This is a genomic window from Xanthomonas sp. AM6, assembly GCF_025665335.1.
GTDB lineage: Bacteria > Pseudomonadota > Gammaproteobacteria > Xanthomonadales > Xanthomonadaceae > Xanthomonas_A.
Map to the genome: position 1 here is coordinate 2911119 of NZ_CP106869.1, position 114784 is coordinate 3025902.

Consider the following 114784-nt stretch of genomic DNA (forward strand, 5'->3'; position numbering starts at 1 on the left):
CGTCGATGCTCAGCACCGGGTAGTCGGCATCGGGCAGATGGGTGTTGATCAGCACCGTCGGCAGCGCCTGCGGCAGGTTGTCGGTGAGGAAGCCGGGACGCTCGGCGTACGGCGACAGCACCAGCAGGCCGTCCACGCGCCCGCGCATCGCGCGCAGCGCGCGGCCCTGTTCCTCGGGATCGCCGTGGTAGCTGGACACCAGCAGGTGCTGGCGGCGCGCGCGGGCGGCGCCGTCGATGCCGCGGATCAGTTCGGAGAAGAATTCGCCGTACAGGTCCGGCAGCACCACGCCGATGGTCTGGGTGCGGCGGCTGCTCAGGCTGCGCGCGGCCGCGTGCGGGCTGTAGCGCAGGCGCTCGGCCACTTCCAGCACCAGCGTGCGCACCGGCTCGGCGACGTTCTCGTGCCCGTTGAGCGCACGCGACACCGTGGCCACCGATACCCGGGCCTCGCGTGCGACATCTTTGATGGTGACCGCGCTCTTCGCCATCGTGCCGCCCTCCGCGGCAGAGACTATTGAGAAACTGGCGCGGACTGTAATCGTTTTCAGCGCGAGGCAGAAGCCTTTTGTTATTTTTCCAATAAAGTCTTTTGGATTCAGCTAGTTGGGCAAACAGAAAATCAGCCGAATCATGATGCGTCGCAACATAATCGACGTGCCGATTCCGGTTTTCAGCCCTGTTTCGGCGTCTCGGCGCGGATCGACAGGGCGTGGATGTCGGTCTGCATCATCTCCCCGAGCGCGGCATACACCGCGCGGTGCCGGGCCAGCGGCGCCATGCCGGCGAACGCGGCGCTGACGATATGGACATTGAAATGGCCGCGCCCGTCGCGCGCGCCGGCGTGGCCGGCATGGCGGTGGCCGTCGTCCTCGACCTCCAGCGCCTGCGGCGCGAACGCGGCCTGCAGCGCGGCGCGGATGCGCTCGGCCCGGCGCGCGGCGGTCTCGTTCGGCGCGGGCCCGCTCATGGCAGGGTCTTCCGGAACGGCCGCACCTCGACCCGCGCATACACGCCCGCGGCCACGTACGGATCGGCCTCGGCCCAGGCCCAGGCCTGCGCCAGCGAGTCGAACTCGGCCACCACCAGGCTGCCGCTGAACCCGGCCGGGCCCGGATCCTCGGCGTCGATCGCCGGGCACGGGCCGGCCAGCAACAGCCGCCCGGCCTCCTGCAGCGCCACCAGCCGGGCCAGGTGCGGCGGCCGCGCCGCCGCCCGCCGCGGCAGCGCATCGGCGCCGTCGTATCCCTCGATCACGTACCACATCCCGCCACCTGTCCTTCGCTTCGCATATGAACCCCGCACAATTCTAGCGCCACAGCGCTGGACACCGACCCGGCAGGCGCATTACCCTTGGTTCCATTGCACGCGGCCGGATGCAGCGGCCCGTCGGTGATTGGCGCCCCAGCCCCTTCCGACGACCGATTCGCTGCCTGACACCCGCCCGCGCAGACGTCCTCCTCGAGCTGTTCCGTCGCCGCGACTCGTGCGGCGTGCGCCTTGTGTCCTGTTGAAGTGTGGATCGCGTTGCGGGGATGACGCGACGTGAACCGCAGTACTGCAGGCAAGGAGCCGAGCCGGATCGCCCTGCCCGGCCCTTCGCTACCGCAACACCTGATGTCCAATCGATGACCTCCGAACTCGCGCTCGCCGCGAACCCGCCAATCCAGCCGACCGCGCCACAGCAGCAGGAAATGCCGCTGGCGGTGGTGCATGGGCAGCCGGTGCTGCAGATCCCGCAGGACCTGTACATCCCGCCGGACGCGCTGGAAGTGATCCTGGATGCGTTCGAAGGCCCGCTGGACCTGCTGCTGTACCTGATCCGCCGGCAGAACCTGGACATCCTGGACATCCCCGTGGCCGAGATCACCCGGCAGTACGTGGACTACATCAACGTGATGCAGGAGCTGCGCTTCGAACTGGCGGCCGAATACCTGGTGATGGCCGCGATCCTGGCCGAGATCAAGTCGCGCATGCTGCTGCCGCGGCCGCCGGCGCAGGAAGGCGAGGAAGCCGACCCGCGCGCCGAACTGGTGCGTCGCCTGCAGGAATACGAACGCTTCAAGCAGGCCGCCGAGGACATCGACGCGCTGCCGCGGCAGGACCGCGACACCGTGCCGGTGCAGGCGCACGTGCCCGACCGCGCCGCGGTGAAGCTGCCGCCGCCGGTGGAGCTGAAGGAGATGCTGCTGGCGCTGTACGACGTGCTCAAGCGCGCCGAGCTGTTCAGCGGCCACGCGATCAAGCGCGAGGCGCTGAGCGTGCGGCAGCGGATGGGCGACGTGCTGAGCCGCCTGGAAGACGGCAGGTTCTACCGGTTCGAATCGCTGTTCAACGCCGAGGAAGGCAAGCTCGGCGTGCTGGTCACCTTCCTGGCCCTGCTGGAACTGGCCAAGGAACAGCTGCTGGACATCGTCCAGGAGCCGATGGAACACGCCGGCGTCCCGGGCGAACGGCGCCCGCTGGCGCCGATCTACGTCAAGTCGCTGGCGCTGGGCAACACCAACGAACCGCTGCAGTTCAACAGCGAGTTCGACGACAGCGACGCCGCCAACGACCCTACCTGAGTCCACGAAGACCCACCTACGCATGGATCAAGCGCTGATCAACCGCATCGTCGAGGCCGCCCTGCTCGCCGCCAACCAGCCGCTGCCGCTGGCCCAGCTGCACGGCCTGTTCCCCGAGGACGAGCCGGCGCCGCCGGGCAGCATCGAGCGCGCGCTGGAGCAGTTGCGCGAGGCCTGCGCCGGGCGCGGCGTGGAACTGGTGGAAGTGGCCTCGGGCTTCCGCTACCAAGTCAACAGCGAGGTGCACCCGTGGGTGGCGCGGCTGTGGACCGAACGCAAGACCCGCTACACCCGCGCCACGCTGGAGACCCTGGCGCTGATCGCCTACCGCCAGCCGATCACCCGCGGCGAGATCGAACAGGTGCGCGGCGTGGCGGTCAGCAGCAACATCATCCAGGCGCTGGAAGAGCGCGAATGGATCCGCGTGGTCGGCCACCGCGACGTGCCCGGCAAGCCGGCGCTGTTCGGCACCACCAAGGGCTTCCTGGACTACTTCGGGCTCAAGCGCCTGGACGAACTGCCGCCGCTGTCGGAACTGAAGGACATCGGCGAACTGGAACCGCAACTGCAGCTGGACCGCGACACCCTGCCGGTCGGCGACATCGCCCAGGCCGGCGCGGCCGATGCCGAGGCCGATCCCGACGCGGCCCCCGCCGAGGCGAGCGGCGATGACGACGCCGCAGCCGACCTGGCGCCCGCATCCGATCCGGACGCAGCGCAGGCCGACGCCGATACCGCAGCCGACACCACGGCCGTGGACGACACCGGCGCGACGGACGACACCGCCGCCGCGCCCGGCGACACCGAAAGCGATACCGATGCAGACGCCGTCACGGCCGATGCCTCGTCTGCCGATACCGCCCCGACGGGCGAACCCGAAGCCGCGCCGGGCGAGCGCGCGGCGGATGCGAACGAAGCCGAAGACAACGCCGTCGCGACGACGACCGTGGCTGTTGACGATGCCGATTCCGAACCACAGGCCGACGCAGCCCGCGCCGGCCGGAGCCAAGTAAATGAGTGACACCTCCCGCAAGCTGTCGTTGAACAAGCTCTCGCTCAAGCGCGATGCCGCCGAGCAGCCGAAACTGGAAGAACGCCTGCACAAGGTCCTGGCGCAGGCCGGCCTGGGGTCGCGCCGCGCGCTGGAGCAGCGCATCGCCGACGGCCTGGTCAAGGTCAACGGCGACGTCGCGCAGACCGGCATGTCGGTCAAGAGCGGCGACAGGATCGAGCTGGACGGCCGCAGCTTCGTCGCCAGCGCGCTGACCGAGCCCTCGCGCGTGCTGATCTACAACAAGCCCGAAGGCGAAGTGACCACGCGCGAGGATCCCGAAGGCCGCCCGACCATCTTCGAGGCGCTGCCGGCGCTGAAGGGCGCGCGCTGGATCGCGATCGGCCGCCTGGACATCAACACCACCGGCCTGCTGCTGCTGACCACCGATGGCGAGATGGCCAACGCGATGATGCATCCGTCCTACGAGATCGAGCGCGAGTACGTGGTGCGCGTGCGCGCCCCGGAAGGCGAGGACAAGGTGCCCGACAGCATGGTCGAGCGGCTCTCGCGCGGCGTGCTGCTGGAGGACGGCGGCGCCAAGTTCGATGAGATCGAGCGCATCGGCGGCACCGACTCGCACGACTGGTTCCGGGTGGTGGTCAAGGAAGGCCGCAACCGCGAAGTGCGCCGCCTGTGGGAATCGCAGGGCTGCCAGGTCAGCCGCCTCAAGCGCACCCGCTACGGCAAGGTGGCGCTGCCGCGCGAACTGCTGCGCGGGCAGTCGATCGAGTTGGCGCCGGACAAGGTCGAGGCGCTGCGCGCCGAACTGAAGCTGGAGGAAGGCACGCCGTCGGCGCTGACCCTGCAGCCGGTGATCGGCCAGCGCAAGGCGGCCAAGGCCACCGTGCAGGTCGGCCGCGGCGGCAACGCCTACGTCAACGGCCACAACGTCGCCGACGAAGGCCGCGAGCTGCGCCGCTTCGACAACTTCCGCGAGGACCGCGGCCGCGGCCGCGGCGGCAAGAAGCCGCACGGCGGGCTGACCGTCAGCGGCGAGATGGCCGCCAAGCAGGCGCAGAAGCCGTTCAAGCAGCGCAACCCGAAGGGTCCCAAGCCGCTGCCGGACGGCAACCCGGCCGCGTTCCGCACCTGGTACGTGCCCGACGGCGTCAGCACCGGCCCGACCGGCCACCGCAATGCCGGTCCCGCCGCCCGCGGCGGCCCGGGCCAGGGCCGTCCCTACGGCAAGCCGCGCCCCGCCGCGGCCGGCGCCGGTGCCGGCCAGGGCGCTGGCCGCGGCCAGGGCCAGGGCCAGCGCAAGGCGCACCCGTACGGGCACCCGGGCAACGCACCGAGCTTCCCGTCCGACCACGCCAACCCCGGGTTCAGTCCCTACGGCGCCGCGCCGCGCTCGGCGCGTCCGGCCGGCCCGCGCGCCGACGGGCAGAAGCGCGGCCCGGGCGGCCCCGGCGGTCGTCCGGGCGGCAACCGCCCCGGTGGCGGGCGTCCGGGTGGCGGCGGCCGCCCCGGCGGCGGCAACCGCGGCCCGCGCGGCGGCGGCTGAGCGGCACGCGACCGGCGCCCAGCGCCGGCCGGCCAGGCCTGACACACGAAGGGCGCCCGCGGATGCGGCGCCCTTTTTGCTGGGCGGATGCGCAGGCCGATGCAACCAGCGCGGGATCAAATAGCGATGCCGGTGCGGAGGCGCGCCGAACCGGTGCGTCGGACAACGGGGCATTCCTCGACCATCGCCGCGTCGCGCGCAGCGAGCCTCCTGCGCCCTCCGCAGGAAGGGCATGGCACGCCGGATGGCGTGGTCACTGCCGAGGACGGCAGCGCCCGATCCGCAATCGCGGGAACGCCGCTGCCCGGCGCCCAGAACACATCGCCCCCGTGACGGCGGCTAGGGAGTGCTGGCGCGGCATGCCGAGCTATAGGCCACGGCATAGGGTTTATCCAGGCATCGCGCCAACCCCTCGACGACGTCGGCATTGGGCGGCCACTGCATCTTGAGCGTCTGCCCGTCCTGCATCGGCAATTCGATGACACCGTCTTTGAGCGGCGGCAACTCCGGCGACGGCGGCACCGACGCCAGCGCCTTCCGTGCCGCTGCCAACGCCCGCCCATCGTGGGCAAGGAACGCCACGGTCGCATCGACGTAGGGATTCCAGCCGGCGGGATCCTGCTGCGCAGGCTTCCTGGACGCCCGCATCAGCGCCATCGCGGCGGTGTAGTCGCCGGCGAACGCGCGCAGTTGCCCCTCATGCCAATACAGGACGCCGGTATCGGCGAGTCCCGGATGCGCGGTTTGGTAGTCCCGGATCAGGTCGGCCGCCGCCGTTTCGCATCCCGGCCGCGCCGCGAGCGCTCGCCAGCCACCGCCACCGTTGCGCACGTCCTGGTCGAACTGCTGCTGATCCAGCGCCAGCAGCGCGGGCCTGTCGACCTTGCACGCGTCCATGTCCGGCCCGGCCGCGGCCGCGGCATGCGCCGACAAGAGGGCCACAAATGCACCGGACAGCACCATCGCGCTCTTCATCGCCTTTCTCCTGCTCCGGCGCGCATGCGCCGAAATGGCCGTCGCGCGGCGTCGCGGCGCGCCGCCAGCCCATGCGCGGCGCAGGCGAAGCCGATATCCTAGACGGCCTTGCTGCCGAACCGCCGGCGGCACCCTGCCATCCGAGGATAATCCATGTCACGGAAGATGCTGCTGCCCCTGTTGATCGCCGCCGTGCTGAGCCTGGGCGCCTGCAAGAAGGTGCAGGAAGAAGTCGCCGCCGCGCAGAACCCCTACCCCAAGAGCTCGCCGCTGCACGAACCGTTCGACCGCATGCTGCGCAAGCTGGTCAACGATCCGCGCTACGTGGCGCTGCTCAAGCAGGGCGACAAGGCGCAGGCGCAGCGCGCCGGCTTCGAACTGGCGCAGAAGGGCATCGCGCGGCTGGACCACGCCACGCTGGAACAGCGCCTGGAGATCCTCGCCGCGGTCAGCGAGAAGGTCGACGTGCCCAAGTGCGCGCTGCTGGCGCGCGGTGGCAACCCGAACGATGCACAGGCGATGAGCGCGGCGATGCTGCAGGGCCTGGAGACGCTGCCGCCGGCGCAGATCGACCGATGGTTCGACGTGTCGCTCAAGGCCACCGATGCGCAGCTGAGCAACACGCCGCCGCAGACGGTGGCGCCGGCCGACGTGGAAGCGGCGATGACCAGCCTGGTCACCTCCCTGCCCGCCGACGAACAGCAGCGCCTGGTGAAGGTGTTGCCGCAGATGGCGCAGTCCAGCGACGAGGACGCCTGCTGGGCCGCGCGGACGCTGTACAAGCAGGCACTGGCCGCCAAGGAACCGGTGCGCGGCCAACTGGCCTGGGTGTTCGCCCAGCAGTAGGCGGGACAGCGCGCGCCGCGGGCGTTACCGGCCCGCGGCGCTCTGGCGCCGCCGCGATCGCAGGCGGCGCCGCGCGACTCAGCGCCGCTCGATGGTGAAGCCGCCGACCGCCACGCCCAGGTCCCAGCCCTTGCCGGTGCCGGCCAGGGCCAGCGAGATGTCGCCCTTGGTCATCACCTGCGCATCGGAAGACTTGACCGCGCCGGCATGCGCCTCGGCCACCGCGTAGGTGCCGAACAGGTCGTTGAGCGTGTACGCGCCGGTGAAGCGGCCGCGGCCGTCGACGATCTTCGACTTGCCCACGCTCAGCCCGCCGCCCTTGGCGCTGATCTTGACCGGGATGCTGGAGCCGTTGTCGCAGGTGATGGTGCCGGTGCCGGTGGCGGTCTTGTAGAACACCGACCAGCCCGACAGGCTGAAGCGCAGCTGGCAATCGATGTTGCCGGCGGCATGCGCCTGGGGCATGAAGGCGATGCCGGCGAGCAGCGCGGCGGTGGTCAACAGCTTGTTCATGGCGACGCTCCGTGGATGTGAAGACGGAGCCGAGCCTAGCAGCGCGCCGCGCAAGGCGGCGTGGTGGACAGCGCGTCCGGCACAGCGCCGTTCAGCGATCGGCGTTGGCCACGCCGAGGGTGAAGGCGTCGGCGTCGAGCATCGCGGGGAAGCGTTCGCGGTGCGCGGCCAGCGCCGCCGCCGAGATCGTGGTGGTGGCCACCTGCTCGCGCTCGCGGATCTCCAGCTGCGGCTGGCCGAGGAAGTCGATCACCGCGCTGTCGCCGGCGTAGTGCAGGCCGTTGCCGTCCACGCCCACCCGGTTGACCGCGGCCACGAAGCACAGGTTCTCGATCGCCCGCGCGCGCAGCAGGGTGCGCCACGGGTAGGCGCGCGCCGAGGGCCAGTTGGCGACGAAGATCTGCAGGTCGAAGTCCAGCTGGCCCGGGCGCTCGACGTCGTAGCGGTTGCGGCAGAACACCGGGAAACGCAGGTCGTAGCAGACCTGCGGATTGATCCGCCAGCCCTTCCACTCCACGCACAGCCGCTCGCGCCCGGCGGCATAGCGCTGGTGCTCGTTGGCGTAGCGGAACAGGTGGCGCTTGTCGTAGTGCTGCACTTCGCCGTCGGGGGTGGCCCACAGCAGGCGGTTGAAGACCTTGGCCGCGCCGTCCTCGCCGGCCACGCGCAACTGCACGCTGCCGGTCACCGCCGCACCCAGCCGCGCCGCCTGCTCGCGGATCCAGGCCACGGTCGGCCCGTCCATGCCCTCGGCCTGGTCCAGCGCCTCGTTGGAGAAGCCGCTGGTGAACGTCTCCGGCAGGATCACCAGATCGGTGCCCCCGGCCAGCGGCGCCAGCAGCTCGGCGTAATGCGCGCGATTGCCGGCCGGATCGTGCCAGCGGGTGTCGCCTTGGACGAGGGAGATGCGGAGGTCGTTCATGGTGGGGCCGGGAATTGGGATTGGGGATTCGGGATTGGCAAAAGCGGGATTCGGAACTCGTGATTGGGATCGGGGAACCGGACTTTCAGGCAGCGGGCTAACCGCTTCTACGAATCCCGAATCCCGAATCCCAAATCCCGGCGGCTCATCAGAGCCGCACCAGCCGCTCGATCGCCGCATCCAGCGTCGCCTCGTTCTTGGCGAAGCACAGCCGCGCCAGGCGCTGGCCGGGCGGCGGGGTCTGGTAGAACGGCGACAGCGGGATCGCGGCCACGCCCTTCTCGATCGTCAGCCACTTCACGAACTCGGTGTCGGGCAGGTCGCTGACCGCCGAGTAGTCGACCAGCTGGAAATAGCCGCCGGGCACCGGCAGCGGCTTGAGCCGGGTGGTCAGCAGCTGTTCGCGGAAGCGGTCGCGCTTGGCCTGGTAGAACGCGCCGAGCTGTTCGTCGTGCTCGGGTTCGTCGCGGATCATCGCGGCGAAGGCGTACTGCGCCGGGCCGAAGCTGGTGAAGGTGTTGTACTGGTGGACCTTGCGGAACTCGGCGCTGAGCGCCGGCGGCGCGATCGCGTAGCCGATCTTCCAGCCGGTGCAGTGGTAGGTCTTGCCGAAGCTGGAGACGACGAAGGCGCGTTCGCGCAGTTCCGGCCAGCGCAGCACCGATTCGTGGCGGCGGCCGTCGAACACGATGTGCTCGTAGACTTCGTCGGAGACCAGGAAGATGTCGGTGCCGCGCAGCAGCTCGGCCACCGCCCGCAGGTCGTCGGCGCCGAGCATCGCGCCGGACGGGTTGTGCGGGCTGTTGAGCATCAGCAGGCGCGTGCGCGGGGTGATCGCCGCGCGCACCCGCTCCCAGTCCACCGCGAAGGTCTGCGGGTCCAGCGGCACGTGCACCGCGCGCGCGCCGGCCAGGTCGATCGCCGGCTCGTAGCTGTCGTAGGCCGGATCCAGCACGATCACCTCCTCGCCCGGCCGCACCACCGCGTGGATGGCGTTGAACAGCGCCTCGGTGGCGCCGCTGGTGACGGTGACCTCGGTGTCGGGGTCGACCTGCGCGCCGTAGCAGCGCAGCGCCTTGCCGGCGATCGCCTGGCGCAGCGCCGGCACCCCGGTCATCGGCGGATACTGGTTGTGGCCCTCGCGCATCGCCTGGGCCAGCGTGTCGATCAGCCGCGCCGGCGCGGCGAAGTCGGGAAAGCCCTGGCCCAGGTTGACCGCGCCGTGTTCGGCGGCCAGTTGCGACATCACGGTGAAGATGGTGGTGCCCACCTTGGGCAGCTTGGTCTGCGGGTGCATGCGTCGGCTACGGCAACGGGAAAGCGCCGAGTGTACGCAAAGCCGCCTGCCGGCGATGCGGCGTCGGCGCGCAAAACAGCGTTCTCCGCGCGGCGCGCCCGCGCGCGGCCATTGCGCAGGACCGCACCGCAGGCATCGCAGCGGCGCCCGCGCCGGGCCGCCGCATGCCGATACAATGCGCGGCTCCCGCACCCACCGCCTGCCGCCGCGCCCGCCCGCTGCGGCCTTTCGCCGATGACCGATCCGCTGCATTCCCCGCCGCCGCTGCTGGCCGCGCACGGGCTCACCTTCGCCCGCGACGACGCCGCCGTGTTCGGTCCGCTGGACTTCCGCCTGGACGCGGGCGAAGCGTTGCTGGTGCAGGGCGACAACGGCGCCGGCAAGACCACCCTGCTGCGGGTGCTGGTCGGGCTGCTGCGCGCCGAGGCCGGGCGCATCGAGATCGACGGCCGGCCGCTGCGGCGCGGCGACCGCGCGCGCTACATGGCCTACCTGGGCCACCTGGGCGCGCTGAAGGCGGACCTGAGCACGCTGGAGAACCTGCACTACCTGTGCGGCCTGCAGGGCCGCCGCGCCAAGCAGATGCCGGGCAGCGCACTGGCCATCGTCGGCCTGGCCGGCTACGAGGACACCCTGGTGCGGCAGCTGTCGGCCGGGCAGAAGAAGCGCCTGGCGCTGGCCCGGGTGTGGCTGTCGCCGGCGCCGCTGTGGCTGCTCGACGAGCCCTACGCCAACCTCGACCTGGACGGCATCACCCTGGTCAACCGGATGATCGCCGCGCATCTGCGCAGCGGCGGCGCGGCGCTGGTCACCACCCATGGCGCCTACGCCGCGCCGCCGGTGCGCACGCGCACGCTGCGCCTGAGCGGGGTGGCCGCATGAGCCTGGCCGCGCCGGTACCCTCGTTGTGGCAGGCCACCCGCGCGCTGCTGCTGCGCGACCTGCGCCTGCTGTGGCGGCGCCGCGGCGACGCGCTGCAGCCGGCGCTGTTCGCGCTGCTGATCGTGGCCCTGTTCGCGCTGGCGCTGGGCAACCAGCCGCGCCTGCTCGGCGAGGTCGCCGGCGCCGCGCTGTGGCTGGCGGCGCTGCTGGCCGGGTTGCTGGCGCTGGACAGCCTGTTCCGCAGCGACGCCGAGGACGGGTCGCTGGAGCAGTGGCTGCTGGCGCCGGTGCCGCTGGCCTGGCTGGTGCTGGTGCGGGTGCTGCTGCACTGGCTGACCACCGCGCTGCCGCTGCTGGTGGCGACCCCGCTGCTGGGCGAATTGCTGCACCTGCCGCATGACCGCATGCCGGTGCTGCTGGCATCGTTGGCGCTGGGCACGCCGCTGCTGAGCCTGATCGGCGCGGTGGTGGCGGCGTTGACGGTGAGCATGAAGCGCGCCGGGATCCTGGTCGCGCTGCTGGCGCTGCCGCTGTACGTGCCGGTGCTGGTGTTCGGCGCCGGCAGCGTGGCGGCCGCCGCGCAGGGCCTGGACCCCGGCGGCGGCCTGCTGCTGCTGGCGGCCGGGCTGGTGCTGGGACTGGTGCTGGCGCCGCTGGCGGCGGCGGCGGCGATCCGCATCTCGCTGAGCTGAGCGCGTCAGGCGCGGCGCGGGCCTTACCATCGCGCCGGCCGTACCATCGCGTTGTCCTGCGTTATCGTCGCACCGTTGCCGCCGCACCGTCGCAAGCCCTCCGCCCGCTAGAATCGACCGCATGTCCTCCGTCGTCCGCTGGTTCCACCAACTCGGCTCGCCCCCCGCCTTCGACCGCTTCGCCGCGCGCTGGACGCCGTGGTGCTACCTGGCCGCGCTGTTGCTGGGCGGGCTCGGCATCTGGCAGGCGCTGTTCGTGGTGCCGGCCGACCGCCTGCAGAGCGACGCCTTCCGGATCCTCTACATCCACGTGCCCAGCGCCTGGATGAGCCTGTTCGTGTTCGGGCTGATGGCGCTGTACGCGGCGATCGCGGCGGTGTGGCGGATCAAGCTGTGCGAAGTGCTGGCGATGGCCTGCGCGCCGATCGGCGCGGCCTTCACCGTGATCACCCTGCTGACCGGCAGCATCTGGGGCAAGCCGATGTGGGGCGCCTGGTGGGACTGGGACCCGCGCCTGACCACCGAGCTGATCCTGCTGTTCCTGTACATCGGGGTGATGGGCCTGTACCTGGCGATCGAGGACCGCCGCAATGCCGCGCGCGCGGCCGGGCTGCTGGCCATTGTCGGCGTGGTGCTGCTGCCGGTGATCCGCTATTCGGTGGTGTGGTGGAACTCGCTGCACCAGGGCCAGACCATCCGCCTGTTCGGCCAGTCGAGCATGGACCCGAGCATGCTGCCGCCGCTGTGGCTGATGGTGGCAGCGACCAAGTTCTGGTTCGCCGGCTCGCTGCTGGCGCGCGCGCGCGCCGACAACCTGCGCCGCGAGGCCGGCAAGGACTGGGTCACGAAACTGGCGGAGGCGCGCGCATGAACTACCTGCCCTACGTGGTCGGCGCCTACGCGGTGTTCGCCGGGGTGCTGCTGGCCGACTTCGTGCTGGCGCGGCTGCAGCTGCGCGGCGCCCTGCGCGCGGCGCGGCTGCGCGTGCAGCGCCGGCAGCAGCCCAAGGCCGACCCGGCCACGCTGGACCTGAGCCGATGAACCCGCAACGCAAGCGCCGCCTGCTGCTGCTGATGGTGCTGGTGCTGGCCGCCGGCCTGACCACCACGCTGGTGGCGATGGCTTTGCAGCGCAACACCGCCTACCTGTACACCCCGGCCGAGGTGCTGGCCGGCAAGACCGGCGAGCATGCGCGCTTCCGCCTCGGCGGCATGGTCGAGAAGGGCTCGTTCCAGCGCCCGCCCGGCTCGCTGCTGGCGCGGTTCCGGGTCACCGACGGCGATGCGCAGCTGACCGTCAGCTACGACCGGATCCTGCCCGACCTGTTCCGCGAGGGCCAGGCGGTGGTGGCCACCGGGCGCATGCGCGACGGCGTGTTCGTGGCCGAGGACGTGCTGGCCAAGCACGACGAGACCTACATGCCCAAGGAACTGGAAGACAAGATGGGCAACGCGCATCGCAAGCACGATGTGGCGGAGGCGGCGCGGTGATTGGAGCTTTTCGCGGGACGCGGGACGCGGGACGCGGGACTCGTAACAGCAAGACCGCGCACGGCGTGAGCGTTCGCATTTCCGGGCCCCGCGTCCCGCGTCCCGCGTCCCGGCGCACGCCCCATGCTTCCTGAGCTCGGCCAGATCCTGCTCATCCTGGCGCTGCTCGCCGCGCTGTTGCAGGCGGTGGTGCCGCTGGCCGGCGCGCAGCGCGGCGACGCGCGCTGGATGGCGGTGGCGCGGCCGGCCGCGTTCGCGCAACTGGCGCTGGTCGCCGGCGCCTTCGCGCTGCTGACCCATGCGTTCCTGGTGCAGGATTTCTCGGTGGCCTACGTGGCCGAGAACTCCAACTCGCTGCTGCCGCTGATGTACCGCTATTCGGCGGTGTGGGGCGCACACGAGGGGTCGCTGCTGCTGTGGACGCTGATCCTGGCGCTGTGGACCGGCGCGGTGGCGCTGTTCTCGCGCAGCCTGCCGACGCCGGTGATGGCGCGGGTGATCGGCACGCTGGCGCTGGTCAGCCTGGGTTTCCTGGCGTTCCTGCTGTTCACCTCCAACCCGTTCGCGCGGCTGCTGCCGGCGCCGCTGGAAGGCCGCGACCTCAATCCGCTGCTGCAGGACCCGGGGCTGGTGATCCACCCGCCGCTGCTGTACGCCGGCTACGTCGGCTTCGCGGTGCCGTTCGCGTTCGCCATCGCCGCGCTGCTCGACGGCCAGGTCGATGCGCGCTGGCTGCGCTGGACGCGGCCATGGACCAACGTGGCCTGGGGCTTTCTGACCATCGGCATCGCGCTGGGCAGCTGGTGGGCGTACTACGAACTGGGCTGGGGCGGCTGGTGGTTCTGGGACCCGGTGGAGAACGCCAGCTTCATGCCGTGGCTGGCCGGCGCGGCGCTGCTGCATTCGCAGGCGGTGACCGAAAAGCGCGGCAGCTTCACCGCGTGGACGCTGCTGCTGGCGATCGCCGCGTTCTCGCTGTCGCTGCTGGGCACGTTCCTGGTGCGCTCGGGCGTGCTGACCAGCGTGCATTCGTTCGCCGCCGATCCCGGCCGCGGACTGTTCATCCTGGTGTTCCTGAGCCTGGTCTGCGGCGGCGCGCTGCTGCTGTACGCGCTGCGCGGCGGGCGCATCGGCGCCGTCGCCGGCGACGAGCGCCAGCGCTTCGCCGCGTCCTCGCGCGAGACCCTGCTGCTGGCCAACAACCTGCTGCTGACCTGCGCCTGCGCGATGGTGCTGCTGGGCACGCTGTATCCGCTGCTGGCCGACGCGCTGGGGCTGGGCAAGCTGTCGGTCGGCCCGCCCTACTTCGGCACCCTGTTCGTGGTGCTGATGGCGCCGCTGGTGGCGCTGCTGCCGTTCGGGCCGCTGACCCGCTGGCAGCGCGAACAGCCGTCGCGGCCGTTGGCGCTGCTGGCGCCGTGGGCCGGGCTGGCGTTGCTGGCCGGCGTGCTCGGCTTCTTCCTGGCGCCGCAGGGGCCGTGGAAGACCGCCGCCGGCGTGGCCGGCGCCGCCTGGGTGCTGCTCGGCACCGCGCGCTTCGTCTGGAGCCGCTTCCAGCTCAAGGGCAGCCGCTTCACCGCCGAGATGCTGGGCATGACCCTGGCCCACGCCGGCATCGCGGTGTTCCTGGCCGGCGCATTGCTGGTCGAGGCGCTGGACCAGCAGCGCGAAGTGGCGCTGGCGCCGGGGCAGAGCCTGCAGATGGGCCGCTACCGCTTCGAGTTCCAGAGCCTGGAGCAGACCCGCGGCCCCAACTACGTGTCCGAGCGTGCGCACCTGCAGGTGCTGCGCGACGACCGCCCGCTGGCGCTGCTGCATCCGGAAAAGCGCGCCTACGCCAGCGGCGGCCAGAGCCTGACCGAAGCCGGCATCCACCCCGGCCTGTTCGGCGACGTCTATGTCGCCCTGGGCGAACCGCTGGGCGGCAACGCCTGGGCGATGCGCCTGCATGTCAAACCGTTCGTGCGCTGGATCTGGCTGGGCGCAGCGCTGATGGCGCTGGGCGGCTTCGTCACCGCCAGCGACCGGCGTTTCCGTCGTTCCCCGGAGAAATCCTGATGTCCGCCCCTGCTCCCCGTCGCCGCCTGCCGCTTGCCGCCATCGTGCTCGGCGCGTTGTTCTTCCTCGGCCTGCTGGCGCTGATGTTCTACGCGGTGCAGCGTTCCGGCGTGGCCGATCGCGATGCGCTGCCGTCGGCGCTGATCGGCAAGCCGGCGCCGGCGTTCGAGCTGCCGGTGCTGCACGATGCGTCGATCCGCGTGCGCAGCGCCGAACTGCGCGGCGCGCCGTACGTGCTCAACGTGTGGGGCAGCTGGTGCCCGGCCTGCCGCGAGGAACATCCGGTGCTGACCCGCTTCGCGCTGACCAAGCGCGTGCGGGTGATCGGCTACGACTGGAAGGACACCCGCGAGGATGCGCTGCATTGGCTGGAGCAGCTGGGCAATCCGTTCTTCGTGGTGCTGTTCGATCCGGACGGGCGCACCGCGATCGACTGGGGCGTGGCCGCCGCGCCGGAGACCTTCCTGGTCGATGCGCACGGCGTGGTGCGCTGGAAGCATTCGGGCCCGCTGACCGACCAGATCGTCCACGACGAACTGCTGCCGGCGCTGCTCAGGGCCGAGCGCGATGCGCCGACCTCCACGCAGGGCCGGGCCGCGCCGTGAGCTGGCGCCGGCTCGCGCTGCTGGTGTTGCTGGCATGCGCCGCGAACGTAGGCGCGCAGCCGGCCTCCGATCCGACGCCGCTGGCGTATCGCTCGGCGGCCGAGGAAGCGCGCTTCCATGCGCTGACCGCCGAACTGCGCTGCGTGCAGTGCCAGAACCAGTCGCTGGCCGATTCGCACGCGCAGATCGCGCTGGACCTGCGCCGCGAAGTGCTGCAGCTGATGCAGCAGGGCCAATCGGACGCGCAGATCAAGCGCTTCCTGGTCGACCGCTACGGCGAGTTCGTGCTGTACCGACCGCAGGTGGAATCGCGCACCTGGCTGCTGTGGTTCGGGCCGCTGGCGCTGCTCGGCGGCGGCGCGCTGCTGCTGGCGTGGGTGGTCCGCCGTCGCGCGCCGGCCGGCGCCGCGCCGCTCGCGCAGGACGAACAGGAATGGTGAGGCGATGCTGAGCTGGGGCATGCATGGCGCCGCGGCGGTGCTGGCCGCGCTGGTGTTCGGTGCGGTGCTGTGGCCGTTGCGGCGCGGCCGCGGCGGCACCGCGCTGCTGGTCGTCGCGGTGCTGGCGCTGGGCGTGGCGTCGGCGGCGCTGTACGCGCTGGTCGGCACCCCGCGCGCGCTGCAGGCGCAGAACCGCGAGGCGCCGCGCAGCCTGGAAGACGGCATTGCGCAACTGCAGGCGGCCCTGGCCAAGGATCCCGGTCGCGCCGACGGCTGGGCGCTGCTGGGGCGCTCGCAGATGTCGCTGGGCCGCCCCGCCGAGGCGGCCGCCGCGTTCGCGCGCGCGGTGCAGCTGGCGCCGGACGAAGCGCAATGGCTGGTGCCGGCGGCCGAAGCGCGCGCGCTGGCCGATCCGCAGCGCCGGTTCGACGAGCAGGGCATCGCCTGGCTGCGTCACGCCTTGCAGGTGGCGCCGGACAGCGAGCGCGCCGCCTGGTTCCTGGGCATCGCGCAGCGCCAGCGCGGCCAGAACGCCGAGGCCGCGGCGACCTGGGAAGCGCTGCTGCCGCGCGTGGATGCAGCCACCGCCGCCGCGCTGCGCCCGCAGATCGACGCGGCACGCAGCGAAGCCGGTCTGCCGGCGCTGCCTGCTGCGGCGCCAGGCGCGGCGGCTGCGGCCGCGGCCGCGGCCAGCGCGACAGGCGCGCCGGATGCCGGCGCATCGCCTGCGCCTGCCGCGGCCGGCGCGCTGACCGTCGCGGTGTCGCTGGATCCGGAGTTCGCCGCGCGCGTACGCCTGCGCGGCGACGCCAGCGTGTTCGTGATCGCGCGCGTGCCCGGTGGGCCGCCGATGCCGGTCGCGGTGCAGAAGCACCCGCTGCAGGCGCTGCCGCTGCGCGTGACCCTCAGCGACGCCGACAGTCCGATGCCGACGCAGAGGCTGTCGCAGCTCAGGCAGGTGCAGGTCCTGGCGCGGCTCTCGGCCAGCGGCAACGCGATGCGCCAGGAAGGCGACCTGGAATCGGCGCCGGTGACGGTGACGCTGCCGGCCGCGGCGCCGGTGGAGTTGGTGATCGGCAAGCCATAACGCAGCGCGTACGGATGTCCCCCTGTAGGAGCGGCTTCAGCCGCGACAGCAGTTTTCCGCAGCCGATATCCGTCCGGCGCCGATGTCGCGGCTGCAGCCGCTCCTACAGGCAGCATCGCCTTCGTGCATCGCCTCAGCATCGCCCTTCGCCACACCGTACGCACGCGCGTCCGCCGTGGCGCGGCTAGAATCGGCGCATGACCGAATTCATTCCCCCCGGCAGCCGCTTCCTCGCCCTGCCCTCGCCGTTCCCGATGAAGCGCGGCGGCCAGCTGCGCGATGCGCGCGTCGCCTACGAGACCTGGGGCACGCTGGCGCCGGACCGCGACAACGCGATCCTGATCGTCACCGGGCTGTCGCCGGACGCGCATGCCGCCGCGCATCCCGGCGATCCCAGCCCCGGCTGGTGGGAGGCGATGCTCGGCGCCGGCAAGCCGATCGACACGCAGCGCTGGTTCGTGATCTGCGTGAACTCGCTGGGCAGCTGCAAGGGTTCGACCGGCCCGGCCTCGCCCGATCCGGACGACGCGCGACCGTATCGGCTGCGCTTTCCGGAGCTGTCGATCGAGGACGTCGCCGATGCCGCCGCGCACGTGGTGCGCGCGCTGGGCATCGAGCGGCTGGCATGCCTGATCGGCAACTCGATGGGCGGCATGACCGCGCTGGCGCTGCTGCGCCGGCACCCGGGGCTGGCGCGCAGCCACATCAACATCTCCGGCAGCGCGCAGGCGCTGCCGTTCTCGATCGCGATCCGCTCGCTGCAGCGCGAGGCGATCCGCCTGGACCCGAACTGGAACGGCGGCGACTACGACGAGGCCACTTACCCGGAGTCCGGCATGCGCATGGCGCGCAAGCTGGGCGTGATCACCTACCGCTCGGCGCTGGAATGGGACGGCCGCTTCGGCCGCGTGCGGCTGGATTCGGACCAGGCCGACGACGATCCGTTCGGGCTGGAATTCCAGGTCGAAAGCTACCTGGAAGGCCATGCGCGGCGCTTCGTGCGCCGCTTCGATCCGAACTGCTACCTGTACCTGAGCCGTTCGATGGACTGGTTCGACCTGGCCGAATACGCCGGCGGCGACGCGCTGGCCGGGCTGGCGACGATCCGCGTCGAGCGCGCGCTGGCGATCGGCGCCAACACCGACATCCTGTTCCCGGTGCAGCAACAGCAGCAGATCGCCGACGGCCTGCGCGCCGGTGGCGCCGACGCGCAGTTCCTGGGTCTGGATTCGCCGCAGGGACACGATGCGTTCCTGGTCGATTTCGCGCGCTTCGGGCCGGCGGTGAGAGGCTTCCTGGACGCGCTGTAGGCGGTCGCGGCCGCCGCTCGGGTCGCGATGCGGCATTGGGCGCGGTGGGTGGTCTTATCGTTGCGTGCGTCGCGACTGAAGTCGCTCCCACAAGGGGGCTTGGAACCGCGGGAGCCTGTGTTTCATGTAGAAGAGGCTTGAGCGCTGACATGGATTCGCGAGCGGATGGCACGTGGCTGCGTTCGTCGCGGCTGAAGCCGCTCCTACAGAGGGGCTTGGAATTGCGGGAGTCCGGGTTTCACGTTGAAGAAGCTTCAGCGCTGACATGGGTCGCGAGCGGATGGCGCGTGACTGCGTTCGTCGCGGCTGAAGCCGCTCCTACAGAGGGGCTTGGAATTGCGGGAGTCCGGGTTTCACGTTGAAGAAGCTTCAGCGCTGACATGGATTCGCGAGCGGATGGCGCGTGACTGCGTTCGTCGCGGCTGAAGCCGCTCCTGCAAAGGAAGCTTGGAACTGCGGGAGTCTGTGTTTCCTGTTGAAGAGCTTCAGCCCTGACATGGGTCGCGAACGGATGGCGCGTGGCTGCGTTCGTCGCGACTGAAGTCGCTCCTACAGAGGCGGCCCTGTTGGTCCGAGAGCAGGAGGTATCGGACCGCGAGAGCGGCATGGCGCGCTTCGGATAGCGCAGACCTGCTGCCCTTGTGGGAGGGACTTCAGTCCCGACTGCATCGTCTTCGACGAGTCACGAGCAAGCGGATCCGTTCCAGCATCGCAGGCACTGGCCGCTACAAACACCGGTAGTTATCTGGCTGAAAGGCGTCGACCGACTCCCACGCCCATTGCCGTTGAGGATCGAAGCCTCCCGGACCGCTCGGTCGCGGACGATCGCCAAGCCCTTGCTTGGTGCGGAGAGTCCCTGCAGAAGCCTGCGCCTCGCCGAAGGCGCCATGGTGCAACCGCCCCGCTCACCCCGCTTGCAGCCGCCCCTGCTGCAGGCGGTAGCGCGTATGCACCACGCCTTCGGGCAAGGCGTCGTGGCTGATCAGCAGCAGGCTGCGCTGGCCCAGCGCCTGGGTCAGGTCGCGCAGCAGGGCCTGGGCGGTGTCCACGTCCAGGCCTTCGGTGGGTTCGTCCAGCACCAGCAGCGGCGCGTTGCGCAGCAGCGCGCGGGCCAGGGCCAGGCGCCGCGCCTGGCCGGCGGACATGGTCGCGCCGTTCTCGCCCAGCCATGCATCCAGACCGCCGACCTCGTGCAGCCAGGCGTCCAGGCGCACGTCGGCGAGCGCGCGTTGCAGGGTGGCGTCGTCGGCGTCGGGCGCGCCCAGCCGCAGGTTGTCGCGCACGCTGCCGGCGAACACCGGAGCGCCCTGCGGCAGCCAGGCGATGCGCTGGTGCCATTGCGCCTGGGCCAGGTCGCGCAGGTCCGCGCCGGCGAAGCGGATGCTGCCGTGCTGCGGATCCCACAGCCGCAGCAGCAGCGCCGACAAGGTGGTCTTGCCGCTGCCGCTGTCGCCGCTGATGGCGATGCGTTCGCCCGGCGCGATGCGCAGATCGATGCCGTCGAGCACGCGCCGGGTCTCGCCGGGCCAGGCGAAGACCACGCCGTCGAAGCGCACCTCGCCACCAGTGGGCACCGGCTGCGGCTGCGCGACGTCGGCCACCGGCGCGCTCTGCCCGGCGATCGCCTGCAGCCGCTGCGCGGCCACGCGCCCGGATTGCAGCGCCTGCCAGGCCAGGCCGGCGCCGGCCCAGACCTCGAGCAGGGCCACGGTCAGGAACACCAGCCCGGCCGCCTGCGCGGCGCCGATCTGGTCGGCGCGCGCCGCGCCCAGCGCCAGCCACAGCATCGCCAGCAAACCGAGCGCGGCGCACAGCGCATGCAGCGCATTGCCGCCGATCAGGCGCTGCCGCTGCTGGCGGTCCTGCGCGCGCAGGTCCTGCGCGCTGGCCTCCACGCGCGCGATCCAGTCGGCCTGCGCGTCCAGCGCGGCCAGGTCGGCGGCGCCTTCCAGGCCTTCGTAGGCCAACGTGCGCAAGGTCTCGCGCCGCTGCGCGCGGCGCTGCTCGCGCACGCGCCCGCCGCGCGCGACCACCCATGGCACGCCCGCGCCGATGACCAGCGCCAGCGCCGCCAGCGCCACGGCCGCCGGCCAGTAGATCGCCGCGGCGGCGGCCACGCCGGTCACGCCGATGCCGAGCAGCGCCGCCAGCGGCCCCAAGGCGCGCACCACCAGCCCGTCGACCTCGCCGATGTCGGACATCAGCCGCGCCAGCAGTTCGCCGGTGCGGCTGGCGCCGAGCCGGGCCGGCGCCAGCGGCAGCGCGCGGCGGAAGAACCACACGCGCAGGTCGCGGGCGATGCGCAAGGTGGCGTCGTGGCCGACCAGCTTCTCGCCGTAGCGCGAGGCGATGCGGGCGAAGGTCAGCGCGCGGATGCCGGCCGAGGGCGAGAAGAAGTTGAAGCCGCTGCCCATGCCGGCCACGCCGGCCAGTGCCGCGGCGGTCAGGAAGCCGCCGGACAGACCGAGCAGGCCGACCCCGGCCAGCATCGTGCACAGCAGCAGCAACGCGGTCAGCAGCAAGCGGCCGTAGTGGCGGCCGAACACGCTGCGCAGGTCGTCGCGCGCAGGGCCGCTCACCGCGCGGCTCCGATCGCGTCGCCGGCCGCGGCGCGCGCCGGCAACCGCAGCACGCTGTCGGCCCAGCGCATCGCCGCCGCGCTGTGGGTGGCGACGATCACGCTGCGGCCCTGGCTGAAGGCGGCCAGCGTGCGCAGCAGGTCGGCCTCGGTGTCCGGGTCGAGGAAGGCGGTAGGTTCGTCGAGCAGCAGCAGCTCCGGATCGCGCAGCAGCAGCCGCGCCAGGCCGATGCGCCGCGCCTCGCCGCCGGACAGGCCGAAGCCGCGTTCGCCGATCACCGTGTCCAGGCCCAGCGGCAGGCGCGCGGCGAAGCGCATGACCTGCGCCGCCTCGGCCGCGGCCTGCAGGTGCGCGGCGCTGGCCTGCGGGTCGGCCAGGCGCAGGTTGTCGGCGATGCTGCCGTGGAACAGGTACGGGCGCTGCCCGGCATAGCCGACGCGCAGTCCCGGACGCAGCTGCAGGCGGCCGGCGCGCGGCGGCAGCCAGCCGGCCAGCGCTTCGAGCAAGGTGCTCTTGCCGCTGCCGCTGGGCCCGACCAGGGCCAGGCGCTGGCCGGGTTGCAGGCTGAAGGACAGCTCGACCAGCGCGTCGCAACGCGCGCCCTGCGGCCGCAAGGTCAGGCCTTCGGCATGCAGCAGCGGCTGTGCGGGAGCTGACGGCGTCGCCAGGACCGTGGACGTCGCGGGTAATGAAGACCCTTCAGGCACTGCGAGCGTTGCAGGCACCGCAGGTGTTGCAGGTGTTTCCGATGCTGCGGTCGCGGCGGGCACGAGCGGCGACGGAGGCGCGGCAGACCCACCAGGCGCTTCCGGCAGGGCCGGAGCAGGTTGCGCAGGCGCAGGCGAAGGCGGCGACGCGGCGGCAGCGGGCGAGGCCATGGACGGCACCGGCACGCCCGCCGCATCGGGCAGTTCGCCGAGCAGGCGCTCCACCTCGGCCGCCGCCGCCAGTGCGTTGGCGCGGTCGTGGTAGTGCGCGGCCAGGCGCCGCAGCGGCGCGTAGAACTCCGGCGCCAGCAACAGGCAGAACACGCCCACCCCCAGCGTCGGCACCGCCGCATGCAGCGCGATCATGCCCAGGTAGCTCAGGCCCAGGTACATCGCCACCATCGCCACGCTGACCGAGGCGAAGAACTCGAGCACGGTCGAGGACAGGAACGCGATGCGCAACACCTTCAACGTGCGTTCGCGCACGCCCTCGGCGGCGGCGGCGATGCCGTGCAGTTCGTCCTCGCCGCGGCCGTACAGGCGCAGCAGGCCCAGGCCCTTGAGCCGGTCGGCGAAATGCCCGCCCATCCGCGCCAGCGCGCGCAGCTGGCGGCGCCCGGCGGCCTCGGCGCCCCAGCCCACCAGCATCATGAAGATCGGCACCAGCGGCGCGGTGCACAGCAGCAGCAGGCCCACCACCCAGTCGCTCCAGCCGACCGCGAACAGGATCAGCAGCGGCACCACGCCCACTTCCAGCCGCGCCGGCTGGTAGCCGGCGTAGTAGCCGTCCAGTGCGTCGCCGTGCGCCAGCAGCAGTTCGCCCAGTTCGCCGTTGCGCTGTCCGCGCAGCCACAGCGGGCCGCGCTGCAGCAGGCGCCGGTACACGCGCCGGCGCAGTTCGAACTTGGCCGCGTCGGCGACGTCGCCGGCCGCGCGCTGCGCGCAGGCGCCGAGCAGCGCGCGCAGCGCCAGCACCAGCGCCAGCAGCGCGAACGCTGGCAGCGACGACGCCAGCTCGCGGCGCTCCACCAGCAACGCCTGCAACAGCCAGGCGATGGCGCCGGCCTGCACGATCAGCAGCGCGCCGGACAGGCCGATCGCCAGGCCCGCCACCCGCTGGCGCCCGCGCGCCGCCGTCGCCAGGCCTGCCAGCCAGCGCACGCGCAGCTGCCGCAGCTGCGGCGACTCGGCGGGCGATGCGGTGGACGGCGCGGCGGGATCGGTCAAAACGGGCTCGGCAGGGCGAACGGGCCGCCATTGTAAGGCGGCACCTGGGTCGCAACCCCGCCGCGTGCCGCCAGCTTGCCCGCGGCGGCCGGCGCGGACATTGATCTGGATCAAGGCCGAAGCCGCGGCGGAAGCGGAACATCGCCCTCAACCTACCGCCACCCGGCCACCCAGATGCACATTCTCCACGAGGTAGCACAGCCATGATCGACACCACTGTCGTAGAGCTGTCGCGGCTGCAGTTCGCCATGACCGCCATGTACCACTTCCTGTTCGTCCCGCTCACCCTCGGCCTGTCCTTCATGATCGCGATCATGGAGAGCGTGTACGTCATGACCCGCAAGGAGGTGTGGCGGCGCATGACCCTGTTCTGGGGCGTGCTGTTTGGCATCAACTTCGCCATGGGCGTGGCCACCGGCATCGTGATGGAGTTCCAGTTCGGCATGAACTGGTCCTACTACAGCCACTACGTCGGCGACATCTTCGGCGCGCCGCTGGCGATCGAGGGGCTGATGGCGTTCTTCCTGGAAGCCAGCTTCATCGGCCTGTTCTTCTTCGGCTGGAACAAGCTCTCGCCGGTCAAGCACCTGATGGTGACCTGGCTGGTGGCGCTGGGCACCAACCTGTCGGCGGTGTGGATCCTGATCGCCAACGGCTGGATGCAGAACCCGACCGGCGCGGTGTTCAACCCGGACACGATGCGCATGGAAGTGGTCGACTTCGCGGCGGTGCTGTTCAACCCGGTGGCGCAGGCCAAGTTCGTGCACACGGTCAGTGCCGGCTACGTGACCGGCGCGGTGTTCGTGATGTCGATCAGCGCGCTGTACCTGCTGCGCGGCAAGCACCGCGACATGGCGCGGCGCTCGTTCGCGGTGGCCGCCGCGTTCGGCTTGGCGTCCTCGCTGTCGGTGGTGGTGCTCGGCGACGAGAGCGGCTACGCCGCCAACGAACACCAGAAGATGAAGCTGGCTGCGATCGAGGCGATGTGGGAGACCGAGCAGGCCCCGGCCGACTTCACCGCCTTCGGCATCCCCAACCAGGCCACCGGCAAGAACGACTACGCGATCAAGGTGCCGTACCTGATGGGCCTGGTCGCCACGCGTTCGCTGGACACGCCGATCCCCGGCATCCTGGAACTGGTCGGGCGCGCCGAGCACCGCATCCGCGGCGGGCAGATCGCCTACGGTGCGCTGGAACGGCTCAAGGCCGACCGCAACGACGCGCAGGCGCGCGAGGTGTTCGACCGCCACTGGCAGGACCTGGGCCACGGCCTGCTGCTCAAGCGCTACCGCGACGACATCCTCAACGCCACGCCGGAGGAGATCTCCAAGGCCGCGCTGGACACCGTGCCGCGCGTGCTGCCGCTGTTCTGGACGTTCCGGGTCATGGCCGGCCTGGGCTTCTACCTGATCGCGTTCTTCATCGCCGCAATGTGGTTCTCGTGCAAGCACAACTTCGAGCAAAAGCGCTGGTTCCTGAAGCTGGCGCTGTGGACCCTGCCGGCGCCGTGGATCGCGATCGAGTGCGGCTGGTTCGTCGCCGAGTACGGCCGCCAGCCGTGGGCGGTGGAAGGCGTGCTGCCGACGTTCTACGCCGCCTCCGGCCTGGCCCTGCACGACATCCTGATCACCCTGGCCGGCTTCGTGGCGATCTACACCGTGCTGCTGGTCATCGAGATCAAGTTGATGCTCAAGGCGATCGGCAAGGGCCCGGACAACCTGCCCGCGCTGCTGCAGCCGACCCCGCGCCCCGCCGCGCCCCTTGCCGCCACCGCGGCCGCCGGCCAACTCTGATCCCGGCAGGAGAATGACGATGGACTTCATTGCATTGGACTACACCACGCTGCGCGTGATCTGGTGGCTGCTGCTGGGCATCCTGCTGGTCGGTTTCGCGGTGATGGACGGTTTCGACCTGGGCGTCGGCGCGCTGCTGCCGTTCGTGGCGAAGAACGACGCCGAGCGGCGGCTGGTGGTCAACACCATCGGCCCGGTCTGGGAAGGCAACCAGGTCTGGCTGGTGCTCGGCGGCGGCGCGATCTTCGCCGCCTGGCCGCCGCTGTACGCGGTCAGCTTCTCCGGCTTCTACCTGGCCATGTTCGTGATCCTGTTCGCGCTGATCCTGCGCCCGGTCGGGTTCAAGTTCCGCGGCAAGCTGCCCAGCCAGCGCTGGCGCAACGGCTGGGACTGGGCGCTGTTCGTCGGCGGCTTCATCCCGGCGCTGATCATGGGCGTGGCGGTGGGCAACGTGCTGCTCGGCGTGCCGTTCCACTTCGACGACACGCTGCGGGTGTTCTACACCGGCTCGTTCTTCGGCCTGCTGATGCCGTTCGCGCTGCTCGCCGGCCTGCTCAGCGTGAGCATGCTGGTGGCGCACGGCGCGGCGATGCTGGTGCTGAAGACCGACGGCCCGGTGGCCGAACGCGCGGCCCGCTACGGCAGCGCGGCGGCGCTGGTGGCCTGCGCGCTGTTCGCCGCGGGCGGGGCCTGGGTCGCCATGGGCCTGCCCGGCTATGCGGTGACCTCGCAGGCGGTCACCGACGGCGCCACCAACCCGCTGCTGAAGACCGCGGTGCTGGGCGAGGTCGGCGGCTGGATGCACAACTACCAGGCGATGCCGCTGACCGCGCTGGCGCCGGTCGCCGGCCTGCTCGGCCTGCTGCTGAGCGCGCTGCTGCTGCACCGGCGCCGCGGCGGCCTGGCGTTCATCGCCTCGGGTACGGCGATCGCCGGCATCATCCTCACCGTCGGCTTCGCGATCTTCCCGTTCCTGCTGCCCTCCTCCAGCCAGCCCGGCTCCAGCCTGACCGTGTGGGACGCCTCCAGCAGCCGCCTGACCCTGTGGATCATGCTGCTGGCCACGGTGCTGTTCCTGCCGATCGTCATCGGCTACACCACCTGGGTGTACCGGGTGCTGAAGGGCAAGGTCAGCGCCGCCTCGCTGGACGACAACCCCAACGCGTACTGAGCGCGTCCACCCCATCGCATAGGAGATCGCATCATGTGGTATTTCGCCTGGATTCTCGGGGTCGGCCTGGCCTCCACCGCCGCCATCCTCAACGGCATGTGGTTCGAGGCGCGCGAGGGCGCGGCCACGGACGCTGCGGACGCCGCCGACTGAAATTTTTTCGCAAAGGATCTTGCCGAATGCGGGTGACCCCCGTATCATGTGCGGCTCCTTCGGGGTGTAGCTCAGTCTGGTAGAGCGCTACGTTCGGGACGTAGAGGTCGCAGGTTCGAATCCTGTCTCCCCGACCAGTTTCACGGTCACAAGAAGCCTGGAAAACCAACGTTTTCCGGGTTTTTTTGTGTCTGCGGCATGGCGTCGGCCCGCCTCGCACGATGCAGGCCGGGCGCATGCCTCGCGGCCACTGCTGTCTATCGGGCGGGACGCCGCACCCTACTGCAGCCAAGTGCGGCCGGCGCCACACGCGCGGGTTTGCGCGATGGCGCCATCCGCCCGCTCCGGCACAACGCGCGCAGCACCCGGCCGGCTTTCGGCCTACCGGCGGCGGACGCCAACCTGTACCCGATGCAGGTCGCCGGCCGCGGCGCATGCAGGTCGCCCCCGCCAGTCCCTGGTGAACGCGACCCGGACGCCGCGCAGGCCCAATGTCCCGGGCCAGCCCAGTCGGGTCGTCCACACATTCCAGCCGGGTATAGGAATAGGAAAACGCGAGCTCACATAAAAGACGACCAGCGTCTGCGCGCGATAGCGCATCAGGTCGCCCGCATGGAGCGAGCCCGGCCGGCGCGTCAACGCCGGCAACGCCTGCGGCAGCGCGGCGTGCTTCTCGTTGCCGTTGCGCTCGCCCATTTCCAGCGCCAGCGGCGACTGCGTGGCGAACGCGCGGGCCGCTACGGCGTCGCTAGCGATGGACGGCGCCATTGCCGACGACGGGCCGCTGCGTGCCGGGCCGAGCGCCGCCATCGTCCAGTGGCAGGTCATCGCCACGGCGGAGACTTGCGGCGGTCACCCGGCGGGCGCCCCGCGCGCGCGCGATGCCAGCCAGGCAAGCGCGGCCGCGAGCAGCAGCAACGCGGCGCTCGCCACGAAGGTCGCCGCGTAGCCCTCGCGATCGAACAGCATGCCGCCGACGGTCGAGCCCAGCGCGATGGCCAGTTGGATCACCGCCACCATCAGTCCGCCGCCGGCCTCTGCGTTCTTCGGCATGGCGCACGCGATCCAGCTCCACCAACCCACCGGCGCGGCGGTGGCGAGCAATCCCCACAGTGCCAACAACGCGGCCACGGCGGCGACGCGCGTGCCGAATGGAATCAGGATCAAGGCGATCGCCGCCATCAGCACCGGAATCGCGATCAGGGTGCGATACAGGCCGCGCCTCAGCGCGACGCCGACGAGCATGGTGCCGACCAGACCGGCGACGCCGATACCCAGCAGGATCAGCGACAACGCGGACACGTTCGCCAGCGTCACGGTCTCCAGGAACGGGCGTACGTAGGTGAACAACGCGAACTGTCCCATGAAGAACGCACCGCAGGCGGCCATGCCCAAGGCGACCGCCCGGTCCCTGAACAATCCGAACGCGTTGCCCGCGCCAGCCGCGCACGACCCGCCCATGCTCGGCAGGCTCGCCCATTGCCAGGCGAATGCGAGCGCCGCCACCGGCACCAGGCACAGGAATGCGCCGCGCCAGCCGATCACCGCTCCCAGATAGCTGCCGAGCGGCGCCGCGATCACCGTGGCCAAGGCGTTGCCGCCGTTGAAGATGGCCAGGGCGCGGGGCACCTGGCCGGGCGGCACCAGGCGCATCGCGGTTGCGGCCGACATCGACCAGAAGCCGCCGATCACCACGCCGATGAGCGCGCGGCCGGCCATGTAGGCCGTATGGTTCGGGGCCAACGCGACCACCGCGCCGGAGACCGCCATCAGCCCGGTCAACGCCAGCAACAGGCGCTTGCGGTCCATGGCGCCGGCCAACGCAGGAATGGCCAGGCTGGTGAGCACCGCGAACGCGCCGGAGATGGCGATGCCGTAGCCGGCCAGGCCTTGGCTGACACGCAGGTCCGCGGCGATCGGCGTCAGCAGGCTGACCGGCATGAACTCGGACGCGATCAGTGCGAACACGCACAGCGTCATCGCACACACGCCGCCCCAGTGGGCGGGCTGTGGCGCGGCGTCGCTTGGCATGTCCGCCGTGCGCGCCTGGATCGGTGCGCTCATGCCACCACCTCACTGCGTACCGGAAACGCAGAACGACGCGCCGTGTTCGCCATGCGCGGCACTACCGGACGCCCAGGTTCTGCTTGAAGAAGGACGTCAGCTTGTCGAACGGGATCAGGTCGGTGCGGTCGTACAGGTCGACGTGGCCCGCGCCCTTCACCCAGTACAGTTCCTTCGGCTGCCCCGCAAGGCGGAACGCCTCCTCGCTGAACTCCTTCGAGTGCGCCTGGTCGCCGGCGATGAACAGCATCGGCCGCGGCGCGATGGTCTCGATGTCGTTGAACGGATAGAAGTTAATGAACCTGCCGAGGCTGCTGAGCATGGGCTTGGTGGTGTTTTCCGCCGACTCGCCTTTCGGCGTGTAGGCGCCACGCGGCGTGCGATAGAAATCGTAGAACTCGCGCTGGATCGCCGGCGTGTCCTGCGCCAGTTCGTTGACCGTCCCGGGGATGTACCTGGTTTGGCCACCCGTGGATTCCACGACGCGCTGGTCGATGGCCGACCTGATGATCTCCCGGCGCTGCTCGAGGCTAGTGGCATTGCCGAGTCCATTGCGCGCGGCCGCCCCCATGTCGTACATGCTGACAGTCGCGATCGCCTTCATGCGCGGATCGATCTTGGCCGCGCTGATGACGAAGCTGCCGCTGCCGCAGATGCCGAGCACGCCGATCCGCTGCGGGTCCACGATGGCCTGCATGGCGAGGAAGTCCACCGCCGCGCTGAAGTCGTCGGAGTAGATGTCCGGCGCGATCAGATGCCTTGGCTCGCCCTCGCTCTCTCCCCAGTACGACAGGTCGATCGACAGGGTCACGAACCCCTGCTCAGCCAGCTTCGTCGCGTAGAGATTCGCGCTCTGCTCCTTCACCGCGCCCATCGGATGGCCCACCACGATGGCGGCGTTGCGGGCGCCGCGATCCAGGCCTTTCGGCACGAACAGGTTGCCCGCCACAAGCATCCGGTACTGGTTCTTGAAGGCGACCTTGCGCACGGTCACCTTGTCGCTGTTGTAGAAGTTGTTCGCGCCTCGGGACATGTCTGCGCCCGTTGCGGCAAGGGGACTGATCAACAGCGCGAGCAGCGCCAAAAACTTTTGCATGGGGTTCTCCACTGCGGGAAGGAAAGCGGCATTCGCCCTTCCGGGCGATCAGGCGGCGAGCGAGGCGTTGTCGATGACAAAGCGGTACTTCACGTCGCCCTGTAGCATCCGCTCGTAGGCGGCGTTGATCTGGTCGGCGCGGATCAGCTCGATCTCGGCGACGATGCCGTGCTCGGCGCAGAAATCCAGCATCTGCTGGGTCTCGGCAATTCCGCCGATCATCGAGCCGGCCAAGGTGCGGCGCTTGGTGATCAGGCCGAACACCGCCGGCGACGGATGCGGGCTGGCCGGCGCACCGACCAGTACCATCGCGCCATCGCGCTTGAGCAGGATCAGGAACGCATCCAGGTCGTGCGGCGCGGCCACCGTGTTGACGATCAGGTCGAATCGCTTGGCGTGTGCCGCCATCTCCTGCGCATTGCGCGAGACCACGACCTCGTCGGCACCCAATGCGAACGCGGCGTCGCGCTTGGCATCGGAGGTGGTGAAGGCGACGACATGCGCCCCCATCGCACGGGCCAGCTTCACGCCGACGTGGCCGAGGCCGCCGATGCCGACCACGCCCACTTTCTTGCCGGGGCCGGCGCCCCAGTGGCGCAGCGGCGAATAGGTGGTGATGCCAGCGCACAGCAGCGGCGCCACCGCGGCCAGTTGCTCTGCCGGGTGACGGATGCGCAGCACGTAGCGCTCGTGGACCACGATCTGCTGCGAATAACCACCCAGGGTGTGGCCAGGCGCATCGGCGCATGGGAAGTTGTAGGTTCCGATCATGCCGTCGCAGTAGTTCTCCAGCCCGCTGTCGCACTCCTCACAGTGCCTGCAGCTGTCGACGATGCAGCCGACGCCGACCAGGTCGCCTGGCCGGAAGCCGGCGACATGCACGCCGACCGCCGCGACCCGGCCCACGATCTCGTGGCCCGGCACGCACGGGAACACGGTGCCGGCCCATTCGCCGCGCGCCTGGTGCAGGTCGGAATGGCAGATGCCGCAGAAGGCGATGTCGATGCGCACGTCGTGCGGGCCGGGAGTGCGGCGCGCGATCTGCAATGGCTCCAGTGGCTTGTCGCCGGCATAGGTGCCGTAGGCGTTGACGGACATGGCTGGAATCCTGGGGATGGGAGGTGGCCATTCTCGGCAAGGCGCATATGCCTGATAAGATGATGAATCCTTGCATACCCTATTAGCCTGACTAATCAATCAAGCTGTCAGACTCCGCACATGGCACGACGCAACCTCAACGACCTGCTGGCCTTCGTCACCGTCGCCCGGGAAGGAAGCTTCACCCGAGCCGGTGCGGTGCTCGGGGTCACCCAGTCGGCGCTCAGCCAGGCGATCAAGGCGTTGGAAACGCGGCTGGAGATCCGCCTGCTGACGCGCACCACGCGCAGCGTGTCGCCCACCGCGGCGGGCCAGCGCCTGCTGCAGGCCATCGGCAACCGCTTCGACGAGATCGAGTCGGAACTGGACGCGCTGACCGCGCTGCGCGACAAGCCCGCCGGCGTCGTGCGCATCACCAGCGGCGACCACATCCTGCACACCACCCTGCTGCCCAAGCTGACGCCGCTGCTGCACCGCTACCCGGACGTGCAGATCGAATTCGATGTCAGCTACGGGTTCCGCGACATCGTCGCCGACCGTTTCGATGCCGGCGTGCGCTTGGGCGAAAGCCTGGACAAGGACATGATCGCGATGCCGATCGGCCCGCCGCTGCGCATGGCCGCGGCCGCGGCGCCGGCCTACTTCCAGCAGCGCCCGGTGCCGAAGGTACCGGGCGACCTGACCCAACACCGCTGCATCAACATCCGCTTCCCCACCCATGGCGGCGTCTACGTGTGGGAGTTCGAGCGGCGCAACCGGCAGGTGAACGTGCGGGTCGAAGGCCAGGTGATCTTCAGCACCTCGCCGCCGATCGTGCGCGCCGCGCTGGACGGACTCGGCATCGCATTCCTGCCCGAGCAGGAATTCGCGCCCCATCTCGAGGACGGGCGCCTGCTGCGGGTGCTGGAGGACTGGTGCCCGCCGTTCTCCGGCTACCACCTCTACTATCCCAGCCGCCGCCAGCACTCGCCGGCGTTCTCGCTGGTCCTGGACGCGCTGCGTCTTTGAGCGCGCGACGCCGCCGCGCCACGACGAGCGGCCTGCGCATGTCGCCTGCCCCCGCGCGGTACGCGCCGCATCTGGCGGCGCGCCCGCACGGCCGCCCTGCAGCAGTGCTCAGCGCACCGGCAGGCTGATGTAGCTCGCCTGCTGCGGCGTGTGCCAGATGCGCTGCGTCGCCTTCTGGTAGTCGCCGGGCTTGGCGAAGTAGATGTTGGGCACGTAGGTCTGCGGGTTGCGGTCGTACAGCGGGAACAGGCTGGACTGCACCTGCACCATCACCCGGTGGCCGCGCTGGAAGGTGTGGTTGGCGGTGGGCAGGCCGAAGCGGTACGCCAGCGGCTGGTTCGGCGCGATCGGCTTGGGCGTTTCGAAACTCTCGCGGTAGCGGCCGCGGAAGATCGCCAGCGACACCGCCAGTTCGTAGCCGCCCATCTTCGGGTCCGACGCCACTTCGTCCGGGTACACGTCGATCAGCTTCACCACCCAGTCGCTGTCGCTGCCGCTGGTGGAAGCCTGCAGGTTCACCTCGGGCACGCCGGCGATGCTGAGCGGAGCGTCCAGCGGCTCGCTGACGAAGGTCAGCACGTCCGGGCGGCCGTCGACGAAGCGCTGGTCGCGCACCAGCCAGGTGGTCCACATGTCGCGGTCGCCGAAGTCGACCGGGCGCGGCACGAACGGCACCGGCTTGGCCGGGTCGGACACGTACTCCTCGTACTCGCCCTGCCCGGCCGCCGGCGCCTCGAACGAGAGCGTGCCGCCGGCACCCAGGTACAGCGGCTTGCTGCGCGCCGCGCAGCCCTGCGCGCAGCTGCGCGGCCAGGTCTGCAGGCGGTCCCAGCGGTTCTCGCCGGTGTCGTAGATGAACACCGGCGGCGTGTCGGCCTTGGGCGCGCCGTCGACCAGGTACTGGTCGAAGAACGGCTTGAGCACGTCGCGGCGGAACTGCAGCGCGGTGTCGCCGTCGAACTTCAGCGCGCCCAGCGACGAACCGTCGTAGTTGACCTGGCTGTGCCGCCACGGCCCCATCACCAGGTAGTTCCTGTCGTTGCCGGCATCGCGCGGCTCCATCGCCTGGTAGCTGTGGATCGCGCCCCACATGTCCTCCTGGTCCCACAGCCCCTGCAGCCACATCGTCGGCACCTTCAGCGCGGTGCGCCCCATCACCTTGTCCAGCGCCTGGTTCTGCCAGAACGCGTCGTAGGCCGGGTGCTCGGTGAGCTTGCGCCACCACGGCAACTGGTCCACGCCGGCGGCCTTGGCGTAGTCGCCGGCCGAGCCGGCGCGCAGGAAGTTGCTGTGGTCGTCGTGGCCCTGGCGCGGAATGCCGCTGCCCTTGCCGCGCTGGGTGAGCTGGCCGGTGAAGTAGTCGAAGTTGACCTGGCGGAACGCGCCGTAGTTGAGCCAGTCGTCGCCCATCCAGCCGTCGATCATCGGACTCTCCGGCGCGGCCACCTTCAGTGCCGGATGCGGATCGGTCAGCGCCATCACCACGGTGAAGCCCTCGTAGGACGAGCCGATCATGCCGACCTTGCCGTTGGACTCGCGCACGTTCTTGACCAGCCAGTCGATGGTGTCCCAGGCGTCGGTGGCGTGGTCGACCTTGCTGCCGTTGAGCGGGCCGCGCAGCGGCCGGGTCATCACGTAGTCGCCCTGCGAGCCGTACTTGCCGCGGATGTCCTGGAACACGCGGATGTAGCCGCCGTCGACGAACACTTCGTCGCCCTGCGGCAGCAGGTCGCGCATGTGCGGCGAGGCCAGCCGGCTGGCCCGGCCGCTGGCGTCGTACGGGGTGCGCGTCAGCAGCATCGGCGCGTGCTGCGCGCCCTTGGGCAGCACGATCACCGTGTGCAGCTTGACCCCGTCGCGCATCGGGATCATCACCTCGCGCTTGACGTAGTCGTTGGCCGCGGTCGGCGCGACGAAGGGTTTGCCGGTGATGTCGGGCGTCATCGGCGCGGTCTGCGCCTGGGCGGCGGTGGCCAGGGCGGCGGCGATCACGGTGACGAGCAAGCGGGCGGCGATGGGTCGCATGGGACCTCCGGACAGTGAGAGGGCGACTGTAGGCGCAACTGCCGTCCGTGCGGAAGTGTCGTGCGCCGCATGCGGCCGCCGCGCGTCCTCGCGGTCGCGAAGCAGCCCCGTCCAGACAGGATCGGCAGCGCGCACGGCCGCGCCAGCGCAGCAGGCCAAACTGCGGACATGCCCATCGGCTCGATCACGCCGAGATCCGCGCGCAACCGCTTCCCTGACGCGCACGGCACCCGACGCGCTGGCGCGGCCACGCAGCCGGCTGCGGAAACGGCGGGCCGGGCGCGGCGCCCGCCCGCACCGGAGCGATGGAGGATAATGGGCGTTTTCCGATAGGGCCCGCCTGGCAGCCGCATGCCAGCGCAGGCGCGCGTTGCCGCCATGGTCGATGTCCCCACGCTGCTCGGCTACACCACCGTGGTGCTGCTGTGCCTGTCGCTGCTGGTGCTGGTCGCGCGCCCGCAGGCGGGCAAGCGCCTGTGGCTGGCGATGCCGTTCTTCGCCGGCGCCTGCGGCTGCGCCTTCCTGATCCAGCCGCAGGCGTTTCCCGGCAGGCTGGGCCTGCAACTGGGCGCGTTCTGCATCGCCCTCGCCTATGCGTTCGGCTGGCAGGCGATCCGCGCGTTCTACGACCGACCGCCGAAATGGGGCTGGCTGCTGCTGCCGGCGCTGCTGTGGCTGGGCCTGGCGATCGCGGTGTTCGGCCGCTACGGCTGGACCACGGCGAACGCGAGCCTGCGCATCGGGCTGGCCTGCCTGTACAGCGCGTTGCCGGCGATGGAGCTGTGGCGCCGGCGCAAGCGCGGCATTCCCTCCGCCGGCCTGCTGTCCATCGTGTTCTGGGTGGCCGCGGCGCTGTCGGGACTGGCCGCGGTGTTCGCGCACTGGCTGCCGCAGCCGCTGGGCGCCGCGCCCACCCAGACTTGGGCGGTGGTCTTCTACAACGTGCGGATCCTGCTGCACGTGCTGCTGGCCAGCGCGCTGCTGGTGGCCATGCACAAGGAGCGCGACGCGCTGCGCTACTACGACGACTCGGTACGCGATCCGATGACCGGCCTGTACAACCGCCGCTTCTTCCAGCAGCGCGCCGAGCAATGGCACGATCGCGGCGCGCGCCACCGCTCGGTGCTGTTCTTCGACATCGACCACTTCAAGCGCATCAACGATCGCCACGGCCACCGGCTCGGCGATGCGGTCATCGTGCTGGCCGCGCAGGTGGCATGGCGCAGCCTGCGCAAGGGCGACTGGATCTTCCGCTTCGGCGGCGAAGAGTTCGTCTGCGTGCTGCCGGACACAGACCTGGCGCAGGCCAGCGCGATGGCCGAGCGGCTGCGCCTGGCGTTCATGGCCGAGGCCAGGGACGTGGAAGGACGCCGCATCGACGCCACCATCAGCATCGGCGTGGCGACCTCCGTCGGCGGCGTGCCACCGGTCGAGGCGCTGGTCGCGGAAGCCGACCGCATGCTGTATCGGGCCAAGGCGGCCGGGCGCAACCGCGCGGTGTCCGGGCTCGGCGGCGATCCGCTGCTGAGCGGATCCTAGGGCGCGCCGCCTGCCGCTCGCCGCGCCCGCAACGCAGGCATCGCGTCGCCGCCGGTCAGTGCCGCACCTGGCCCGCGCCGCGCACCACGAAACGCTCCACGGTCAGCGCTTCCAGGCCCATCGGGCCGTAGGCGTGCAGGCGCGTGGTGGAGATGCCGATCTCCGCGCCCAGGCCGAGTTCGCCGCCGTCGGAGAAGCGCGAGGAGGCGTTGACCATCACCACCGCCGCGCGCAGCGCCTGCACGAACGCCTCGGCGTTGGCCGCATCGGCGGTGGCGATGACCTCGGTGTGGTCCGAGCCATAGTGGCGGATGTGCGCGATCGCCGCGTCCAGGTCCGGCACCACGCGGATCGCCAGGATCAGGTCGAGGAATTCGGCGGCGTAGTCGGCGTCGCTGGCCGCGTCGATGTCCGGCAGCAGGTCGCGGCTGGCGTCGTCGCCGCGCAACACCACCCCGCGTTGCTGCAGGGCCTGCGCCGCCAGCGGCAGGAAGCGCGCGGCGACGTCGGCGTGCACCAGCAGCGTCTCCAGCGCATTGCACGCGGACGGGCGCGTGGTCTTGCCGTCCACCAGCAGCTTCACCGCCAGTTCCAGGTCCGCCGAGGCGTCCACGAACAGATGGCACACGCCCTTGTAGTGCTTGATCACCGGCACCCGCGCGTGTTCGGCGACGAAGCGGATCAGGCCCTCGCCGCCGCGCGGGATCGCCAGGTCGACGATGTCGTTGAGCTGCAGCAGTTCCAGCATCGTTTCGCGGCGCAGGTCCTCGACCAGGGTCAGCGCGTCCTCGCCGATCCCGGCCTCGCGCAGCGCGCGCCGCAGCGCGGCGGCGATGGCGGTGTTGGAATGGATCGCCTCCGAGCCGCCGCGCAGGATCACCCCGTTGCCGGCCTTGATGCACAGCGCCGCGGCATCGGCGGTCACGTTCGGGCGCGCCTCGTAGATCATCGCCACCACGCCCAGCGGCACCCGCACCTTCTGCACGCGGATGCCGTTCGGGCGCACGTCGTCGCGGGTGACCTGGCCGACCGGATCGGGCAGCGCCGCGACCTCGCGCAAGGCCGCGGCGACGCCGGCCAGGCGCGTGCCGTCCAGCGCCAGCCGGTCGAGCATGGCGCTGCCGACGTCCTTGGCCCGCGCCGCGTCCAGGTCGCGTGCATTGGCGGCGAGGATCGCCTCCGCGTCCGCCTCCAGCGCCGCCGCCATCGCCTCCAGCAAGGCCTGCTTGGCCGCGGACGACAGCTGCGCCAGCGCCTGCGCGGCGTCGCGGCATTGCAGGGCTTGGGTTCGGATGTTCATTGAGGAGCCGGGATTGGAGATTGGGGATTGGGGATTGGGGATTCGCAAAAGCAGGCATCGGCGGTCGGGAAACACGGGATCGAAACGAATCCCCAATTTCGAATCCCGAATCCCGGCTACACGAGCACCATGTCGTCGCGATGAATCACGTTCTCTCCGTAGTTGTACCCCAGGATCGCCTCGATGTCGCGCGAGTGGCGGCGGGCGATGCGGCGTATGTCGGCGGCCGAGTACTGGCTGACGCCGCGCGCCAGGCAGCGTTCGCCGGCGGCGTCGCGCAGGCGCACTTCGACCATGTCGCCGCGGCGGAAGTCGCCTTCGGCGCCGGCCACGCCGCCGGGCAGCAGCGAGGCGCCCTTGTCGGCCAGTGCGGCAGCGGCGCCGGCGTCGACCAGGATCGCGCCGGGTTCCACCGGGACGTGGCGCAGCCAGTACTTGCGCGCGGCGATGCGGGTGCGCGCGGGGTGGATGCGGGTGCCGCGCAGGCGGTCCTGGGCCAGGCCGCGCACCACCTCGGCGCTGCGGCCGTTGAACAGGTAGGTCTCGATGCCGGCGGCGCCGGCCTTGGCCGCGGCCTCCAGCTTGGTGCGCATGCCGCCGGTGCCGACGCGGCTGCCGCTGCCGCCGGCCATCGCCAGCACCGCCGCGGTCAGTTCCGGCACGTCGTCCAGCGGCTGCGCCTGCGGATCGCTGCGCGGGTCGGCGGTGTACAGGCCGTCGATGTCGGTGGCGATGAACAGCGCATCGGCATCGACCAGCGCGGCGACGATCGCGGCCAGGTTGTCGTTGTCGCCGAGCTTGAGCTCGTCCACCGACACCGTGTCGTTCTCGTTGACCACCGGCAGCGCGCCCAGCCGCAGCAGTTCGCCCAGGGTGGCGCGCGCGTTGAGGTAGCGGCGGCGGTTGCGCAGGTCGTCGTGGGTCAGCAGCACCTGCGCCACCGGGCGCTCGAAGAAGCGCTGCCACAGCGCGATCAGCTGCGCCTGGCCGAGCGCGGCCAGCGCCTGCCGCGCGGCGATCGCCGCGCCGGCCTCGGCGGCGCGCGGCAGGATCGCGCGGCCGGCGGCGACCGCGCCGGAGGACACGATCACCAGTTCGCGCCCGGCCGCCAGGTTGGCCGAGACGAACTGCGCCAGCCCCAGCGCGAAGCGCGGCGACAGCCCGCCGCCGTCGGCGGCCAGCAGGCTGCTGCCGACCTTCAGCACCGCGCGCCGCCACGGCGGCAGGCGCTGTTCGGCGAAGGGCGATACGGGCGGGCGGGTGTCGTTCATGGCGTCGGTCTGCGCGGAGATCAGTGGGCCTGCCAGGCGTGCACGGTCAGCTCGGAAGCGTCCTGCAGCGCCAGCGGATCCTGCGCCACCAGCGCCCGCGCGGCCTCCAGGCTGGCGACGTTCTTCAGCAGGTAGGCGCCGCCGCTGCCATCGGCGAAGCCGCCGGCGAGTTCCAGCAGGTCCTCGGCGCGCAGCCGCGCCAGGAATGCGCGGTGCGGCTCGATCACCGCCGCGGGGAAATCGGGTTTGCGCATCGCCAGCACCAGATACAGCGTGTTCATCGGTCGTCCTCGTGGGTGTGCGTGGCAGCGGGCAGCGCCGGTTCGCGGTCGCCATGGCTATGCGGGGCCGACACCAGCAGAAAACGCAGCTCCGCCGCCGAGGCGTTGCGCATCTGGTGCGCGCAGCCGGGCGGCACGTGCAGCCCCTGGCCGGCGCCGAGCGCATGCTGCCGCCCGTCCAGTTCCAGCACCGCCTGCCCGGCCAGCACGTAGAAGAACTGCCGCGCGTGGCGATGCAGGTGGCGCTGTTCGGCACTGCCTGGCGGCATGCGTTCCTCGATCACGCCCAGGTCGCCGCCGCGCAGCAGATGCCAGCCGTCGCAACCGCTGCCCCAGGAGTAGTGCTCGGCAGTGGCGGTGTCGACGACGCCCATCTCAGGTCAGCGCGTCCCAGCGCGCCTGCAACTGCGCCAGGCGCAGGTCGGCGGCGGCACCGGGCGAGACCCGCGCGGCCAGGCTGCCTTCCGGGGTGCGCCCCTGCCCTGCGCTGTCCGACGCCGCCGCCGCGGCCTGGTAGGCCTCGCGGAACGGCACGCCGGCCAGCGCCGCCTCGACCGCGACGTCGGTGGCGTACATGCCCGAGTCGATCGCCGCACGCAGCCTGTCCTCGCGCCACTCCAGGTTGGCCAGCAGCGCCGGCAGCAGTTCCAGCGCGGCCAGGCCGCGGCCGAAGCCGTGGAAGATCGCGCCCTTGCTGCTCTGCAGGTCGCGGTGATAGCCGGACGGCAGCGACAGCAGCTGCTCGATCTCGGTGCGCGCGGCGGCGACGCTGGCGTGGGTGGCGCGCATCAGTTCGATCACGTCCGGGTTGCGCTTGTTGGGCATGATCGAACTGCCGGTGGTGTACTGCGCCGGCAGCGCGACGAAGCCGAACTCGCCGCTGGTGAACAGCGACAGGTCCCAGGCCAGCCGGCGCAGGTCCAGGGTCGCGCTGCCCAGCGCTTCCAGCGCGGCCATCTCGAACTTGCCGCGCGAGAGCTGCGCGTAGACGGGCGAGACCTGCATGCGCGCGAAGCCGAGCGCGGCGGTGGTGTGTTCGCGGTCGAGTTTCAGATTGACGCCGTAGCCAGCGGCGGTGCCGAGCGGGTTGGCGTCGATCAGGCGCAGCGTGTCGGCGGCGCGGATCGCATCGTCGATGAAGGCCTCGGCCCAGCCGGCCCACCACATCCCGGCCGAGGACACCACGGCGCGCTGGATGTGGGTGTAGCCGGGCAGCGGCAGCGCCTGCTCGGCCTGCGCGCGGTCCAGCGCGACCTTGGCGATCTCGCGGCTGAGCTGCGCCAGTTGCGCCAGCCGCTCCTTCAGCCACAGCCGCGTGGCGACCAGGATCTGGTCGTTGCGGCTGCGCCCGGTGTGGATCTTGCGGCCGGCATCGCCCAGGCGCTCGGTCAGCCGTGCCTCGATCGCCGAATGCCCGTCCTCGAAGCGCTCGTCGAGCACGAACCCGCCGCTGCGGAAATCCTCGGCCAGGACCGCCAGCTCGCGCTGCAGCCCGGCCAGCTCGTCGGCCGACAGGATGCCGATGCGCTGCAGGCCTTCGGCGTGCGCGGCGCTGGCGGCGATGTCGTGCAGGAAGAACTCGCGGTCCAGGATCACGTCGTCGCCGGCCAGGAAGGCCTGGATCTTGGCGTCGACGGCGACGCCGGGTTTTTGCCAGAGGAGGTTGGTCATTTTTTGGAAAATCGGGAATGGGGAATGGGAATCGAAAAACGTCGCCTGCTCTATTTCGACGCGCGTGGCCGACAGAGCGATGTCGACGTGCGCGCGCTTCGCGTCATTGTCCGGAGTTCCGAATCTTTGCGGCAAAGAAGCTCATTGCGGCTGCCCCACCACCGGGATCGAGGCCAGCTCGTCCAAGCCCAGCGCCAGATTGAGATTCTGCATCGCCTGCGTCGCCGCGCCCTTGAGCAGGTTGTCCAGCGTCGCCACGACCACCAGGCGCTTGTTGCCCGGGGCCAGGGTGAAGCCGCCGATCTGCACGCCGTGCCTGCCGGCGATGCGGCTGACCCAGGGCGCTTCGTCGAGCACCTCGACCAGCGGCTCGCCGGCGTAGCGCTCGCGGTAGCGGCGCTGGATCGCGTCCAGTGCCAGCGGTTGCTGCAGCCACAGGTTCACGGTCATGGTGATGCCGCGGAAATGCGGCGCCACGTGCGGCATGAACTCCACCGGCACGCCCAGTTGCGTGGACACTTCGCGCTCGTGCATGTGGTCGGTCAGCGCATACGGCATCAGGTTGTCGCGCAGCAACTCGGGGTTGTTCTTGTCCGACGGCGTGGTGCCGGCGCCGGAATAGCCGGACACGCCGAAGCACTGCGGCGGCCCGGCCAGCTGGTCGAGCAGCGGCGCGATCGCCAGCTGCATCGCGGTGGCGTAGCAGCCGGGATTGCTGATCCGCTTCTGCCCGGCATAGCGGCCGCGGGTCAGTTCCGGCAGGCCGTAGTACCAGCCCGGATCGAAGCGGTAGTCGGCCGACAGATCGACGATCACCGGATCGACCGCGGCCGGATCGGCGGCCGCGGCCGCGTCCAGCGCCGCCACGTAGGGCGCGGCCTTGCCGTTGGGCAGCGCCAGCACCACCGCGTCGGCGCGCTTGGCCGCGACCGCGTCGGCGTCCAGGTTCTCGTAGCGCAGCTCGCCCCGGTAGGCGGCGCTGTGCTCGGCCACGCGCTGGCCGTCCAGCTCGCGCGAGGACACGAAGGCCAGCTGCAACTGCGGATGCGCGGCGACCAGCTTGATCAGTTCGGCGCCGGTATGGCCGCGCGCGCCGACGATGCCGACGGCATGGGTCTTGGAAGTAGTCATGTATGCGAATCCAGGCGGAACTGCAGGTGGCGTTTCACCCCGGCCCATTCCGTATCGATGATGGAGAACACCACCGTGTCGCGCGGGGTGCCGTCGGCGTGGCGCTTGTGGTTGCGCAGCACGCCGTCCTGCTTGGCCCCGAGCCGGGCGATGGCCGCGCGCGAGGTGTGGTTGAACCAGCTGGTCTCGAAACCGACGCTGATGCAGCGCAGGGTCTCGAACGCGTACTGCAGCAGCATGCGCTTGACCTCGGTGTTGACTCCAGTGCGCTGCACCCGCGGCGCGTACCAGGTGTAGCCGATCAGCAGCGTCGGCACCTCGGCGTCCAGCCCGTAGAAACGCGTGCAGCCGACGATCTCGCCGGCCGCGTCGCGCACCACGAACGGCAGTGCCAGGCCTTGCGCCTGCGCCTCCAGCGCGGCGGCCACGTAGCCGTCGACCTGGTCGGCGGACGGCACGCTGGTGTACCACAGCCGTTCCAGGCCGCTGCCGTGCAGGGCGGCGCGCAACGCATCGGCGTGCGCCGCCTGCAACGGTTCCAGCGACGCATGCCGGCCCCGCAGGGTCGGTACCTCGCGCCACAGCGCTGGCAACAGGTCCAGGCGCATCGCGCTCAGCCCAGCAAGGTCGGGGCGCGGGTGGCGCAATGCGCCACGCAGTGCTGGATCTGCTCGAAATCCTCCAGCCCGTACCAGAACACCTTCCACTTCTCCTGCTTGAAGCAGCCGTCGGACTCGGCGTAGTAGAAGATGTTGACCTGGTTGTTGTGGCGCGAGCGCCAGAACAGCTGCGGCGTCTCCTCGCGCATCACGTTCCACACCGCGCGGCCCAGGCCCTCGCCCTGCGCGTCGTCGAGCACCGCGAACTTGTCCAGGTAGGTGTAGCCGTCCTCGTCGGTCAGGATCACCGCGGCGCGGTAGTTCTCGCTGACGTAGGCGCGCAGCAGCCGGGTCTTGTCGAAATAGTCCGGCACCAGGGTGCGGCCGAAGCTGGACTCGATCAGCGAGGTCAGCCGCGGCAGGTCCAGCTCGCTCCACGCGGTGGCGCGCAGCACCTTCTCGCCGCGCCGCACCAGCGTGCCCGAGCCCTTGTGGGTGAACAGCTCCTTGGCCAGATCGGCCGGGCGCGTGATCGACACCGACGACTCCAGCGGCAGCCGGTCCAGCAGGTCCTTGATCTGCTCGATCTTGACCCGCATACCGCCGTTGATCCACGGCTGCTGCATCAGCATGTCGTACTCGGTGGACAGGTTGATCGAATCGATCACCCTGCCCTGCTCGTCGAGCAGCCCGCCGGTGCCGGTGAGGAAGATGATCTTGTACGGCTGCAGTTCCTGCACCAGCTCGTTGGCGGCGAAATCGGCGTTGATGTTGAGGATCTGCCCGCTCGGGGTCTCGCCCAGGCTGGTGATCACCGGGATCGAGCCGGCCTGCAGGCTGGCCTCGATCGGCGCCAGGTTCACCGCCTTGACCTCGCCGACCAGGCCGTAGGTGTCGCGGTCCAGGTACTGCGCCTCGAACACCCCGCCGGTGATCGAGGTGGCGCGCGCGCCGTTCTGCTGCAGCGCCTCGACCAGCTTGAGGTTGGACGCCTGGAACACCTTGCGCACGATCGCCAAGGCTTCCGGCGAGGTCACCCGCAGGCCGTTGACGGTCTGCTTCTCGATCCCGGCCGCCGAAAGTTCCGCGTCCAGCTGCGGGCCGGCGCCGTGCAGCACGATCGGGGTCAGACCCACCTCCTGCAGGAACGACAGCGAGGAGGTCAGCGCCTCCAGGTCGTCGCGCAGCACCGCGCCGCCGACCTTGACCACGGCGAAGCGCTTGGCGTCCAGCTGCGAGAAGCGCTTGAGGTACTGGCTGATCTCCTTGGCGCTGGCCATGCTCGAGAGCAGGCGGACGATGGTCTGGCGGGTTTGCTTGTTGGCGTGCATGGCGGTGATGGCGGTTCCGTGATCCGGGATGGAAGGGCCGTGGCCCCGGCGGCGCGCTCAGCGCGCGCCGTTGATGATGCGGTGCACCGACGTGGCGTAGCGCTGCAGTTGCTCCAGCGTCACGAACTCGTCGGCGGTGTGCGCCTGGGCGATGTCGCCCGGGCCGTAGACCAGGGCGATGTAGCCGCCGGCCGAGAACAGCGAGGCTTCGGTCCAGAAGTCCACCGCATTGCCGATCGGCAGGTGCAATGCATCGGCGACGTCGCGCGCGGCCAGGCGCTTGTCCTCGGCGTGGGCGATGTCGCCGCTGGGCAGGCTCGGCCCGCGGAAGGTCTCCTCGAACTGCGCGGCGGCCGGATCGGCGAGGCCGGCGAAGGTCGCCAGCAGCGCGTCCACGTCCATCGACGGCAGCGGGCGGAAGCCGAAGCGCACTTCGGCCGCCGGCGCGATCATGTTGGCCTTGATGCCGCCTTCGACCCGGCCGATGTTGAAGCGCAAGCCGGTCAGGCCGCCGAAGCGCGCATGCGCCAGCGTCTCGACGTGGTCGAGCGCGCGGGCACCCCAGCGCATCGCCTGGTGCAGCGCGCTGGCCGACGGATCCTGCTTGCCCGACGCGTGCCCGGCGCGGCCGGCGAAGCGCATCAGCACCGAACTGATGCCGCGATGCGCCAGCACCGCCTCGCCCATGGTCGGCTCGGCCACCAGCACCGCTTCGTAGGGAATGGCGCGCGCCAGGAACGCGGCGATGCAGCGCGGATCGTTGGCTTCCTCGTCGCTGGAGAACAGGAACGCGGCATCGCCGTCGCCGGCATTGGCCGCGGCCAGCAGCGCCGCGGCCGCGCCCTTGATGTCGCACACGCCCAGGCCGACCACGCGGTCGTCACTGCGGCGCATGAGGTGCGGATCGGCGGTCCAGTGCGGCGAATCCGGCACCGTGTCCAGGTGCACGTTGAACAGGTACTTGGGCGCGCCGCGCACCGCGTACAGGCTGACCGCCCCGGCGCCGTGGTCGATCACCTCGACCCGGAACCCGGGCAGCTGCGCGCGCAGGTAGTCGAAGATGCCGTCTGTGCCGATCGCACGCGGCGGATTGCGGGTGTCGAAGGACACCAGGGTTTCCAGATGCGCGAGGGTGGAGGGGAGCAGGTCTGTCATGGCGGTCAGGCAGCCGTGGTACTGGTGCGGTAGAGGTCGTGGTGGGCGATTTCCATCAGCGACTGCGGCCGCGTCGGCGCGGCGAAGCCGTGCTGGGCGTACAGCGCATGCGCGTCGGAGGTGGCGAGCATGAAGCGGCGCAGGCCCTGCAGCTGCGGATGCGCCATGATCGCCGCCACCAGCTGCTTGCCGTAGCCGCGGCCACGGTACGCGTCGAGCACGAACACGTCGGCCAGGTAGGCGAAGGTCGCGCCGTCGGTGATCGCCCGCGCGAACGCCACCTGCCCTGCGCCATCGACGTAGCCGCCGAAGCACAGCGAGCCGGCGATCGCCCGCCGCACCGTGTCCAGCGGAATGCCCAGGCACCAGTAGGCCTGTTCGCTGAGGAAGCGATGGATCAGCGGCAGATCCAGTTCCTGCTTGTCGGTGCTGATGCGTAATGCGTGCATGGGTTCCATCACGACAATTCCTTCTCCCGTCGGGGAAGGTGCCCCGACGGGGCGGATGAGGGGACGCCTCGAGAGACATCGAGAAGCGACCAGGACGAGCGCGTCGCCACGCGCCCGGATGGAGAACGATGGGAATGGCCGCTGCGGTGGTTCCCCATGACTGGCGCGTGGCGACGCGTTCGTCATGATCGTCCCGAAGGCTTCCCGCGGCGCCCCCGCCCCTCTCCCGATGGAAGAGGGGCGTTAGACCCTCAGCGATTGACCTGGGCGTACAGCGTGGAGCTCATGCCGAACAGCTTGATGAAGCCTTCGGCCTCGGCCACGCCCCAGTCCGCCGACTGCGCGTAGGTCGCGCCCTTGGCGTTGAGCAGGTGCGGCGACTTCACCGCCACCGCATCGACGCGGCCGCCGCGGGTCTCCAGCGTCACCTCGCCGTTGACCTTGGCCTGCGAGGAATCCAGGAACGCCTCCAGGTCGGTCTTCAGCGGGTCGTGGTAGAAGCCTTCGTACACCAGTTCCACCCACTTGCGCGCCACGTCCGGCTTGAAGCGGTTCTGCTGCTTGGTCAGCACCGCATCCTCCAGCGCGCGGTGCGCGGCCAGCAGCGCGATCAGGCCCGGCGCCTCGAACACGATGCGGCCCTTGAGCCCGATCACGGTGTCGCCGGTGTACATGCCGCGGCCCACGCCGTACGGGGCGAACAGCTTGTTGAGCTTGGCCAGCAGCTTGGCGCCTTCCAGCGGCTTGCCGTCCACCTCCACCGCCTCGCCGTGCTCGAACTTCAGGGTCACCGTCAGCGGCTCGGTCGGCCACGCGCTGCGCGGCGCGCACCAGCCGCGGGTGCCCTCGCCCGGCGCTTCCCAGCGGTCGATCTCGCCGCCGGACATGGTCACGCCGAGCAGGTTCTCGTTGATCGTGTACGCCTTCTGCTTGGCGCGCACGCCGAAGCCGCGCTCTTCCAGGTACTTCTGCTCGTAGGCGCGGGTCTGGGTGTGCTCCTTCTGGATCTCGCGGATCGGCGCCACGATCTCGTAGTCGCCCAGCGCCTTGACCGCCAGGTCGAAGCGCACCTGGTCGTTGCCCATGCCGGTGCAGCCGTGGGCGATGACCTTGGTGCCCAGCTCGTCGGCGCGCTTGAGCGCGGCATCGACGATCAGGTAGCGGTCGGACACCAGCAGCGGGTACTGGCCCTGGTAGCCCTCGCCGGCCCACACGAACGGCTTGACGAAGCCGCTCCAGATCGCCGGGCCGCCGTCGACGGTGACGTGGCTGGCCGCGCCCAGCTCGGCCGCGCGCTTCTCGATGAAGTCGCGCTCCTCGTCGTCCACCCCGCCGGTGTCGGCGAACACGGTGTGCACGGCGTAGCCCTTCTCCTGCAGATAGGGAATGCAGAAGCTGGTGTCCAGGCCGCCGGAGAAGGCCAGGACGATGTCCTTGAGGCCGGGAGTCGGGATTGGGGATTCGGGATTCGTGGAAGCGGTTTGCTGCGACATGGGGGAATCTCTCTGCGGTTGACTAAATTAAGAGCGGGAAGGGAGGTCGCCGTTGCGAATCCCCAATCCCGAATCACGAATCCCGGCGGCCCTGGCCCACCAGGGCCGCCATGATCGCCTTCTGCACGTGCAGCCGGTTCTCGGCCTCGTCGATGGCGATGCAGTTGGGCGAATCCATCACCGCGTCGGTGGCCTTGACGTTGCGGCGCAGCGGCAGGCAGTGCGAGAACACGCCGTTGTTGGTCAGCGCCATCTTGCGCTCGTCGACGATGAAGTGCTGGTACTGGTCGCGGATCGGCTTCTCCGGGCCCCAGTTGCCGAAGAACGGCAGCGCACCCCAGCTCTTGGCGTAGACCACGTCGGCGCCGGCGTAAGCGCTGTCGATGTCGTGGCTGACCTGCAGCGAACCGCCGCTCTCGGCCACGTTCTGCGCCGCCCAGTCCATGTAGCGCTGGTCCAGCACGTAGTCCGGGGTCGGGCACAGCAGGGTCACGTCCATGCCCAGCCGGGTGGCGATGGTCAGCGCCGAATTGGCCACCGCGGTGTTCAGCGGCTTGGGGTGGTAGGTCCAGGTCAGCACGTACTTCTTGCCGCGCAGGTCCTGGGTGCCGAAATGCTCCTGCAGCGCCAGCGCATGCGCCAACTCCTGGCACGGGTGGGTGATGGTCTCCATGTTGATCACCGGCACCGGCGAGTACTTGGCGAAGCTCTTGAGCACCAGGTCCTCGCGGTCCTTGGACCAGTCCACGAACTTCGGGAACGCGCGCACCCCGATCAGGTCGACGTAGCGGCCCAGCACCCGCGCCACCTCGGCGATGTGCTCCTCGGTGTCGCCGTCCATCACCGTGCCCAGCTCGAACTCGATCGGCCAGGCGTCCTTGCCCGGCTGCAGCACCACCGCATGCCCACCCAGCTGGAACGCGCCCAGTTCGAAGCTGGTGCGGGTGCGCATGGACGGGTTGAAGAACACCAGCGCGATCGACTTGCCCTTCAGCTCGCTGCCCAGCCGGTTGCGCTTGAACAGCGCGGCCTGGGTCAACAGCGCATCCAGCTCGGCCCGGCTCCAGTCCTGGGTGTTCAAGAAGTGCTTCAGAGACATCGATCCATCCTTTGCTGCGTGGGGCCACCGGGCGGTGGCGTGCGCGGGACGCGCGGTTGGTTCTTTACGGGTGAAACCTTTCCGGGGCATGAAAACGAAAAAACCCAGCCTCGGGCTGGGTTTTCAGAACGAACGGCACAGCGCTCCGGTTACCCAGCCAGAATGTGGGATTCCGGTCGGCGCGCGCGCGACGTCATGCCCGAGGCCATGCGGGCGGCGCTGAGATCGTGCTGGGGCAGGTTCGCTTTCATCGGCGCGCATCCTCGCACGCGCGCGCCGCAGGCGCAAGCGCGCGCGCTCACCGCGGCGGCACCACGAGCGCATCGGGCACGTACGGCGCCACCGACACGCGGATGCGCAGCCGGTTGCCCGGATCCTCCGGCAGCCGCGAGCGGTACTTGGTGCCCTTGTACACGTACTCCACGTCGTAGGCGATCGGGCGCCGGAACTCGCGGCCGACCTCGACCACCCGGCAGTTGCGCCCGCTCGACGGCGGCGCCGGCGCCGGGGCGGCGGCCGGCGGCGGCGGCTCCTCGTGGCGGCGGCTGAAGATGTCCTTCACCGAGTCCATCAGCCGGTTCAGCCGGCTGTCGTCCTGCTCGGGCTTGGCCGGCGCCGGGGCCGGCGGCGGGGCCGGTGCCGCGTCGCACTGCTGCTCGGTGCGGGTCGCGCGCAGGGTCTGGTAGACCGGCTCCACGTTGAGCACCTGCGCGTAGTCGAGCTTGACGTTCTCGATCACCACCACGCGGTTGCGCGCTTCGTTGTCCTGCGCCCAGCACGGCGCCGCGCCGCATGCGAACAGGCCGACCAGCGGCAACAACAGGTACGGACGCATCGGCACCGGGCTTCGAGGGACAGAAGGAGCAGTGTAGGCATGGCGCCTTGCGTCGGGCTGAACGCAGGCCCACGCCTCGGCGGCGGGCCCGGGGTATCGCGCCCATCCGAGACCGGCGTCGCGTGAGAGGGGCGAGGAAGTGAGAGGGAACGGACCCTCGCCGGCGCGATGGCGCCGCCGGCCGCGCGATGGCGGGCACCACCGCTGGAGCCGCAGGCTGCCGGCCGCTTGGCGCACCTGCCCGGTCGGGCGGCTGCCACGCACGCCGGCCGGCGGCGGCCGGACGCGATGCGCGCTGCCGGGAATGGATGAGACGCCCCGGGCCGCTGCCGGTAGAATCGACCGGCTTCCCCACGCCCGATGCCGATGACCCTGCGCCTGCACAACAACCTGACCCGCCGGGTCGACGCCTTCGAGCCGCTCGATCCGGTCGCCGGCCCCACGCTGTACGTCTGCGGTCCCACCGTCTACAACTACGCGCACATCGGCAACGCACGCGGCCCGGTGGTGTTCGACGTGCTCGCCGCGCTGCTGCGCCGCCGCTACGGCGCGCTGCGCTACGCGCGCAACATCACCGACGTGGACGACAAGATCAATGCCGCCGCGCAGGCGCAGGGCGTGCCGATCGCCACCATCACCGACCGCTTCGCGGCCATCTACCGGCAGGACATGGCCGCACTGGGCGTGACCCCGCCGGACCTGGAGCCGGAGGCCACCGCGCACATCCCGCAGATCGTGGCGATGATCGAGCGGCTGATCGACAGCGGCCATGCCTACGCCGCCGAGGGCCACGTGCTGTTCGCGGTGGCCAGCTTCGCCGGCTACGGCAAGCTGTCGCGGCGCGACCCGGAGGAGATGCTGGCCGGCGCCCGCGTCGAGGTGGCCCCGTACAAGCGCGATGCGGGCGACTTCGTGCTGTGGAAACCGTCCAGCGACGCGCTGCCCGGCTGGGATTCGCCATGGGGCCGCGGCCGCCCCGGCTGGCACATCGAATGCTCGGCGATGGCCGCCGCGCACCTGGGGCCGACCATCGACATCCATGCCGGCGGCGTGGACCTGCAGTTCCCGCACCACGAGAACGAGATCGCGCAGAGCGAATGCGCGCATGGCGGCGCCACCTTCGCCCGGTTCTGGCTGCACAACGGCATGCTCAACTTCGGCGGCGCCAAGATGAGCAAGTCGCTGGGCAACATCGAGACCGTGCACGCGCTGATCGCCAGGCACCCGCCGGAAGCGCTGCGCTACGCGCTGCTCAGCGCGCACTACCGGCAACCGCTGGACTGGTCCGATGCGCTGATCGAGCAGTCGGTGCGCACCCTGGACCGGCTGTACGGGACGCTGCGCGATCTGGACGCGGTCCAGGCCGCCGCATCGATCCCGCAGGCGATCGAGGACGCGCTGGACGACGACCTCAACACGCCGCAGGCGCTGGCCGAACTGTCGCGGATCGCGGCCACGGCGCGGCAACTGCTCGCGCCGGCCGGCGGCCCCGACGCGTCACGCGACGCGCAGTTGGACGCACGGCTGCAGCAGGCCAAGGCCGACCTGCTCGGCGCGGGCCTGGCGTTGGGCCTGCTGCAGCAGGCGCCGGTCGCCTGGTTCAACCGCGGCGCCGACGACGGCGACGATGCGCGCATCCAGGCACTGATCGACGCGCGCGGCGAGGCCAAGAAGAACCGCGATTTCGCGCGCGCCGACGCGATCCGCCAGCAACTCGCCGACGAAGGCGTGGTGCTCGAAGACACTGCACAAGGGGTGCGCTGGAAACGCGGCTGAGCCCTCCCTTCTCCCACCGGGAAAAGGCGTCCCGAAGGGGCGGATGAGGGTACGGACGCGAAGAACTGCAGGCCAAGCGGCTGGCGTCGATGTCTCGCGCGGCTGCGCGCGTACCCTCGCCCCATCCCCTCTCCCGAGGGGAGAGGGGCTTTACCGATTGATCCTGGATTGCGATGACCGATACCGATTTCCCGCTCGAACCCACGCCCGCCGACGCACAGGCCGCCATCGCCGAGGAATTCGGCTTCTTCGGCGACTGGTCCGAGCGCTACCAGTACCTGATCGACCTGGGCCGCAAGCTGCCCGCGTTCCCCGAAGCATGGAAGACCGAAGAACACCGCCTGCACGGCTGCCAGTCGATGGTCTGGATCGTGCCCGAGGGCAATGCGCAGCGCCTGGTGTTCCATGCGATCAGCGATTCGGCGATCGTCTCCGGGCTGATCTACCTGGCGCTGCGGGTCTATTCCGGGCGCAGCGCCGAGCAGATCCTGGCCACCGCGCCGGACTTCGTCGCCGCGATCGGCCTGGGCAAGCACCTGTCGCCGACCCGCAGCAACGGCCTGGCCGCGATCCTGGCGTTCATCCAGGACACCGCACGCGCGCAACAGGCATGAGCGCCCCGCTCCCGCCTGCACAGAGCCTGCGCACGCTGCTGGCGCATCCCGGCTTCGCGCTGGTGCTGGGCTACCGCATCTGCGCGATGCTGTCCTACCAGATCGTCGCGGTCACGGTCGGCTGGCACATCTACGAGATCACCCGCAATCCGTTCTCGCTGGGCTTGATCGGGCTGGCCGAGATCCTGCCGTTCTTCTGCATCGCGCCGTTCGCCGGCTACCTGGTCGACCACCTGCCGCGGCGGCGGCTGGGCATGCTCGCCAGCCTGGGCCTGGTCGCGACCGCTGGCGTGCTGACGGCCCTGACCCGCGGCTGGCTGCCGGTGCACGGGGTGTGGCCGATCTACGCGGCGATCGCGCTGACCGGCGCGGCGCGCGCGTTCCTGTCGCCGGTGTACAACGCGCTGTTCGCGCGCGCGCTGCCGCGCGAGGCCTATGCGCGCGGCGCCAGCATCGGCAGCGTGGTGTTCCAGACCGGCATGGTGATCGGCCCGGCGCTGGGCGGGGTGCTGGTCGGCTGGGGCGGCAAGAGCCTGTCCTACGGCGTGGCGATGGCGGTGGCCGGCGTGGCGATGCTGTCGCTGTTGCTGCTGCGCGTCGCCGAGCCGGTCAACGACGGCCCGCGCGCGCCGATCTTCCGCAGCATCGCCGAGGGCGCGCAGTTCGTGTTCTCCAACCAGATCATGCTCGGCGCGATGGCGCTGGACATGTTCTCGGTGCTGCTCGGCGGCGCGGTGTCGATGCTGCCGGCCTTCATCCACGACATCCTGCACTACGGCCCGGAAGGCCTGGGCATCCTGCGCGGCGCGCCGGCGCTGGGCTCGGTGCTGGTCGGGCTGTGGCTGGCGCGGCGCCCGCTGCAGCGCAACGCCGGGCGGGCGCTGCTGCTGGCGGTGACCGGCTTCGGCCTGTGCACGATCGCCTTCGGCCTGTCGCGGCATTTCTGGCTGTCGGCGGCGATCCTGCTGGCCTACGGCATGTGCGACGGCGTCTCGGTGATCGTGCGCTCGACCATCCTGCAGCTGGCCACGCCGGACGCGATGCGCGGCCGCGTGTCCTCGATCAGCGGCATCTTCATCGGCTCGTCGAACGAGCTGGGCGCGTTCTACGACGGGGTCATGGCGCGATGGGTCGGCCTGGTGCCGGCGGTGGTGATCGGCGGCTGCGTGACCCTGGGCGTGGTCGCCACCACCGCCTGGAAGGCGCCGAAGCTGCGCAAGCTGGACCTGCGCGAGCTGCAGTGAGGGGTCGCTGGCGGCGCGCCGCTCAGCGTGCCGCCGCAGCGTCCAGGCGCTCGTCGGCATCCCACGCCGCAGCGCAGCCGGGCGCGTTCGCCGGCTGCGTCAGCCCGCCCTGCCCGGCCAGGAACCGGCAGGTCGCCGCGAACACCGCCGGCACCGCCCTGGAGCGGATCGGCGAAGCCAGCACGTGGTTGCCCGCATCCGGGAAATCCACCGCCTGGCGCGGCGCCGGCGGCGTGCCCAACTGCGCGAACATCGCCTGCATGGCTGCCACCGACACCGTCGCGTCCTGGCGCTGCGCGTCGCGATAGTAGTAGCCGAGGAACACCGGCACGCGGATCCGCGCATAGGTCGCCGGCAGCATGCCGCCGCGGGTCAGCGCGGCCAGCGCGCGGTAGCCGTCCACGTGCGCGGCGTCGGCCCAGTAGCCGCTCTCGACCGGGTAGCGCATCACCGGGTCGCCACCGTTGCGCAGCCACTGCAGCAGCTGCAGGCCCCATGGCCACAGCAGCGGCTGCAGCTGCTCGTCGCGCTCGCGCACCAGCGGCGACCACAGCACCAGCGCCTGCACCTGCTGCGGATGCGTGGCCACGGTCTGCACTGCCAGCGCGCCGCCCATCGAATTGCCGATCACCACCACCCGCCGGCCCAGCACCCGCGCCACCGCCAGCGCCTCGGCCGCGCCGCCGAGCAGGCGCGGCGCGTCGACGCCGCGCAGGGCGTCGGCGGCGACCAGGCCATGCCCCGGCAAGCGCGGCAAATACAGGTTGCAGCCGAAGCTGCGCGCCAGGCGCGCATGCGTGGGCGCGCCCTCGCCCTGGCTGGCGGTGAAGCCGTGCAGGTAGACCATGGCGCAATCGCGTTGCCCCGGATGCGCCGGGTCGGCCCAGACGATGCGCGCCTGGTTGTCCTTGCGCAGGCCCGGGGTGGCCCGCTCGCGGGCGTCCAGCCAGGCCTGCAGCGCAACAGGATCCTGCGGCACGGCCGGCAGCGCGATCTGCGGCAGCGCCGGGCTGACCCGCGGGCCGAGCGCTGCCACCGCCAGCAACACCAGCACGATCGGCAGCGCCCAGCGCAAGCGACGCCATGCGCCGGTGCGGCGTGCGCGGGACCGCGCCAGGCCGGGCGTGGAGGACATCGCCGTCATGCGCGGGCCTGCGCCACACGCGGCGCCGGTACGGCCGGCGCGGCGCCATTCCCGCTACCGACACCGCCCGCGCCACGGTACGGCGATGCGACGCCAGACCGGGACGTGGACGCCGGCGCGCGCGGCAGGCAGGAAAGGCGGTACGGAAGCATCCGGAAGCGGCAGTCGCGTGGCCGACCGCCACGCGCCCCAGTCTGCGGCGGCGCCATGACAGGTGCATTTAAGGCGCAACCGCTCTCAAACGCGCCGCGCCATGCCAGTCCTCGATCCCGCACGTAGCGGAACGACAGCCGCGACTACGCCCCGGTTCGCCTCTGCCCGATCGGACCTGAAACCTTGGTCCTGGCGCCGGCCGGCATCATCGAGCCCGACATCGCCGACAGCAAACAGGCCTGGGCACGTTCGCCTTGCCGGTGCCGCCTGGGCAAGGGCGCCGGCACCAGCCTGGTCGGCGGCGTGCGTCGAACGCCCGTGCGCTGCGCATGCCAGCGCCGAAACGCACCCTCGGCCCAGCCGGGTCCGCACCTTTCGGCGAAATCGCGGCAGCGACGCCATCGCCGCATAGAACGAAAAAGCCCCGCACGTGGCGGGGCTCTTCGTCCGGGCGGCGACGGCCGCGCGCGGCGGATCAGTCGCCCTGCTGCTTCTGCAGGTGTTCCCAGCGCTCCTGCGCATCGATGGTGCGCTCGGCGGTCAGGCGCGCTTCCAGGCGCTCCAGGCCGATTTCTTCGCCGGTATCCACGCAGTAGCCGTAGTCGCCGGCATCCAGGCGCTTGAGCGTGCTGTCGATCTTGCCGATCAGCTTGCGGTAGCGGTCGCGGGTGCGCAGTTCCAGCGAGTTCTCGGTCTCGCGGGTGGCGCGCTCGGCCTCGTCGCCGATGTCGCGGACCTCGTCGCGCAGGTTCTCGATGGTCTGCTTGGACTCCTCGACCAGGTCGGCGCGCCAGTTGAGCAGGCGCTGGCGGAAGTACTCCTGCTGCAGCGTGCTCATGTACTCCTCGTCGCTGGCCGGCTTGTAGCCCTTGGGCAGGATCGGGCGGCCGGTCGCTTCGTCGGTCTTGTACTCGACCACACGGTACTTGGCCGGCTTGGCGGGCGTGTTGGACTTGGCGGTCACGGCGACGGCGACCTTGCCGGTCGGCTTGGCGATCGGCGCCTTGGGGGTGGATTCGGATTTGGTGGGGGTTTTCGCGGAGGATTTCGAAACGGACACGGGATTCTTATGTGGCGGGGCCGAGGGCGCGGCAGGCTTGGCGGCGACCGGCTTGGAAACCGGGGCTGCGGCGGGCGTGACGGCCTTGGCCGGGACAGACTTGGCCGGCGCCGGCTTGGCAGCCGGCTTCGGTACGGGTTTGGGCACCGCCGGGGCGACCGGGGCGGTGGCCGACTTCGGCTTTGCGGCGGGCGTGGCCTGCTTCGCCGCCGACGGAGCCGACTTTGCTGCGGGCGCGGCCTGCTTCGGCGCGGCGCCGGGTTTGGCCGCGCTCTTGGCTGGCTTGGCGGCCGGCTTGGCCTGGGCCTTCTTGGCGGGCGCGGCGGCCGGCTTGGGCGCCGGCTTCTTCGCTACCGCCTTGGCCGGTGCCTTCTTCGCCGGCGCAGGCTTGGCTGCCGGCTTGGCCACCGGTTTCTTCAGCGGCTTGGCAGCAGCGGACGCCGTCGCCTTCTTGGCAACGGGAGGGACGGGCTTCTTGGCGGCCTTGACGGCCTTCTTTGCAGGTTTTTTAGCAGCCACGAATCGCTCTTCCTTGGTTTCCCCGGGGCCCGGGAAAGCGGGCCTTTATAGCCTACCCGCCCCCCAGCGGCAACCACGCGGCGTACACGCCGGTGAACGGCGGCGCGTCGCCCAACTGGCATATCATGGCCGGGTGATCGCCCGCGCTCTCATCGCCTTGCTGCGCCTGTACCAGCGCTTCATCAGCCCCCTGCTGGGTCCGCGCTGCCGTTTCGTGCCCAGTTGCTCGGCCTACGCGGTCACCGCCCTCGCCCGCTACGGCGCGCTGCGCGGGGGCTGGATGGCCGCCCGCCGCGTCGGCCGCTGCCACCCCTTCCATCCCGGCGGGTTCGACCCGGTGCCCGATCCCGCGGCGCCGCCGGCCTGCCGCTGCCCAGGAAAACACTGAATGTCCTCCTCCACGCTCATCGTCAACGCCCGCCTGGTCAACGAAGGCCGCGAAACCCAGGGCGACCTGCGCATCGCCGACGGCCGCATCGCCGCGATCGCCCCGCAACTGGCCGCCCGCGACGGCGAGACCGTGGTCGACGCCGCCGGGCGCTGGCTGCTGCCCGGCATGATCGACGACCAGGTGCACTTCCGCGAACCCGGCCTGACCCACAAGGGCGACATCGCCAGCGAATCGGCGGCCGCGGTGGCCGGCGGCCTGACCAGCTTCATGGACATGCCCAACACCAATCCGCCGACGCTGGACGCGGCCGCGCTGCAGGCCAAGTACGACGCCGCCGGCGGCCGCGCCTGGGGCAACTACGGTTTCTACATGGGCGCCAGCAACGACAACCTGGCCGCGATCCAGACCCTGGACCCGAAGACCGCGCCCGGGATCAAGGTGTTCATGGGCGCCTCCACCGGCAACATGCTGGTCGACAACCCGCACACCCTGGATGCGATCTTCCGCGATGCGCCGACCCCGATCATCACCCACTGCGAAGACACCCCGACCATCGACGCCACGCTGGCCGCGTTCAAGGAAAAATACGGCGAGGCGCTGACGCCGGAGATGCACCCGGACATCCGTTCGCGCGAGGCCTGCCTGAAGTCGTCGCAGCTGGCGGTGTCGCTGGCGAAGAAGCACGGCACCCGCCTGCACGTGCTGCACATCTCCACCGCCGACGAACTGGCGCTGTTCGCGCCCGGCCCGATCCAGGGCAAGCGCATCACCGCCGAGACCTGCATCCACTTCCTGCGCTTCGACCGCGCCGACTACGCCACGCTGGGCAACCTGATCAAGTGCAACCCGGCGATCAAGGACGCCAGCGACCGCGAGGCGCTGATCCGCGCGCTGGCCGAGGACGTGATCGACGTGCTCGCCACCGACCACGCGCCGCACACCTGGGAAGAGAAGAGCAAGCCGTACGCGCAGGCGCCGTCGGGGCTGCCGCTGGTGCAGTACGCGCTGGTCGCGGCGCTGGAGCTGGTGCACGAGGGCCGGCTGAGCGTGGCCCAGGTGGTGCACAAGTTCGCGCACGCGCCGGCGCTGCTGTTCGACGTGCACGAGCGCGGCTTCCTGCGCGAGGGCTACCACGCCGACCTGGTGCTGATCGACGACACCTCCTTCACCGTGCGCCGCGAGGACATCCTGTCCAAGTGCGGCTGGTCGCCGTTCGAGGGCCGCAGCTTCCGCTCGAAGATCGCCGCGACCTGGGTCAACGGCACGCTGGCCTGGGACGGCACCCGCCTGGTCGGCAGTCCGAACGGGCAACGCCTGGCGTTCGACCGCTGATGCGGCGCGCATGGTTGCCGGGCGCCGCGCTGGCGCTCGGCCTGCTGGCGTCGGCCGTGGCGATGCCGCCGCTCCAGGCGCAGGCGGGACCCGCCGCCAGCGCCGACACGCGCAGCGTGTTCCCCGCCAGCGCCTCGCAGGGCGCGCTGGTGGTCGGCAAGGTGCCGCCCGGCAGCCGCGTGCAATACGCCGGGCGCACGCTGCGGGTCAGCGGCTACGGCAGCGTGGTGTTCGGCATCGGCCGCGACGAACGCGGTCCGCTGCGGATCCTGGTACAGCGCGCCGATGGCGGCAGCGAGAGCATCGACATCGCGGTGACCCCGCGCGACTGGCCGCTCGAACGCGTCAACGGCGTGCCGCCGAAGACGGTCAACCCGCCGCCGGCGATCGCCGAGCGGATCAAGCGCGAACAGGCCCAGGTCGTCGCCGCGCGCGACCGCGACGACGACCGCCCCGACTTCGCCGCGCCCTTCATCTGGCCGGTGCAGGGCCGCATCAGCGGCCGCTTCGGCAACGCCCGCGTCTACAACGGGCAGCCGGGCGCCGGCCACTCCGGCATGGACATCGCCGTGCCCACCGGCACCCCGGTCAAGGCGCCCGCGGCGGGCGTGGTCACCTTCGCCGCGCCGGACCTGTACCTGACCGGCGGCACCGTGCTGCTCGACCACGGCTACGGCGTCAGCTCCAACTTCCTGCACCTGTCGCGGATCGACGTGAAGGTCGGCGACCGCATCGCCCAGGGCCAGGTGATCGGCGCGGTCGGCGCCACCGGCCGCGCGACCGGGCCACACCTGCACTGGGGGATGAACTGGTTCGACGTGCGCATCGACCCGCTGCTGATGCTGGAGCGCACGAAGTAACTGGTTGTGCTTTTTGTGGGAGCGACTTCAGTCGCGACGGGCGTTACCGGGAGAGCCTGTCGCGACTGAAGTCGCTCCTGCATAAGGCGCTTTGGTCGCGGCTTCCGTCTGATCAAAAAGCCACAAGGCCAGGGCGCTCTCCACTGCAGCAATTGGCTCGATGCAATGTGCGCGGCGGTGACCGGATACAGCGGCGTACCCGTGCGGGTGGGGTGCGGCGACGGCATTGCGCTTGCGCAGGTGCCTGCACGCACGCGCCAGCGCCGCCGCATCCCAACACCGCTCAACGCCCGGGGCAGCGCACCGCAAGCACCCACAGCGTCGCCATCGCACTTGGCCCTTATGCACCGCGCGCGCCTGTAGCGCTGTCCGCGCGCCAGTGCGACTCAAGGCCACTGCGCCTCGTCGCCATCACGCAGCGAGCACCCGCCCGGACCTGGCGAACATCAGGCCGCGCGCACTGCATGTATATTGCACGCACTCCCGCACGAGACCTCGCCAGTGCCGAAGAAAGCCGCCACGTCGCCCACCGATCGCGAGATCCAGATGCTGCATGGCGCGCTGGTCGACCTGGTCGGCGTGATCAATCGGCCGCAAGGCGATGCGGCGATGGTCGAAGAAGCCGGCATTTCCCTGGACAGCGCGCTGTTCCCGCTGCTGGTGGGCATCGCCCGTTTCGGCCCGATCGGCGTGGTGGAGCTGGCCGAGCGTTTCGGACGCGACTACACCACTGTCAGCCGCCAGGTGGCGAAGCTGCAGAAGCTCAAGCTCATCACCCGGCGCGCGGCACCGGCCGATGCGCGCGTCAACGAGGCGTCGGTCACCGACAAGGGCCGGACGATGGTCGATGCGATCGATGCGGCACGCAAGCGCATCGTCACCGCGATGCTCGCCGACTGGAACGAACAGGACGTGCAGCGGCTGACGCTGCTGTTGCGGCGGCTGGCCGACAGCGCGTTGCTGTGGGAAGGGACCCTCCCCCGCAGCCGCGCGGCGTAGATCCAATGCTTGCCGCGTCCGCGCGCGCGGACGCTGGCGATGCGGTGATCGTCCGCGCATGACGCACCACCGGCGCGCAAGCGCCGCTCCATCACGCCTGCGGCGCAACGCTGCCCGCCGCAGGCGCAGACCGCCGATCGGGCGTGGGCGCGTCCGCGGCCATTCCGACCGCGCCCAGATACGTCTCCAATGCCGGCGCGTCGCGCGCCGGCACGATCGCGCCGACATGGCCGTCGGGGCGTACCAGCACCCAGTCGCCGGGCGCCACGCCGTAGGCGCTGCGGAGATGCCCGTCCTCGTCGACGATGTCGCCGTCCGGCCCTACCCGGTGGGCGTGCAGGCCAGCGCGCGCGGGCGGCACCCACGCGCCACGCGCGAGGTGGTAGCCGAGCAGCGTCCAGTGCGGCCCCCGGAACAGTTCGAACAGGCGACGCGGTTGTCCGCCGGCGCCGCGGCACGGCGCGTCCGGTGCGCGGTCGCCGGCATGGACGCCGCCATCGCGGGCGGTCAGTTCCAATGCCAGCGGCGAACCGGGATAGCCGATGTCGAGCTGGTGCACTTCGCGGCCGCGCCGCGCCGGGCCGCTCGCGGCCGTCTCCAGCAGCCTGGTGGCCAGGCCCAGCATCTGCGCCGCGACCGGGCGGCGCTCGGCTTCGTAGCTGTCCAGCAGCGCTTGCGGCGCGCCGCCGACGACCGCGGCGAGCTTCCAGCCCAGGTTGTAGGCATCCTGCACGCTGGTGTTCAGGCCCTGCCCGCCGGTGGGCGGATGCGCGTGGGCCGCGTCGCCGGCGAGCAGCACCCGCCCGTCGCGGTAGCGCTCCGCCAGCCGTGCCTGCATGTTGAACGCCGATGCCCAGCTGACCGCGTCGACGACGATGTCGTGGCGGCCGCTGCGGCTGGCGATCATCTCGGTCAGCCCGGTCGCGCTGAGATCGACCTCGCCTTCCAGCGGGATCGGCGCCTGCAGCTGGAACAGCGGCGTGCCTGCCAGCGGGCACAGCGACAGCTGCGTCTGCATCGAGTCGTCGTTGAAGCGGTGCCAGGCGCTGCGGTCGATGCCGCGCAGCATCAGGTCGGCGACGACGGCGCGCACCCCAAGCGTCTTGCCTTCGAAGCCGATGCCCAGCGCGCGCCGCACGAAGCTGCGCCCGCCGTCGGTACCGACCAGATAGCGTACGCGCAGCGTTTCCTCGCCCCGCGCGCTGCGCAGCGTCGCGGTGACGCCGCTGGCGTCCTGCGCGAAGCCGACGAGTTCGCAACCGAACTCCGCCTTGCCGCCGCATTCGGCCAGCCGCTCCCGCATCACCGCCTCGGTTAGGAACTGCGGCACCATCAGCGGAATGCGGTACGGCTCGCCGGGACTGGGCGCGTCGGGCTCCATCAGCAGGGAATCGCGGCAGCTGCCGTCCTCGCGGTAGCTGCGTTGCGGCGGGTAGACGCCGCCGGCCGCGACCAGGCGGTCGACGATGCCCAGGTCCTCGAACACCTCCATGCTGCGCGGTTGGATGCCCTTGCCGCGCGAGCCCTGGAACGGTCCGTCGAGCTTGTCGATCAGCCGGAACGACAGGTTGCGGCGCGCCAGCTCCAGGGCCAGGGTCAGGCCGGCAGCGCCGGCACCCACGATCAGGATGTCGTGTGCGAAGTTCTCGGTCATTGCGATTCCTCCGGCGAGCTGCCAAGGAGGCAGGAATTCGCCTATCGAGTGCAAAATGCACTTTGTCCGACGGTGCGAATGGCGCGAAGGCGCCTGATCCGCGCATGGCAGCCCACGGCCTGATCAAGTCGACTCAAGATAGGTGCTTGTTGCACATAATTACACAGCAAACTGATATGTGCAAATTGCACTCAATAACCGAGACCCGACATCGAGCGCCCGCCACGACAGCTACCCGCGGACGGTCGCAACGGGCGAAGCCACGCGGCAGCGGGGCGCGGCCTGCGCAGACGCGCCGGTGCCGGCGGCGTCGATCCGCGGCGCAGGTTTGGGGGCCGGCCATCGTCCTGCAGCGCCGTGACGCATGGCCTCCTTGGCGTGCGCCATCGGCGCCCCTTCGCGAAGATCCGCCGCGGGCGGCGGATTCGCGGTGGCGAAGTGGCGGCGACAGGCGCCGGGTCCTGCCTCGCCAAGCAACAACGGCCGCATGCCGTCCGCATGGACGTGGATGTGCGAGCGCCGTCGTTGACCAGGCACAGGACCTGCGCCATGGCGATCGACGAAGGGGCGACGGCGGTCATGCGCACGGTTGCGCGTCCCCGGATGGCGTAGCCGGTTCCACTCACTCCGTGCCAGAGACCATCTCGCCGTGCGATCGCGGCGCTCCTGCGCGCCGCTGTCGGGACTATGCTTGTCCCGTCACAGCACCGCAGATTCCTGCCTGGGCCTCAGCCCAGGCCCGCCCACCAGGCGCGCCACAGCGTGGCCATCGCGCTCGGCGGCTTGCGCACCGCGCGGGCCTGTTGCGCGATCCGCGCGCGCGCCAGCGCCGATACGATGCGCCGCGGCCGCGGCCCATCCACACGCCGTGGCCAGCGCTGCAGCAAGGCCTGCGCCCAGCGCTGCTGCGCCTGCGCCTCGGCGCCGCCACGCAGCGACAGCGGCACCGCGGCGATGCCGGCGGCGGCCAGCCGCTGCGCCAGTACCTGCGTGGCCAATGCGGCCGCAGCGGCGCGCCCGCCCTCGAACACGGCACGCTCGACCTGCGCGGCGGCCAGCGCGAACGGCTCCAGCCGCTCGAACGCATGCGCCGGATCGGCCGCGGCCGCGCGCGAGGCGAGCAGGCCCGGCAGGGCCTCGGCCAGCTGCGCCCACGGCGCGGCCACCGGCTCCAGCACCCGCCCCAGCGGATGCCGCGAGCGCTGCCCGGCCCAGCTGCGCAGTTCCTCGCCCCACCACGCAAGCTTGGCGTCGGCCGGCAATGGATCGCCGGCGATGTTGAGGATGTCGTCGAATTCCTGCAGCAACGCGAACCAGGCCACGGCGCGCGCGCGCTGCGCCGCGGGCACGAAGGTTTCGGCCACCGCCCATTCCGGCCAGCGGCTGCGCCATTTGTCGAGGAAGGCATCCAGGGCGGAGGTGCTGCTCATGCGATCGCGGGATTCCGGGAGTTCAGGGAAGGTGCGGCGGGCCGGGCCAGGCGCTGGCGTCGAGCAGGTCGGCCGGCGCGCCCACCGTGGCGTCGGCGCGCCAGGCCAGCGGGTCCTCGCCGTCCAGGCGATAGCCCCACAGCACCGCCACCGAGGCCATGCCGGCGGCACGCGCGGCGAGGATGTCGCGCTCGTCGTCGCCGACGTAGACGACCTGCTCCGCCTGCACGTCCAGCCGCTGCGCGGCGACCTGCAGCGGCAGCGGGTGCGGCTTGCGCTCGGCCAGGGTGTCGCCGCCGATCAGCACCGCGCAGCGCCGTTCCCAGCCCAGCTGCGGCAGGATCAGCCGCGCCAGGTATTCGGGCTTGTTGGTGACGATGCCCCACACGCAGCCGGCGTCCTCCAAGCGCTGCAGCAACGCCGCGATGCCGTCGAACGGACGCGAATGCCGGCCGACCAACGTTTCGTAGTGGCGCAGGAAGTCGGGAATCAGCGCATCGCGCGCGGCGGCCGGCAGATCGGGAAACGCCACGCCCAGCATCGCCCGCGAGCCCTTGGACACCACCGGGCGCAACTGCTCAAGGGTCAGCGCGTCGCGGCCCTGCTCGGCGCGCAGCGCATTGGCCGCCGCCAACAGATCCGGCGCGCTGTCCAGCAAGGTACCGTCCAGGTCGAACAGCACCGCACGCGGAAACTGGCCGCGCGGCGGCTGTGCCGATTCCCTACTCCCCATTCCCGATTCCCGGCTTCACCGCACACGCCAGGTAGTTCACCTCGGTGCGCGTGGACAGCCGCGCACGGTTGCGCCATGGCTCGTACAGCATGCCGCTGACGTCGTGCAGCTGCAGGTCGGCCTGGCGCAGCCACGCCGCCAGTTCGGCCGGCTTGATGAAATCCTGGTAGCGGTGGGTGCCGGTGGGCAGCAGCCGCGCCACGTACTCGGCGCCGACGATGGCCAGCGCGAACGCGGCCGGGGTGCGGTTGAGCGTGGACAGGAACAGCTGGCCGCCGGGCTTGAGCAGGGTCGCGCAGGCGCGCACGATCGCCGCCGGATCGGGCACGTGCTCGAGCATCTCCATGCAGGTGACCGCGTCGAAGCTGCCCGGGCGCTCGGCGGCCAGGTCCTCGACCGACTGCACGCGGTAATCGACCTCCACGCCGGATTCGAGCTGGTGCAGCCGCGCCACCTTGACCAGTTCCGGGGCCAGGTCGATCGCGGTGACCTGCGCCCCCTCCTTGGCCAGCGCCTCGCTGAGCAGGCCGCCGCCGCAGCCCACGTCGAGCACGCTGGCGCCGCGCAGCGGCAGCCGGTCGGCGACGTAGCGCAGGCGCACCGGGTTCAGCGCGTGCAGCGGTTTCTGCGGGCCGTCGGCGTCCCACCAGCGGGTGGCCAGCGCGCCGAACTTGTCCAGTTCGGCCTGATCGAAATTGGCGGACGTGTTGGAAGCGGAAGCGGTCATGGCGGCATCTCGGTTGGGCCGCGCGCGGATCGCGGCACGGCAGTAAAGCGGATCAGGCGTGTACGCTGCGGATGCGCTCGCGCCATTGCCGCGCGTTGGCGACCAGCGCATCGGCGTCCATGTCCACCAGCACCCGCTGCTCGAGCTTGCGCTGGCCGGCGATCCACACGTCGCTGACCTGCTGCCGGCCGGTGGCGTAGACCAGCTGCGACAGCACGTTGTGCAGCGGCTGGGTCTCCAGCGCGGACAGGTCCACGCAGATCAGGTCGGCCTGCTTGCCGACCTCGATCGAGCCGATCTTCTCGCCGAAGCCCAGCGCGCGCGCGCCGCCCAGCGTGGCCGCGCGCAGCGTGCTGGCCGCGTCCAGCGCGGTGGCGTCGTTGGCCACGGCCTTGGCCAGGATCGCCGCGGTGCGGTTCTCGCTGAACATGTCCAGGTCGTTGTTGCTGGCGCAGCCGTCGGTGCCGATCGCCAGGTTCACGCCCGCGCGCTGCAGCGCGCAGGCCGGGCAGAACCCGGAGGCGAGCTTGAGGTTGGATTCGGGGCAATGCACCACGCTGACCCCGCGCTCGGCGCACAGGTGGATCTCCGCGTCGGTGAGCTGGGTCATGTGCACCGCGATCAGGCGGTCGTTGACCAGGCCGAGCCGGTCCAGCCGCGCCAGCGGGCGCTGGCCGTACTGCTTGAGCGAGTCGGCGATCTCCTGCGCGGTCTCGTGGGTGTGCAGGTGCACCGGCACGTCGAGCTGGTCGGACAGCATCCGCACCCGCTCGAAGTTGGCGTCGTTGACCGTGTACGGCGCATGCGGGGCGAAGGCGATGCCGATCAGCGGATCGTCGCGCCACTGGTCGTGCACCTCGCAGGCGCGTTCGAAGTATTCGTCGGAGGTCTTGGCCCAGGCGGTCGGGAAATCGATGATCACCGTGCCCACCCGCGCGCGGAAACCGTGCTGCTTGTACACCGCGGCCTGCACGTCGGCGAAGAAGTAGTTCTCGTTGGCGCACGTGGTGCCGCCGCGCAGCATCTCGGCGATCGCCAGCGCGGTGCCGTCGGCGACGAACTCCGGGCCGATCACCGCGGTCTCCACCGGCCAGATGTGCTGCTGCAGCCACACCATCAGCGGCAGGTCGTCGGCGATGCCGCGCAGCAGGGTCATCGGGTTGTGGGTGTGCGCGTTGACCAGGCCCGGCAGCAGCGCCGCGTCCGGGCGCGACACGGTGCGCGCGGCGGAAAAGCGCGCGTGCGCCTCGGCGCGCGGCAGCACCGCGACGATGTCGCTGCCGCGCACCGCCACCGCGTGGTCCTCCAGCACCACCGCGTGCGGCTCGATCGGGACCACGTAGCCGGCTTCGATCAGCAGGTCGCAGGATTCGGGAATGGAGGTCATCGCAAGCGCTCTGGAAAAGGAAGGATCAGGTTGCCGCCTGGGCCTGGCCGATGCGGCGCCGGTACACGCGCATCACCACCCACTGCAGCACGAACACCGCCAAGAAACCCAATCGCCCCAGCACGGGTGCGATCATCGCCAGCGGAATGCACAGCGCGAACACCACCGGCGCGATCGCCACGCGCAGCGTCATCGCACGCGCCTGCAGCGCGCCCAGCCGCTGCACCAGGCCCTCCTTGCGCACCGCGTAGGCATGCATCAGGTAGGCGGCCACGCCGATCGCGGCCAGATGCGCGCAATACACCGCGAACGCCTCGTGGCTGCCGACATAGTCCGAATACAGCGCCGTGGAAAACGGCAGCAGGCCGATCAGCAGCAGCTGCAGCACGTTGAGCCAGATCAGTCGGTCGTCGAACTGGCGGATATGCCGGCACAGCTGCAGGTGCGACTTCCAGAACAGCGCGGTGACCAGGAAGCTCACCGCGAACCCGATGAACAGCGGCAACATCCGGTGCAGCGCGGCCAGGATGCCGCCGGCGGCCTCGACCTCGGCATGCCCCGGCACCTTGATCTCCACCGCCAGCAAGGTGATGGCGATGGCGAAGACCGCATCGCTGAAGAATACGACCCGGTCGTGCGGGTACTTGGCATCGGCGCTGTCGGCGTGGCTGGTCGTCACGGGAATTTCCTGGAAGCGGGGTGGTCCGGCACCGCCCCGCGGCGATCCGGCATTGCGATGCCTGGCCGCCACACGCCAGCGCGTGCGCGCGCCCGCGGCCGGCTGCGGCCGCGGGCGCGCCGGCTTACTTGACGCGCGAGAAGTATTCGCCCGAACGCGTATCGACCTTGATGATCTCGTCCTGGCCGACGAACAGCGGCACCCGCACCACCGCGCCGGTTTCCAGCGTGGCCGGCTTGCCGCCGCCGCCGGAGGTGTCGCCGCGCACGCCCGGGTCGGTCTCGACGATCTTCAGCTCGACGAAGTTCGGCGGGGTGACCTGGATCGGGGTGCCGTTCCACAGCGTCACCACGCAGTCTTCCTCGCCCTTGATCCACTTGGCGGCATCGCCGACGCCGGCCTTGTCGGCCTGCACCTGCTCGAAGGTCTCCTGCTGCATGAAGTGCCAGTACTCGCCGTCGGTGTACAGGTACTGCATGTTGGTATCGACCACGTCGGCCGCTTCCACGTTGTCGGTCGCCTTCATGGTCATTTCAACCACGCGCCCGGACTTGATGAAGCGGTACTTGATGCGGGTGAAGGCCTGGCCCTTGCCCGGCTTGACGTATTCGGTGTCGGTGATGATCGCAGGTTCGCTGTTGACCAGGATCTTCATCCCGGTCTTGACGTCGTTCATGCCATAGCTGGCCATCTGAAACTCCTCGGGTAAGGCAAACCCGCCGCGTTCGGCGGCCGGCCGGATAGAATGGAAAGCTCCCGCCGCAACCGGCGGGCGCTCGTTTTATGACCGCATATGATAACCGCAGCCCCCCGCCCGATGCAGCCGTCCCCCTCCCCCGCCGTGTTGGCCCCGCCGCGCTGGCAACAGCTGTGGCGCGATGCCGTGCGCGACCCGCGCGAGTTGCTGGCGCTGCTCGGGCTGGACCCGCAGGCGCTCGGCGTCTCCGAACAGGCTGCGACGCAGTTCGCGCTGCGCGTGCCGCGCGGCTTCGTCGCCCGCATGCGCCCTGGCGACCCGCACGACCCGCTGCTGCGGCAGGTGCTGCCGATCGACGCCGAACTGCGCCGGGTGCCGGGTTTCGCGCTGGATGCGGTCGGCGACGGTGCGGCCAAGAAGGCCGACGGGGTGATCCAGAAATACCGCGGCCGCGCGCTGCTGGTGGCTACCGGCAGCTGCGCGGTGCATTGCCGCTACTGCTTCCGCCGCCACTTCCCGTATGCCGAGGAAACCGCCGCGCGCGACGGCTGGCGCGCCGCGGTGGCGGCGATCGCCGCCGATCCGGACATCGACGAGGTGATCCTGTCCGGCGGCGACCCGCTGTCGCTGGCCACGCCCAAGCTGGCCGAACTGACCGAGGCGCTGGCCGCCATCCCGCAGCTCAAGCGCCTGCGCATCCACAGCCGCCTGCCGGTGGTGCTGCCCGAGCGCGTCGACGCTCCGCTGCTGGCCTGGCTGCGGTCGCTGCCGTGGCCGCTGGCGTTCGTGATCCACGCCAACCACGCCAACGAATTCGACGCCGGCGTGGACGCGGCGCTGGCGCAGTTGCGCGGCACCGGCGCGCAACTGCTGAACCAGGCGGTGCTGCTGCGCGGAGTCAACGACAGCGTCGAGGCGCTGGCCGCCTTGAGCGAGCGCAGCTTCGCCGCCGGCGCGCTGCCGTATTACCTGCACCAGCTGGACCGGGTCGAGGGCGTGGCCCATTTCGAAGTGGACGACGCCACCGCGCGCGCGCTGCACCAGGCGCTGGCCGCGCGGCTGTCCGGGTACCTGGTACCGAAACTGGTGCGCGAGATCCCCGGCGACACCGGCAAGCGCGCGCTGTAGGCGACGTTGCCGCAGAGCGGCGCGTTGCGGATCTTCGCCGTGGCGGTGGCCTTGCTGAAGAGGCGCCTGCGCAACGCCGGCGCAGCGTGCCGTCGCGCAACAAGGTGGGACTGGCACCGCGGTGCCGCGGCACTGCCCCGAACTCCGGCAGAGACGGCCATTCCGTCCCGGGCGATCGGCTTCTCCGGGCCTCGCGGAGCGCATGCGAGCGGACCCGCGGTAGGTTAGGCTCGCCCTGCAGCCGCCGCTGCGCCGCGATGCTAGCGCTACCAACGGGAGACCTCGATGCGAGCCTTGATGATGACCTGGCGCCGCCGGCACTGCCGGCTCGGACTCATGGCGCTGCTTGCCGCCGCCGGAGCGCTCGCAGCGGAGCCGCAGCCGGCCGCCGGCGCCAACCCGATCGTCCGCGACAGGTTCACCGCCGATCCCGCGCCGCTGGTGGTCGGCGACACGCTCTACCTGTATGTCGGCCACGACGAGGCGCAGCGCGACGAGATGTTCACCATGCGCGAGTGGCTGGTCTATTCGACCAGGGACATGAAGACCTGGACCGCCCACGCCCCGGTCATGAACGTCAAGGATTTCAAGTGGGCCAAGCAGGACGCGTGGGCGTCGCAGGCGATCGAGAAGAACGGCAAGTTCTATTTCTACGCCGCGGTGGAGCACGATGCCACGCAGCCGGGCAAGGCGATCGCGGTCGCGGTCGCGGACACGCCGACCGGCCCGTTCGTGGACGCCCGCGGCTCGGCGCTGATCACCAATGCGATGACGCCCAAGGGCACGCACAGCTGGGAAGACATCGACCCCACCGTGCTCACCGACGACGACGGCAGCACCTGGATCGCCTGGGGCAACCGCCAGTGCTATCTGGCCAAGCTCAAGCCCAACATGATCGAGATCGACGGGCCCATCCGCGAGATCACGCCGCCGCATTTCGAGGAAGGCCCGTGGCTGCACAAGCGCGGCGACCTGTACTACCTGACCTACGCCTCGCTGGACCGCGACACGCAACGCGACGAGCACGTGTCCTATGCGACCGCGCCGGCCATCACCGGGCCGTGGACGTACCGCGGCGAACTGACCGGCTCGGGCAAGTACAGCTTCACCATCCACCCGGGCATCGTGCAGTTCAAGGACCGGTGGTACCTGTTCCTGCACAACGCGACGCTGGCGATCGGCGACTTGAACGGCGCCATCGGCCGGCGTGCGGTGACGGTCGAATACCTGCACTACAACCCGGACGGGACGATGCGGCCGGTGCGGCAGACCGAGGCCGGCGTGTCGGTGCCCGACGCGGCGCGGTGAGGTCGGGGCTGCGCGAGGCCTACGGCCGCGAACTGGATCGTCGGGGCGATGCCGCTGCTGCTTCCCACTGCTTCTGTAGGAGCGGCTTCAGCCGCGACGGACGTTACCGGTAACGCCCGTCGCGGCTGAAGCCGCTCCTACAGAAAGCAAGCGCAATTCTCCAAATCGCAGACCCGCCTAGCCGCGCGGCATGCCCTCGCTGGCCAGCAGCTGGCGGAATTCGGCGGCGCTGAGCGGGTGGCTGAGCCAGAAGCCCTGCCCCAGTTCGCAGCCGCGCTCGCGCAGCAGTTCGAACTGCACTTCCTGCTCGATGCCCTCGGCGACCACGGTGATGCCCAGCGAATGCGCCATCGCGATGATCGCGGTGGTCAGGGCCAGGTCGTCCGGGTCGCGCTGCAGGTCGGCCACGAAGCTCTTGTCGATCTTGACCCCATCCACCGGCACCTGGCGCAGGTGGCTCAGGCCGGAGAAGCCGGTGCCGAAGTCGTCCAGCCAGACCTTGACCCCGGTGCGGTGCAGCCGCGCCAGCATGCTGGCGGCCTGCAGCTCGTCGCCGATCACCGCGGTCTCGGTCAGTTCCAGGTGCAGCTGCGCCGCCGGCAGGCCGGATTCGCGCAGGCAGTCGGCGACGATTTCCGGCAGGTCGCCGCTGCGCAGCTGCCGCGGCGACACGTTGACCGACACGAACAGGTCGCGGCTGCCGTCGAAGCGCTGCCAGTGCGTGGCTTCGTGGCAGGCCGCGCGCAGCACCTTGGGGCCGATGCTCTCGATCAGCCCGCTCTGCTCGGCCACGTCGATGAACACCGTCGGCGAGATCGTGCCCAGCGTCGGGTGCTGCCAGCGCAGCAACACCTCCACCCCGACCATGCGCCGGTCCAGGGTGCGGAAGATCGGCTGGTACGCCAGCTTCAGTTCGTCGCGGTCCCAGGCCCCGCGCAACTCGTGCTCCATGTGCACGCGCCGCTCCACCGCATAGTCCATCGCGCGGCTGTAGAAGCGATGGCAGTTCTTGCCGGCCAGCTTGGCCTGGTACATCGCGATGTCGCCGTTCTTCAGCAGCGCCGAGGCGTGCTCGGCGTCGCCCGGGTAGACGGTGATGCCGATCGAGGTGCCCATGAACACCTCGCGCTCCTGGATCCGCAGCGGCTCGCGCAGCTCCTGCACCAGGCGCTCGGCCAGGCCGGTGGCGACCTGCACCACGTGCTCGGGCGCGTCCTCGACCAGGATCACGAACTCGTCGCCGCCGAAGCGCGCCAGCAGCGCGTCGTGCCCGCCCAGCTGCTCCACCGCCAGCTGGATGCGCCGCGCGAACTGCAGCAGCGCCTCGTCGCCGGCCTCGTGGCCGAGGGTGTCGTTGATCCGCTTGAAGTCGTCGATGTCGGCGAACAGCAGCGCCAGGCGCCGCTGCGAGGCGCGCGCGGACAGCATGCGGTGGTCCAGCGCCTCGCGGAACGCGAGCCGGTTGGTCAGCCCGGTCAATGCATCGGTGTAGGCCATGTGGCGCACGTCGCGGTCGTGGCGCGCGATCGCCTCGCTCATGCGCCCGAACGCGCGCAGCAGCTCGCTGACCTCGTCGCGGCGGCCGCTGTCGCGGCGCTCCACCACGTAGTCGCCGGCCTCGATCTGGCGCGCGGCCGCGGCCAGCCAGCGGATCGGCGCCACCAGCGTGCGCTGCACGTAGATCGCCACCATCACCGCGGTGAGCGCGAGCGCGGCCAGCAGCAGCAACAGCCAGCCCAGGTGCCGCTTGCCCAGCGCGTCCAGGCGCTGGTCTAGGTTCTCGCCGGCCTTGCGCTCGTAGACCAGCGCCCGCGCCCAGGACATGCCCACGCGCACCCCGCCCACGCGCTGGTCGCCGATCATGATCGGCATCGACACGTCGAGGATGTCGCCCGACTCCTGCGCCAGCAGGCCGTTGGCCTTGATCGCCGCCTCCGCCATCGGGCCGCGCATGCGCTGGCCGTAGCCGGGCAGGTCGTCGCTGCCGTCGTGGATCAGGCGCCCGTCGGCGTCGTACACCAGCACGTAGGCCACCGTCACGTAGCCCAACGCCGAGCGCACCTGGCTGCCGATCGCGTCCAGGTCCGAGTAGTACACCGGGTTGGCCAGCGACTCGGAAAGCTGCTGCGCCAGCGTCTCGCCGCGGCTGCGCATGCTGCGGTCGAACAGGCCATGGATCACGTTGCCGCTGAGCGTGCGCACCTCGTTCTGCATCGCCGCCTGCCGCTCCAGCATCAGCGCCAGGATCGCCAGGATCAGGAATGCGGCCACGCCCATCGCCAGCAGGAACCTGGCCTGCAATCCGAAGCGCAGCGTCTTCATTCGACTTCCAGCTTGACCCGCGCAACGCCGGCGCGCAGTTGGTCCAGCCGTTTCTGCGAGGCCGGATCCACCGGATAGAAGCCGGAGGTGCCGAAGAACTTGCGCAGCGCCGCGCTGCCCTGCGGATCGCCGGCGGCCTCCAGCAACACCTCGCGCAGCCGCGCCTGCACCGGCGAGGCCAGGTCGCCGCGCACCATCTCCACCGCGCGCGGGAACGGCTCGGTGCGGTAGATCACCCGGAAATCGCGGCGGAACGCCGGCGGCACGCGGCGGTCGTCGTCCCAGTCCAGGCTGCTCAGCGCGCCGGCGTCCACCAGGTGCTTGTGCACGTAGGAGGCGATGTTGAGTTCCGAACGCGCGAACACGTAGCCGACCGTGTCCGCCGACGCCTGGTCCTTCGGCGAGAGCAGGATCTCCGGGTGCAGGTCGTGCTCGAACAGGGTCATCATCGGCACCAGGTAGGCGCTGGTGGACAAGGTGCTCTGCAGCGCCAGGGTGCGGCCGCGCAGGTCGTCCAATGTGTGCAGCGGCCCGTCGCGGCGCACGAAGAACACGGTGTGGTACTCGCGCACGCCGCTGCGTTCGGTCAGCAGCAGCGGCCGCACCCCGCCGCGCTGCTGCAGCGCCATCGCGGTGGCCGCGGTCTCGGTGACCCAGTCGACGCGGCCGCGGCGCAGGTAGCTGCTCATCTGCTGGCTGTCGCGGGCCATCAGGATCTGCCCGGAGGTGATGCCGACATCGCGCATGCGCGGCACCACGTAGTCCAGCAACGGCTTCAGCTGCTCGTAGTGGGCCTTGGGGTTGTCGCTGATGCGTCCCAATACCAATACCGACGGGCGCGCGTGCACAGCCATGGGCCAGCACATCGCCAGCGCCAGCCACACCATGACGACCCGCCACCGCGAACTTTGCAAACCACATTCCCCATGTAGAGGCTGCAAGCCTAGCCGAAAGTGTCATCCGGCGACAGGTGGTGAAGCCGGGATCGGGGATTTGGGAGTGGGGATTCGGGGCGCTGATGGCGCGGCAGGGAAGGAACGCCTGCGCACCACGACGAGCGCCAGTCGCCGATGACCCGGAATCCGCCGGCTTTGCCGGGTCCCGGGTCCCGGTCCCGACAACTAGCTGCGCGCCTGCCCCGCCAGCCGCGCCATGCGCTGCGCATCGGACAGGATGCCGCGCAGCAGCCGCACTTCCTGCTCGGTCAGCGCGTTGCGCAGGAACAGCCGGCGCAGCTTGCGCATCGCCGAATCCGGCGCGCGGCCCTTGTGGAAGTCGATGTCGTCCAGCGTCTCGGCCAGTTGCCCGAACATGCCTTCCAACTGCGCGTGGCTGGCCGGCGCCTCGCGGAAGCCGGGTTCCGGCGCCGGCGCCGGCGCCGCGTCGCGCAGGTGCGCCAGGCGCAGTTCGTAGGCCAGCACCTGCACCGCCGCGGCCAGGTTGAGCGAGCTGAACGCCGGATCGGAGGGAATGTGCACCGCCGCATGGCACAGCTGCAGTTCCTCGTTGGTCAGGCCGGTGCGCTCGCGGCCGAACACCAGCGCGACCTCGGCCTGCTCGGCGGCCGCGGCGACCAGCCGCTGCGCGCCGTCCGCCGGCAGCAGCTCCTCCAGCGACACCCGCCGGCTGCGCGCGGTGCAGCCGAGCACCAGCCGGCAATCGGCCACCGCCTCGGCCAGGGTGCCCAGCACCGGCGCCTGCTGCAGCACGTCCTCGGCGCCGGCCGAGCGCCGGTAGGCGTCCTCGTCGAGCGCGCGCTCCGGCGCCACCAGCACCAGCCGCGCCTGGCCCATGGTCTTCATCGCCCGCGCCGCCGCTCCGATGTTGCCGGGGTGCTGGGTACCGACCAGGACGAAGCGGATGCGGGCGGAAACGGTCATGGCAATGGAAGATGCGGAGCGAACGGGGCGTAGATGGTAAACTGTGCGGCCGGCCTTCGCGCCGGACCGCTCTTTTCCTCCGCCAGATCCTTCTCCGCCCTCTCGGGAGCCGTTGCCATGCAAAAACCCGCCGTCACCGTCATGGTCAAGGCCGCCCGCCTCGCCGGCAACGTGCTGTTGCGCCATATCAACCGGCTGGAAGCGCTGAACGTGGTGCAGAAGGACCGCATGGACTACGCCAGCGAAGTCGATGCCGACGCGGAGAAGGTGATCGTCAAGGAACTGCGCCGCGCCTATCCCGACTACGGGGTGATGGGCGAGGAAGGCGGCGTGCAGGGCGGCGGCCGCTACATGTGGGTGATCGACCCGCTCGACGGCACCAGCAACTACCTGCGCGGCTTCCCGCACTACTGCGTGTCCATCGCCCTGGTCGAGAACGGCGAGCCGATCGACGCGGTGATCTTCGATCCGCTGCGCAATGAACTGTTCACCGCCAGCCGCGGCAACGGCGCGGTGCTCAACGACCGCCGCATCCGCGTCAGCGAGCGCAAGGACCTGAACGGGGCGATGGTCAACACCGGCTTCGCCCCGCGCGAGCGCAAGCGCACCACGGCCCAGCTCAAGTGCGTGGACGCGCTGATGGTGCAGGCCGAGGACATCCGCCGCACCGGCTCGGCCGCGCTGGACCTGGCCTACGTGGCCTGCGGCCGCGTCGACGCCTACTTCGAGGCCGGCGTGAAGGCCTGGGACATCGCCGCCGGCGTGCTGCTGGTACGCGAGGCCGGCGGCCGCATCACCGACTTCAAGGGCGCCACCCCGGGCCGCATCGACGACCGCGGCGCCCCGCAGTTCCAGATCGTCGCCGGCAACATCAAGGTCAGCGACGCGCTGCAGAAGCTGATGGTCAACACGGGGTATGCGGCGGAGTTCGACGCGAAGTTTTGAGGGGCCGGGATTCGGGATTGGGGATTGGGGATTCGCAAAAGCAATTCCCAGGCGCCGATCCTCTCTGGATCCACCATCTCAAAACAAAAAAGCCGCGCATCTGCGCGGCTTTTTTTTTGAGGACCGGGAACCCGCTTTTGCGAATCCCCAATCCCCAATCCCGAATCCCAGCCCTCAGGGCCTGCGCGCCAGCGCCTCCACGTCCTTCGACTTCGGCAGCAGGTCCTGCTTGGTGACCTGGAACGGGCCGATCGACAGCAGCGGCACCGCCACGATCACCGAGGACACCACCACGATGACCGCGCCGATCATGTGGGTCAGGGCCAGGCCTTCCATCGAGTTGCCGCCGTACAGGTACAGCGCCAGCGCCGACAGGAAGAACATCACCGCGGTGATCACCGTGCGCGACAGGGTCTGGTTGATCGAGCGGTTCAGCACTTCCACCGGCTCCACGCGCAGGCTGCGGAAGTTCTCGCGCACACGGTCGAACACCACGATGATGTCGTTGATCGCAAAGCCCATCACCGACAGCAGGCCGGCCAGCACGGTCAGGTCGAACTCGCGGCCGGTGACCGAGACGTAGGCCACCGTCACCAGCAGGTCGAACAGCGCGGTCAGGCTGGCCACCACCGCGAACTTCCACTCGAAGCGGAACGCGATGTAGATCAGGAAGCCGACCAGCATGAACACGGTGGCGTAGACGCCGTTCAGCGCCAGGTCCTTGCCGACCTGCGGGCCGACGAACTCGCCCGGCTTCACCGTCGCCGGGTTCTGCGCGGTGCTCACCGCCTTGCGCACCTGCTCGGCCAGGTTCTTGGTCACGTCCTCGTTGTTGTGCTCGCCCTGCGGCTGCAGGCGGATCACCACCTCGTTGCCGCTGCCGACGTTCTGCACCTGCGCGTTCTCGAAGCCGGCCGTGGCCAGCTGCTCGCGCACGTGGTCGATGTCCACCGGCTTCTGGAAGCTGGTCTGCACCAGCGCGCCGCCGGTGAACTCCAGCGCGTAGTTGAAGCCCTTGGCGAAGATCACCCCGAACGAGGCCACCGCCAGCACCAGCATCAGCACCAGGGTCGGACGCCGCCAGCGCATGAAGTCGATCTGGGTGTCGTTCGGGATCAGATGGAGCGGAAAGATTTTCATGGAGACGTGCTCTTCATAATTTGGACCCCGCACCTGGAGGCGCGGGCTCTTGCGAAGGACTCGCATTTCCTGCCCCGCGCATGGCGGTGCGGGCTCTGGCGAGGGACCCGCATCAGATGGCGACGGACTTGAGCTTCTTGCGGCGGCTGTAGATCAGCGTGGCCAGCGCGCGCGAGACGGTGATCGCGGTGAACATCGAGGCGAAGATGCCGATGATCATGGTCAGCGCGAAGCCCTTCAGCGGGCCGGTGCCGAACGCGTACAGGGCCACGCCGACGATCAGGCCGGTGAGGTTGGCGTCGAGGATGGTGCCGCCCGCCTTCTCGTAGCCGGCGGCGATCGCCGATTTCGGCGGCACGCCCATCCGCAGCTCCTCGCGGATACGCTCGTTGATCAGCACGTTGGCGTCCACCGACAGGCCGACCGACAAGGCCAGGCCGGCGAAGCCGGGCAGGGTCATGGTGGCGCCGAACAGCGACATCACCGAGACCACGATCAGCAGGTTCATCAGCAGCGCCACCGAGGTGATCACGCCGAACATGCGGTAGTACACGCCGAAGAACACCAGGGTGAACAGGAACGCGTAGATCACCGCGGTGACGCCGCGCTCGACGTTCTCCGCGCCCAGGCTCGGGCCGATCACGTATTCCTCGACGAAGTCCATCGGCGCGGCCAGCGAACCGGCGCGCAGCAGCTTGGCCAGGTTCTCGGCCTCGACCTTCTCCAGGCCGGTGGTCTGGAAGTTCTTGCCGAACACGCCGGCGATGCGGGTCGGCGCCAGCGCCTCTTCCTTGACCCGCACGCTGCGCACTTCCTTGCCGTCGACCATGCTCACGGTCGGGATGCGCTCGATGTAGACCACCGACATCAGCTTGCCGGTGTTGGCGCTGGTGTAGTCGAACATGCGCTGGCCGGCGACGTTGTTGAGGGTGACCGCCACCGCCGGCAGGCCGTTCTGGTCGTTGCTGACGGTGGCGTTGACCATCTGGTCGCCGGACACCAGCACGCGCTTGTTCAGCAGCACCGGCGCGCCGCTGTCGCGCAGGCGGTACACCTTGGCCTCCGGCGGGATGTTGCCGGTGCGCACCGCGTCCTCGGCATTGCCCTCGACCACGCCGCGGAACTCCAGCGTGGCGGTGGCGCCGATCATGCGCTTGGCCTCGGCGGTGTCCTGCACGCCCGGCAGCTCGACCACGATGCGGTCCTCGCCCTGGCGCTGGATGATCGGCTCGGCCACGCCGAGCTGGTTGACGCGGTTGCGCAGCGTGGTCAGGTTCTGCTCGATGGCGCCGGCGGCGATCTGCTTGAGCTCGGCGTCGGGCACGGAGACCGCGATGGTCTGGCCGGACACGGCATAGCTGAGCGTCGGCTGCGCCTTGGCCAGCGCGGCACGCGCGGCGTCGGCGTCGGCGCCCTCGCCCAGGCCGACCTGGATGCTGTTGTCGGCGCGGCGCTCGACCGCGCGGTAGGCGATGCGGTTGTCGCGCAGCGTGGTGCGGATGTCCTCGGCGAAGGCGTCCAGGCGCTTCTCCAGCGCCGCCTTCTGGTCCACCTGCAGCGCGAAGTGCACGCCGCCGACCAGGTCCAGGCCCAGCACCATCGGCTTGCCGCCGATCTTGGACAGCCACTCCGGCACGGTCGAGGCCAGGTTCAGCGCCACCGTGTAGTTCTCGCCCACCTGCTGGCGCAGGATGTCGTTGGCGCGGGTCTGCGCCTCCAGGCTCGGCAGGCGCACCATCAGGCTGTCGCCCTCCTTGGCCACCGACTTGGGGGTGATCCCGGCCGCCTTCAGGTCGGCGCTGACCCGCTCGCGCAGGGCCTCGTCGAGCTGACCGCCGCGGCTGGCGGTGATCTGGACCGAGGGGTCCTTCTGGTAGACGTTGGGCAGCGCGTACAACGCACTGAACGCCAGCACGATCAGGATGAGGAAATACTTCCAGCGCGGAAACTCGAGCATTGCAGGACCCCGCACGACGCCACGCCGGCGCCGCGCCTAGCAGTAAGAGAAATGGATCAGGCGGACTTCAGCGTACCCTTGGGCAGCACGTTGCCGATGGCGCCCTTCTGCACGCGGATGCGCACGTTGTCGGCGATTTCCACGGTGATGAAGTTGTCGCCGATGTCGGTGACCACGCCGGCCACGCCGCCGGAAGTGATGACCTCGTCGCCGCGGCCGAGCTTGTCCAGCATCGACTTGTGTTCTTTCTGCCGCTTCATCTGCGGGCGGATCATCACGAAGTACATCACCGCGATCAGGATGATCGGCAGCAGGAACATCTGCATGCCGCCACCGGCGGGAGCGGCGCCGGCGGTCTGCGCCTGGGCCACGGGAATCAGGAAATCGAGCGGGTTCATCGGTGTGTCCTATGGTTTGGGCAGCCCGTCGCCGTTGGGGCACGGACCGCTGGTCTGTCGCCTGGAAGCGGCAAGCAGCCGCCGATTATGCCACGATCTCCCGCCTCCCCTGGGGCCGGCCGCGGCGCCCCCTTTTTCCAACGAAAAGAAGGGGCTGCGCAGCGGCGGATGAGGGTGCGGGCTCAGCCCCCGTGCGCTTTCGATGCTCGCGAGGCTTCGCACGTACCCTCACCCAACCCCTCTCCCGGGGGGAGAGGGGCTTTATGCCTGCTCGGACGGGAGCGGCGTCGCTTCCGCTCCCCGCGCCGCATAGAAGGACCGCCGGAACTGGGCAAAGGTTCCCGCGGCGATCGCCGCGCGCATGTCGGCCATCAGCTTCTGGTAGTACCAGAGGTTGTGCAGGGTGCCCAGCATCGGCGCCAGCATCTCGTTGCAGCGGTCCAGGTGCCGCAGGTAGGAACGGGTATAGCCGCCGCTGCAGGCGTGGCAGCCGCAGCCGGGCTCGATCGGGTCCAGGTCGCGCTCGTAGCGGGCGTTGCGGATGCGCACGGTGCCGAAGGAGGTGAAATAGTGGCCGTTGCGCGCGTTGCGGGTCGGCATCACGCAGTCGAACATGTCCACGCCGCGGGCCACGCCCTCGACCAGGTCCTCCGGCCGCCCCACCCCCATCAGGTAGCGCGGGCGGTCGGCCGGCAGCCGCGGATGCAGGTGCTCGAGCATCGCGTTGCGCTCGTGCTCCGGCTCGCCCACCGCCAGCCCGCCGATCGCGTAGCCATCGAAGCCGATCGCCTGCAGGCCTTCGATCGAGCGCGTGCGCAGGTCCGCGTGCACGCCGCCCTGGACGATGCCGAACAGCGCCGCATCGTTGCTCAAGGCCTCGTGCGCGTCGCGCGAGCGCTGCGCCCAGCGCAGGCTCAGCTCCATCGAGCGCCGCGCCACGTCCTCGGTGGCCGGGTACGGGGTGCACTCGTCGAAGATCATCACGATGTCCGAATCGAGCACCTTCTGGATCCGCATGCTCTCCTCCGGGCCCAGGAACACCTTGGCGCCGTCGGTCGGCGAGGCGAAGGTCACGCCCTGCTCGCTGATCTTGCGCCGGTGCGCCAGCGAGAACACCTGGAAGCCGCCCGAGTCGGTCAGGATCGGCCCGTCCCAGCGGGCGAAGCCGTGCAGCCCGCCGTGGTCGCCGATCACGTCCAGGCCCGGCCGCAGGTACAGGTGGAAGGTGTTGCCGAGGATGATCTGCGCGCCCAGCGCCTTGATCTGTTCCGGCAGCACGCCCTTGACCGAGCCGTAGGTGCCGACCGGCATGAACGCGGGGGTCTCGACCGTCCCGCGCGGGAAGGTCAGGCGGCCGCGGCGCGCGGCGCCGTCGGTGGTGTGGAGCTGGAACTGCAGTCGAGACATTGAAAGGCCGGGGTTCGGGATTCGGGATTCGGGATTGGCAAACGCACGGGCGGTGACGGGTAAGAGAGTGCTTCTACGAATCCCCAATCTCCAATCCCCAATCCCGGCCCCACAACAGCATCGCATCGCCATAGCTGAAGAAGCGGTAGCGCTGCGCGATCGCGTGGCGATAGGCCTCGAAGATGCGCTCGCGGCCGGCGAAGGCCGAGACCATCATCAGCAGCGTGCTTTCCGGCAGGTGGAAGTTGGTGACCATCGCATCGACGCTGCGGATGCGGTAGCCGGGCAGGATGAAGATCTGCGTCTCGCCGGCGAAGGGATGCAGCTCGCCGTCCTTCGACGCGCTCTCCAGCGCGCGCACGACCGTGGTGCCGACCGCGATCACGCGGCCGCCGGCGGCGCGCGTGCGCCGCACCTGCTCGACCAGGCTGGCGCCGACGTTGAGCCATTCGCGGTGCATCACGTGCTGGTCCAGCGCTTCCACCCGCACCGGCTGGAACGTGCCGGCGCCCACGTGCAGGGTGACGTGGCCGAAGCCGACGCCGCGCGCCTGCAGCGCCGCCAGCAGGGGCGCATCGAAGTGCAGGCCGGCGGTCGGCGCGGCCACCGCACCGGCCTCGCGCGCGAACACGGTCTGGTAGCGCTCGCGGTCGTCCAGCCCGGGCTCGCGGCGGATGTACGGCGGCAACGGCAGGCGCCCGGCCTGCTGCAGCCAGGACTCCAGCGTGTCGGGTACGTGGAACTGGAGCACGTAGAACTCGCCGTCGCGGTCCAGCACCTCGGCCTCGCCGCCGGCATCCAGGGCGATGCGCGCGCCGGCCTTGGGCGACTTGCTCACGCCCAGCTGCGCGCGTGCGCGCTGCCCGCCGAGCAGCCGCTCGATCAGGATCTCCACCCGGCCGCCGCTGCTCTTGTGCCCGAACAGGCGCGCCGGGATCACCCGGGTGTCGTTGAACACCAGCAGGTCGCCCGGCTGCAGCAGGTCCGGCAGGTCGCGCACCTGGCGATCGGCGAACGGCGCCGGCGCCGGCGGCACCAGCAACAGGCGGCTGGCCGAACGCTCGGCCAGCGGCGCCTGCGCGATCAGCTCCTCGGGCAGGTCGTAGCGGAAATCGGACTTCTTCAAGGCCGGTGGGTCGTTGAATTATGGCCGGGCATTGTAGCCGGGAGGCCGGGATTCGGGATTCGGGACCGGGGATTCGTTAAAAGCGCAGCAGTCGCCATGCTCTTACGAATCCCCAATCCCGAATCCCCAATCCCGGCCCCTCACCTCTCGAACTTGGTCGACAGGATGATCGACGAGGTCGTGCGCTCCACGCCGTCGATCGCGCCGATGCGGTCGGTCAGCACGTCCATGTCGTTGACCCCGGGTACCACGCCCAGCGCGATCAGGTCGTAGGAGCCGCTGACCGAATGCAGCACGCGGACCTCGTCGATCTCGCGCAAGGCCTTGACCACCGAGGTCATCTTCTTCGGCAGCACGGTGATCAGGATGTGCGCGCGCAGGTGGCCCTGTTCGAAGTCGTCGCGGGTGCGCACCGTATAGCCGCAGATCACGCCTTCGCGCTCCAGCCGCTCGATCCGGCTCTGCACGGTGGTGCGCGACAGGCCGAGCTTGCGCGCGATCTGCGCGGTGGAGGCGCGGGCGTCCTCGCGCAGCAGCGAGAGCAGGCGTTCGTCGGAGGGGGTGATCTTCATGCGCGGCCGGATTTCGTCGAATCGACGAAATTATCCGATTTCCTGCACAAATCAACTCTGCCAATCGACGATCCTGTCCCGATAATAGAAGGTCTATCGCTGAACGACCCGCCTCCAGGAGATCCCGCATGACCGTACTCGGCCCCCTCGCCCCGCTGCGCGCCCATGCCGGCGACCGCCTGACCGCCGGCCTGGACGATGCCAGCGTCGAGCGCCTGGCCGCCTCGCACCCGCAGCTGGGCGCCGCGATCGACGCCGCCGCCGCGGAGCATGCGCGCCTGGCGCAGGAGTTCGCCGAGCTGCTGGAACTGGACGAGGCCGAGCAGATCCGCGCGCTGCAGGCCGGCTTCGTCAATTTCTACGCCGACGATGCGGTGACCCCGTACGTGGCGCTGGCCGCGCGCGGTCCGTGGGTGGTCACGCTGAAGGGCGCGGTGCTGTACGACGCCGGCGGCTACGGCATGCTCGGCTTCGGCCACACCCCCGAGGCGGTGCTGGACGCGATGGCGCGGCCGCAGGCGATGGCCAACGTGATGACCCCGAGCGTGTCGCAGCTGCGCTTCGACCGCGCGCTGCGCGCGGAGATCGGCCAGCGCCGCGGCGGCTGCCCGTACAGCAAGTTCATGTGCCTCAACTCCGGCTCCGAAGCGGTGGGGCTGGCCGCGCGCATCGCCGACATCAACGCCAAGCTGCAGACCGACCCGGGCGCGCGCCACGCCGGCGCGACGATCAAGCGCATCGTGGTCAAGGGCAGCTTCCACGGCCGCACCGACCGCCCCGGGCTGTATTCCGATTCCAGCCGCAAGGCCTACGTGCAGCACCTGGCCAGCTACCGCGGCGAGGACTCGGTGATCGCGATCGCGCCCTACGACGTGGACGCCCTGCGCCGCGCGTTCGCCGATGCCGAGCAGCACGGCTGGTTCGTCGAGGCGGTGTTCCTGGAGCCGGTGATGGGCGAAGGCGACCCGGGCCGCGCGCTGCCGCCGGCGTTCTACGCCGCCGCGCGCGAACTGACCCGCACCCACGGCAGCGTGCTGCTGGTCGATTCGATCCAGGCCGGGCTGCGCGCGCACGGCGTGCTGTCGGTGGTCGACTACCCCGGCTTCGAACAGCTCGATCCGCCGGACATGGAAACCTATTCCAAGGCGCTCAACGCCGCCCAGTTCCCGCTGTCGGTGCTGGCGGTGACCGAGCATGCCGCGCAGCTGTACCGCAAGGGCACCTACGGCAACACCATGACCAGCAACCCGCGCGCGCTGGACGTGGCCAGCGCCACGCTGGCGCAGCTGACCCCGCAGGTGCGCGCCAACATCCGCGCGCGCGGCGCCGAGGCGGTGCAGAAACTGGAGAAGCTCAAGGCCGAGCTCGGCGGGCTGATCACCCAGGTGCAGGGCACCGGGCTGCTGTTCTCCTGCGCGCTGGCGCCGCAGTTCAAGTGCTACGGCGCCGATTCCACCGAGGAATGGCTGCGCCAGCACGGGGTCAACGTGATCCACGGCGGCGAGAACTCGCTGCGCTTCACCCCGCATTTCGGCATGGACGGCGAGGAGCTGGACCTGCTGGTCGGGCTGATCGGCCGCGCGCTGCGCGAGGGTCCCAGGCTGGCGCAGGCCGCGGCGGCCTGACCGAGACGTGCTGCAGGAACTGGCCGAGGCGATCGCCCGGCCGCTGTTCGAACTCGTGGTGCAGTTGTTCGGCTATTGGAGCGGCCGGCTGCTGCTCCCGGTGCTGACGCTGGGCCGGATCCGCGCCGAGGCGCGGCGCGACCTGCCGCCGCGCCGGTCCGGCAAGCGCCGCCACGGCACTCCGCTGTTCTATCGCAACGCCAGCGGCAGCCTGGTCGCCAGCGACGATGCGGTGATGATCGTCGGCCTGGCGTGCTGGGCGGTGTTGGCGCTGGGCGCGTTCCTGCTCTACCACCTGGCGCGCTGACGCCGCGGCGCAGGCGATCCTGCCCTGCGCCGGCGGCCTGACTCACTGCGCGCAGGTCTTCAGGCGCAGGCGGCGCGCGACGTCGCGCCAATCGAACGCGGCCACCGCCTGGTCGTCGTGCAAGGCGTAGAACGCGCCCTGCGGGAAACGCGCATCGCCACGCTGGTCCAGCCACACGCCGTCGGTGTTGGCGGTGACCTTGCCGGCGAAGGCGCCGACGTGCGCCAGCGTCCGCCGGTCGAACACATGGAACAGGCTGCGGTCCTTGAACTGGTCGGTGCCGATCCAGTAGCCGCTGCCGTCGGCGCAGGCCAGCAAGGCGATGCCCTCGGCCTGCGCCTTGTACAGGTCCGCGCCGATGTCGCGCCCGCGATAGCGGCCGTCGGCCAGGCCGTATTCGCGCAGGCGGGTGCCGCTGGCGACGTCTTCCTCGGCCAGCAGCAGGCGGTCGTGCGCCGGATCGGCGAACACCGATTCGGCGATGCGGATCGCGCCGGCGGGCGTGGTCTCGCCGAAGGTCTGGACCAGCGTCGCGCTCCAGGCGTCGCCCTGCCTGCGCAGCTGGTAGCGGCGGAACCGCTGGCCCAGCTCGGCTAGCGGCGGCACGGTTTCCTCGTCGGCGCCGAGCATGTAGTTGTCGCTGACGATGACCTCGATGCCGCCATCCTTCGGCCGCGCCCACAGCCCGTACGGCTTCTTCAGGTCCTCGGCGCCGAACAGCGCGACGGAGGCGAAACCGGGCAACGAGAACGCCTGCACGCGATGGTTGTCGCGCTCGACCACCAGCGCCAGGTCGCCGACCACGGCGATGCCGTTGGGCCGGTCCATCTGCCCTGGCGCGGCGCCCTTGCCGCCGACGGTGCGCAGGCGCTGTCCACTGGCGCCGTCGAACACCACCAGTTCGCCGCTCTTCTTGGCGGTGGTGATGACCCAACGCTGGCCCTGCGGCGTGGTCCAGCTGGCCGGCGAATCGAGGTTGTCGGCCGGGGTGAACGCGGTGAGGAAGGCTTCGGCGATCACGGCGTGCGGCAGATTGGCCGCGCTCAGCAGCGGGTCGTGTTGCGCGCCCTCGTCCGGCTCGCGGTCGGCTGCTGCCGGTTTGGCGACGGTGGTTGCCGGCGCCACCGCGGCCGGCGGCGTGCTGGCGCAAGCCGCGACCAGCGCGCATGCCAGCGCCAGCGTTCCCAGACGCAACGCCGCGCCCGTGCGCATCACAGCTTCACCCGCAGGCCGACGGCGAAGGTGCGGCCGTATTCCTCGTACTGCTGGGTATGCGAACGCGTGCCCTGGTAGCGCTCCAGCGGTTCGTCGAGCAGGTTGGAGGCGTCGAAATACAGCTGCACGGCGTCGGTGACCTGGTAGTCGAGGCTGAAGTCGAGCTGGGTGTTGGGCGCCACGAAGATATCGTAGTCGCGGGCTGCCCCCAGTTCGTCGAGGTATTCGCTGCGGTACACCGCCGACAGCCGGGTCGAGAAGCCGTCGCGCTCGTAGCCGAGAAAGGCGCTGTAGACGTTCTTGGAGGCGCGCGGCAGCGCGAAGTCCTCGCCCTGCCGGTCCTCCAGCCCCGGGTCGAACTCGGTGTGCAGCCAGGTGCCGCTGACCCCGCCGAGCAACCCGTTCCAGCCGTCGGGCAGGAACGCGAACTGCTGCTGCCAGTTGAACTCGGCGCCGTAGACCTTGGCGGTCTTGCCGTTGATCGCCATCGACACATCGTAACCGGCGTAGGCCGGATCGTTGTCGATCACCGTGTCCACGATGTAGCCGTCGATCGACTTGTGGAACAGGCCCAGCGAGACGATGCCGGTCTTGCCCAGGTAGCGCTCGAACGACAGGTCGACGTTGGTCGATTCGTAGGGATCCAGGTTCGGATTGCCCAATTCCACTTCCTCGTCGTCGTTGTTGATCGTCGCGTGCGGCGCGATCTGGCCGAAGCCGGGCCGCGACACGGTCTTGTTGAGCGCGGCGCGCAGCGCCCAGTCGTCGCCGCCGCTCCAGCGCAGGTGCAGGCCCGGCAGCACGGTGGTGTAGCTGCTGCTGGCCTGCAGCGCGCTGGCCGCGAACGACTCGCCGTCGTCGGCGAGATCGACCTGGTTGCCGCTGGCCTTGAACTGGGTGTTCTCCACGCGCACGCCGGCGATCACCCGCAATGCGCCGATGTCCCAGGTGCCCATCGCATAGGCGGCCAGCACGTCTTCCCTGGCGACGTAGTCCTCCGCCAGCGCGCCCACCGCGTTGCTGCCGACGTCGCCGTCGTCGGCGCTGTACTGGCTGCCGTTGCGCGCCCAGTAGCGGCGCATGGCCGATGAACTCAGCGCCTCGCCCAGGCTGTTGCGGCGGTGCTCCGGCGGCGCCATGGTCCAGTCGGCCAGGTCGATGCCGGGGCCTTCGGACAGTTCGCTCTCGTTCTTGTCGACGTCGCGGTCGCGCCAGCGCCCGAGCAGGCCGAACTTGTAGCTGGCGTTGTCGCCGTCGAAGCGCACGTTGATCCTGGCGCTGTACTCGTCGTCGTCGGTGCGGCTGGGCGAGAGCACGAACTTGTCAAACGCGTAGTCGTCGTTGGACACCCAGTCGTCGCCGGACAGCCCGATGGCGGGCATGCGCCGGTTCTGGTCGATGGTCGCGTCGAGGTCGTCGCCGTCGTATTCGAAGCGCGCCTCCTTCTCGTCGTTCACCCGCTCGCGGGTCTTGGTGTAGCCGGCCTGGTAGTCCAGCACCGCGCCACTCAGGCGGTTCTCGCCGCCGAAACTCGCCGCCAGCGTGTCCTGCCGCTTGGTGCGGTAGCGCACCCGCTTGGAGATCTCGTCGACCGGCGCCGCGTAGATGCCGTCGCCGTTGGCCTCGATGTCGTCGGCATCGAACGCGATCACCGTGTTCTGGCGGGTCTCGGCGTCCTCGAAGCTGCTGAACAGGGTGCGCAGGTAGTAGCGGTTGTCCTGGTCCGGATGCCAGTCCAGGTTGAGGTTGGCGCCGATGCGCTTGCGGTCGATGTGGTACTTGCGGCGCTGCTGCTCGACCATGACCAGGTCGCCGCCGTCGATCGCGTCGTACTCGCCTTCGGTGTTGTCGGACTGGAATTCGCGGTCCTGGTAGTTCAGGCCCAGCGCGATGCCGAACGTGTCGTCGGCGAACAGGTCGCTGTAGTTGAACGAGGCCTTGGGGCTGGTCTTGTCGCTGAGCTGCTGGTGGTTGGCCTCGAGCTTGGCGCGGATGCTGCGGCCGTCGCGGTCGAACGCCGCGGCCGACTCGACCAGGATCGCGCCGCCGATCGCATCGCCGGGCATGTCCGGCGTCGGCGACTTCACCACCTTCAGCCGCTCGGTGGATTCGGACGGGATCACGTCCATCGGCGCGGCGCGGTTGTCGCTCTCCGGGGTGCCGATGGCGATGCCGTCGACGCTGACGCTGTTGAGCGCCGCGTCCAGCCCGCGCACCACCACGAAGCGGCCCTCGCCCTGGTCGCGGGTGACGCTGATCCCGGGCAGGCGCTGCAGCGACTCGGCCACGTTCTGGTCGGGATAGTCGCCGACCTCGTCGGCCGAGACCGCGTCCAGGATCGCGTCGGACTCACGCTTGAGGTCCACCGCGCGGGCCTGCGCCTCCAGTTGCGGGCGGACCTCGATCCGGTCCAGGTCGGTCGCCGCATCGGCGGCGGCGGCCTGCGCGCCGGAAGCGGCGCAGGCCGCGCTGAGGCCGAACGCGATCGCCACGAACAGCGGAGTCTTGGTATGCACGGAAGCGAATCCCCATCAACGTTAAGAATGGGGAAACAACATATTTCCGACACGTTGCGTGCTAGTGACACGCCGCCGCCCGATGCAGCCGCTGGCGGCCGCCGAGCCCGCTGCGGCACACTGTGCGCCTCCCCGTCGCGAGCGTGCCCATGAAGATCGTCGAAGTCCGCCACCCCCTGGTGCAGCACAAGATCGGCCTGCTGCGCGACGCCGCGCTGAGCACCAAGGGCTTCCGCGAACTGGTCACCGAACTGGGCACCCTGCTCGGCTACGAAGCCACCGCCGACCTGGAGACGGAGACGCACACGATGGACGGCTGGGCCGGCCCCACCCAGGTGCAGCGCATCGCCGGGGCCAAGATCACCCTGGTGCCGATCCTGCGCGCGGGGCTGGGCATGCTGCCCGGCGTACTGGCCTTGATCCCGGCGGCGCGGGTCAGCGTGGTCGGCCTGCAGCGCGACGAGGAGACGCTGCAGCCGGTGCCCTACTTCGAGCGCCTGACCGGCCGCCTGGAAGAACGCGACGCGCTGATCCTGGACCCGATGCTGGCCACCGGCGGCACCCTGATCGCCACCGTGGACATGCTCAAGCGCGCCGGCGCGCGGCGGATCAAGGGCATCTTCCTGGTCGCCGCGCCGGAAGGGCTGAAGGCGCTGGAGGCGGCGCACCCGGACGTGGAGGTCTACACCGCCGCGATCGACGACCACCTCAACGACAGGGGCTACATCCTGCCCGGCCTCGGCGATGCCGGCGACCGGATCTTCGGCACGCGGGTGGGTTGAATTCCGGCGGTCCGCGCCGGTGAAGTGCGGGCGCTTCTGCAGCGGCGATGGCACGCCAGCGCTTGTGGGAGGGGCTTCAGTCCCGACTGGGTACCCTACCCGGCGATGCCACTGTTCCGCTCGGTGCGAATGATGGCCCGAGGCTACCCTGACCTTCGGACAGCCGGGCGGGTGCCCTGTAGGAGGGCTTCGGCCCCGACAGTTTTCCGGAGCTGGAAAGGTCACCGCTTCGTTCGTCGCGACTGAAGTCGCTCCTACAAGGGACCTTCGGATATCTGGCTGGATGCCCCTTGTGGGAGGGCTTCAGCCTCGACACTTTCCGGAGCTGGAAAGGTCACCGCTTCGTTCGTCGCGACTGAAGTCGCTCCTGCAACGGTCCTTCGGATATCCGGCTGGATGCCCCTTGTGGGAGGGCTTCAGCCTCGACACTTTCCGGAGCTGGAAAGGTCGCCGCTTCGTTCGTCGCGACTGAAGTCGCTCCTACAAGGGGGGACCTTCGGATATCTGGCTAGGTGTCCCTTGTGGGAGGGCTTCAGCCTCGACACTTTCCGGAGCTGGAAGAGCGCCGCTTCGCTCGTCGCGACTGAAGTCGCTCCTCCATGGCGTCGCCGACCAGGCCGCCGGCTCGGATAGTCGCGATCCGACGCGACGACGGCACGCGGCCGGAGCCGAGGCGTCGGCCGCGCGGGCTCAGCGCTGCAGGACCTGCAGCGCGGCGCTCACGTACACCAGCGGCGCGTTCCAGTTGATCGCCACTTCGTTGCTGGCGTAGCTGCATTCGGCGTCCAGGTAGGACAGCGCCGGCAGCGACGAGGCGTAGGCGTGCTTGCACTCCTTGGCGTCCTGCTGGCCCGGCTGCGGGCCGCCGACCAGCAGGCCAGGCACCGGCGTGGCGACGCCGTCGGCGATGGAGATGCGATGGTGGATGTGCATCGGCGCGCGCGCGCCGATGCCGGTGACGAAGGACATGCCCAGCGGATTGCGCCCAAGCACGTAATCCAGCTGCGACTGCGCGGCCTGCAGATACTCCGGCTTGCGCTGCAGCTGATACGCCTGCAACAGCAGCATCGCCTGGTTCAGCGCGGTGCTGTTGCTGCCCCAGTGGAAGTCGGCCGGGGCCATCGCCACCTTCCACGCCGACTCCTGCCAGACCTGCAGCAGGTGCGTGGCCACGCCGTCGATCTCGCGGGCGATGCGCGCCTGGTCGGCGTGCGCGGTCAGCCGCGCGCGGTGCTGCGCCAGCGACATCCACGCCAGCCCGCCCACCGAGCCCCAGTTCGGCACGCTCGCCGGCACCTTGCGCGCCATCGCCGCGTCGTAGAACGCGTCCTCGCCGGTGGCCAGGTACAGCTCGGTCGCGGCCCAGGCGAACTCGTCGTCGAGCTTGTCGTCGTCGTAGCCGCCGGTATGCACGTCCGCCGGCTGCCGGTACACCGCGTCCGGATGCGCCTGCGCCCAGGCCCAGGCGCGGCGCGAAGCCTGCAACATGCGCTTGGACACGCCGCCGAAGCGGTCGTCGAACGGGGCGTAGATGCGGCTGGCCTGGGCCATCACCGCGGCGAAGTCGAGCGTGGCCGCGGTGCTCTTCTGCACCACGTAGCGCGGCGCGCGCGCCTGGTCGGGCATCTGCATGCCGCCGAAGTCCAGGTTGGTCAGCTTGTGGTACACGCCGCCGTCGCCGGGATCCTGCATCGCCAGCAGCCACTGCAGGTTCCAGTCGACCTCGCGCAGGATGTCCGGCACGCCGCCGCCGCTGTCCGGGATGCCTTCCTTGTGCGCGGCGAAATACGCCGGGAACTGCTCGTAGGCGGCCAGCAGCGTGTACACGGTGATGCCGGAATTGACCACGTACTTGTTGTAGTCGCCGGCGTCGTACCAGCCCTTGGGCGCGGAGATCACGGTGCCGGCCGGGCGCCCGGGCGAGGCCGCCGAGGCATGGACCAGCACGTGCGTGTCCGGATGCCCTTCGGCGCGCGCATGGCGGCCGGCGTACTCGCCCGTCAGCGCGGTGCTGGCGCGGTTGTAGTAATAGGCCTTCAGCGCCGCGCGCGTCACCGTCTCGTAGGCGTCGGCGCCGATGGCGAAGCTGTCCGACGGCGGCAGCCCGTCCACGCGCAGGCGATAGCGGCCGGGCGCGCGCAGCGCGGAGAAGTCGGCGATGCGCACTGTCTGCTGCGCCGGCGCCCAGGTCGCCGCCGGCCCCAGCGTGCCGTGCAGCACCACCTTGCCCGAGTCGGCATGCTCGATCGCGAACGTGTCGCCATGGCCATCGGGCACCACCGCGAGCTTGCTGGCGGCCGGCAGGTAGCCGACCTGGTTGAGCCGGATCGGCGACGGCATGGCGGCATCCTCGGAGCGCGAGGCGCAGCCGCCGACGACCAGGCAGGCGAGAAGCAGGCAACGCAAGGCGGCAGGCAGGCTGTTCATGCGTCGATACTGGCCGGCGGCGATGACGGCTGCAAGCGCGGCGCGGCGGGCTTTCAGCCGCCAGCCGGGATGCTCGCGCCCAGGGCCGTCGACGTGATCGGACACGCCACGCCCGGGCGCGGGCGCGCAGGCAAGCGCGAGGAACCTCATGCCGACGAGCGATCGAGGCGATCGCGCTGTTGCGCACAGGCCAAGCCCCGTCGCTTTAAGTTGCCATGTGCGTCGCCCGGGCGGCCGCGCGTGACCCGGACTGGCGGACAGCCCGTCGCTTCGCCACGCCGGCCTGCGCGCCTGGCGCCACACAGCGCGACCTGCCCCGTCGCGCCGACGTCCCTAGCCCGTCAGCGACCGCGCCTGCAGCGCCGGCAGTTCGTGGGTGGTGACGAAGCGGCCCTTGCCGTCGCGCGCCAGCTGCGCCAGCGCGCAGTCCGGGTCGTGGGTAAAGAACAGGTGCACGTTGCGCGCCAGCGCGTCCTCCAGGAACGCGCGCTTCTCGTCGATCAACAGTTCGGCGTTGCGGTCGTAGCCCATCGTGATCGGCACGTGCACCCAGGAGCGTCCGGGGATCAGGTCGGCACAGAACGCGACGCCGCCATGCGCCTGGCCGTCGGCCTGCCGCGCGCCGACGATCTCGGCCAGCATCAGCCCCGGCGTATGCCCGTCGCTGAAACGGAAGCGCACCGCCTCGCCCAGCGTGCGCGAATGCTCGCCGTCGACCAGTTCCAGGCGGCCGCTGGCCTCGAGCAGGCCGGGCAACTCGGGAATGAAGCTGGCGCGGTCGCGCGGATGCGGCTGCAGCGCGCGCTGCCAGTGCGCCGCACCGACCAGGAAGCGCGCGTTCGGGAACAGCAGCTCAGGCGCCGCGCCCTCGCGCCAAGGCGCCAGCAAGCCGCCGGCGTGGTCGAAGTGCAGATGGCTCAGCACCACCACGTCGATGTCGGTATGCGCCACGCCGGCCTCATGCAGCGAATCCAGCAGCACGTGACGGTCTTCCTGCACGCCGTAGCGCGCGCGCAGCGCCGGCGCGAAGAACGCGCCGATGCCGGTCTCGAACAGCACCGTCTTGCCGGCCAGCGGGCGCGCCAGCAGCGCGCGGCAGGCCAGCGCGATGCGGTTGCCGTCGTCCGGGGCGGCCCACTGCTGCCACATCGCCTTGGGCGCGTTGCCGAACATCGCGCCGCCGTCGAGTTTCTGGGAGTTGCCTTGGATGGACCAGAGCTTCATTGCCGGGATTCGGGATTGGGGATTCGCAACAGCGGACGGCGAGCGGCTCAGCGGGCCGGCGTTGCCAGCTGCAGGACTTCCGCGCTGCCGACTTCGTTGCGGGGGTCGCTGCCGCCGCTGAGCGTGTTGCTGCGCCTGTCCCATTCCACCGTCTGCAGGTTGCCCCAGACGTGGCTGGAACCGCGGCCGCCCTCGGCGCTGTCGCCCGGCAACTTGAGCGTGTGGCCCATCGCCTGCAACCCCTGCACGGTGGCCGCGTCGAAGGTGCCGGTCTCCGCCTCGATCACGTCCGGCAGCCACTGGTGGTGGTAGCGCGGCAACGCGGCGACCTGCTGCGCGCTCAGGCCGTCGTCGTAGCCGAGGATGCCGAGCAGCACCATGGTGATGATGCGGCTGCCGCCCGGGGTGCCGAGCACGATGGTCTTGTCGGCGTTCTCCATGAAGGTCGGCGTCATCGAGCTGAGCGGGCGCTTGCCCGGCTTGGGCGCGTTGGCCGCGTAGCCCATCACCCCGAACGCGTTGGGCGTGCCGGGCTTGAGCGCGAAGTCGTCCATCTCGTCGTTGAGCAGCACGCCGGTGCCCTTGGGGATCAGCCCGGAGCCGAACAGCAGGTTCACGGTCTGGGTCGCGCCGACGCGGTTGCCCTCGCCGTCGATGATCGAGAAGTGGGTGGTCTCGTCGTCCTCCAGCGGGGTCGGCTGGCCCGACAGCAGGTCGCTGGGCGTGGCCTTTTCCGGGTTGATGGTCGAGCGCAGGCCGATCGCGTAGTCCTTGCTCAGCAGCACGCGCTGCGGCACCGCGGTGAAGTCCGGATCGCCCAGGAAGAAGGTGCGGTCGCGGTAGGCGCGGCGCATCGCCTCCACCACCAGGTGGGTGCGGTGCACCGGGTCCATCGCCTTCAGGTCGTAGCCTTCCAGGATCTGCAGCATGCCGGCCAGGGCGATGCCGCCGGAGGACGGCGGCGGCGCGGTGGTGATGGTCCAGCCCTTGTACTCGAACTGGATCGGCGTGCGCTGCTTGACCGTGTAGCCGGCCAGTTCCTCGGCGGTCCAATGGCCGCCGGCCTGCTTGACCCCGGCCAGCAGCTTCTTGGCGGTGGCGCCGCGGTAGAAGCCGTCGAAGCCCTTGTCGGCCAGCAGTTGCAGCGTCCCGGCCAGTTCCGGCTGCTTGAACAGGTCGCCCTCGGCGATCGGCTTGCCGTTGCGCAGGTAGACCTCGCGGGTGCCGGGATAGCGCTCCATCACCTTGCGCCGCGACTGGTAGCCCTCGGCCATGCGCCGGTACACCGGGAAGCCCTCGCGGGCGATGCGGATCGCCGGCGCCAGCGACTGCCGCAGCGGCAACCGGCCGTGCCGGGTCGCCAGTTCCACCAGCGCCGCCGGCAGGCCGGGAATGCCGGCCGACCACGGGCCGTTGACCGAGCGGTCGCGGTCAAGCGCCCCCTTGGGATCGAGGAACTTGTCCGGCGTGGCCGCTTCCGGCGCGTATTCGCGCGCGTCCAGCATCGTGTCCTTGCCGGTCTTGGCGTCGTGCAGCAGGAAGAACCCGCCGCCGCCCAGGCCGGAACTGATCGGCTCGACCACCGCCAGCGTCGAGGACACCGCCACCGCCGCGTCGAACGCGTTGCCGCCCTCGCGCAGGATCTGCAGGCCGGCGTCGGTGGCCAGGCGGTGGCCGCTGGCGACGGCGGCGCCGGGCGGATGCGTGGCGGCGGCGGCCGGCGCCTCGGCCCATGCCGGCGGCGCCAGGACCAGGGCGAGCAGCAGGACACGGCGAACGAGCGTTCTCATGCGGCGGGGGACTCCGGTTGGTACAGCTCGGGATGGTCGCGTTGCAGCTGCAGCAGCTTGGCCAGCAACTGGTCGTGGCTCTCCGGGATGGCCGGATCCGGGTCGATGCATTCGACCGGGCACACCACCACGCACTGCGGCTCATCGAAATGGCCGACGCATTCGGTGCAACGGGCCGGATCGATCACGTAGATCGTCTCGCCCATCGCGATGGCCTGGTTCGGGCAGGCCGGCTCGCAGACGTCGCAGTTGACGCAGAGCTCGTTGATCTTGAGGGACATTTCGCAGGATTCGGCACTAACCCGGGCATCTTACCGGATCGGACCGGTCGCTCCCGCGAACGGCGCGGCGGCGGCGCGGAACGCAGCGTTCGCCCTGGTGTGGGCGCGGCCAGCGCCGCGCGGTTCCAGGCACAGCCGGCCGGCACTGGAAGAGCCCGTCCTGCGACGATCGGAGAGCGGATCGGCAGGCATCGCCAGGCATTCGGCGATACCGCAGGCGACCGAGCTTGCGTCAGCCGCATCGGGGTAGCGGCCGCAGACGGCCGCCGCCCTATGCGGCCCGCCGCGCCGAACGCCTGGCGGGCCGCGAGGCCGGCGCGCCCGGGCGGGCACGCCGGCGTTGCGTCACTTCGCTTCGACGAAGATGTACTCGGCGCCGGTCGGCTGCACCACCGCCTGCACGCGGGCGTTGTCGGCGGCGGCGCCGATGTAGACCACGCGCACGCCCTTCATCGTGTTCGGCTCGACCTTGGCGAACGCGGCGGCGATCAGGTCGGCCATCTTGGCCGAGGCCGAGGAACCGAACGCCAGCATGTTGCCCGGCTGGATGCCGCGGCCGATGGCGGTGGTGGCGCTTTCGACCTGGCGCTCGTACTTGGCCTGGAACTCCGGGTCCGACTCCGGCGGCAGGTAGTACAGGAACGGGCTGTTGGTGACGTTGCCCATGTTCTGGATCGCCACTTCCTGCAGGTACTTCTTCCAGCCGGCATCGTCGTCCTTGGACGGCGCCACCAGCGCCTGCTGCGCGTCGGCGACCGGCTTGGCGGCCTCTTCCTTCTTGCAGGCGGCAACGCCCAGCGCCAGCGAGGCGATCAGCAGCACGCGTACGGTGTTCTTCATGGATGGCTCCCTCTTTGTTGTCTGTGAATGACGGACGGCTCAGCGCTGCGCCGCGGCCTGGCGGGCCTGGACCAGCGCCTGCACCACCGACGGCGGCACGAAGCCGGACACGTCCCCGCCCAGCCGCGCGATCTCGCGCACCAGCGACGACGAAATGAAACTGTGTTGCTCGGCCGGGGTAAGGAACAACGTTTCCACCTCCGGGATCAGATGCCGGTTCATGCTCGCCATCTGGAACTCGTATTCGAAATCCGACACCGCGCGCAGGCCGCGCAGCAGCACCCCGCCGCCGACCGAGCGCACGAAATGCGCCAGCAGCGTATCGAAGCCGATCACGTCCACGTTGCGGTGCCCGGCCAGCGCCTCGCGGGCCAGGTTCACGCGCAGTTCCAGCGGCAGCGTCGGGCCCTTGGACGGGCTCTGCGCCACGCCCACCACCACCTGCTCGAACAGCGGCGCGGCCCGGTTGACCAGGTCGATGTGGCCGTTGGTGATCGGATCGAAGGTCCCGGGATAGACGGCGATGCGGCTGTGGGCCACGGTCATGCGCTGGATACCGCGTGAAGGTCGCCGGGAAGTGTAGCAGCGGCGCGGCGGTACAGGGCAGCGCGGACCTCGCGGCTGCCGCCCTCGCGGTACAGCGCCCACTGCGCCGGCAGCGCGGGCGCGTGCCCGGCCGGCGATTCCACGTACAGCCAGGCGCCGGCGGCCAGCCGCGCCGGCAACGCCTGCAGCACCGCGTCCCACAGCCCGGCGGCGAACGGCGGGTCGACGAAAGCGATGTCGGCCGGGGCGTCGGCGCTTGGCGCCGCCAGCCAGCGCAGCGCGTCGTTCTGCACCACCTGCACCTGCGCCTGGGCCTGCAACCTGGCGACCGTGGCGCGCAGCTGCGCGGCCAGCGTCGGGTCGCGCTCGACCAGGCAGGCCGCCGCCGCGCCGCGCGACACCGCCTCCAGGCCGAGCGCGCCGCTGCCGGCGAACAGGTCCAGCACGCGCGCGCCGGGCAGCACCGGCAGCAGCCAGTTGAACAGGGTCTCGCGGACCCGGTCCGAGCTCGGGCGCAGGCCCGGCAGGTCCGGCACCGGCAGCCGCGTGTTGCGCCAGCGCCCACCGATGATGCGCACCTGGCCGGTGCCGGCGCGGCTCATCGGCGGCCTCGCCAGGGCAAGGCATCGGCAGGGAACGGGTGCGGGCTCGGCATCGACGGCGGCGGCACGGAACGGGGCCCGGATGATAGACCAGCGCCGCGGCCGCCGCTTGCGCCGCCCGCGCTTGAAGCCGGACCCGGCCGCCACCATCTCCGCTGGCAGAGCCGTGCCCTCCTCCGCGCGGCCAGCCATCACCATGGAGCAAGCACCGATGAGCGTGGAAACCCAAAAAGAAACCCTGGGCTTTCAGACCGAGGTCAAGCAGCTGTTGCAGCTGATGATCCACTCCCTGTATTCCAACAAGGAGATCTTCCTGCGCGAGCTGATCTCCAATGCCTCCGACGCGGCCGACAAGCTGCGCTTCGAGGCGCTGGTCAAGCCCGAGCTGCTGGACGGCGACGCGCAGTTGCGCATCCGCATCGGCTTCGACAAGGACGCCGGCACCGTCACCATCGACGACAACGGCATCGGCATGAGCCGCGAGGAGATCGTCTCCCACCTGGGCACCATCGCCAAGTCTGGTACCTCCGAGTTCCTCAAGCACCTGTCCGGCGACCAGAAGAAGGATTCGCACCTGATCGGCCAGTTCGGCGTGGGCTTCTACAGCGCATTCATCGTCGCCGACCAGGTCGACGTGTACAGCCGCCGCGCCGGGCTGCCGGCCGGCGAAGGCGTGCACTGGTCCTCGCGCGGCGAAGGCGAGTTCGAGGTCGCCACCATCGACAAGCCCGAGCGCGGCACCCGCATCGTGCTGCAGCTGAAGGAAGGCGAGGACGGCTTCGCCGACGGCTGGAAGCTGCGCGGCATCGTGCGCAAGTATTCAGACCACATCGCCCTGCCGATCGAACTGCCGAAGGAGCACTACGGCGAGGACAAGGACAAGCCGGAACCCCCCGAGTGGGAAACCGTCAACCGCGCCAGCGCGCTGTGGACGCGGCCGCGCAACGAGATCAAGGACGAGGAGTACCAGGAGCTGTACAAGCACATCGCGCACGACCACGAGAACCCGGTGGCGTGGAGCCACAACAAGGTCGAGGGCAAGCTCGAGTACACCTCGCTGCTGTACGTGCCCGGCCGCGCGCCGTTCGACCTGTACCAGCGCGACGCCTCGCGCGGGCTCAAGCTGTACGTGCAGCGCGTCTTCATCATGGACCAGGCCGAGCAGTTCCTGCCGCTGTACCTGCGCTTCGTCAAGGGCATCGTCGATTCCAGCGACCTGCCGTTGAACGTGTCGCGCGAGATCCTGCAGTCCGGCCCGGTGATCGACTCGATGAAGTCGGCGCTGAGCAAGCGCGCGCTGGACATGCTGGAGAAGCTGGCCAAGGACGACCCCGAACGCTACAAGACCGTGTGGAAGAACTTCGGCCAGGTGCTGAAGGAAGGCCCGGCCGAGGACTTCGGCAACCGCGAGAAGGTCGCCGGCCTGCTGCGCTTCGCCTCCACCCACAGTGGCGACGCCGAGCAGAGCGTGGCCCTGGCCGACTACGTGGCACGGATGAAGGACGGCCAGGACAAGCTGTACTACCTGACCGGCGAGAGCTACGCGCAGATCAAGGACAGCCCGCACCTGGAAGTGTTCCGCAAGAAGGGCATCGAAGTGCTGCTGCTCACCGACCGCATCGACGAGTGGCTGATGAGCTACCTCACCGAGTTCGACGGCAAGTCCTTCGTCGACGTCGCCCGCGGCGACCTGGACCTGGGCAAGCTCGACAGCGAGGAAGAGAAGCAGGCCATGGAAGAAGCGGCCAAGGCCAAGCAGGGCCTGGTCGAGCGCATCCAGCAGGCGCTGGGCGAGGACGTCTCGGAAGTGCGGGTCTCGCACCGCCTGACCGATTCGCCGGCGATCCTGGCCATCGGCCAGGGCGACCTGGGCCTGCAGATGCGGCAGATCCTGGAAGCCAGCGGACAGAAACTGCCGGAGAGCAAGCCGGTGTTCGAGTTCAACCCGGCGCATCCGCTGATCGAAAAGCTGGACGCGGAAGCCGACGGCGAGCGCTTCGGCGACCTTGCCCGGGTGCTGTTCGACCAGGCTGCGTTGGCGGCTGGCGACAGCCTCAAGGATCCGGCTGCGTATGTGCGGCGGCTCAACAAGCTGTTGTTGGAATTGTCGGCGTAAGCGGCGGCGTCCCGCCCTGCGCCGCGGCGCAGGCGGGAACTGCAACGAAAAAAGGGCCTGCGGGCCCTTTTTTCGTTGCGCGTGATGACAGATGCGGCCTGGTGGCGACACAGCATGATTGCGGCGGGCGCAACCATGCGCGCATGCCGAAGGCAGATGGCCGCTATTGCGGGAGAGGCTCTGCTGCAGCCTGGTGTCGCCCAAACCCGGTATGCCGGCTGCGCGGCACCAGCACGGATGGATGGCGCCGACGCCGGCCACATGAGGCCGGTGTCGGCAGCGCCCAGCGCCTAGAACTTCACCGTCGCCCGCGCCCAGTAGTAGCGCCCGAGCAGGTCGTAGGTGGCCACGTCGGTGTTGGCGTTGCCGACGTTGTTGGCGTAGTACAGCGGCGGCTGCTTGTCGGTGAGGTTGTCCACGCCGAGTTCGACGCGGGTGTGCCACTGCGCGAACTGGTAGCCCACCTGCGCGCTGTGGTAGACGTAGGCGCCAATGCCGCGCACCACGCTGGCCTCGCCGACGTCGGCCGACAGGTTCTGCCGCGCGTCGGCGCTGCCGATCTCGGTGGCGCCGATGTAGCGCATGCGGTAGTTGGCGCTCCAGTTGCCCAGGTTCCAGCCGAGCGTGCCCAGTGCGCGCCAGCGCGGGAAGTTGCCGTAGGCCTGGGTGTACTTGCCGGCGTTGTGGATGGTGACCGTGTTCGGGTCGGTGCTGTCCGGATTGACGTCGTAGCGGATGGTGTAGGTGCCGTTGAGGCCGGCGTTGAAGCTGCCCCAGGCGGTGTCCGGCAGGCGGTAGTTGAGGCTGAAGTCGGCGCCGCGCGCCCACAGTTTGCCGAGGTTGACGGTGGGCTCGGCGACGTAGTTGATGGTGCCGTTGTCGTTGCGGTGGATCAGCGCGCAGAACGCGCTGCCCGAGTTGGCGTAGCACTGGTTGAACACGGTCTGCGCCGACACGGTGGTGATGGTGTCGTTGAGATCGATGCGCCACACGTCGGCGCTGATCGACAGCCCGTCCAGCCAGCCCGGATCGTAGACCACGCCGAAATCGTAGGACTTGCCGGTCTCCGGCTTGAGCTGGTAGCCGGCCACCACCGCGCCCGAGGCCTTGGCGCCGATCTGGTTGTCGGCCTGCTGGTAGCTGCCGTCGGTGGGCACGTTGGCGCAGGCGCCTTCGTGGCCGCCGGTGTAGCCGTTGCATGGATCGTTGACCGTGGCCGAATCGCCGACCACGCCGGAATACAGTTCGTTGATGTTGGGCGCGCGGAACACCTGCGAGACGGTGCCGCGCAACAGCAGGTTCTCGATCGGGCGCCATTCCAGCGCGACCTTGCTGTTGGTCTTGCTGCCGACCGAGTCGTAGTCGGAGAAACGGCTGCCCAGCGTCAGGTTCAGCGAATGCACCAGCGGCAGTTCCGACAGCAGCGGGAACAGCGCCTCGGCATAGGCTTCCTTGACGCTGAAGCTGCCGCCGAGCACGGTGGCGCAGTATTCGATCACCCCGCACAGGCCGTTCTCGTCACCGGTCCACAGCGCATCGGCGGCGGTGGAGGTGCTCTCCTTGCGGTAGGACACGCCGGCGGCCAGGCTCACGGTGCCGGCCGGCAGGTCGAACAGGTTGCCGTTGGCGTTGGCCTCGAACTGCTTGACCCGGTACACGCTGGTGACGATCGGATTGACCACCAGCGCCTGCAGCGCGGCCAGGTTGCTGGGGCTGTTGAGGTTGAAGATGTCGATCGGGGTGCAGCCGGCGATCGCCGCGCCGGCGCTGCCGCACTTGACCGTGCCGTCGCTGTCCAGGAACGAGGGACCGACCGCGGCGTTGAATCCGGCGTAGTCGAGGAAGCCGTTGTTGATCGATTTCTGCTTGACCTTGCCGTAGTTGACGCTGGCGTCCCACTGCCACGAGCTGTCGCCGAAGCTGCCGCGCAGGCCGGGATTGATCTGGAAGTTGTAGGTGTTGTACTCGTAGCGGCGGTTGCCGAGCACGGTGGCGCGGCTGTTGAAGTCGTTGTACGACTGGCCGGCGCTGCGGTCGGTGCCGAAGTTCAGCCCGAACGGGTTGTAGTAGCTGGCCGAGGACACCAGGAAATTGTCGCCATTGGCGAAGATCGGGATCGGCGCGATGATCGAAGCCGAACTGGTCTTGCTGAAGTAGCTGTTGACGTAGCCTTCCAGGTGATCGGTGAAACGGAAGCTGCCGATCACGAAGGCGTTGGTGCGCTCCTGCGGGGTCTGCAGCAGGTTGTACGGCTGGTAGTTGTAGGAATCGGTGGAGGCGACGTAGCAATGGTACTGGCTGGGGTCGGTGGGACTGCTGCCGCCGCCGTTGAAGGTGACGCGCGAACAGCCGTTGCTGGCCGCCAGCGCCCTGGCCTGGGCCGAGCCGTCGTTGAAGCTGATGCTGCCGGTGGGCGTGGCCGAGGAGCCCTGCTTGACCGGCTCGCCGCCGATCAGCGACAGCGCGTCCTTGGAATAGCCGCGCGCGCCGGCCGACACCGGATCGATGTCGTGGTAGGAAACGCCGGCGACCACGCTGCCGCGGTCCCAGGTCTTGCCGGCGGTCAGCGAGAAGTTGCGGCGGTTGCCGTCGCTGCGCGAGCTGGTGCCGAAATCGGTGCTGGCCTCGATGCCGTCGAAGCCCTTGCGCAGGATGAAGTTGACCACGCCGCCGATCGCGTCCGAACCGTACACCGCCGAGGCGCCGTCGCTGAGCACTTCCACCCGTTCGATCATGGTCGCCGGGATCGCGTTGACGTCGTTGCTGGCCAGGCGCGTGCCGTTGACCAGGATCAGCGTGCGCTTGTCGCCGAGGCCGCGCAGCGAAATGGTCGAGGCGCCGGTGCCGCCGCCGTTGTTGGTGTTGGGGTTGGTCGCGTTGCCGGCGATCGAGGGCAACTCCTGCACCAGGTCGCCGAGCGTGGCCTTGCCGGTGGCCTCGATCTGCGCGCGGCTGATGGTCACCACCGGATTGGCGGTCTCGGTATCGACGCGGCGCAGGCGCGAGCCGGTGACCACGATGCTGTCCAGGGTCTGGGTCTTGCCGTCGTCCGCGCTCGCCTCCTGCGCCAGCGCCGGGCATGCGGCGCCCAGCGACAACGCGGCGACCACCGCCAGCGCCAACGGCTGCGGCACGGGTGCGCGGTGATGGGAAGGATGGCTTGCGTGCGGGAACGACATGGGAATCTCCTGAGCGATGGCGACGACACGTGGCATGGGCGGAACGAGGGGCCGAACGGCTCCGCGCCGGCTTGCGCCAGCGGACGGATCGAACAAAGAGGACGGCGCTTCGGCAGCGCCGCCGGTCACTGCGCATCCTGCGCCGCGGCCTTGTGCGAAAGCCGGGCGCAACGACGGGGATGCTGGTTGTCCTTCGCACGGCGTACGTGCGCAGATCCCCGGTACTGCGATGGGTGGCAAGGGACGGCGGCGGATCCTGTCCCGCGCGCCGGCCGCTGGCCGAATCCGAAAAGTCATCATGTTTTAACGATGCGATCACAATGTGCCCGGAACCACAGCCGGCGTCTTGTCGCAATTAGCGGTTCCACATGCGGAATAACGCATGGTCGTCGCGCCACGGCACGATCGAGGCATCTGCCGCCGTGCCTGCCCATCGCTTCCGGTTCAGTTGTCCGGCTGTGGCGTACCGGCAGGCGGCGGCGTGCAACTCGGCATACAAGGATCGTCCGGTCGCGCCGATCACGGCGATATGTCGCCAAGCCGCGCCGCGCTCCAGGCGCACACAGGCAGACGCGCCGGCGTGGCGCAGTGCGCCCGCGACCACGCGTCCGGTCTGGCCGCCGACTCAGTGCGCGCGTGCAGCCGGCGGCGACAGGCGCAGCAGTACCACGCCGTGCGCGGCGACCTGCACGCTGCGCAGCTGGCTGGCGGGCCAGGTGCGGCCGCGCCACAGATCGCGCCAACGCCGGCCCTGCAGCGTGCCGCCGGCATCCTGCGCCGACAGCGCCACCCGGTGCGGCCGCGTGTCGCGATTGAATACGCCGAGGGCGACGCCGCCGTCGGCCAGCGGCTTGCGCCAGATCTCGATCGCGCCGTCCTTGCGCACCGCCCTGCCCTGCACGCCCAGCGCATCCTGGTCGATCGCCAGCACCTGGCGGTTGCGCAGGATCGCCAGCGTCGCCGGGGTCATCTGCCGCAGGTCGTTGCCCAGCAGCAGCGGTGCCGCCGACAGCGCCCACAGCGCCATGTGCGTGCGGTACTCGTCCACGCTCATGCCGCCGTTGCCGACCTCGAGCATGTCCGGATCGTTCCAGCCGCCCGGTCCCGTATCGGCGGGATCGCCGTTGCGGTCGAAGCCGATCGAGGCCATCTTCGCGTAGCTGTCCTCGATGTCGCCGGTCGTCCGCCACAGATGGCCGCCGACCTCGCGCCCCCACCGGCCGACGTGGTCGCGGCCGTACTGGCACAGGCTGTAGACGATCGGTCGCCCGGTGGCGCGCAGCGCCCGGCCCATCTGCAGATAGGCGCGGCGCACCTGCTGCGGATCGCGGAAGATGCCTTCGCCCGAGCACAGGTCGTACTTGACGTAGTCGACGCCCCAGCCGGCCCAGGTGCGCGCGTCCTGTTCGACGTGGCCGTAGCTGCCGGCGTAGCCGGCGCAGGTCTTCGGCCCGGGCGAACTGTACAGGCCGAGCTTGAGGCCCTTGCCGTGCACGTAGTCGGCCAGCGCGCGCATGTCGGGGAAGCGCGCGTTCGGCTGCAGCACGCCGTCGCGGTCGCGCTGGCCCTGCCAGCCGTCGTCGATGTTGACGTACACGTAGCCGGCGTCGCGCAGGCCGGAGGCGACCATGGCGTCGGCGATCTGGCGCACGGTGGCGTCGTCGATGTGCTCGGCGAAGCGGTTCCAGCTGCTCCAGCCCAGCGGCGGGGTCCGCGCCAGGCCGTCGCTCGGCAGCGCCGCGTAGTCCGGCAGCGCCGCGACAGGGAACGCCAGCCGCGCGGCATCGGCCTCGCTGCCGCGGCGCGCGCGCACGTCGACCTGCTCGTCCCAGATGCGGCCGACCACGTGCAGCTGGCCGTCTTGCAGGGACGCGGTCCACGGCTGCGCCGGCAGCCGCGGATTGCCGTTGTCGATCTGGAAACGGGCCACGTCGCCGTCGATGCGCAGCTGCTGCATCGGCACGTCGCCGTACCAGTCGGTGGTGATGCTGCCTTGCACCCGGCCGTCGCGCTGGGCGATGCGCAGGTAGCGCGGGCCGGGAAAGGACGGCCCCTGCGCGATCACCCAGATGCCTTGCAGCGGACTGGCCGGCGCGATGGCCGCGGCCGGCGGCGGCGCATGCGCGCAGCTGCCGCAGCCGGCCACGGCGAGCGCGAACAGGCCACGCCCCAGCCAGCGGCGGGCACGGTGGAGGGAGTGCGACGCCATCGTTGGATCTCCTGTCAGGGAACGGCGCCGCCGCGCACAGGCGCGGCGGCGGCGATCACGCGCTCGCGGCCGGGATCAACCAGCCGCCGAACAGCGGCCCGGCGGTATCGCCATGCTGCGGCTCGATGCGGAAGGTCAGCTGCGCCGCAGCGCGGGTCAGCTCTGGCGGCAGCGGATAATCGCGATCGACGAAGTCGATGACCTGGCTGCGGTCCACCTGCACTTCCACCGCCAGCTTGCCGTTGACCAGGATGTTGAAGCGGCCCTTGTCGCTGCCCCAGAAGCGCAGGCGCAGCGCCAGCGGCTGCGCGCTGCCGCGCATCTGGAACTCGACGAAGCCCTTGCCGCGCACGTCGCGGCATTGCTGGCGGCGGTAGGCGCCGCCGAAGGAGGTGTCGCTGCGCAACTTGTGCGCCTGCTCGGAGGCTTCGTCGCCGAACTGGATCGTGTCCACCGCGCTGGCCTGCAGCGCCGCGCGCTCGGCCTGCTGGCGCGCGCGCCGCGCCGCTTCCTGCGCCCATTGCGCCGGCGCCATGCGCTTGAAGTACAGCGCGCTGCGGCGTTCGTACTGCGCGTAGAACGGCACGAAGGTCAGCCCCGGCGGCTGCGTGGCGCTGGCCAGAAAATGGCCGGGCTGCGGTAGTTCGGCGAAGCCGGCCAGCGGATCGGCCGCGGCCACCAGCGCCGGGTCGGGCGCATCGTAGGGCGTGGCGACCGGGCCGAGGTCGGCCGCCAGCGCCAGCGGGCCGCGCATCACCACCACCGTGTCGGCGTCGCCGGCGGCATGTTCCAGGCGCAGCGGCATCGCCAGGTCCAGTTCGATCACGTCGCCGCTGCGCCAGTCGCGCTCCAGCGCCAGGTAGCCGTCGCTGGCGGTGGCGCGCTGCGGCTTGCCGTTGAGGCGCAGGGTGTAGCGGCCCTGGCACCAGGCCGGCAGCCGCAGCAGCAGGCGCCGCGGCGTGCGCGCGCCGGCGCGGCGCAGCTGCAGCCGCACCTTGCCGTTGTCGGGCACGCCGCTGTCCAGTTCCAGCGCCAGGTCGCGCTCGGGCCAGTCCAGGGTCGAGGGGATGTACAGGTTCACGTACAGCGCGTTGGCGTCCTGCCAGTAGATCGAGTCGCCGAACTGCGCGTGCGCCTCCATGCCGCTGCCGACGCAGCACCAGAACGAATCGAACTTGTCCGAGAAGCCGCGCTCGCCGCCGCTGATCATCGGCGTCATGTAGGTGAACATGCCGGTGGCCGGATGCTGCGCGGCCATGGTGTGGTTGTGCAGGGTGCGCTCGTAGTAGTCGAAATAGCGCGCCTGCGGCGTCCACTGGTACAGGTGCCGGGTCAGCTTGAGCATGTTGTAGCTGTTGCAGTGCTCGCAGGTCTGCTCGGTCAGGAATGCGGCGATGGTGTCCGGTTCCTGGAAGTATTCGCGGTCGGCGTTGCCGCCGATCACGTAGCTGTAGTGGCCGGTCACCGTCTCCCAGAAGAAGCGTGCCGCAGCCGCGGCGTCGGCGTCGCCGGCGACCTCGAACTGGCGCGCTTCGCCGATGAACTTCGGCACCTGGGTATTGGCGTGGATGTGCGGCAACTCGTCGCGGCCGGCCACCGCCGGGTCGATCACCTTCTCGTGGCGCAGGCGCTTGCCGATCGCGATCCAGCGCGCATCGCCGGTGCGCGCGCCCAGTTCGATGTAGGACTCGTTGAGGCCGCCGAACTCGGTGTCCAGCAGGCTCTGCATCTGCGCATGGTCGAGCGCGTCGAACACCCCGCCAAGATAGCCGGCCAGCGGCACCAGGACCTGCAGCGCCTGCGCGTTGCCGGCCAGCTCATGCGCATCGAGCAGGCCGGCGAACAGCTTGTGCACCGTGTACAGCGGCGACCAGCTGCCGTTGAGATTGAACTTGCTGCCCTTGATGATGCCGCGGCGCACCTCCTCGAACACCACCTTGCCGTTGTCGATGGCGCCCTTGTCGTTCTTGCGGGTGAGCCCGCCGACGTAGCCGTCCGGGTCGCGCGCCTGCGCGCGCGCCAGTTCGGCGACGATGTAGTCGATGCGCTTGCGCAGTTCCGGATCGCGGGTCTGCGCATGCATCTTGGCCAGCGCGCTGAGATAGTGGCCCAGCGTGTGCCCGGCGATGGTGTCGCCTTCCCAGCCGCCGTAGACCTCGCCCTTGGGCGGCAGCCCGGCGTACTGCAGGAAGTTGTGCAGCAGGCGGTCGGGCTCCAGTTCCAGCAGGTAGCGGCGGTTGGTCTGCAGCGAGTCCAGGAACAGCGAGGGCTTGAGCGTGACCTGTCGCAGCGGCAAGGCCTGCACGCGGCCGGCGCTGGATGCGGCCGCCTCCAGCGGGAAGCGCAGCAGGCCGGCGGCCACCGCCAGCGCGCTCCATTGCAGGAACCGGCGCCGCGACGGATCCAGCGCCGCCGCATCGGCGTCGGCGGCATGCGCGCACTGCGCCGTGTGGACGTGAGCGGAACCCGGGCTCATCGGGCACCGCTGGGCTGGACGGCCTCGGGACGCGGCGGGAAAACACGGCAATGCATAGCGCTTGCTCCTTTGCACGTGGCGGCGGCAGGCAGGCCCGGCCGCGGCCACAACAGGACGGGTTGTCGCCACTGTGTCATCGATACGTCATCGCGTCTTGTCGCCACGGCCGTGCGGACATGCGGATTTGTGCCGAATCGCGCCCGCCGCTCACAGCGCCAGGCGGATTCCGCCGTAGTACATGCGCCCGATCACGTCGTACACGCCGGCGTGGTAGCCGAGTTCGAAATTGGCCCCGCCCGCCTCCGCGCCGGGCACCCGCGGCGGTGCGCGGTCGAACGCGTTGGTGACGCCGCCGAACAGTTCAAGCCCCGACTTGAGCCGGTAGTAGCCGGACACGTCGCTGTAGAACACGTTGCCGGTCCAGACCTTCTGGTACTCGGTGTCGGTGATCTGGGTGCTGTTGCGCATCTTGCCGATATGCCGCAGCGACCAAGTCGCGCCGGCATGCGCGTTGGACCAGGTGCTGCGCAGCACGCCCTTCCACTGCGGCGAGCCGAACACCCCGGCGAAGCGCTCGACGTTGTCCGGCTGATCCGGGTCCAGGGTGTAGTCCTGGCGGATCAGGCGCGTGTAGTTCAGGTCGAACGACAGCGCGCCGGCGTTCTGGCCCCAGCGCCCGGCGAGGTCGTAGCGGTACTGCGCGGCGAAATCGACGCCGCGGGTCAGGTAGCGCGACAGGTTCAGCTTCTGCGTGACCACCTCGAGCAGGTTGCCGCCGGCGTCGCGGTCGACGAAGGAGCAGAACTGGTTGTCCAGGGTCGGCGCGTCGACGCACTTGTTGATGATGGTCTGCGCCGGGAACGAATCGATCGCGCCGCGCAGGTCGATGTTGTAGTAGTCCACCGACAGCGAGAAGTCTTCCAGGAAGCGCGGCCGCAGCACCACGCCGACGGTGCGGGTCTTGGCGGTCTCGTTGCCCAGGTCCAGGTTGCCCTTGGTGACGATGTCGCGGTACAGCCAGTAGGTGTCCTTGTCGGACGGGTCGAGCTGCGCGCAGTTGGCCGCGGCGTACTGGCTGCGGTCGGTGCGGTAGCGCAGGTTGTAGGTATTGCAGGGATCGGTGATCCACATGCCGCCGATGCTGCTGGCGGTGTACAGCTCGCCGATGTTGGGCGCGCGCACCGCCTTGCCGTAGGTGCCGCGCAGGGTGATGTCGCGGATCGGCGACCAGTCGACGCCGAACTTGTTGGTGACGGTGCGGCCGGCCGTGTTGTAGTCGGACACGCGCACCGCCGCGTCCATGCCCAGCCGCTCGGCGAACGGCTTGCCGGCCAGCAACGGCAGGTGCAGTTCGCTGTACAGCTCCTTGACGTCGTACTGGCCGCGCAATGGCAGCTGGGTGGTGCCGAGGCTGGCGTCGTAGGCGGGATTGGCCGGGTCGTACTGGGCGATCGCGCCGATGTCGTTGCGCTCCTTGCGGTACTCGCCGCCGAACACGATCTGCGCCTCGCCGCCAGGCAGGTCGAAGATGCCGCCGGAGGCATAGGCCGACAGCACCTGCTGGGTCAGCGTGGTGGTGGCCCAGTCGGTGTCGTAGCGCAGGTAGGCGATCTCCTCGGGGCTCAGGCGCTTGAACGGATTCAACGGCACGCAGCCGTTGCCCGGGTCGGTGAGCGTGCTGCGGCAGATCGCGCTGCCGTCGGCGGCGGTGGTGGAATCGACCGCCAGGTAGTAGCGGTCGTAGGCCACCGTGTCGATGTCGCGGTTGCGCTGGCGGGTGCGGCCGTAGGAATAGTAGGCCGCGTAGTTCCAGGCGCGCGCGCCCAGGCTGAAATCGCCCTCCAGGCCGACCACGCCCTGCATCAGCCGGCGCCGGTAGTCGCTGCCGCCCTGCCCCAATTCGGCGTCGAAATGGCGGGCGAAGTAGACGCCGTCGGTGATCGCGCCGCCGTTGGCCGCGCGCATCTCGTCGGTGATGAACGGGCTGTCCGCCGGCACCGCCTCGCTGCCGAACGCGCTCAGCGCGCGCCATGCCGAGCGCGAGCTGTTCTGCGCATAGCCGACGTTGGCGAACAGGCGCAGGCTGTCGCTGAAATCGAAGTTGAAGGTGGCGCGGCTGGAGAAGCGGTCCGACGGCACCGACAGGTACCACGAGTCGTAGCGCCCGCCGTATTCGCCGCCGTCGGTGAGCAGGCTGCCCAGCGCGTCGACCGGATTGTCCAGGCTGCGCGGCGCGGCATTGACGTAGCCGCCCGGCCCCAGCACCGGCGCGCGCAGGCGCCCGTCGGCGGTCATCGCATAGTGGCGCCCGCCCAGGATCAGCTGCGCGTCTTGGGCATTGTTGATGTTGCGGTTGTTGTCGGAGATCCAGTAACGCTGGTTGCGGTTGTTGCGCGTGTACATCGGATAGCCCATCGCGGTCCATGGCCGGTCCTGGCCGGACACCGAGTCGGGCTGGCGTTCGTAGAAGCCGTACACGGTGACGTTGCCGCGGTTGTCGGCGAAGTTGCGCCCAAACAGCGCGTCGATGCTGGTGCTGCGCATGTCGCCGCGACTGGACGCGCCGTAACGGGCGCTGGCGTCCAGGCCCTGGAAGTCCTTCTTCAGGATGAAATTGGCCACGCCGGTGACCGCGTCGGCGCCGTACAGCGCCGAGGCGCCGCCGGTGATGACTTCCACGCGCTCGACCAGGCTGGAGGGGATGTTGCTGACGTCCACCGCCGAGGTGCCGGGAATCGCCGGCACCTGGCGGCGGCCGTCGACCAGCACCAGCGTGCGTTGCGTGCCCATGCCGCGCAGGTCCAGCGCGTTGATGCCGGGGTTGCCGGCCAGGTTGCCGGTCTGGCTGGTCTGGGTCAGCGCCAGGCTCGGCAGCTGGTTGACCACGTCGGCGATCTCGGTATAGCCGGCGGCGCGGATCTGCTCGGCGCCGATCACGGTCAGCGGCGTCGGGCCGTCCAGCGCGTCGTTGCGGCGGATGCGCGAGCCGGTGACGACGACGCTGTCCAGGGTCTTGGCATCGGCGCTGTCGCCGCCATCGGCGGCGGCGGCCTTGTCGCGCACGGCGGTGTCCTGCGCCGCGGCGGGCAGCGCCACCAGCAGCGCCATGGCGATCGCGCCGCACAGCAGGCCGCGCCGTTGTCCGCGGCGATGGCGCTCGCGGCAGATCGGGTGGAAAGAAGGCAAGCGAACCTGGCGCATGGACTGTCTCTCGGTTGGCCGGCCTGCACGAAACTCCAGGCCGCACGACGCCACCTCCCGCTGCGCGGCAGCGAGAACGGCATCGATCGATGGAGGCCGTGCATCCCCGCACGGCGCGCTGTGCGCTGCGCGTCGCTGCGCACCGCACTTGCAGGGTTTCACGCCGGCAGGCGCAACGTCTTGTGAAAAAACATCGTCTTTGACGTGGAAATGTGTCGATATGTTGCAGTGGATGCCGCAGCCGCCAACCGGCGCGCGCTGCCGCATGCAGGCGCGCGCCGCGCTCAACGCACGTTCGGCGCCGGCGCCGCCGCCACCGGTTGCCCGTTCCAGTCCGGAGTCGGCGCCCGCTGCAGCCAGCGCACGAAGAAATCCAGCAGGCGGCGCTGGCCGTACGCGCCGCCGGCGCCGTGGTCGCCGCCGGGCACCACCAGCAGGTCGAAATCCTTGCCGGCCTTGATCAGGCGGTCGGCGACCTGGAAGGTGCTGGCCGGATCGACGTTGTGGTCCATGTCGCCGGTCACCAGCAGCAGATGCCCCTGCAGGCGCCAGGCGTTGTCGACGTTGGACGAGGCGGCATACCACGGCCCGACCGGCCAGCCCATCCACTGCTCGTTCCACCAGATCTTGTCCATGCGGTTGTCGTGGCAGCCGGAATTGGCCACCGCGGCGACGTAGAACTCGGGATGGAACAGCAACGCGCCGAGCGCGCTCTGGCCGCCGGCGGAGGTGCCGTAGATGCCCACGCCCTGCCCGGCCGCATACCACGGATATTGCGCGGCCGCGGCGCGGTGCCAGGCGATGCGGTCGGGAAAACCGGCGTCCTTGAGGTTGCGCCAGGCCACGTCGTGGAACGCGCGCGAGCGGTTGTTGGTGCCCATGCCGTCGATCTGCGCCACGGCGAAGCCGAGCGCAGTCAACGCCGGCACGCGCGCGCTGAAGCGCTTGGGCACGAACGCGCCGTGCGGGCCGGCATAGATGTTCTCGACCACGCGGTAACTGCGCTGCGGATCCAGCCCCTGCGGCCGATGGATCACGCCCCAGATCTCGGTCTTGCCGTCGCGGCCGGGCGCGTGGAACGGCAGCGGCGGCACCCAGCCGGCGGCGAGAAGCCGCGACAGGTCGGTGCGCGCGACCTGCCGCACCAGCGCGCCGTCGTCGCTGCGGCGCAGCTCCAGCACCGGCCCCAGGTCCACCCGCGAATACAAGTCGAGCAGCCAGCGCCCGTCGGGCGAATAGACCACCTGGTGGTCGGCCGGCGCCGGCGTCAGCGCGGTCAGGCCGCGGCCGTCAAGGCCGATGCGATAGGCATGCCGGTAGTACGGGTCCTCGCCCGGCAGCATGCCGGAGGCGGTGAAGTACACCTGTTGCGCGGCCTCGTCGACGCGATCGACCTTGCGCACCACCCACTCGCCGCGGGTGACCTGGCGTGGCGCGGCGCCACCGCGCGTGTCGTACAGGTACAGATGCTCCCAGCCGTCGCGCTCGGAGGCCCACAGGGTGCGCACGCCATCGGCGAAGTCGTGCCGGTAGTACTTGCCGCCGTCGCCGCTGAGCGCGCTGTACTCGATGAAGGTCGGCGAGGTTTCCTCGATCAGCGTGCGCGCCTGCGCGCTGCGTCCGTCCGCCTCGATGACCCGGTAGCGCTGGTGGCCGCGTTCGTTGTACTCGAAGGTGAAGCCGCTGCCGTCGCTGCGCCACTGCGGCCAGCCCAGGGTGAAGGCATTCGGGAACAGCGTCGCCGGCACCGCCTGCGCGCGGCGCGAAGCCACGTCGAACAGCACCGGCCGCAGTACCGGCAGCGGATCGCCGGGCTTGGCGTAGGCCTGCTGGTGCAGCTTCGGCTGCAGTTGGTCGGAGGGCGCCGACTCGATGTAGTACACCGTGCGCGGCGGCGCCGGGGTCACCCGGTAGGCGACCAGCCGGGTCGAGTCCGGCGACCAGGCGAAGCTGTCCACCGCGTAGTACCCGGCCGCGCTGCCGTCGTCGCTGAGCGCGAACGGCGCGCCGCCGGCGGCCGCGGCGACCACCACGTTGCCGGCGTCGACCCAGGCCCGCCACTTGCCGTCCGGCGAGGCCTGCGCATGTGCCGGGCCCTGTTTCAGCGGGATGCTCATGTCGTAGGAATCGGGCTCGCGCGCGCCCATCTCGCTGCGCGTGCAGCGGTAGTCCGGCAACACGCAGCGCCAGCGCACGCGATCGCGCTCGAAGTCGAGCTGGTGCGGGCCCAGCTTGATCTCCGACAGCTGCAGCGCCGCCGCATCGGCCGGCGGCCCGCCGGTTGCCGACAGCGCCGCCGCCAGCCGCGCATGGTCGAAGGCCAGTGCGTCGCCGCCGCCGTCCACGGTCCCCATCCGGTATTCGATCGCCGGCGCGGCGCCGGCGCGCGCCAGCGCGCGGCGGTACAGGAAGCGCCCCGCGTCCAGCCACACCGGCTGCGACGGCTCGCGATCGACCAGCGCCTCGTAGCGGCGGCTCAGCGCCTGCGCGCGCTGGTAGTCGTCCGCAGCCGGCGCCGCCAGCGCGCATGGCGCCAGCGCCAGCAGCAGCGCTGCCGCGGCATGCCGCCGCGCGTGCTGCAGCCAGGCGCGCCGTCCGCCGCGGTGCGGCCGATCCTTCTGCATTGCCATTCCTCTCCCGTTCAACGATCGTCGCACTGCCGCGCCGCCGCAGCGTCGGCCGGGGCCAGACGCTGCGCGCGCGTGGCCCACAGTTCCCACTCCTGCACCGCGAGTGCGGCGTACTGGCCATCGGCGCCGGACGCATCGAACACCGCGCGCACGCAGCGCGTACTCACCGGCGCGAAGCGCAGCGTCTGCGCGCGGCCGGCGACCGCACCGCGCACGGCCTGCGCCAACGGCAGCCACTGCCCGTCCTTGCGGTATTCGAGATGCCAGCGCGCCGGCGGCGCCACGCCTGCAGTCGCGCCGCGCGGATGGTCGGCCCAGAACACGATGCGGCTGCGGTCCAGCGTCACCGGCTGCGCCCAGCTGTACTGGATCCACTGCTGCGGCGGATTGTGCGCGCTCCAGCTGCCCCACATCTGCGGCGGCAGCGGATTGCGCTTGACCACGCCGTCGTTGAGCGCGGCGATCCAGTACTGGTGCGGGATGTCCGGGCCATTGGAAGCGCTGGCATGGGCGTAGCGGGCGACGTTGCGTTGCGGCGGCAGCGGCGGCTGCGCCCTGCGCGTGGCCAGCACCGGGCGGATCCGCGCCGGCTGCCGGCTGTCGTCCCACTCCAGCCGGTCGATCGCCACACTGCGGCGGAAGTGGCCGCCGCCCTTGGCGTCGGCGGTGTGGTAGACCAGGTACCACTGGCCCTTGAACTGCACGATACCCGGATGCGAAGTGGTCGAGGACACCGGCGCCAGGATCACCCCGCGGTAGGTCCACGGCCCCAGCGGCGACGGCGCGCTGCCGTAGGCGATGCAGGCGTGGTACAGCGTCGGCGTGCAGTCCGACTCCGGCCCGGCACGGTTGCCGGCATAGGCCAGGTAGTAGCTGCCGTTGCGCTTGAACAGCCACGGCGCCTCGAAGTAGCCGTCCAGCGTGGCGACCGCCACCGCTGCGCCCTTGGGCGTGACCATGTCGCGTTCCAGCTCGATGCCGAACAGCTTGCCGAAGGTGCCCCAGTACAGGTACACGCGGCCGTCGTCGTCGACCAGCACGGTCGGGTCGATGTTCTGGATGGTGTTCCTGACCGGCAGCGACTGCGACAGGATCGGCCCTTGCGGATGCGCGTCGCGCCACGGCCCCAGCGGGCTGTCGGCGACCGCCACGCCGATCGCGAACGGATCGGCGTGGCGCGAGCCCTTCTCCTCCACCGGCGCGTACAGGTAGTAGCGCCGGTCCGGCCCCTGCACGATCTGCGCGGCATAGGCGCGGCCCGCGGCGGCCCAGGCGAACACCTGCTCCGGGCGCAGCAGCGACGGGTAGTGGGTCCAGCGGCCGCTGCCGACGTCGTCGGTGGCCAGCAGCTGCCAGCGCCGCATCACGAAGTCGTTGACGTCCGGTGGCGCCTCGTCGCGGCCGGCGATGATGTACAGCGTGCCGTCGGCGACCAGCGGCGCCGGATCGGCGGAATAATCGCGGCCGTCGGCCAGGATCGGATTGCCGGCGGCGTGCACGCTGCGCGCCTGCAACGGCGTGGCCTGCGCGCTGGCGGCGCACGCCACGCAGGCAGCCAGCAAGGCCCATGCGTGGCCGAACGCAACGCGGCGCAGGCTCATGGCGCCACCGCCGCATCGACCACGATCTGCAGGCGCACCGGCAGCTGTCCGCTGCCGCCGCGCCCTTGTGCCGTACCGACGATGCTGGTGCTGCCCGGCGCGGCATACGCAGCCGGCGCCAACGGCGGCCATTGCACCGGCACGCGTTCGCGCGAGCCGTCGTTGTACTGCACGCTGACGTACTCCGGCAGCGCCGGCACCTGTCCGGCGCGCACGTGCAGCGGCGGCGGCGCCTGCACCGTGTTGATCTGGCCCGGAACGCTGGCGCGCACCCATACGCTGGCGGCGACCGGCACGCCGCCGTCGGCCAGGCCCTGCACCTGCACGCGGCCTTCCCCGGCCAGGGACGCGGGCTCGAGCTGCGGCCAGCGCACGCCCAGCCAGGCCCAACTGCCGTCGGCAAAATAGCCGGCGATGCGCTGCGGCAGCGCCGGCGTCTCGCCGGGCGCCACGCGCACGTCGACCGGCTCGGTGCCGTTGGCGCGCTCGGCGAATACCTGCCATTCGTCGATGCCGACCGCGGCGTGGCCGCCGCCCTGCGCGGCGGTGTCCAGCACCGCACGCAACGCGGTGGTGGTCACCGGCGCGAACGCGACGCGGCTCGGCGCGCCACCGCCGGCGACCGGATAGCCGCCGCGCACCGCGATGTCGCGCCACTGGTCGCCGTCGCGGTACTGCAGCGTCCACGTGCGCGGTGGCGCCACCCCGCCCTCGGGCTGGTCGTCCCAGAAGTACAGCGCGGCGCCGTTCACACGCTGCGCTTGCCGCCACTGGTACTGCACCCACACCGAGGCCGGCTGCGCGCGGCCCCAGCTGCCCCAGCGGCGGTCCGCCGACGGCATCTGGCCAGGCTCGGGCAGCACGCCGTCGTTGAGCGCCTGCAGCCGGTGGTGGCCGGCGGTGAACTGCGCGCTGGCCTCGGCCTCGCCCTGCACCTGCAGGCCCTGCCCGGCCGGCACCGGCGCGGCGACCACCGCTACGTCGGCATGGCCCTGCAGCGCGCCGTCGTCGGCCTGCAGCCGCAAGATATAGGCGCCGGGCGCGGTGAAGCGCACGCCGGTGCTCGCCGCCTGTGGATCGTCGAAGATCGCCGCGCCGCCGGGCGCCGCCTGCAACACGCGCCAGTGCAGCGCCAGCGTGCCGTGCGGCAGCGCGTCGTCGCCGACCAGGCCGACAAGGCGCAGCGCGCCGCCACCGGCGCCGTCCTGCTGCCAGGCCTCGACCTGCGGCGCCTGGTTGGGCCTGGCCACCGGCGGCGCGGCGCCGCTGGCATAGGCCTGGATCTCCTTGATCCCGGTGCGCAACGCACCGGCGTGGGTCACCAGCACGCGCAGCCGCTGCACGCGCAACGGCGGGAAGCGCACGCGGTTGCGGTTGCCCTGCGCGATCGACGCATCGCGCACCTGGCCGGGCACCGCTTTCCAGGCATGGCCGTCGAAGTACTGCAGCACGTACAGCCACGGCGGCGCGTAGCCGGCGCGGGTGCCGGAGGGAAAGCCGTGTTGCTCGCCGGGCGGCGAGGAGCTGCGGTAGAAGTACAGGCGCACGTCGTCCAGCGTCTGCGGCCGGCCCAGGTCGAGTTCGATCCAGTCGCTGTGCGACGGCGACCCCACGGTGCCCCAGAACGGTTCGTTGGCGGTGCTGCCGTCCACCGCCGCGGCCGCCGCGAAGCCATCGGCGGCGTAGCTGGCGCTCACCGCCGCGCCTTGCGCGAGGTTGCGCGCGGTTGCCGGCAGCGTGGTGTCCACGCCGGCATCGGCCAGCACGGCGGCGATGCGCGCATCGGCAGCGAAGCGCACCTGCGCCGGCGTCTGCAGTGCGCGTGCGTGAGAGGCGAGCACCCGCACCTGCGCGGCATCCGCATTGACCGCATCCGGCAGCGCCTGCACCTGGCCGCTGGCCGGATCGTAGAGCACATGCGCCAGGCGATCGACGGTGAACGCCAGCCTCCCGTCCAGGTACACCGAATAGCCCTTGGGTACCGCACCGCCGTAGTGGCGACCGTCGCGGTCCCAGACGATGCTCAGGTCGCGGTCGCGGTAACGCAGGCCGTCGGCGGCGAAGTGATCCCAGCCGATGTCGATCGGATACAGCTCGATCCTGGCGTCGCTGCGCGGGCGCAGGCCCATCGCGTCCTCGATCACGGTGAAGTTGGTCGCGCCGAGCTGGGTGTGGTGGATCCACGAGCGGTAGCCGATATGGCCGCCATCGGCGGCGCTGCCCTGCGCCCAGAACTCGTTCTGGTCCGGGTAGCGGTTGTCGCCGTCGATGTAGTGCGCCCAGGCGTTCCAGTACAGCAGCTTGCGGTAGCTGGCCGCGTCCAGGTACGGGCTGGGATAGTCGCGCAATGCGCTGCCGAGCAGGCGGAACGCCACGGTGGAGTTGATCACCGAGAAGTTGTTGCTACCGCCGGCGCCGCGCGCCTGCTGGTCGGCCTGGTTGGCGGTGTAGAACGGGAAGATCGGATACTGCCGTGCGTCGGCGAACAGGCGCAGCGCGCGCACGTACTTCGGGTCGTCATCGGCCTCGCCCCGCTTCGGCATCAGGCCGACGCTGAACGGGTAGTAGTTGTTGGTCTCCTTCCAGTCCACCGGCAAGCGCGCACCGTCGGCCTGGCGCTGCTTGAGCAGGTCGCCGTGCAGGCCCATGCCGTCGGCGGCCGCGCTGCGGTCCTGCCACAGCACGTCGAGCACGGCGCGGCGGATCTTCGCCGCCAGCGCCTGCATCCGCGCCGCGGTCGCGGTATCGCCGGACAGTTGCGCCGCCTGCGCGGCGGCCAGCGCATTGGCGTAGACGTAGGCGCTCTCGCTGCGGTCCATGCGGATCTGGCCGTGCCGCTTGGCCCAGTCGAAGGACACCGCGTCGGCGTCGTTGCCGGTCATCGCCGCCCAGTCGTACTCGATCAGGCCGTTGCCGTTGCGGTCGTAGGCGCGCAGCAGTGCGTCCACGTCGGCGCTGGCGTAGCGCGCCAGCTGCGCCGCCACCGACGGCGGCCCGCCGTGCAGCTGGTAGGCGCGCCACGCGGCGGCGCTGAGGTACTGGGCATAGGAATTGGACCAGTTCTCCGGCGCGCCGGGATTGTCCACGTACTTGCCGCCGCCGGCGGTTTCGCCCGCGCCCAGCCACGAGCCGTAGGCATAGCTGGGATCGCGCAGGTACTTGAGGTCGTCGATGAACATGCCGGTGGTCAGCACGATCGCGTTGTCGTAGCCGAGCACGCCTTCGATCGCCACCGGGAACTGGTAGTCGTTGCCGGGCACCGCGGCGTCGAGGAAATTGAAGCGCAGCAGCCACCAGCGGTAGAACAACGTCTTGTCGATGTTGTCCTCGGGCGTGTCCAGGTACGGCAGGGTGTCGGCCCACCAGCGGTTGTAGGCGACCACGTGCTCGGTGTACGCCTGCTGCGGCGATTGCGCGGCGATGCGCCGGTACGCCTGCAGCGAGGTGGGCAGCTCGCGGGTGACCAGTCCCAGTTGCACCTTCAGCGCGGCCGCCTCGCCGTTCGCCGGCAGCGCCACGCGACGCGCGATGGAACCGCCGTCGACCGCGAAGCCGTCGCCGGACAGGCGCGGGAACACGGTGGTGATCGCATTATGGGTAGCGAACGCGCCGGTCAGTTCGGCGCCGTCGGCATGCGTGGCCATCGGCGAGGTCGCGCGCAGCACCAGCGTGCGCGCCTTGCCGTCGCTGCTGGACAGCGTGGCCTGCGCCACCGCCACGTTCTGCTCGCTGATGAACTTGACCAGGCGCAGCCGCACGCCGGCGCCTGGGTCGGCATAGACGCTGCTGAAGTAGCTCGGCGTCTGCCGCCGCTGCGCGCTGTCCTCGACCAGTTGCAGCGGCTTGCCGTCGATCTCCGCCTGCAACCGGAACAGCGCATCGTGGCCGGTCTTGTGCACGTAGGCGACGTCGCCGACGAAGCCCGGCTGCTGCGGCTCGTGCGTGTACATGTAGGCGGCGCGGCCGCGGCTGAACAGCCAGTTGTTGCTGTCGTCGAATCCGCCGCCGGTGCCGCTGCGCGCGAGCATGCGGTCGATCCAGAAATCCTTGCCCGGCGCGGTGCCGGCGCCGGCCGCCAGGTCGGCGGCGAACACCCGCTGCAGATGGCCGCCCGGCGCGAAGGCGACGCCGCTGTCCGGCAGCGGCCGCGCGTCGCCCTTGAAACGCGGGTAGCCCAGCGCGGCGTTGCTGGCCTGCAATCCTTCGCCGTCGCTTACCGCGCCCGCCACCGTGGCGACCGCGGCGCTCAGCAGCGCCGCGGCCAGCGCCACCGCGGCGCGGCGCCGCCTGCCCGGCACGGCCCTGCCGCCGCCCGCCGC

Annotated in this window: 94 protein-coding genes and 1 tRNA gene (1 of these 95 running past the window's edge); 34 read left to right on the forward strand and 61 right to left on the reverse strand. The window is 70.5% G+C overall.

The window, feature by feature from the left end:
- From OCJ37_RS12235 to OCJ37_RS12245, 3 genes are all read right to left on the reverse strand, one after another.
- Positions 1–490: the start of a LacI family DNA-binding transcriptional regulator gene (locus tag OCJ37_RS12235; protein ID WP_263109717.1), read on the reverse strand. The gene continues 530 nt to the left of window position 1, outside the view; 490 of the gene's 1020 nt are visible here — the first part of the coding sequence; it begins with the start codon at positions 488–490; its stop codon lies beyond the left edge, outside the window.
- Between the two features lie 182 nt (positions 491–672).
- Complete coding sequence (locus tag OCJ37_RS12240) at positions 673–969, reverse strand: BolA family protein (RefSeq protein ID WP_263109719.1); 297 nt, start codon at positions 967–969, stop codon at positions 673–675.
- Positions 966–1265, reverse strand: a complete 300-nt coding sequence (locus tag OCJ37_RS12245; protein ID WP_263109721.1) for a YciI family protein — start codon at positions 1263–1265, stop codon at positions 966–968. Before OCJ37_RS12245 ends, OCJ37_RS12240 begins: the two co-directional genes overlap by 4 nt.
- A gap of 362 nt (positions 1266–1627) precedes the next feature.
- Here OCJ37_RS12245 and OCJ37_RS12250 point away from each other — a divergent pair, with 362 nt between their 5' ends.
- The 3 genes from OCJ37_RS12250 to OCJ37_RS12260 are packed head-to-tail and all read left to right on the forward strand — an operon-like array spanning position 1628 to position 5124.
- Entirely contained in the window at positions 1628–2566 is a 939-nt protein-coding gene (locus OCJ37_RS12250; protein ID WP_263109722.1) for a segregation and condensation protein A, read from the forward strand.
- Between the two features lie 22 nt (positions 2567–2588).
- A complete protein-coding gene (gene scpB, locus OCJ37_RS12255; RefSeq protein WP_263109724.1) occupies positions 2589–3587 on the forward strand; it encodes an SMC-Scp complex subunit ScpB in 999 nt (332 codons plus the stop codon).
- Entirely contained in the window at positions 3580–5124 is a 1545-nt protein-coding gene (locus tag OCJ37_RS12260; RefSeq protein ID WP_263109726.1) for a pseudouridine synthase, read from the forward strand. The genes scpB and OCJ37_RS12260 overlap by 8 nt, the downstream gene beginning before the upstream one ends.
- 339 nt (positions 5125–5463) lie before the next feature.
- Here the strand turns inward: OCJ37_RS12260 and OCJ37_RS12265 are convergent, their stop codons facing one another.
- Complete coding sequence (locus OCJ37_RS12265; RefSeq protein WP_263109727.1) at positions 5464–6099, reverse strand: hypothetical protein; 636 nt, start codon at positions 6097–6099, stop codon at positions 5464–5466.
- 153 nt (positions 6100–6252) lie between these two features.
- On the opposite strand from OCJ37_RS12265, the gene OCJ37_RS12270 reads away from it, so the two are divergent.
- Positions 6253–6945, forward strand: coding sequence for a hypothetical protein (locus OCJ37_RS12270; protein ID WP_263109728.1), 693 nt, complete (start codon positions 6253–6255; stop codon positions 6943–6945).
- A 78-nt stretch (positions 6946–7023) separates the two neighbouring features.
- Here the strand turns inward: OCJ37_RS12270 and OCJ37_RS12275 are convergent, their stop codons facing one another.
- The 3 genes from OCJ37_RS12275 to OCJ37_RS12285 all read right to left on the reverse strand — a co-directional run bounded on the left by OCJ37_RS12275 (position 7024) and on the right by OCJ37_RS12285 (position 9677).
- Positions 7024–7458: a hypothetical protein gene (locus OCJ37_RS12275; RefSeq protein WP_263109729.1), complete on the reverse strand. Its 435-nt coding sequence runs from the start codon at positions 7456–7458 to the stop codon at positions 7024–7026.
- 91 nt (positions 7459–7549) lie between these two features.
- Positions 7550–8380: an amidohydrolase gene (locus OCJ37_RS12280; RefSeq protein WP_263109730.1), complete on the reverse strand. Its 831-nt coding sequence runs from the start codon at positions 8378–8380 to the stop codon at positions 7550–7552.
- Positions 8381–8528: 148 nt separating this feature from the next.
- Entirely contained in the window at positions 8529–9677 is a 1149-nt protein-coding gene (locus tag OCJ37_RS12285) for a pyridoxal phosphate-dependent aminotransferase (RefSeq protein ID WP_263109731.1), read from the reverse strand.
- Between the two features lie 234 nt (positions 9678–9911).
- Here OCJ37_RS12285 and ccmA point away from each other — a divergent pair, with 234 nt between their 5' ends.
- The 10 genes from ccmA (at position 9912) to OCJ37_RS12335 (ending at position 18241) form a co-directional block, all read left to right on the forward strand.
- On the forward strand, positions 9912–10559 hold the full coding sequence (ccmA, locus tag OCJ37_RS12290; RefSeq protein WP_263109732.1) for a heme ABC exporter ATP-binding protein CcmA: 648 nt from the start codon (positions 9912–9914) through the stop codon (positions 10557–10559).
- Complete coding sequence (gene ccmB / locus OCJ37_RS12295) at positions 10556–11251, forward strand: heme exporter protein CcmB (protein ID WP_263109733.1); 696 nt, start codon at positions 10556–10558, stop codon at positions 11249–11251. The genes ccmA and ccmB overlap by 4 nt, the downstream gene beginning before the upstream one ends.
- 121 nt (positions 11252–11372) lie before the next feature.
- Positions 11373–12122, forward strand: a complete 750-nt coding sequence (gene ccmC, locus OCJ37_RS12300) for a heme ABC transporter permease CcmC (protein WP_263109734.1) — start codon at positions 11373–11375, stop codon at positions 12120–12122.
- Positions 12119–12292 carry a heme exporter protein CcmD gene (locus tag OCJ37_RS12305; protein WP_263109736.1) on the forward strand — a complete coding sequence of 58 codons (174 nt, stop codon included), beginning with the start codon at positions 12119–12121 and terminating at the stop codon, positions 12290–12292. The genes ccmC and OCJ37_RS12305 overlap by 4 nt, the downstream gene beginning before the upstream one ends.
- Positions 12289–12741 (forward strand): cytochrome c maturation protein CcmE, encoded by a 453-nt coding sequence (gene ccmE / locus OCJ37_RS12310; protein WP_263109737.1) that lies wholly within the window; start codon positions 12289–12291, stop codon positions 12739–12741. The genes OCJ37_RS12305 and ccmE overlap by 4 nt, the downstream gene beginning before the upstream one ends.
- 123 nt (positions 12742–12864) lie before the next feature.
- Positions 12865–14799, forward strand: a complete 1935-nt coding sequence (locus OCJ37_RS12315; protein ID WP_263109739.1) for a heme lyase CcmF/NrfE family subunit — start codon at positions 12865–12867, stop codon at positions 14797–14799.
- A complete protein-coding gene (locus tag OCJ37_RS12320; protein ID WP_263113675.1) occupies positions 14796–15404 on the forward strand; it encodes a DsbE family thiol:disulfide interchange protein in 609 nt (202 codons plus the stop codon). The genes OCJ37_RS12315 and OCJ37_RS12320 overlap by 4 nt, the downstream gene beginning before the upstream one ends.
- A 17-nt stretch (positions 15405–15421) precedes the next feature.
- Complete coding sequence (locus tag OCJ37_RS12325) at positions 15422–15844, forward strand: cytochrome c-type biogenesis protein (RefSeq protein WP_263113676.1); 423 nt, start codon at positions 15422–15424, stop codon at positions 15842–15844.
- Between the two features lie 4 nt (positions 15845–15848).
- A complete protein-coding gene (locus OCJ37_RS12330; protein ID WP_263109740.1) occupies positions 15849–16931 on the forward strand; it encodes a tetratricopeptide repeat protein in 1083 nt (360 codons plus the stop codon).
- Positions 16932–17128: 197 nt separating this feature from the next.
- The gene (locus OCJ37_RS12335; protein WP_263109741.1) at positions 17129–18241 is read left to right on the forward strand and encodes a homoserine O-acetyltransferase MetX; all 1113 of its coding nucleotides are present in this window, start codon (positions 17129–17131) and stop codon (positions 18239–18241) included.
- Positions 18242–19146: 905 nt separating this feature from the next.
- On the opposite strand, the gene cydC is transcribed toward OCJ37_RS12335, so the two are convergent.
- Together cydC and OCJ37_RS12345 are read right to left on the reverse strand one after the other, a co-directional pair.
- Complete coding sequence (cydC, locus tag OCJ37_RS12340) at positions 19147–20820, reverse strand: thiol reductant ABC exporter subunit CydC (RefSeq protein WP_263109742.1); 1674 nt, start codon at positions 20818–20820, stop codon at positions 19147–19149.
- Complete coding sequence (locus OCJ37_RS12345) at positions 20817–22754, reverse strand: ABC transporter ATP-binding protein/permease (protein WP_263109743.1); 1938 nt, start codon at positions 22752–22754, stop codon at positions 20817–20819. Before OCJ37_RS12345 ends, cydC begins: the two co-directional genes overlap by 4 nt.
- A gap of 203 nt (positions 22755–22957) precedes the next feature.
- Between OCJ37_RS12345 and OCJ37_RS12350 the strand changes: the two genes are divergently transcribed.
- The 4 genes from OCJ37_RS12350 (at position 22958) to OCJ37_RS12365 (ending at position 26008) form a co-directional block, all read left to right on the forward strand.
- Positions 22958–24547, forward strand: a complete 1590-nt coding sequence (locus tag OCJ37_RS12350; protein ID WP_263109744.1) for a cytochrome ubiquinol oxidase subunit I — start codon at positions 22958–22960, stop codon at positions 24545–24547.
- 19 nt (positions 24548–24566) lie between these two features.
- The gene (gene cydB, locus OCJ37_RS12355; protein WP_263109745.1) at positions 24567–25718 is read left to right on the forward strand and encodes a cytochrome d ubiquinol oxidase subunit II; all 1152 of its coding nucleotides are present in this window, start codon (positions 24567–24569) and stop codon (positions 25716–25718) included.
- Positions 25719–25751: 33 nt separating this feature from the next.
- Positions 25752–25871 (forward strand): cytochrome bd-I oxidase subunit CydX, encoded by a 120-nt coding sequence (gene cydX, locus OCJ37_RS12360; protein WP_263109746.1) that lies wholly within the window; start codon positions 25752–25754, stop codon positions 25869–25871.
- A gap of 60 nt (positions 25872–25931) precedes the next feature.
- Positions 25932–26008, forward strand: a tRNA-Pro gene (locus tag OCJ37_RS12365).
- Positions 26009–26252: 244 nt separating this feature from the next.
- Here the strand turns inward: OCJ37_RS12365 and OCJ37_RS12370 are convergent.
- The 4 genes from OCJ37_RS12370 to OCJ37_RS12385 all read right to left on the reverse strand — a co-directional run bounded on the left by OCJ37_RS12370 (position 26253) and on the right by OCJ37_RS12385 (position 30129).
- The gene (locus OCJ37_RS12370) at positions 26253–26699 is read right to left on the reverse strand and encodes a cyclophilin-like fold protein (protein ID WP_263113677.1); all 447 of its coding nucleotides are present in this window, start codon (positions 26697–26699) and stop codon (positions 26253–26255) included.
- Between the two features lie 24 nt (positions 26700–26723).
- The gene (locus OCJ37_RS12375; protein WP_263109747.1) at positions 26724–27935 is read right to left on the reverse strand and encodes an MFS transporter; all 1212 of its coding nucleotides are present in this window, start codon (positions 27933–27935) and stop codon (positions 26724–26726) included.
- A gap of 61 nt (positions 27936–27996) precedes the next feature.
- Positions 27997–29031, reverse strand: a complete 1035-nt coding sequence (locus OCJ37_RS12380; protein ID WP_263109748.1) for an alpha/beta hydrolase — start codon at positions 29029–29031, stop codon at positions 27997–27999.
- Positions 29032–29079: 48 nt separating this feature from the next.
- Positions 29080–30129, reverse strand: a complete 1050-nt coding sequence (locus tag OCJ37_RS12385; RefSeq protein WP_263109749.1) for an NAD(P)-dependent alcohol dehydrogenase — start codon at positions 30127–30129, stop codon at positions 29080–29082.
- A gap of 120 nt (positions 30130–30249) precedes the next feature.
- Between OCJ37_RS12385 and OCJ37_RS12390 the strand changes: the two genes are divergently transcribed.
- Positions 30250–31137 (forward strand): LysR family transcriptional regulator, encoded by an 888-nt coding sequence (locus OCJ37_RS12390; protein ID WP_263109750.1) that lies wholly within the window; start codon positions 30250–30252, stop codon positions 31135–31137.
- A 108-nt stretch (positions 31138–31245) separates the two neighbouring features.
- On the opposite strand, the gene OCJ37_RS12395 is transcribed toward OCJ37_RS12390, so the two are convergent.
- Positions 31246–33162, reverse strand: a complete 1917-nt coding sequence (locus tag OCJ37_RS12395; RefSeq protein ID WP_263109751.1) for a CocE/NonD family hydrolase — start codon at positions 33160–33162, stop codon at positions 31246–31248.
- A 378-nt stretch (positions 33163–33540) separates the two neighbouring features.
- Here OCJ37_RS12395 and OCJ37_RS12400 point away from each other — a divergent pair, with 378 nt between their 5' ends.
- A complete protein-coding gene (locus tag OCJ37_RS12400) occupies positions 33541–34701 on the forward strand; it encodes a GGDEF domain-containing protein (protein WP_263109752.1) in 1161 nt (386 codons plus the stop codon).
- A gap of 55 nt (positions 34702–34756) precedes the next feature.
- On the opposite strand, the gene OCJ37_RS12405 is transcribed toward OCJ37_RS12400, so the two are convergent.
- The 13 genes from OCJ37_RS12405 to OCJ37_RS12465 form a co-directional block, all read right to left on the reverse strand.
- Positions 34757–36001 carry a glutamate-5-semialdehyde dehydrogenase gene (locus OCJ37_RS12405; RefSeq protein ID WP_263109753.1) on the reverse strand — a complete coding sequence of 415 codons (1245 nt, stop codon included), beginning with the start codon at positions 35999–36001 and terminating at the stop codon, positions 34757–34759.
- 116 nt (positions 36002–36117) lie between these two features.
- Positions 36118–37272: a glutamate 5-kinase gene (gene proB, locus OCJ37_RS12410; RefSeq protein WP_263109754.1), complete on the reverse strand. Its 1155-nt coding sequence runs from the start codon at positions 37270–37272 to the stop codon at positions 36118–36120.
- 20 nt (positions 37273–37292) lie between these two features.
- Positions 37293–37553, reverse strand: coding sequence for a YciI family protein (locus OCJ37_RS12415; RefSeq protein WP_263109755.1), 261 nt, complete (start codon positions 37551–37553; stop codon positions 37293–37295).
- Positions 37550–37927, reverse strand: coding sequence for a cupin domain-containing protein (locus OCJ37_RS12420; protein ID WP_263109756.1), 378 nt, complete (start codon positions 37925–37927; stop codon positions 37550–37552). The genes OCJ37_RS12415 and OCJ37_RS12420 overlap by 4 nt, the downstream gene beginning before the upstream one ends.
- 1 nt (position 37928) lies before the next feature.
- Positions 37929–39224: an argininosuccinate lyase gene (gene argH, locus OCJ37_RS12425; protein ID WP_263109757.1), complete on the reverse strand. Its 1296-nt coding sequence runs from the start codon at positions 39222–39224 to the stop codon at positions 37929–37931.
- 141 nt (positions 39225–39365) lie between these two features.
- Complete coding sequence (gene argC / locus OCJ37_RS12430) at positions 39366–40355, reverse strand: N-acetyl-gamma-glutamyl-phosphate reductase (protein ID WP_263109758.1); 990 nt, start codon at positions 40353–40355, stop codon at positions 39366–39368.
- Entirely contained in the window at positions 40352–40963 is a 612-nt protein-coding gene (locus tag OCJ37_RS12435; RefSeq protein ID WP_263109760.1) for a GNAT family N-acetyltransferase, read from the reverse strand. Before OCJ37_RS12435 ends, argC begins: the two co-directional genes overlap by 4 nt.
- Positions 40964–40968: 5 nt before the next feature.
- Positions 40969–42285, reverse strand: a complete 1317-nt coding sequence (locus OCJ37_RS12440) for an acetylglutamate kinase (RefSeq protein WP_263109761.1) — start codon at positions 42283–42285, stop codon at positions 40969–40971.
- Positions 42286–42342: 57 nt separating this feature from the next.
- Complete coding sequence (locus OCJ37_RS12445; RefSeq protein ID WP_263109762.1) at positions 42343–43440, reverse strand: acetylornithine deacetylase; 1098 nt, start codon at positions 43438–43440, stop codon at positions 42343–42345.
- Between the two features lie 5 nt (positions 43441–43445).
- Positions 43446–43898: a GNAT family N-acetyltransferase gene (locus tag OCJ37_RS12450; protein ID WP_263109763.1), complete on the reverse strand. Its 453-nt coding sequence runs from the start codon at positions 43896–43898 to the stop codon at positions 43446–43448.
- Between the two features lie 242 nt (positions 43899–44140).
- A complete protein-coding gene (locus tag OCJ37_RS12455) occupies positions 44141–45382 on the reverse strand; it encodes an argininosuccinate synthase (RefSeq protein WP_263109764.1) in 1242 nt (413 codons plus the stop codon).
- 73 nt (positions 45383–45455) lie between these two features.
- On the reverse strand, positions 45456–46481 hold the full coding sequence (locus OCJ37_RS12460) for an N-acetylornithine carbamoyltransferase (protein ID WP_263109765.1): 1026 nt from the start codon (positions 46479–46481) through the stop codon (positions 45456–45458).
- 298 nt (positions 46482–46779) lie between these two features.
- A complete protein-coding gene (locus OCJ37_RS12465; protein ID WP_263113678.1) occupies positions 46780–47316 on the reverse strand; it encodes a hypothetical protein in 537 nt (178 codons plus the stop codon).
- 366 nt (positions 47317–47682) lie between these two features.
- Here OCJ37_RS12465 and cysS point away from each other — a divergent pair, with 366 nt between their 5' ends.
- The 3 genes from cysS (at position 47683) to OCJ37_RS12480 (ending at position 50950) form a co-directional block, all read left to right on the forward strand.
- Positions 47683–49092, forward strand: coding sequence for a cysteine--tRNA ligase (gene cysS, locus OCJ37_RS12470; protein WP_263109766.1), 1410 nt, complete (start codon positions 47683–47685; stop codon positions 49090–49092).
- Positions 49093–49265: 173 nt separating this feature from the next.
- Entirely contained in the window at positions 49266–49706 is a 441-nt protein-coding gene (locus tag OCJ37_RS12475; RefSeq protein ID WP_263109767.1) for a SufE family protein, read from the forward strand.
- On the forward strand, positions 49703–50950 hold the full coding sequence (locus tag OCJ37_RS12480; protein WP_263109768.1) for an MFS transporter: 1248 nt from the start codon (positions 49703–49705) through the stop codon (positions 50948–50950). The genes OCJ37_RS12475 and OCJ37_RS12480 overlap by 4 nt, the downstream gene beginning before the upstream one ends.
- Positions 50951–50972: 22 nt before the next feature.
- Here the strand turns inward: OCJ37_RS12480 and OCJ37_RS12485 are convergent, their stop codons facing one another.
- A complete protein-coding gene (locus OCJ37_RS12485) occupies positions 50973–52085 on the reverse strand; it encodes an alpha/beta hydrolase (protein ID WP_263109769.1) in 1113 nt (370 codons plus the stop codon).
- A 637-nt stretch (positions 52086–52722) separates the two neighbouring features.
- Positions 52723–53826 carry an RNA polymerase-binding protein DksA gene (gene dksA / locus OCJ37_RS12490; protein WP_263109770.1) on the reverse strand — a complete coding sequence of 368 codons (1104 nt, stop codon included), beginning with the start codon at positions 53824–53826 and terminating at the stop codon, positions 52723–52725.
- Positions 53827–53941: 115 nt separating this feature from the next.
- Between dksA and yidD the strand changes: the two genes are divergently transcribed.
- The 4 genes from yidD to OCJ37_RS12510 all read left to right on the forward strand — a co-directional run bounded on the left by yidD (position 53942) and on the right by OCJ37_RS12510 (position 57408).
- On the forward strand, positions 53942–54214 hold the full coding sequence (gene yidD / locus OCJ37_RS12495) for a membrane protein insertion efficiency factor YidD (RefSeq protein ID WP_263113679.1): 273 nt from the start codon (positions 53942–53944) through the stop codon (positions 54212–54214).
- Positions 54215–55549 (forward strand): dihydroorotase, encoded by a 1335-nt coding sequence (locus OCJ37_RS12500; RefSeq protein WP_263109771.1) that lies wholly within the window; start codon positions 54215–54217, stop codon positions 55547–55549.
- Positions 55549–56409: a M23 family metallopeptidase gene (locus OCJ37_RS12505; RefSeq protein ID WP_263109772.1), complete on the forward strand. Its 861-nt coding sequence runs from the start codon at positions 55549–55551 to the stop codon at positions 56407–56409. The genes OCJ37_RS12500 and OCJ37_RS12505 overlap by 1 nt, the downstream gene beginning before the upstream one ends.
- A gap of 501 nt (positions 56410–56910) precedes the next feature.
- Positions 56911–57408 (forward strand): MarR family winged helix-turn-helix transcriptional regulator, encoded by a 498-nt coding sequence (locus OCJ37_RS12510; protein WP_263109773.1) that lies wholly within the window; start codon positions 56911–56913, stop codon positions 57406–57408.
- Between the two features lie 91 nt (positions 57409–57499).
- On the opposite strand, the gene OCJ37_RS12515 is transcribed toward OCJ37_RS12510, so the two are convergent.
- From OCJ37_RS12515 to efp, 7 genes are all read right to left on the reverse strand, one after another.
- The gene (locus tag OCJ37_RS12515) at positions 57500–59062 is read right to left on the reverse strand and encodes an FAD-dependent oxidoreductase (RefSeq protein WP_263109774.1); all 1563 of its coding nucleotides are present in this window, start codon (positions 59060–59062) and stop codon (positions 57500–57502) included.
- 728 nt (positions 59063–59790) lie between these two features.
- A complete protein-coding gene (locus OCJ37_RS12520) occupies positions 59791–60492 on the reverse strand; it encodes an isoprenoid biosynthesis enzyme family protein (protein WP_263109775.1) in 702 nt (233 codons plus the stop codon).
- Positions 60493–60514: 22 nt separating this feature from the next.
- Entirely contained in the window at positions 60515–61225 is a 711-nt protein-coding gene (locus OCJ37_RS12525; protein ID WP_263109776.1) for a phosphoglycolate phosphatase, read from the reverse strand.
- A complete protein-coding gene (gene ubiG, locus OCJ37_RS12530; RefSeq protein WP_263109777.1) occupies positions 61215–61952 on the reverse strand; it encodes a bifunctional 2-polyprenyl-6-hydroxyphenol methylase/3-demethylubiquinol 3-O-methyltransferase UbiG in 738 nt (245 codons plus the stop codon). The genes OCJ37_RS12525 and ubiG overlap by 11 nt, the downstream gene beginning before the upstream one ends.
- 52 nt (positions 61953–62004) lie before the next feature.
- Positions 62005–63339, reverse strand: coding sequence for a TRZ/ATZ family hydrolase (locus OCJ37_RS12535; RefSeq protein ID WP_263109779.1), 1335 nt, complete (start codon positions 63337–63339; stop codon positions 62005–62007).
- A gap of 25 nt (positions 63340–63364) precedes the next feature.
- Positions 63365–64018, reverse strand: a complete 654-nt coding sequence (locus OCJ37_RS12540; protein WP_263109781.1) for a TMEM175 family protein — start codon at positions 64016–64018, stop codon at positions 63365–63367.
- A gap of 124 nt (positions 64019–64142) precedes the next feature.
- Complete coding sequence (efp, locus tag OCJ37_RS12545) at positions 64143–64709, reverse strand: elongation factor P (RefSeq protein ID WP_263109782.1); 567 nt, start codon at positions 64707–64709, stop codon at positions 64143–64145.
- Between the two features lie 102 nt (positions 64710–64811).
- On the opposite strand from efp, the gene epmB reads away from it, so the two are divergent.
- Positions 64812–65843, forward strand: a complete 1032-nt coding sequence (gene epmB / locus OCJ37_RS12550) for an EF-P beta-lysylation protein EpmB (RefSeq protein ID WP_263109783.1) — start codon at positions 64812–64814, stop codon at positions 65841–65843.
- 336 nt (positions 65844–66179) lie between these two features.
- Positions 66180–67151, forward strand: coding sequence for a glycoside hydrolase family 43 protein (locus OCJ37_RS12555; RefSeq protein WP_263109784.1), 972 nt, complete (start codon positions 66180–66182; stop codon positions 67149–67151).
- A gap of 177 nt (positions 67152–67328) precedes the next feature.
- Here OCJ37_RS12555 and OCJ37_RS12560 read toward each other — a convergent pair whose 3' ends face one another.
- The 3 genes from OCJ37_RS12560 to OCJ37_RS12570 form a co-directional block, all read right to left on the reverse strand.
- Positions 67329–69473 (reverse strand): putative bifunctional diguanylate cyclase/phosphodiesterase, encoded by a 2145-nt coding sequence (locus OCJ37_RS12560; protein WP_263109785.1) that lies wholly within the window; start codon positions 69471–69473, stop codon positions 67329–67331.
- On the reverse strand, positions 69470–70360 hold the full coding sequence (locus tag OCJ37_RS12565) for a phosphate/phosphite/phosphonate ABC transporter substrate-binding protein (protein ID WP_263109787.1): 891 nt from the start codon (positions 70358–70360) through the stop codon (positions 69470–69472). Before OCJ37_RS12565 ends, OCJ37_RS12560 begins: the two co-directional genes overlap by 4 nt.
- 234 nt (positions 70361–70594) lie before the next feature.
- On the reverse strand, positions 70595–71353 hold the full coding sequence (locus tag OCJ37_RS12570; protein ID WP_263109789.1) for an RNA methyltransferase: 759 nt from the start codon (positions 71351–71353) through the stop codon (positions 70595–70597).
- Positions 71354–71470: 117 nt separating this feature from the next.
- Between OCJ37_RS12570 and OCJ37_RS12575 the strand changes: the two genes are divergently transcribed.
- Positions 71471–72298: an inositol monophosphatase family protein gene (locus tag OCJ37_RS12575; RefSeq protein WP_263109790.1), complete on the forward strand. Its 828-nt coding sequence runs from the start codon at positions 71471–71473 to the stop codon at positions 72296–72298.
- 174 nt (positions 72299–72472) lie between these two features.
- Here OCJ37_RS12575 and secF read toward each other — a convergent pair whose 3' ends face one another.
- From secF to OCJ37_RS12605, 6 genes are all read right to left on the reverse strand, one after another.
- Positions 72473–73438: a protein translocase subunit SecF gene (secF, locus tag OCJ37_RS12580; RefSeq protein WP_263109791.1), complete on the reverse strand. Its 966-nt coding sequence runs from the start codon at positions 73436–73438 to the stop codon at positions 72473–72475.
- 112 nt (positions 73439–73550) lie between these two features.
- Positions 73551–75395 (reverse strand): protein translocase subunit SecD, encoded by a 1845-nt coding sequence (gene secD, locus OCJ37_RS12585; RefSeq protein WP_263109792.1) that lies wholly within the window; start codon positions 75393–75395, stop codon positions 73551–73553.
- Between the two features lie 56 nt (positions 75396–75451).
- Complete coding sequence (yajC, locus tag OCJ37_RS12590; protein WP_128420868.1) at positions 75452–75793, reverse strand: preprotein translocase subunit YajC; 342 nt, start codon at positions 75791–75793, stop codon at positions 75452–75454.
- 261 nt (positions 75794–76054) lie between these two features.
- Entirely contained in the window at positions 76055–77200 is a 1146-nt protein-coding gene (tgt, locus tag OCJ37_RS12595; RefSeq protein WP_263109796.1) for a tRNA guanosine(34) transglycosylase Tgt, read from the reverse strand.
- Positions 77201–77273: 73 nt separating this feature from the next.
- The gene (gene queA, locus OCJ37_RS12600; protein ID WP_263109797.1) at positions 77274–78326 is read right to left on the reverse strand and encodes a tRNA preQ1(34) S-adenosylmethionine ribosyltransferase-isomerase QueA; all 1053 of its coding nucleotides are present in this window, start codon (positions 78324–78326) and stop codon (positions 77274–77276) included.
- Positions 78327–78466: 140 nt separating this feature from the next.
- Entirely contained in the window at positions 78467–78898 is a 432-nt protein-coding gene (locus OCJ37_RS12605) for an Lrp/AsnC family transcriptional regulator (protein ID WP_263109798.1), read from the reverse strand.
- A 128-nt stretch (positions 78899–79026) separates the two neighbouring features.
- On the opposite strand from OCJ37_RS12605, the gene OCJ37_RS12610 reads away from it, so the two are divergent.
- On the forward strand, positions 79027–80523 hold the full coding sequence (locus OCJ37_RS12610; RefSeq protein ID WP_263109799.1) for an aminotransferase class III-fold pyridoxal phosphate-dependent enzyme: 1497 nt from the start codon (positions 79027–79029) through the stop codon (positions 80521–80523).
- A 7-nt stretch (positions 80524–80530) separates the two neighbouring features.
- The gene (locus tag OCJ37_RS12615; RefSeq protein WP_263109800.1) at positions 80531–80830 is read left to right on the forward strand and encodes a hypothetical protein; all 300 of its coding nucleotides are present in this window, start codon (positions 80531–80533) and stop codon (positions 80828–80830) included.
- Between the two features lie 42 nt (positions 80831–80872).
- Here OCJ37_RS12615 and OCJ37_RS12620 read toward each other — a convergent pair whose 3' ends face one another.
- Positions 80873–82042, reverse strand: a complete 1170-nt coding sequence (locus tag OCJ37_RS12620) for a phytase (RefSeq protein ID WP_263109801.1) — start codon at positions 82040–82042, stop codon at positions 80873–80875.
- Positions 82042–84561 carry a TonB-dependent receptor gene (locus OCJ37_RS12625; RefSeq protein ID WP_263109802.1) on the reverse strand — a complete coding sequence of 840 codons (2520 nt, stop codon included), beginning with the start codon at positions 84559–84561 and terminating at the stop codon, positions 82042–82044. The genes OCJ37_RS12620 and OCJ37_RS12625 overlap by 1 nt, the downstream gene beginning before the upstream one ends.
- A gap of 149 nt (positions 84562–84710) precedes the next feature.
- Between OCJ37_RS12625 and upp the strand changes: the two genes are divergently transcribed.
- The gene (upp, locus tag OCJ37_RS12630) at positions 84711–85343 is read left to right on the forward strand and encodes a uracil phosphoribosyltransferase (protein ID WP_263109803.1); all 633 of its coding nucleotides are present in this window, start codon (positions 84711–84713) and stop codon (positions 85341–85343) included.
- 690 nt (positions 85344–86033) lie between these two features.
- Here the strand turns inward: upp and OCJ37_RS12635 are convergent.
- From OCJ37_RS12635 to rsmD, 7 genes are all read right to left on the reverse strand, one after another.
- Entirely contained in the window at positions 86034–87770 is a 1737-nt protein-coding gene (locus tag OCJ37_RS12635; protein WP_317633191.1) for a glycoside hydrolase family 9 protein, read from the reverse strand.
- 333 nt (positions 87771–88103) lie between these two features.
- Positions 88104–88994: an MBL fold metallo-hydrolase gene (locus OCJ37_RS12640; protein ID WP_263109804.1), complete on the reverse strand. Its 891-nt coding sequence runs from the start codon at positions 88992–88994 to the stop codon at positions 88104–88106.
- A gap of 47 nt (positions 88995–89041) precedes the next feature.
- Entirely contained in the window at positions 89042–90784 is a 1743-nt protein-coding gene (gene ggt, locus OCJ37_RS12645; RefSeq protein WP_263109805.1) for a gamma-glutamyltransferase, read from the reverse strand.
- On the reverse strand, positions 90781–91065 hold the full coding sequence (locus tag OCJ37_RS12650) for a YfhL family 4Fe-4S dicluster ferredoxin (protein WP_263109806.1): 285 nt from the start codon (positions 91063–91065) through the stop codon (positions 90781–90783). Before OCJ37_RS12650 ends, ggt begins: the two co-directional genes overlap by 4 nt.
- A 345-nt stretch (positions 91066–91410) precedes the next feature.
- Positions 91411–91905: a hypothetical protein gene (locus OCJ37_RS12655; RefSeq protein WP_263109807.1), complete on the reverse strand. Its 495-nt coding sequence runs from the start codon at positions 91903–91905 to the stop codon at positions 91411–91413.
- Between the two features lie 39 nt (positions 91906–91944).
- Positions 91945–92451: a pantetheine-phosphate adenylyltransferase gene (coaD, locus tag OCJ37_RS12660; RefSeq protein ID WP_263109809.1), complete on the reverse strand. Its 507-nt coding sequence runs from the start codon at positions 92449–92451 to the stop codon at positions 91945–91947.
- A complete protein-coding gene (gene rsmD / locus OCJ37_RS12665) occupies positions 92448–93053 on the reverse strand; it encodes a 16S rRNA (guanine(966)-N(2))-methyltransferase RsmD (RefSeq protein ID WP_263109810.1) in 606 nt (201 codons plus the stop codon). Before rsmD ends, coaD begins: the two co-directional genes overlap by 4 nt.
- Positions 93054–93264: 211 nt before the next feature.
- On the opposite strand from rsmD, the gene htpG reads away from it, so the two are divergent.
- Complete coding sequence (gene htpG, locus OCJ37_RS12670; RefSeq protein ID WP_263109812.1) at positions 93265–95169, forward strand: molecular chaperone HtpG; 1905 nt, start codon at positions 93265–93267, stop codon at positions 95167–95169.
- A gap of 290 nt (positions 95170–95459) precedes the next feature.
- On the opposite strand, the gene OCJ37_RS12675 is transcribed toward htpG, so the two are convergent.
- The 7 genes from OCJ37_RS12675 to OCJ37_RS12705 form a co-directional block, all read right to left on the reverse strand.
- Positions 95460–98348, reverse strand: coding sequence for a TonB-dependent receptor (locus tag OCJ37_RS12675; protein WP_263109813.1), 2889 nt, complete (start codon positions 98346–98348; stop codon positions 95460–95462).
- A 625-nt stretch (positions 98349–98973) separates the two neighbouring features.
- Positions 98974–100557: a glycoside hydrolase family 27 protein gene (locus tag OCJ37_RS12680; RefSeq protein ID WP_263109814.1), complete on the reverse strand. Its 1584-nt coding sequence runs from the start codon at positions 100555–100557 to the stop codon at positions 98974–98976.
- Between the two features lie 55 nt (positions 100558–100612).
- Positions 100613–103033, reverse strand: coding sequence for a glycoside hydrolase family 127 protein (locus OCJ37_RS12685; protein ID WP_263109815.1), 2421 nt, complete (start codon positions 103031–103033; stop codon positions 100613–100615).
- A 207-nt stretch (positions 103034–103240) separates the two neighbouring features.
- A complete protein-coding gene (locus OCJ37_RS12690) occupies positions 103241–106219 on the reverse strand; it encodes a TonB-dependent receptor plug domain-containing protein (protein ID WP_263109817.1) in 2979 nt (992 codons plus the stop codon).
- A 299-nt stretch (positions 106220–106518) separates the two neighbouring features.
- The gene (locus OCJ37_RS12695) at positions 106519–108858 is read right to left on the reverse strand and encodes a S9 family peptidase (protein ID WP_263109818.1); all 2340 of its coding nucleotides are present in this window, start codon (positions 108856–108858) and stop codon (positions 106519–106521) included.
- 17 nt (positions 108859–108875) lie between these two features.
- Positions 108876–110465 carry a family 43 glycosylhydrolase gene (locus tag OCJ37_RS12700; RefSeq protein WP_263109819.1) on the reverse strand — a complete coding sequence of 530 codons (1590 nt, stop codon included), beginning with the start codon at positions 110463–110465 and terminating at the stop codon, positions 108876–108878.
- A complete protein-coding gene (locus tag OCJ37_RS12705) occupies positions 110462–114694 on the reverse strand; it encodes an Ig-like domain-containing protein (protein WP_263113681.1) in 4233 nt (1410 codons plus the stop codon). The genes OCJ37_RS12700 and OCJ37_RS12705 overlap by 4 nt, the downstream gene beginning before the upstream one ends.
- Positions 114695–114784: the final 90 nt, after the last annotated feature.

Coding starts and splice junctions, on each gene's coding strand:
- OCJ37_RS12240 (WP_263109719.1), bottom strand. CDS start 969: ATGAGCGGGCCCGCGCCGAACGAGACCGCCGCGCGCCGGGCCGAGCGC.
- OCJ37_RS12245 (WP_263109721.1), bottom strand. CDS start 1,265: ATGTGGTACGTGATCGAGGGATACGACGGCGCCGATGCGCTGCCGCGG.
- OCJ37_RS12250 (WP_263109722.1), top strand. CDS start 1,628: ATGACCTCCGAACTCGCGCTCGCCGCGAACCCGCCAATCCAGCCGACC.
- scpB (WP_263109724.1), top strand. CDS start 2,589: ATGGATCAAGCGCTGATCAACCGCATCGTCGAGGCCGCCCTGCTCGCC.
- OCJ37_RS12260 (WP_263109726.1), top strand. CDS start 3,580: ATGAGTGACACCTCCCGCAAGCTGTCGTTGAACAAGCTCTCGCTCAAG.
- OCJ37_RS12265 (WP_263109727.1), bottom strand. CDS start 6,099: ATGAAGAGCGCGATGGTGCTGTCCGGTGCATTTGTGGCCCTCTTGTCG.
- OCJ37_RS12270 (WP_263109728.1), top strand. CDS start 6,253: ATGTCACGGAAGATGCTGCTGCCCCTGTTGATCGCCGCCGTGCTGAGC.
- OCJ37_RS12275 (WP_263109729.1), bottom strand. CDS start 7,458: ATGAACAAGCTGTTGACCACCGCCGCGCTGCTCGCCGGCATCGCCTTC.
- OCJ37_RS12280 (WP_263109730.1), bottom strand. CDS start 8,380: ATGAACGACCTCCGCATCTCCCTCGTCCAAGGCGACACCCGCTGGCAC.
- OCJ37_RS12285 (WP_263109731.1), bottom strand. CDS start 9,677: ATGCACCCGCAGACCAAGCTGCCCAAGGTGGGCACCACCATCTTCACC.
- ccmA (WP_263109732.1), top strand. CDS start 9,912: ATGACCGATCCGCTGCATTCCCCGCCGCCGCTGCTGGCCGCGCACGGG.
- ccmB (WP_263109733.1), top strand. CDS start 10,556: ATGAGCCTGGCCGCGCCGGTACCCTCGTTGTGGCAGGCCACCCGCGCG.
- ccmC (WP_263109734.1), top strand. CDS start 11,373: ATGTCCTCCGTCGTCCGCTGGTTCCACCAACTCGGCTCGCCCCCCGCC.
- OCJ37_RS12305 (WP_263109736.1), top strand. CDS start 12,119: ATGAACTACCTGCCCTACGTGGTCGGCGCCTACGCGGTGTTCGCCGGG.
- ccmE (WP_263109737.1), top strand. CDS start 12,289: ATGAACCCGCAACGCAAGCGCCGCCTGCTGCTGCTGATGGTGCTGGTG.
- OCJ37_RS12315 (WP_263109739.1), top strand. CDS start 12,865: ATGCTTCCTGAGCTCGGCCAGATCCTGCTCATCCTGGCGCTGCTCGCC.
- OCJ37_RS12330 (WP_263109740.1), top strand. CDS start 15,849: ATGCTGAGCTGGGGCATGCATGGCGCCGCGGCGGTGCTGGCCGCGCTG.
- OCJ37_RS12335 (WP_263109741.1), top strand. CDS start 17,129: ATGACCGAATTCATTCCCCCCGGCAGCCGCTTCCTCGCCCTGCCCTCG.
- OCJ37_RS12350 (WP_263109744.1), top strand. CDS start 22,958: ATGATCGACACCACTGTCGTAGAGCTGTCGCGGCTGCAGTTCGCCATG.
- cydB (WP_263109745.1), top strand. CDS start 24,567: ATGGACTTCATTGCATTGGACTACACCACGCTGCGCGTGATCTGGTGG.
- cydX (WP_263109746.1), top strand. CDS start 25,752: ATGTGGTATTTCGCCTGGATTCTCGGGGTCGGCCTGGCCTCCACCGCC.
- OCJ37_RS12370 (WP_263113677.1), bottom strand. CDS start 26,699: ATGACCTGCCACTGGACGATGGCGGCGCTCGGCCCGGCACGCAGCGGC.
- OCJ37_RS12375 (WP_263109747.1), bottom strand. CDS start 27,935: ATGAGCGCACCGATCCAGGCGCGCACGGCGGACATGCCAAGCGACGCC.
- OCJ37_RS12380 (WP_263109748.1), bottom strand. CDS start 29,031: ATGCAAAAGTTTTTGGCGCTGCTCGCGCTGTTGATCAGTCCCCTTGCC.
- OCJ37_RS12385 (WP_263109749.1), bottom strand. CDS start 30,129: ATGTCCGTCAACGCCTACGGCACCTATGCCGGCGACAAGCCACTGGAG.
- OCJ37_RS12390 (WP_263109750.1), top strand. CDS start 30,250: ATGGCACGACGCAACCTCAACGACCTGCTGGCCTTCGTCACCGTCGCC.
- OCJ37_RS12395 (WP_263109751.1), bottom strand. CDS start 33,162: ATGCGACCCATCGCCGCCCGCTTGCTCGTCACCGTGATCGCCGCCGCC.
- OCJ37_RS12400 (WP_263109752.1), top strand. CDS start 33,541: ATGGTCGATGTCCCCACGCTGCTCGGCTACACCACCGTGGTGCTGCTG.
- OCJ37_RS12405 (WP_263109753.1), bottom strand. CDS start 36,001: ATGAACATCCGAACCCAAGCCCTGCAATGCCGCGACGCCGCGCAGGCG.
- proB (WP_263109754.1), bottom strand. CDS start 37,272: ATGAACGACACCCGCCCGCCCGTATCGCCCTTCGCCGAACAGCGCCTG.
- OCJ37_RS12415 (WP_263109755.1), bottom strand. CDS start 37,553: ATGAACACGCTGTATCTGGTGCTGGCGATGCGCAAACCCGATTTCCCC.
- OCJ37_RS12420 (WP_263109756.1), bottom strand. CDS start 37,927: ATGGGCGTCGTCGACACCGCCACTGCCGAGCACTACTCCTGGGGCAGC.
- argH (WP_263109757.1), bottom strand. CDS start 39,224: ATGACCAACCTCCTCTGGCAAAAACCCGGCGTCGCCGTCGACGCCAAG.
- argC (WP_263109758.1), bottom strand. CDS start 40,355: ATGACTACTTCCAAGACCCATGCCGTCGGCATCGTCGGCGCGCGCGGC.
- OCJ37_RS12435 (WP_263109760.1), bottom strand. CDS start 40,963: ATGCGCCTGGACCTGTTGCCAGCGCTGTGGCGCGAGGTACCGACCCTG.
- OCJ37_RS12440 (WP_263109761.1), bottom strand. CDS start 42,285: ATGCACGCCAACAAGCAAACCCGCCAGACCATCGTCCGCCTGCTCTCG.
- OCJ37_RS12445 (WP_263109762.1), bottom strand. CDS start 43,440: ATGACAGACCTGCTCCCCTCCACCCTCGCGCATCTGGAAACCCTGGTG.
- OCJ37_RS12450 (WP_263109763.1), bottom strand. CDS start 43,898: ATGGAACCCATGCACGCATTACGCATCAGCACCGACAAGCAGGAACTG.
- OCJ37_RS12455 (WP_263109764.1), bottom strand. CDS start 45,382: ATGTCGCAGCAAACCGCTTCCACGAATCCCGAATCCCCAATCCCGACT.
- OCJ37_RS12460 (WP_263109765.1), bottom strand. CDS start 46,481: ATGTCTCTGAAGCACTTCTTGAACACCCAGGACTGGAGCCGGGCCGAG.
- OCJ37_RS12465 (WP_263113678.1), bottom strand. CDS start 47,316: ATGCGTCCGTACCTGTTGTTGCCGCTGGTCGGCCTGTTCGCATGCGGC.
- cysS (WP_263109766.1), top strand. CDS start 47,683: ATGACCCTGCGCCTGCACAACAACCTGACCCGCCGGGTCGACGCCTTC.
- OCJ37_RS12475 (WP_263109767.1), top strand. CDS start 49,266: ATGACCGATACCGATTTCCCGCTCGAACCCACGCCCGCCGACGCACAG.
- OCJ37_RS12480 (WP_263109768.1), top strand. CDS start 49,703: ATGAGCGCCCCGCTCCCGCCTGCACAGAGCCTGCGCACGCTGCTGGCG.
- OCJ37_RS12485 (WP_263109769.1), bottom strand. CDS start 52,085: ATGTCCTCCACGCCCGGCCTGGCGCGGTCCCGCGCACGCCGCACCGGC.
- OCJ37_RS12500 (WP_263109771.1), top strand. CDS start 54,215: ATGTCCTCCTCCACGCTCATCGTCAACGCCCGCCTGGTCAACGAAGGC.
- OCJ37_RS12505 (WP_263109772.1), top strand. CDS start 55,549: ATGCGGCGCGCATGGTTGCCGGGCGCCGCGCTGGCGCTCGGCCTGCTG.
- OCJ37_RS12515 (WP_263109774.1), bottom strand. CDS start 59,062: ATGACCGAGAACTTCGCACACGACATCCTGATCGTGGGTGCCGGCGCT.
- OCJ37_RS12520 (WP_263109775.1), bottom strand. CDS start 60,492: ATGAGCAGCACCTCCGCCCTGGATGCCTTCCTCGACAAATGGCGCAGC.
- OCJ37_RS12525 (WP_263109776.1), bottom strand. CDS start 61,225: ATGGGGAGTAGGGAATCGGCACAGCCGCCGCGCGGCCAGTTTCCGCGT.
- ubiG (WP_263109777.1), bottom strand. CDS start 61,952: ATGACCGCTTCCGCTTCCAACACGTCCGCCAATTTCGATCAGGCCGAA.
- OCJ37_RS12535 (WP_263109779.1), bottom strand. CDS start 63,339: ATGACCTCCATTCCCGAATCCTGCGACCTGCTGATCGAAGCCGGCTAC.
- efp (WP_263109782.1), bottom strand. CDS start 64,709: ATGGCCAGCTATGGCATGAACGACGTCAAGACCGGGATGAAGATCCTG.
- epmB (WP_263109783.1), top strand. CDS start 64,812: ATGATAACCGCAGCCCCCCGCCCGATGCAGCCGTCCCCCTCCCCCGCC.
- OCJ37_RS12555 (WP_263109784.1), top strand. CDS start 66,180: ATGGCGCTGCTTGCCGCCGCCGGAGCGCTCGCAGCGGAGCCGCAGCCG.
- OCJ37_RS12560 (WP_263109785.1), bottom strand. CDS start 69,473: ATGAAGACGCTGCGCTTCGGATTGCAGGCCAGGTTCCTGCTGGCGATG.
- OCJ37_RS12565 (WP_263109787.1), bottom strand. CDS start 70,360: ATGGTGTGGCTGGCGCTGGCGATGTGCTGGCCCATGGCTGTGCACGCG.
- OCJ37_RS12570 (WP_263109789.1), bottom strand. CDS start 71,353: ATGACCGTTTCCGCCCGCATCCGCTTCGTCCTGGTCGGTACCCAGCAC.
- OCJ37_RS12575 (WP_263109790.1), top strand. CDS start 71,471: ATGCAAAAACCCGCCGTCACCGTCATGGTCAAGGCCGCCCGCCTCGCC.
- secF (WP_263109791.1), bottom strand. CDS start 73,438: ATGAAAATCTTTCCGCTCCATCTGATCCCGAACGACACCCAGATCGAC.
- secD (WP_263109792.1), bottom strand. CDS start 75,395: ATGCTCGAGTTTCCGCGCTGGAAGTATTTCCTCATCCTGATCGTGCTG.
- yajC (WP_128420868.1), bottom strand. CDS start 75,793: ATGAACCCGCTCGATTTCCTGATTCCCGTGGCCCAGGCGCAGACCGCC.
- tgt (WP_263109796.1), bottom strand. CDS start 77,200: ATGTCTCGACTGCAGTTCCAGCTCCACACCACCGACGGCGCCGCGCGC.
- OCJ37_RS12605 (WP_263109798.1), bottom strand. CDS start 78,898: ATGAAGATCACCCCCTCCGACGAACGCCTGCTCTCGCTGCTGCGCGAG.
- OCJ37_RS12610 (WP_263109799.1), top strand. CDS start 79,027: ATGACCGTACTCGGCCCCCTCGCCCCGCTGCGCGCCCATGCCGGCGAC.
- OCJ37_RS12620 (WP_263109801.1), bottom strand. CDS start 82,042: ATGCGCACGGGCGCGGCGTTGCGTCTGGGAACGCTGGCGCTGGCATGC.
- upp (WP_263109803.1), top strand. CDS start 84,711: ATGAAGATCGTCGAAGTCCGCCACCCCCTGGTGCAGCACAAGATCGGC.
- OCJ37_RS12635 (WP_317633191.1), bottom strand. CDS start 87,770: ATGAACAGCCTGCCTGCCGCCTTGCGTTGCCTGCTTCTCGCCTGCCTG.
- OCJ37_RS12640 (WP_263109804.1), bottom strand. CDS start 88,994: ATGAAGCTCTGGTCCATCCAAGGCAACTCCCAGAAACTCGACGGCGGC.
- ggt (WP_263109805.1), bottom strand. CDS start 90,784: ATGAGAACGCTCGTTCGCCGTGTCCTGCTGCTCGCCCTGGTCCTGGCG.
- OCJ37_RS12650 (WP_263109806.1), bottom strand. CDS start 91,065: ATGTCCCTCAAGATCAACGAGCTCTGCGTCAACTGCGACGTCTGCGAG.
- OCJ37_RS12655 (WP_263109807.1), bottom strand. CDS start 91,905: ATGAAGAACACCGTACGCGTGCTGCTGATCGCCTCGCTGGCGCTGGGC.
- coaD (WP_263109809.1), bottom strand. CDS start 92,451: ATGACCGTGGCCCACAGCCGCATCGCCGTCTATCCCGGGACCTTCGAT.
- rsmD (WP_263109810.1), bottom strand. CDS start 93,053: ATGAGCCGCGCCGGCACCGGCCAGGTGCGCATCATCGGTGGGCGCTGG.
- htpG (WP_263109812.1), top strand. CDS start 93,265: ATGAGCGTGGAAACCCAAAAAGAAACCCTGGGCTTTCAGACCGAGGTC.
- OCJ37_RS12675 (WP_263109813.1), bottom strand. CDS start 98,348: ATGTCGTTCCCGCACGCAAGCCATCCTTCCCATCACCGCGCACCCGTG.
- OCJ37_RS12680 (WP_263109814.1), bottom strand. CDS start 100,557: ATGGCGTCGCACTCCCTCCACCGTGCCCGCCGCTGGCTGGGGCGTGGC.
- OCJ37_RS12685 (WP_263109815.1), bottom strand. CDS start 103,033: ATGAGCCCGGGTTCCGCTCACGTCCACACGGCGCAGTGCGCGCATGCC.
- OCJ37_RS12695 (WP_263109818.1), bottom strand. CDS start 108,858: ATGCAGAAGGATCGGCCGCACCGCGGCGGACGGCGCGCCTGGCTGCAG.
- OCJ37_RS12700 (WP_263109819.1), bottom strand. CDS start 110,465: ATGAGCCTGCGCCGCGTTGCGTTCGGCCACGCATGGGCCTTGCTGGCT.